This window comes from Frigoribacterium sp. PhB24, assembly GCF_003755185.1.
In the GTDB taxonomy this organism is placed as follows: domain Bacteria; phylum Actinomycetota; class Actinomycetes; order Actinomycetales; family Microbacteriaceae; genus Frigoribacterium.
In genome coordinates this window covers 746,263-861,605 of record NZ_RKIC01000009.1, presented here as the reverse complement: position 1 = coordinate 861,605, position 115,343 = coordinate 746,263, and the positions used below count along the sequence as shown (strand labels likewise).

Below are 115,343 nucleotides of genomic sequence, written 5' to 3'. Positions count from 1 at the left end.
GCAGTGGCTCGCCCGCGCCGTAGGACGAGACCAGCCGCGGCACCTCGACGACCCGGTCGTACATCTGCCGCCGGTCGGCCCGCCACGGCACGACGGTCACGAGGCGCTCGAAGAGGGCGTCGGAGTTCGACGCCCACCCCGGGACGACGTCGAGCCAGGCCCCCTCGCCCAGGTCGAGGTGGTCGACGCGCCCGACGAGCGGCGCGAGGTCGGGGCCGTCGGACAGGCCGTCGAGCAGTGAGGCGGTGAAGGGGATGCTCATGCCGACACCCTACGCGATATTCGAACACGTGTTCGAACGCCTGTCCTGTGCGGATCAGCCTCCGGGCGAACCCTGCGGGACCGTCGCGAGGTCGGGTGAGACCAGCTCGCGGGCGACCCCGTCGACGTCGACGTCGACCAGCCGCCCCGCCCACACCGAGACCTGAAGCTCCGCGGCGTGTTGCCAGAGAGCGCGCCCGCTCGAGAGATCGAACGCCACGAGGGTCGACCGACCGCCCGAGCTGCCGTACGCCAGGGCGTAGCCGACCGTGCGGCCTGCCGCCGTCAGGACCGCACCGTCGGGCAGCGACACCCGGGAGCCGGCCGAGCCGGTCGAACCGTCGAGCGCTCGCACCACGACCGGCCCGGGCCCGGCGGCGGTCGCGGTCGCGAAGACGCGGTCGTCGGTCTGGCCCGGCAGGCCGTCCACGGCGGACGAACTCGACGCCGGGTCGGTCCAGCGCATCTCTCCCGTCGCGAGGTCGAGGCAGGTGACCGTCTGCGAGCGGACGTCCGTCACCGCCAGGCAGGACCGGGTCACCGAGTAGCCGCCCCGGACCTCCCGGTCCGAGCTCCAGAGGCGTTCGCCGTCGGCCGTCAACGCGACGAAGCCGGCGTCTCCTCGTCCCGTGGCCGCGCCTCCTCGGGGGGCGTAGACGACGTCCTCGTGGACGAGGTAGCCGATCAGCCGGTCGAGCCGTGCCGCCCAGGGGCGTTCGACGCCCGTGGCCAGGTCGACCTGGACGGTCCCGTCCGCCCGGGCGACCACGAGCCGGTCGCTCAGGGCGAGGGCGATGCCCGCGGTCGAGGCGGGTCCGCTCCAGACCACGCGACCGAGGTCGCGGGCGTCCCGGAGGTCGTAGCGGTAGACGCCGCCCACGCCCTGCTGCCGTCCGGTGACGACCACGGCTCCGACGGTCTGGAACTGGTCGCCGTCGCCCGCCGAGCCGGTCTCGACGACGTCGACGGGGCGACCCGTCCCGGCCGACAACGTCAGCAGGACCTGCTCGCCGTCGGCGGAAGCCCGGACCAGCACGAGTCCCGCCTCCGCCACCAGCGTGACCGACGACACGAGCGTCGGGCCGGTCAGGTCGAGCCGGCCGAGGTCGTCTGCGACGTCGTGCACCCACCGGAAGGTGCCGCGGTCGACGTCGAGCGCGCCGATGCGCGTGCCCACACCTCGGGTCGGGGTGGCGCAGTCGCCGTCGTTCGCGAAGCCGTAGGTCCACGCCCCGGCGGCGCTCACGAGCACGAGCCCCTGGTCGACGGGCGTCGCCCGGTAGCGCAGACATTCGGCAGGGGCCTCGGGTGCGAGGGCGGCCCGCAGGTCGACACGCCATCCGGACGTGGTGGGTTCGTGTCGCAGGTCGTCGACGGTGATGCCCCGCCACGGTGCGTCAGCCCCGTACTCCGGCTGCGTCGGCGCGACGAGCACGGTGGTGACGAGCGCCGCCAGGGCGACGGCGGCGTAGGTCAGTCCGAGCCGGCGTCCCGCCCTCATGACGTGGCCCCGACACGCGCGGTGTCGACGAGTCGCCGGGCGACCCCTTGTTCGTCGATGCTCACGAGGTGGCCGCCCCAGAACACCACGGTGCCCGACGTCGAGGTCGACCAGAGCCGCCGGCCGTGGTCCAGGTCGAGGGCCGCCACGTCACGCCCCGACGACCGACCGTCGTCGGTCCGCAGGTAGAGCACCGACCGGCCCGCCACCGAGAGGTCGTCGAGCAGCCCGACCGACGCGCTGAACCGGGTGCGCCCGTCGGCGCCGTCGAGGGCGAGCAGGCGCGACCCGCCCGTCCGCTGGGCGATGACGTACACGTCGTCGTCACGTTGGCCCGGCACGGCCTCGACGGCGAACGGCGTACCCAGGTCGGTGGTCCAACGGACCGCACCGTCGCGCGGGTCGAGGCACTCCGCGGCCGTGTCGCCGCCGGTCACCACGAGGACGCAGGACGGCGTGACGGACAGGCGACGACCACTGGTCGGCCGGCTCCAGACGGCCTCGCCGTCCTCGTCGAGCGCTTCGACGGTGCCGTTCGCGCGGGTGCGTTCGATGCCGAAGGCGACGACGTGGCGCCCGTCGTCGGTCGTCACGGACGAGCCTGCGGGTGGCACGGCGATCTCGTCGGGCGACGCCGCGAACGGCCGTTCGCGGCCCGTGGCACCGTCGACGAACACGGTCTCGCCGCCGCGCGACACGAGGGCGCCGTCGGTCAACAGCGCCGGTGAACTGCCCGAGTCCACCCCGCCCTCCCACACCGGGTCGGCGAGACGCGCGGCGTCCACGAGCTGGTACCGATCGCCCGATCCCGCGATGCCCGAGAACGTGCGCAGCTGCAGGCGCCCGCGCGAATCGACGCCGACGCTCGGCAGGTCGCGTCGGCCGCGGGTCGACTCGACCAGCGCCCCGTCGTCGAGGTCGAGCGCCGCGAGAACCGTCGCCCCCGTCGTCTGCGTCTGCACCAGCACGCGCCCGGCCGAGGGCACGACCTGGGTCGCGGGGATGCTCAGGGCGTCGGTGTCGGGGACGTCTCGGGCGAGGTCGTGCACCCACCGGACGGTTCCCGTGGCCGTCTCCACCAGGCCGATGAGGCTGGTGCTCGCCTCGGACGCGTACGACCGGCAGGCCGGCGCGCCCAGCGCGTCGCCGAAGTCGAGGTCGACCGAGGTACCGACCGCCACGAGCCCGTCGACGGCCGGCGACGTCCAGAAGTTCAGGCACCGGCGAGGCGCGTCGGGCGCGAGCGCCGTGGCGAGGTCGAGCGTCCAGGCGGTCGCGTCCGGTGACCGTCTGAGGTCTTCGACCGCGAGACCGGTCCACGGTCGGCCGTCGCCGTAGTGCGGAGCCACCGAGACCGCCCCGGCGGCCACGAGCGTGGACGCCCCGACCAGGGCGGCCAGCACGCCGACGAGGCGACGACCCGGGGAGGCGCGGTGCCAGCGGCCGCCGGGCCGCGCCTCCCCGGGGTGGTCGCGTCCGCCCTCGGGGTGGCTCATGGTCGGCCTCCTCGTCGAGCGCTGCCGTCGTCCGCCCGACGGGTGTCGTCATGCTATTCGGAGCCGTCGTCCCAGGTGCTCGCCCCGACCTCGGGACGCGCCGGGAATGGTCGTCGCCGGGGCGGGGTTCACCCCTCGACCGTCGGGAAACGCGCCGGAGGCACTGGCGTAGACTCCTCGGATCATCTTGCCGTCGATACAGGAGAAGGGGCGTGCCCGTGGGTAGGACGCTGGCCGAGAAAGTGTGGGACGACCACGTCGTCGTCAAGGGCGAAGACGGCGCCCCCGACCTTCTCTACATCGACCTCCACCTCGTGCACGAGGTGACCAGCCCCCAGGCGTTCGACGGGCTGCGTCAGGCCGACCGGCCGCTCCGGCGCACCGACCTGACGATCGCGACCGAGGACCACAACACGCCGACCCTCGCGATCGACAAGCCGATCGCCGACCTCACGAGTCGCACGCAGATCGAGACGCTCCGCCGCAACACGGCCGAGTTCGGCGTCCGCCTGCACCCGCTGGGCGACGCCGAGCAGGGCATCGTGCACGTCGTCGGCCCGCAACTCGGCCTGACCATGCCGGGCATCACCGTCGTCTGCGGCGACTCCCACACCTCGACCCACGGGGCTTTCGGGGCCATGGCGTTCGGCATCGGCACCAGCGAGGTCGAGCACGTCATGGCCACGCAGACGCTGCCGCTCAAGCCGTTCAAGACCATGGCCGTCACCGTCGAGGGCACCCTGCGCCCCGGCGTCACGGCCAAGGACGTCATCCTGGCCGTCATCGCCCAGATCGGCACCGGCGGTGGGCAGGGTTACGTGCTCGAGTACCGCGGCAGCGCCATCCGAGCCCTCTCGATGGAGGGCCGCATGACGATCTGCAACATGTCGATCGAGGCGGGCGCCCGTGCGGGCATGGTCGCCCCCGACCAGACCACGTACGACTACCTGCAGGGCCGTCCGCACGCTCCGACCGGTGCCGACTGGGACGAGGCGATCGCCTACTGGAACACCCTGCCGACCGACGACGACGCCGTGTTCGATGCCGAGGTCTTCCTCGACGCGGACGTCCTCGAGCCCTTCGTCACGTGGGGCACCAACCCGGGCCAGGGTGTGTCGCTGAGCGACTCCGTACCCGACCCCGAGGCCGTCGTCGACCCCAACGAGAAGGCCGCGGCCACCCGCGCGCTCGAGTACATGGCTCTCGAGGCCGGTACGCCGATGAAGGCCATCCCCGTCGACGCCGTGTTCATGGGCTCGTGCACCAACAGTCGCATCGAGGACCTCCGCGCGTTCGCGTCGATCATCCGCGGTCGTACCAAGGCCGAGGGCGTGCGCGTCATGGTCGTGCCGGGGTCGGCTCGCGTGCGACTCGAGGCCGAGGCCGAGGGGCTCGACGAGGTGTTCACCGACTTCGGCGCCGAATGGCGTTTCGCCGGGTGCTCGATGTGCCTGGGCATGAACCCCGACCAGCTCGCGCCCGGTGAACGCTGCGCCTCGACCTCGAACCGCAACTTCGAGGGTCGCCAGGGCAAGGGCGGACGCACGCACCTCGTGTCGCCGCTCGTCGCCGCGGCGACGGCCGTGCGCGGCACGCTGTCCTCTCCGTGGGACCTCCAGTCCGACGACGCCGCGCTGGCCGCCGCCGACGTCCGGGTGACCGACGAGCCCGTCCTCGCCGACGGCACCGACCGGGCAGGGGCCCTCTGATGCAGAAGTTCACGACCGTCACCGGGGTCGCCGCACCGCTCGAGCGGTCGAACGTCGACACCGACCAGATCATCCCGGCGCAGTTCCTCAAGCGGGTCACGAAGACCGGCTTCGAGGACGCCTTGTTCTTCGGCTGGCGCAACGATCCCGACTTCGTGCTCAACCGGCCCGAGTTCCAGGGCGCCCGCGTCCTCGTCGCCGGTCCGGACTTCGGCACCGGTTCGAGTCGTGAGCACGCCGTCTGGGCACTGCGCGACTTCGGCTTCGACGTCATCATCAGCTCGCGCTTCGGGGACATCTTCCGGGGCAACTCGGGCAAGCAGGGGCTTCTGGCCGCGGCCGTCGCCGAGGACGACGTCGAGCGCATCTGGGCCGAGATCGACCGGCAGCCGGGCATCGAGATCACCGTCGACCTCGTCGCGCAGACCGCCACGGTCGGCAGCCTCACGGTCGAATTCGAAGTCGATGCCTACACTAAGTGGCGTCTCCTCGAAGGCCTCGACGACATCGGCCTGACCCTCCGCGACGAAGCGGCCATCACAGAATTCGAATCCCGTCGCGCCGCCTGGCGCCCGAAGACATTGCCGGTGAAGTAAGTGAACTCTCTCGTCCAAGACGCAGCAGCAGCAGGTGCCCGTGTGGGGCTGACCTCCGATGAGATCGTCATCCGGGGCGGCAAGCCGCTGATCGGTCGCATCGAGGTGCGCGGTGCCAAGAACCTGGCCACCAAGGCCATGGTCGCGGCCCTGCTGGGCGACACCCCCAGCATCTTGAAGGACGTCCCCGACATCAGCGACGTCAACGTCGTCCGAGGCCTGCTCTCGGTGCACGGTGTGCGCATCACCGACCCGGCCCGCGGCGAGATGATCCTCGACCCCTCGAACGTCGAGTCCGCGCACTTCGCCGAGATCGACGCCCACGCCGGCTCGAGCCGCATCCCGATCCTCTTCTGCGGACCGCTGCTGCACCGCCTGGGCGAGGCGTTCATCCCCGACCTCGGCGGCTGCCGCATCGGTGACCGGCCGATCGACTTCCACCTCGACGCGCTTCGCGCCTTCGGCGCCGTGGTCGACAAGTCGTACAACGGCATCCACCTCACCGCACCCAACGGTCTCACCGGCGCCAACATCGAACTGCCCTACCCCAGCGTCGGTGCCACCGAGCAGGTGCTGCTGACCGCGGTGCTCGCCAAGGGCGTCACCGAACTGCGCAACGCCGCGATCGAGCCCGAGATCATGGACCTCATCGCGATCCTGCAGAAGATGGGCGCCGTCGTCTCGGTCGAGCCGAACCGCGTCATCTTCATCGAGGGCGTCGAGAAGCTCCGCGGCTACACGCACCGGGCGATCAACGACCGCAACGAGGCCGCCAGTTGGGCCTCGGCCGCGCTCGCGACCAAGGGCGACATCTTCGTCGAGGGTGCCGACCAGAAAGACCTCATGACGTTCCTCAACGTCTTCCGCAAGGTCGGCGGCGACTTCGACGTCCACGAGGACGGCATCCGCTTCTTCCACCCCGGTGGCGAGCTCAAGCCCGTCGTCGTCGAGACCGACGTCCACCCCGGGTTCATGACCGACTGGCAGCAGCCGCTCATCGTCGCCCTCACCCAGGCGCAGGGCACCTCCGTCGTCCACGAGACCGTCTACGAGAACCGTTTCCAGTTCACCGAGGCCCTCAACGACATGGGCGCCGACATCACGGTCCACAAGGACGGGCTGCCCGACCACGACCGCCGCGTCGCGCGTCGCGAGTTCGAGCAGGCCGCGGTCATCAACGGACCGACGGCCCTGCACGGTGCCGACATCCGCGTGCCCGATCTGCGCGGTGGCTTCAGCCACCTCATCGCGGCCCTGACCGCCGAGGGCGAGTCGAAGATCAGCAACGTCGGCATCATCAGCCGCGGCTACGAGCACTTCATCGCGAAGCTGCGCAAGCTGGGCGCCGACTTCGACTTCAAGGGCTGATCGGCCGGTGTCGACAGCCGACCCCGACGCCCCCGTCGTCCCGGTCCCGGCGCGCAGTCGCCGCAAGGAGAAAGGCGCGTTCTTCCGCGTCCTCGCGACACCCGCTGCACCGCTGTTCGACCTGATGGCCCGCATCGACATCGTCGACGGCGACAAGCTGCCGGCGGAGGGTGCCTTCGTGCTGACCCCCAACCACTACACGAACATCGACCCGGTCGTCGTCGGTCGTGTGATGTGGTCGCTCGGGCGGGTGCCGCGCTTCCTCGCGAAGGCGTCCCTGTTCCGGGTGCCGGTGTTCGGCCGCATGATGCACGCCATGGGGCACATCCCCGTCGAGCGGGCCGGCCGCACCCACGACCACGACCCGCTGGCGGCCGGTCGCCTGCTCGTCGCCCGTGGCGGCGGCGTGATCGTCTACCCCGAGGGCACCCTCACCCGCGACCCCGACCTCTGGCCGATGAAGGGCAAGAGCGGCGCCGTCCGCCTCGCCCTCGCCGCAGGGGTCCCGCTCATCCCGATGGCGCACTGGGGCAGTCAGCACCTCATGGGCCGCTACTCGAGTCGGCTGCGCGCCTTCCCGCGCAAGCGCATCACCGTCGTCATCGGCGATCCGGTCGACCTCTCGGTCTACCGCGATCGTCCCCTCGACCAGGCCTCGGTCACGGCCGCCACCGCTCTGGTGATGGACGCCGTCACCGAGCTGGTCGAGCGGCTGCGGGCCGAGAAGGCACCCGCCGAACGGTGGAACCCCACCAAGAACCACCAGAAGGAGACAGGCCGCTTTGAGTAGCTCCGAGTCACGCGAAGGCGCCATCGAGGCACTCGGAGAAGGGGCGGTCACGACCGAGGCGATCTCGATCGTCATGCGCGACTCGATCCCACGCCGCGTCGCCGTCCTGGGGTCGGGCAGCTGGGGCACCACCTTCGCCAAGGTCCTCGCCGAGGGCGGCGCCGACGTCACCCTCTGGGCCCGTCGGCCCGAGGTCGCCCGCGAGATCACCGAGAGCAAGCGCAACAGCGACTACCTGCCGGGCATCAACCTTCCCCGCACCCTCGTCGCGACCCCGTCGGTCGAGCAGGCCCTCGCGGGGGCCGAGCAGGTCTACCTGTCGGTCCCCAGCCAGACGTTGAGAGACAACCTGACGGCGATCCGCGGCATGGTCCCGTCCGGGGTGCCGGTCGTCAGCTTGATGAAGGGCGTCGAGAAGGCCACCGGATTGCGTATGAGCGAGGTGATCGAGGCCGAGCTCGGCGTCGACCGCGACCTGATCGCCGTCGCCTCGGGGCCCAACCTCGCCCTCGAGATCGCGAAGCGGCAGCCCACGGCCGCCGTCGTGTCGTCGTACAGCCTCGAGACGGCGACCCAGGTGGCGGCCACCGCCACCAACCCGTACTTCCGCTCGTTCGTGAACACCGACGTGATCGGCACCGAGTTCGGCGGCGTCCTGAAGAACCTGATCGCCGTCGCGATCGGCATCGTCGACGGTGTCGGCTACGGCGAGAACACGAAGGCCTCGATCATCACGCGCGGGTTGGCCGAGATGACGGCGTTCGCGGTGTCGTTCGGTGCCAAGGCCGAGACCCTCGCCGGTCTCGCCGGGCTGGGCGACCTCATCGCCACCTGTGAGTCGCCGCTCTCGCGCAACAACACGGCGGGCCGACTGCTCGGTCAGGGTTACGCCTTCGGCGACGTCGTGCGCCAGATGAACCAGACCGCCGAGGGGCTGGCCTCCGTCGCGCCGATCCTCGAACTCGCGCGATCGCGCGGCGTCGACATGCCCATCGTCCAGCAGGTGGCCGAGGTGCTCGCCGGTACACTCGACCCGCGCAACATCGCCCCGCACCTCACCGAGACGGACGAGCCGCAGGGCGAGTGACCGTAGGTCGTCCGTGCCGGGAGGCGTACGACGACCAGAGCCCGCGCACCGCGGGTCGGCCTGCGGGCCGTGACATCGACGAAAGGCCCCTCATGGCGAGCACCGAGCCCACCGCGACCACGCGCCTCGCCGCGGCCGACGTCCCGTCGCCGGAGGCCTCGGCCACCGAGGCGGCGAAGACCGTCGTGGTCGTCCTCTTCGGCGGCCGCTCGAGCGAGCACTCGATCAGCTGCGCGACGGCCGGGGGAGTCCTCTCGGCGATCGACCGCTCACGCTACGACGTGGTGCCCGTGGGCATCACCCGCGACGGGGCGTTCACGCTCCAGCCCGACGACGCGGCGGGGTTCGCGCTCGACGCCGAGACGCTGCCGGCCGTCGTCGACAACGGCACCCGTGTGCACTGGCCCGAGTCGTCCACCACCCGCGAGCTGACCGTCACCGAGGCCGATGGCTCGACGCGTCTGCTGGGCGAGGTCGACGTGGTGTTCCCGATCCTGCACGGTCCGTTCGGTGAGGACGGCACGGTGCAGGGCCTGCTCGAGCTGACCGGGCTGCCCTACGTCGGGGCGGGCGTGCTCGCCTCGTCGGTCGGCATGGACAAGCACTTCACCAAGACGGTGCTGCAGGCCGCCGGCGTCGCCGTCGCCCCGTGGCGCACCGTCCGTCGTCGTGACTGGGACGCCGCGCCCGATCGTGTCACCACCGACGTCGAGGAGCTCGGCTACCCCCTGTTCGTCAAGCCGGCGCGAGCCGGGTCGAGCGTGGGGGTGTCGCGCGTCGACGCGCCCACCGAGCTCGCCACGGCCATGGCCAAGGCCTTCGCCGAGGACCACAAGGTGCTCGTCGAGTCCGCCGTCGTCGGCCGCGAGATCGAGTGCGCCGTGCTCGGCGGACGCGACGGGGCGGCGCCCCGCACCTCGGTCGCGGGCGAGATCGTCCTCGCGAGCGACACGTTCTACGACTTCGAGTCGAAGTACCTCGGCGCCCCCGGGGCCGACCTGGTCTGCCCCGCCGACCTCGCCCCGGGCGACCTGGCCGAGATGCAGCGGCTCGCCGCCCTGGCCTTCGAGGCCATCGACGGCACGGGCCTGGCCCGCGTCGACTTCTTCTTGACCGACGGCGGGTGGGTCATCAACGAGGTCAACACGATGCCCGGCTTCACGCCCATCTCGATGTTCCCCGCCTGCTGGCTCGCGTCGGGCCTCAGCTACCCCGAGCTGATCGACGAGCTCATCGCGCTCGGCCTCGAGACCGAGCGCTGACGGGGCCCGTCGGTCCTCGCGTCCGGACCTACGGCGTGGGCGTCGCGGTCGGAGCGTCGGCCGACCCGGCCGACCCGGGCAGGTCGCCGGCGCCGACGCACTTCTTGCCGTCGTTCGGCAGGTAGCCGACCGCGTCGGCCAGGTCGCGCAGCACGTTGCCGCCGTTCGCCTTGGTGGTGTCGACGATCACCTGGGCGCCGGGCTCGCGCCCGTACGTGGTGAGGATCGAGGTCTCGGCGTCGTCGGGGTCCTGGTCGACGAGCCAGTCGACGCCCTGGATGTCGTAACAGGGCAGGTCGGAGACGGGGGGCGTCTCGACACCGCAGTGCAGCAGCACGCTCGTCGGCGAGCCCCAGGCGCCGGTCGCCTGGGCGTCGGTCTCGCGGCGGTCCTGCCCCTCGTCGACGACCTCGGGCAGGTGGACGGTGACCTGGGCGCAGGCCGGGTCGTTCGCCCCCGCGGCGGGTTGCATCGGCACGGCCTGCGAGCAACCGACGAGCGTCGTCGCGAGGCCTGCCCCGACGAGCACGAGAGCCGAGACACGAAGGCGGGGACGGAGGCGCGCGGCGAGGCGCGGGGACGGGTTCGACATCGCATCCAGGCTACCGTTCAGCACATGGAACGACGCTCCACGGACCCCCGCCCGGACGACGCCGACACCGTCGAGGGCGTCGGCGAGCTCGCCACCCTCGCCCGCATCCTGCCCCGCCTGCCCCGAGGCGACGACACGGTGCTCGGCCCCGGTGACGACGCCGCCGTGGTCGCCGCGCCCGACGGCCGGTTCGTCGTGACGACCGACCTGATGGTCCACGGCCCCGACTTCCGTCGTGCCTGGTCGACGTCGTACGACCTCGGCTGGAAGGCCGCGGCGTCGAACCTGTCGGACGTGGCGGCGATGGGCGCACGGCCGACGGCACTCGTCGTGGCCCTCGCGGTCCCCGGCGACACGCCCGTGGCCGACCTCGAGGTGTTCGCGGACGGCCTCCGCGACGGGTGCGCCGCCATGGCCCCGGGCACGGGCGTCGTCGGCGGTGACCTCTCGGTCTCGCCGACCTTCACGGTCGCGGTCACGGCTTTCGGTGATCTCGAAGGCCGGGCCCCGGTGCGACGGGACGGTGCCCGACCCGGTGACGTCGTCGCGGTCTCGGGGGCGCTCGGTCGATCGGCGCGCGGTCTCGACCTGCTCTTCCGCCTCGGCGTCGACCACGAGGGGGTACCCGACGTCTCGGCGGCCGGGGCTCTCCGCGAGCGCGACCCGGACGTGGGCTGGCACCTCGCCCCCACCCCGCCCGTGGCCGACGGCCGATCGGCGGCGCTCGCCGGTGCGACCGCGATGCTCGACCTGTCGGACGGCCTCGCCCTCGACGCCGGTCGCGTGGCACGCGCCAGCGGGGTCGTCGTCGACCTGTCGGGCGCGGCCCTGGGAGACGACCCCCGGCTCGCCCTCTCGGGCGGCGAGGACCACTCCCTGTTCGCCACGTTCCCGCCCGGCGTGACGGTGCCTGCCGGCTTCCGCCTCGTCGGCACGGTGCGTGACCCGGCAGGAGGCGCGCCGCGCGTCACCGTGGACGGTTCGGACCTCGGCGAGGCCGGTGGGTGGGACCCGTACCGCCTGTGGTCGGGGGCGCAGGGCTGACGACCCGACCCGCGCCTCCTGGTGAGGGTCAGTCGCGCAGGGCGAACCACACCGTCGTGTCGCCGTACTGCTTCTTCACGTCGAGGGTGAGGCCGTCGGGCCAGCCCGGTTCACCGTCCCGCGAGGCGCGCTCGACGACGACGAGTGCCTGCTCGTCGAGCGAGGGCAGCAGGGCCGCGAGGTCGGCGGTGAGGTCGGCGGCCGACAGCTCGTAGGGCGGGTCGAAGAAGACGAGGTCGACGAGCGCCGAGCCGCCCTCGAGGTACGTCCGCACGGGCTGGGCGACGACGTCGACCCGCGGGGGAGTGCCGCGCGGCGGTCGGGGTGCCCGCGCCAGCACGGAATCGACGTTGCGGCGCAGCACCTTCGCGGCGGCCGGGGCCTTCTCGACCAGCACGACGGAGGCGGCGCCTCGCGACGCGGCCTCGAGCCCGAGGCCGCCCGTGCCGGCGTAGAGGTCGAGCACGCGCCTGCCCCGGATCTCGTCGCGTGCGTCGAGCGACGAGAACAGCGCCTCGCGCACTCGGTCGCTCGTGGGCCGCGTCCCGACCTTGGGGACGACGAGTGAGAGGTTGTCGGCGAAGCCGGAGATGATGCGGGACATGGGGTCAACCATGCCAGGTCGACACGCGACCCCCGGCGCGCACCCGGTTCGAGCATCTCGACAACGCTTCGGCGTCGACCACAGCGCCCGGTCGTCGGACCTGCACAACCGAGTTGTCGGTGCCCGCCGAGGTCGGCAGCATCGGGTCCCATGACCAGCGTCGATCGTACCGTCAGGCCCTCGTTCACCAAGTCGTTGTTCGCGGGGCGCATCGCCTCCGAGCTCGTCTTCCCGTACCCGGGGATGACCGCGGACGAGAAGGCCCGGGTCGAGACGGTCTCCGCGTCCGCCCGCGAGGTGCTCGCCGGTTACGACCCCCTGAAGGCCGAACGCGACGGGTGGATCGGCGACGACACGATCCGCGAGCTCGGTGACCGGGGGCTCATGGGGCTCTTCGTCTCCGAGGAGTACGGCGGCCTGGGTCTCGGCCAGAGCGCCTACTGCCGCGTGTACGAGGAGTTCGGTCGGGTCGACGGCACCCTGGCCACCGTCATGGGGGTGCACCAGTCGATCGGCACCAAGCCCTTGCACCTCTACGGCACCGACGACCAGAAGGCGCGGTGGCTGCCCGACCTGGCGAGCGGCCGGAAGCTCGCGGCGTTCGTCCTCACCGAGCCGAACGTGGGCAGCGACGCCTACGCGCTCGAGACCCGGGCCGAGCGGCAGAGCGACGGCAGCTGGCTGCTCAACGGCGAGAAGCGGTGGATCGGCAACGGCGACAAGGACGTCCTGACGGTCTTCGCGCAGAGCGACCTCGGGCACGTCGCGTTGATCGTCGAGAAGGGCATGGACGGGCTGAGCACCGGCCCGCGCTTCGAGACGCACGGCCTGAAGGCCAACCACCTCCAGCGCGTCCACTTCAACGACGTCCGGGTGCCCGCCGAGAACCTGCTCGGCGAGCCGGGTGACGGCTTCCGCATCGCGGTCAACACGCTCAACAACGGTCGCATGTCGATGGGGACGGCCATCGCCGGCGGCATGAAGCGGTTCCTCGAGCTGAGCCTCGAGCACACGGAGGCGCGGCACCAGTTCGGCCGGCCGCTGGCCGACTTCGAGATGGTCGGCGACAAGCTCGCGTGGATGACGCAGCAGATCTACGGGGTCGAGTCGATGTCGTACCTGACCACGGGGCTCGTCGATCGCGGCGACACCGACTTCGCGCTCGAGTCCGCCCTGACCAAGGTCGCGGCGAGCGACACCGGGTGGTACGCCCTCAACCGGGCCGTGCAACTGCACGGCGGCGAGGCCTACATGGAGGGCCACCCGCTGTCGAAGGCCCTGCGCGACTTCCGCATCTTCCCGATCTTCGAGGGAGCCAACGACGTCCTGCGCGCGTTCGTCGCCCTGAACGGCCTCAAGACGCTGAGCGAGGAGCTACCCGACGTGGCCTCGCTGCGCATCGGTGACCCCGGTCGAGCCCTCGGGGTGCTCGCGCCGTACGTCGCGGGACGTGTGCAGCGTCGCATCCGGCCCGATCGACCGGTCGGGGTCCACCCGGCGTTGGCGCGGCAGGCCGCCGAACTCGGCGACCAGGTCTCCCGGCTGCGCGAGCGCACCGAGGGCGCCCTCCGGTCCCACGGCAAGAAGGTGCAAGAGAAGCAGCTCGTCCAGAAGCGCCTCGCCGACGCGGCGAGCGGCATCTACGCGCAGACGGCCGTCCTGTCCCGCGCCTCGGCGGCCCTGCAGGAGGCGCGGGCCGACTCCGACGCGGAGCGTCACCTGGCCGTCGGCTTCTGCAAGCAGTCCGCCCGCGCGGTGGGGCGGCAGCTGAGGGCGCTCGAGGTGAACGACGACGGGCACGTGGCCGACCTCGCGAAGGCGACCCGCGCCTCCGGCGGGTACTCCTTCACGCTCTGACCTGGGGCCGGCCCCGGCGGTGTCCGGGGCCGGAGCCGGGGCGCTGTCGGGGGCGGGCGCTAGCGTGGTCTCCGTGCCCGACTCACCTCTCGACGCGTCGCTGGCCGGGGCCCTCGGCGGACGGACGGCGACCGCCCTGCAGAAGGCCTTCGGGCTGCGCACGGTCGGCGACCTGCTGACGCACTTCCCGCGACGCTACGCCCGACGGGGCGAGCTCACGGCCCTCGACCAGCTACCGCTCGGCGAGTCCGTCACGATCGTGGCCCAGGTGCTCGACGTGCGCGAACGCACGATGCGCGCCCGGCGCGGGTCGATCCTCGAGGTGCGCATCGGCGACGGCCAGGGCATCCTGACGCTCACCTTCTTCAACCAGGCCTGGCGGGCGAAAGACCTGGTGCCCGGCGCACGCGGCATCTTCGCCGGCAAGGTCGGCGACTACCGAGGGCTGCGTCAGCTCGCGCACCCCGACTACGAACTCTTCGACGCTGCGCACGAGGCCGTCGCCGGGGTCGGTGACCAGCAGGCCCAGAAGTGGGCGAAGCAGCCCATACCGATCTACCCGGCCAGCGCCTCCGTGGCGTCCTGGCAGGTGCAGAAGTCGGTCGAGGTGCTGCTCGACGGCCTGCCGCCCATCGACGACGCGGTGCCGGCGTCGGTCCGGTCCGAACTCGACCTGATGCCCGTGTCCGAGGCGTACGAGCGCATCCACCGTCCCGAGACCGATCGCGACCACCTCACGGCGCGTGACACCCTGCGGTTCGACGAGGCCTTCGTCCTGCAGAGCGCGCTGCTGCAGCAGCGCGCGCTCGTGCGTCGTTCGGCCGCGACCCCCCGACGTGCCACGGCCGACGGTCTGCTCGCCGCGTTCGACGCCGTCCTGCCCTTCGAGCGCACGGGCGACCAACGACTCGTCGGCGACGAGATCACCCGCGACCTCGAGGCCGAGGTGCCGATGAACCGCCTCGTGCAGGGCGAGGTCGGCTCGGGCAAGACCCTCGTCGCCCTCCGGGCCATGCTCGCCGTGGCCGAGAGCGGCGGCCAGTCGGCCCTGCTCGCCCCGACCGAGGTGCTGGCGGCCCAGCACCTGCGGTCGATCACGGCCACGCTCGGGCCCGACCTGGCGGCCCGCCTCCGGCCGACCCTGCTGACCGGCCAGATGACGGTCGCCCAGCGCAAGAAGGCGCTGCTCTCGATCGTCAGTGGGCAGGCGCACGTCGTCGTGGGCACCCATGCCCTGATCAGCGAGGCCGTCGAGTTCTTCGACCTCGGCCTCGTCGTCGTCGACGAGCAGCACCGCTTCGGCGTCGACCAACGTGAGGCGCTGCGGAAGAAGGGCGCCACGCCGCCGCACGTGCTCGTCCTGACCGCGACGCCGATCCCGCGCACGGTGGCCATGACGGTGTTCGGCGATCTCGACGTCTCGACCATCGCCGAGCTGCCCCGGGGCCGTCAGCCGATCGAGTCGTTCGTCGTGCCGCTCGCCGACCACCCGACCTGGGGTGGTCGCATCTGGCAGCGGTCGGCAGAAGAAGTGGCCAAGGGCCGGCAGGTGTTCGTCGTCTGCCCGGCGATCGACGCGGTCACGGCCGAACCGGGCGACCCGCCCGACGCCGACCAGGCCGCCGGCGAGGTCCGAGGCGAGCCCGACGCCGACGCCCCCGTACCCGAACGGGCGAGCGTCGAGGGGGTCATGGCGCGCGTGCCCACGATCCCCGTGCTCGACGGCCTGCGCATCGAGCCCCTGCACGGCCGCATGTCCTCCGACCAGAAGGACGACGTCATGCGTCGCTTCGCGGCCGGTGACATCGACGTGCTCGTCGCGACGACGGTCATCGAGGTGGGGGTCGACGTGCCGAACGCCTCGACCATGGTCGTGCTCGACGCCGACCGCTTCGGCGTCTCGCAGCTCCACCAGCTGCGCGGACGGGTCGGCCGGGGCGGCCACCCGGGGCTCTGCCTGCTGGTCACGCACGCGGCCGCCGACACCGTGGCCCGCGAGCGGGTCGACGCGGTCGCGGCGACGCTCGACGGCTTCGAGTTGGCGCAGGTCGACCTCGACCTCCGCCGTGAGGGCGACGTGCTCGGCAACCTGCAGTCGGGCGGCCGCTCGTCCCTGCGTCTGTTGCGGGTGGCCCGCGACGGCGACCTCATCGGTCTGGCCCGCGAGCACGCCGCCGAGGTGCTCGACGCCGACCCGCGCCTCGTCGACCACCCCGCCCTCGCCGCCGCCATCGCGCGTCGGCTCGACGACCGGGGCCGTGAGGCCATGGGTAAGAACTGAGCGGGTCACGGTGCGTGACGCGTCCTCGACCCCTCCGCCGCCCTGGGTGTCCGTCCGGGGTCGGCGGACTACAGTGACCGGATGAGCAGGATCGCCGTCGTCCCGGGTTCGTTCGACCCGGTGACCCTCGGTCACGTGGACGTGATCGCCCGGGCCGCCAACATCTTCGACGAGGTCCACGTGCTCGTGGTTCACAACCCCGAGAAGAGCGCCCTGCTTCCCCTGGCGCAGCGGGTCTCGTTGCTCACCGAGTCGCTCCGGGCCGCCGGGCTGCCCGAGACCGTCACGGTCCACAGCTGGAGCGTGGGGCTGCTCGTCGACTACTGCACCGAGGTCGGGGCGAGCGTGCTGGTCAAGGGCATCCGCTCGCAGGTCGACGTCGCGTACGAGACCCCGATGGCGATCATGAACCGCAGCCTCGCCGGCGTCGAGACCGTCTTCCTGCTCCCCGACCCGGCCCATGCGCACGTGTCGAGCTCGCTCGTCCGGCAGGTGGCCTCGCTCGGTGGTGACGTGTCGCCCTACGTGTCCGCGGCCGTCGCCGACTACCTCAGCACCACCTGACCCCGAACACCCGACCGAGGACGCCGCGATGACCACGACCAACGACCCGACCGTCGATCCCGCCGCCCTGCGGACGCCCGGCTCGGACGGCACGATGTCGCTCGACGAGGTCCGACAGCGTGCCCGGGGCATCCTCGAGGCTGTCGCCACCGTCATCGACGGCAAGGACGGTGCCATCTCGACGGCGCTCACCGTCCTCCTGGCCGAGGGGCACCTCCTCATCGAGGACGTCCCGGGTGTGGGCAAGACCCAGCTCGCCCGGGCCCTCGCCAAGGCGGTCGATGCGACCGTCACCCGCATCCAGTTCACTCCCGACCTGCTGCCGAGCGACATCACGGGTGTCTCGGTCTACGACCGGCAGAGCGGTGGGTTCGAGTTCAAGCCGGGCCCCGTCTTCGCCAACGTCGTCATCGGTGACGAGATCAACCGTGCCTCGCCGAAGACGCAGTCGGCCCTTCTCGAGAGCCTCGAAGAGCGCCAGGTGACGGTCGACGGCATCACCCACCCCCTGCCGTCGCCCTTCCTCGTGGTCGCCACGCAGAACCCGGTCGAGATGGAGGGCACCTACAACCTGCCCGAGGCCCAGCGCGACCGGTTCATGGCCCGCATCTCGCTCGGCTACCCGGACGCCCGGAGCGAGCTGCGCATGCTGCAGCAGCGCGAGCGCGTCAGCCCGCTCGACACCCTGCGTCCGCTCGTCTCCCTCGACGAGCTCACCCGGATGATCGCGGCGGTCCGCACCGTCTACACGGCCCAGGCCGTCGAGGAGTACGCGGTCCGCATCGTGCAGGCGACCCGGGTCCACCCCGACGTGCGTCTCGGTGCCAGTCCTCGCGCGACCCTGCAGCTCATGCGCGCGGCCAAGTCCTGGGCCGCCCTCAACGGGCGCGGCTACGTGGTCCCGGACGACGTCGACGCGCTCAGCGGTCCCGTCCTCGGTCACCGAGTGATCCTCGCCGGCCGCGCCGGGGCAGGCGCCGTCTCGGCCGCCTACGACCTCGTCGCCGAGGTCGTCGAGCAGACCCCCGTGCCGCTCGGCGACCCGGCCGACGCCCGCTGACCGTGAAGCGGGGTGGGGTCCCCAGGCCGACCGGCCGCGGCGTCGGCGTGCTCGCCGCGGGGGTGCTCGTCGTCCTCGTGGGCTGGTTGTTGCAGGCCCCGGCCCTGGTCTTCGCCGGGACCACGCTCGTCGTGCTGATCGTGGCCGTCACGGTCTCGCTGTTCTTCCGCACCGCCGACGTGCGCGTCACACGTCGTTTCTCTCCCGATCGGGGCGTCGCCGGGTGGTCCGCCGTCGAGAGGGTCTCGGTCCTGCCCCGTGGGGGCCGGACCTCCGGCGCCGTGCGGGTCCGCGAACAGTTGCCGTTCGGGCGCCTGTCCGATTCCGAGGCCGCCGCCGTCCTGCTCGTGCCGGGTCGCGCCTCCTCGGCCGTCTTCCGCCACCACGACCTGCCGCGCGGCCGCCACCGTATCGGACCACTGCACCTCGATCTCGTCGAGTCGTACGGCGTCGCGCGGCGACGCGTCGTGGCCGACGGCGTGGCCGAGTTCGTGGTCGTGCCCGAGGTCGTCGAGGTGGGACTCGGACGCGAGTCGCGGGCCCTCGGCGACGGGTCGAGACGGCAGCGCGAGCACAGCCTGGCCGGCGGCGAGGACGATCCGGTCACCCGCGAGTACCGCCGAGGCGACCCGATGCGTCGGGTGCACTGGAAGGCCAGTGCGCGTCACGGCGAGCTCATGGTCCGACAAGAAGAACAGCACGGTCTGCCGAGCGCCCGGGTCGTGATCGCCGTCGCGGCCGACGGCTGGTCGGACGCCCGCCCCACACGGCAGCCGACGACCGGCGTCCGGGCCAAGCCCGGGACCGCGGCGATCCCGCTCGTCAGCGACGCCTTCGAGTGGGCGGTGTCGTGCGCCGCGACGATCGCGGTCGAGGTCGGCCACGCGGGGTCGGCGACCGTGCTGGCCACCCCTGGCGGGGCTCTCGTCGCCCGGCACGACCCCGACTCGACCACGGCGTTCCTCGACGACCTCGCCGACCTCCGGCTCGACGACGTCCTCGGCGGGCCGGCCCCCTCGCCGTCGCCTCGTGAGCCGGTCGTGGCGGTCGTCTCCGGTCTGGGGCGGACCGATCTCGAGGCGCTCGTCGCCTCGAGGGCTCCGGGGTCGTCGGCGGTCGCGGTCGTCGTCACGCCGGCTCTGCCCCTCGGCACCGGCCTGACGTCCCGTCCTGCGCGCCCGGCCGACGGTGCCGTCCGGGCGGGCGACCGCCTGCTGACCCCCGACGAGGTCGCCGACTCCCTCCGCGATTCCGGCTGGCGGGTCGTCGAGACCGACTCGAGCGTCGACGTCGGCCGTCTGATCGTGACCACGGGGGTCCTCGATGACTGACTCACCGACTCGCGTGGGGTTCTTCGGAGCCGAGCCCGGGGGCAGGGCCCGCGCGCAGACCTCGGCCCTGCTCTGGCTCGTGCTCGTCCTCTCGCTGGCCAGCCTGCACCCCGTCTTCGTCGGGTTCGGCTGGTGGATCGCGGGTGCCGTCGTGGCCGCGGTCGTGCTGGGTGGGTCCCTCGCGCTCCGTGCCCTGGGCGCCGCCTCCTGGCTGGGCGTCGTCGGTGGGGCCGTCCTGGGTCTCCTCGTCACGACGGCGTTCGCATCGGGGGGGACGGCCCTGCTCGGGGTCGTGCCGACCGGGGCGACCTTCGCGCGCCTCCCCGAGCTCTCGGCTCAGGCGAACGCGGCGATCGTCGACGGATCGGCCCCCGTCGAGGTCAACGACGGCCTGCTGGTCACGGTGGTCCTCTCGGTGCTCGTCGTCGCGGTCGTCACCGACCTGTTGTCGTCGGTGGGGCAGCTGACGGTCGTGACCGGGGTCTTCCCGGCCCTCGTGCTGGCCGTGCCGACCTTCGTCCCGGGGGTCACGACGAGCTGGCCCTGGGTGGTGGCGACCGTGCTGGCCTACCTCGTGCTGCTGATGGTCTCCACCGGGCGTCGCCCCTCGCGCGCCGGCCTCGTCGGGGCTGCGGCGTCGGTCGCCGTGGCCGGGCTGCTGACGGCCGTCGTTCCCCTCACGGGCGTGGCGCCGCTGACCGGCTCGGGCACCGGCACGGGTCTCGCGACCGGCGTCAACCCGATCATCGACCTGGGCGACGACCTGCGGCGGGGTGCCCCGGTGACGGTCCTCTCGTACCGGACCGACGACGCCGAAGGGCAGTACCTGAAGCTCGTCGACCTCGTCGACTTCTCGGGCCGCACCTGGAGTCCCGCCGACGTGCCGCTCGATCCCCTCAACACGCTCGACGTGCTGCCCGACGCGCCGGGCATCGACCCGGGCACCGCACGACGCGACGTCAAAACCGACGTCACGATCGGGGCGCTCCGCAGTCCGTACCTGCCCGTCCCGGTGCCGCCGACGACCATCGAGGGCCTCGACGACCAGTGGCGGTTCGTGGACGAGAGCGGCGTCACCGTCCGCAGCGAGTCCGAGGGCACGCAGGGTCTCGAGTACGAGGTGACGAGCCGACCCGTGGACCCGAGCCCCGAACAGGTCGTCGCGTCGCTCGACGACACCGGGCCCGACATGGCGCCCTACCTCTCGGTCGACGAGGTGCCGCAGACCGTCACCGACCTCGCCGCCGAGGTGACCGCCGGTTCGGCCAACCCGTTCGACGCGGCCGTCGACCTGCAGGACTTCTTCCGCGACGGCGACTTCACCTACTCCGAGGACACCCCGGTCGAGCGCGGCTACGACGGCAGCGGCCTCGACGCGATCGAGACGTTCCTCCAGGTCCGCAGCGGCTACTGCGTGCACTTCGCGTCGGCGATGGCGGTCATGGCCCGGACGCTCGGCATCCCGTCTCGTGTCGCCGTGGGATTCCTGCCGGGCGACCTGCAGGGCGTCGGTGACGACGCGTCATTCCGGGTCAGCAGCGACGACCTGCACACCTGGCCCGAGCTGTACTTCGCCGGCCTCGGGTGGGTCCCGTTCGAGCCGACCGTCGGGCTCGGCGCCCCGCAGCAGTACCTGCAGCAGACCGGTGTCGAGCCGAGCGACGTCCCCTCCGACGACGCCAGCACCGCCCCCGACGCCAGCGCGGCCCCCTCGGCGTCCACGGCCCCGACCAGCGCGGCCCCGGGCGCGAGCGCGAGCGCGACGTCCACCGCCGCGGGATCGGGCGAGGGCGGGGGAGCCGTCCCGTCGATCGTCCTGTCGGTGCTGGCGGCCCTGGTGCTCGCCGCCCTGGTCGTCCCCTCCGGCATGCGCGCCGGTCGTCGCCGCCGTCGGCTCTCGGCGTCCCCGCCCGACCTGGCCCTGCACGCGTGGCACGAGGTCGTCGACACCGCTCGTGACCTCGGCGTCCCCGTCACGGCCGGGATGACCCCACCGGCCGTGGCCGCGCTCGTGGCACGGCGCCTGGGCGAGGGCGACCGAGGCGGCACCCCGCCGGCGACGACGTCCGGTCGGACGGCGCGCATGCAGGAGGCGCGGGTCGCGACGACCGCGCTGCTGGACGCCCTGCAGGCCGAGCGCTTCGGTGCCGCGCCGGCGGCCCCGCAGGTGCAGGTCGACGCCCGCCGCGTGATCGACGGGCTCCGCGCCTCCTCGTCGGTCGGACAGCGGGTGACGGCGACGCTCGCCCCGCGATCGCTGGTCGGGGGCACGGAGGCGCTGTCCGGTTCGACGGCGTAAACTCCTTTCTCGTGCCTCATTTCACCAAGACCCCCTACACCGTGCCGGTGTTCGACCTCGTGCACCGTCCGGGCGAGATGCGCGAGCACGAGCTCGAGGTCGTCGTCCCCGAGAAGCTCGGCGAGGGTCAGATCTCGGTGCCTCAGGGTGCCGAGCTCGAACTCGACGTCAAGCTCGAGGGTCTGCACGACGGCATCCTGGTGTCCGCCCACGTGTCGGGCACGGCGGTGGGCGAGTGCAGCCGGTGCCTCCGCGACATCTCCGAGGCCGTCGAAGTCGATTTCGCCGAGCTTTTCGCGTACGATGTCGACGAAGCTTTTGACTATCAGGTTCAAGACGATCACGTGGATCTTGAACCCGTGGTCAGAGACGCAGTGGTTCTGTCACTGCCCTTCCAGCCGGTCTGTCGGCCGGATTGTCCGGGCCTCGACCCCGAAACGGGCGAGCGTGTGGACGACATCCCCGACTACCAGCCCCGCGAGAACGTCGACCCCCGCTGGTCGGCCCTGGCAGGGTTCCAGGCTGAATCGGCACCCGCCGACGGCACGTCACAGGGACCGGGTCGCACCGACCAGGGCCCGGCCGACGAGCAGCACTGAACACCACCGCGTCACCCACCATCGTCAGACCCAGGCACCCGTGAGGGGGCCGACAGAGAGAAGAGAAACCCATGGCCGTCCCGAAGCGCAAACAGTCACGCTCCAACACGCACGCTCGTCGTTCGCAGTGGAAGGCCACGCCGGTCCAGCTCGTCAAGACGATCGAGAACGGCAAGGTCACCTACAGCCTCCCGCACCGTGCCAAGGTCGTCGAAGACAGCGCCGGCACCGCCCTGTACATGGAGTACAAGGGCCGCAAGGTCGCCGACGTCTGATCACCGACGTGAACCCGTCCACCCTCGCGGTGAGCGCATGAGTCAGCCCGAGTCGAGCCCTGGTGCCGACCGGGCTGTTCTCTTGTCCCGGCTGCAGATCGAGCTCAGCGACGACCTGATCGACCAGGCGCTCACGCACCGGTCGTACTCCTACGAGCACGGCGGCGTCGGCAACAACGAGCGCCTCGAGTTCCTCGGCGACTCGATCCTCGGTCAGGCCGTCACGGTCATGCTCTTCACCGAGAACCCCGACCTCGACGAGGGCGACCTCGCCAAGCGCCGCGCCAGTCTCGTCAGCACCGTCGCACTGGCCGAGGTCGCGCGCATCATCGGGCTCGGGCCGCACCTGCGTCTCGGCCGCGGCGAAGAGTTGACGGGTGGGCGCGACAAGCACTCCATCCTCGCCGACACCGTCGAGGCCATCATCGGAGCGACCTACCTCGAGGCTGGCGGCGAGGTCGCCACGGCGCTCGTGCTGCGTCTCGTGGCGCCGCTGCTCGTCGACCCCGATCGTTTCGGGGCCGCGATGGACCCCAAGACCAGCCTGCAAGAACTGGCCGCGACCCTGGGTCGTGGCATGCCCTCGTACTCGGTGACCGACAGCGGCCCCGATCACGACAAGCGGTTCCACGCCGTCGTCGCCCTGGGTGACGAGCAGGGCGTGGCCGAGGGGTCGGGAAGCAGCAAGAAGCAAGCCGAGATGGCCGCCGCCCTCGAGGCCTGGACGACTCTCAACGCATCGGCCGCCGGGGTGGCCGCCGCCCGTCGCGCCACGGCAGCCTCCGCCGGCTGACCGTGCCCGAACTGCCCGAGGTCGAGGTCGTCCGCGCCGGCTTGCATCCCGTCGTGGCCGGTGCCGTGGTGACCGCGGTCGAGGTGCTCGACCACCGGTCGCTCAAGCGGCACCGGGGGCCGAGCGATGACTTCGTCGACCGGCTCGTCGGCGGCACGATCGACTCGGCCGTCCGCCGGGGCAAGTTCCTCTGGTTCCCCTTCGAGCCGGCCGAGGCACACGAGCAGCCCCTGGCCCTGGTGGCGCATCTGGGCATGAGCGGGCAGGTGCTGCTCCGCGGTCGCGATGCCGAGCCCGACCGCCTGATGCGCATCCGACTCGACGTCGACAGTCCGTCGCTCGGTCCCGTGCGGCTCGCGTTCGTCGACCAGCGCATCTTCGGTTCGATGGCCCTCGACGAGACGGTGCCCACGCTCGACGGCCGGGCGGCGGGGTTCGCCGGCCCGCGCCTCCTCGGTTCCGAAGTCGAAGCCGAAGCCGATGCCGTCGCCGGATCAGCAGGCGAGACCGGGACGAATCCCGACCCGGCCGCCTGGGTCCGCCGGGTCCCGCAGCAGGTCTCGCACATCGCCCGAGATCCACTCGACCCGGCCTTCGACGAACCCAGGGTGATCACCCGGCTGCTGGCCCGCCGCACAGGCGTCAAACGTGCCCTGCTCGACCAGGGACTGCTCAGCGGAGTCGGCAACATCTACGCGGACGAGAGCCTCTGGGCCGCCCGGGTGCACCCCGAGCAACCCACCGAGTCGCTGTCGAGGGCCCGTGCGCGCGTGCTGCTGGCCGAGGTGCGGGTGGTGCTGCTCAAGGCGCTCGGCGAAGGAGGCACGAGCTTCGACGCCCAGTACGTCAACGTGAACGGGCAGTCGGGGTACTTCAGCCACAGCCTGGCCGCCTACGGGCAGCAGGGTCGTCCGTGCCCGCGATGCGGCACCCCGATCGTGCGCGAGGCCTTCATGAACCGGTCGAGCCACTTCTGCCCCCGCTGCCAACGGGTCCGCACGCGCTGATCCCCGGCGACCCCTGGGGCATCCGCCTCCCGGGCCGAGGGGGCCACCACCCCTATCCTTGAGCGCGAGTCACCACCCGTCACGAGCCCCGAGGAGGCGCGGCGCATGTACCTGAAGAGCCTCACGCTCAAGGGCTTCAAGTCGTTCGCCTCCGCGACCACGTTCGCGTTCGAGCCGGGGGTCACCTGCGTCGTCGGACCCAACGGCTCGGGCAAGAGCAACGTGGTCGATGCCCTCGCCTGGGTGATGGGCGAGCAGGGGGCGAAGAACCTGCGCGGCGGCAAGATGGAGGACGTCATCTTCGCCGGCACCTCGACCCGTGGGCCGCTCGGGCGGGCGCAGGTCGTCCTCACCATCGACAACTCCGACGGGGCGTTGCCGATCGACTACACCGAGGTGACGATCAGCCGCACCCTGTTCCGCAACGGCGGCAGCGAGTACGCCATCAACGGCGAGGGCTGTCGTCTGCTCGACGTGCAAGAGCTGCTCAGTGACTCCGGCCTGGGCCGCGAGATGCACGTCATCGTGGGGCAGGGGCAGCTCGACGCCGTGCTGCACGCGACCCCCGAAGACCGCCGCGGCTTCGTCGAGGAGGCCGCCGGCATCCTCAAGCACCGCCGTCGCAAAGAGAAGACGCTGCGCAAGCTCGACGCCATGCAGACGAACCTCACGCGGCTCAGCGATCTGGCCGGCGAGATCCGCCGCCAACTCAAGCCGCTCGGACGCCAGGCCGAGATCGCCCGCGAGGCGCAGACCATCGCCGCCGTCGTCCGTGACGCTCGTGCCCGTCTGCTGGCCGACGAGGTCGTCGCCCTGCGCGAGTCGCTGACGGTCCAGGCGAGCACCGAGTCCGAGCGCAAGAGCGAGCGCATCCTCCTGCACGAACGACTCGACCAGAACAAGCAACGCGAGCACCGACTGGAGCAGGCCATGGTCGGCGACGCCGTCGACGAGGCCCGCCGCGTCGCCTTCGGGCTCGAGTCGGTCCACGAGCGCCTCCGCAGCCTGTCGAGCCTCGCACGGCAACGTCTGCAGCTGCTCGCCGAGCAGGCGGATCAGCCGGCCGTGGCGACGACCGTCAGCTCGGGCATGGTCGGCGACGCCCGCGACGAGGCCGAGCGCCTGCGCGGCGACGTCTCGCAGGCCGAGGCGGCGGTGGGGGCGGCCGGGGCCGAGCTGGCCACGGTCCGCGCCTCCCTCGATGCCCTCGACGTCGAGATCCAGGCCCAGAGCGTCCTCGTCTCTCAGCACGACCTCGACGCGACCCGGTTGCGTGGTGCCCTCGAGACGGCGCGGTCGGGGCTCGCCGCCGTGCGCGGCGAACAGCTGCGTCAGCGCGCCGCCCTCGAAGCCGCCGAGGCCCGTCGTGACGCCGGCCGCGCGGAGTACGCCGAGCTCGAGCAGCGGTCCCCGCGGGCCGACACGGACGGCACCGACCACGCGGCCGTCCAGGCCGAGGCGGAAGAACGGTTGACGGCCCTGACGGCGAGCGTCGACGAGCGTCGCGACCGCCTGCACGCCGCCGAGCGCGAGCGCGACGCCCTCGCGGCCCGGCGCAGCGCGCTGTCGCTCGCCCTCGACCGGAACGACGCGACGACTGCCCTGCTGGCCGCGGGCCGGCCGGGCGTCCGCGGTCTGGTCGCCGAGCACGTCCAGGTGCGTCCCGGCTACGAGGCCGCCGTCGCCGCGGCTCTCGGAAGCGTGGTCGACTCGGTGCTGGCCGACGACGTCGAGGCCGCGGTCGATGCCGTCGCGCACGCGACGGAGGCCGAGCTCGGCCGGGTCGAGGTCGTCGTCGCCGAGCCCGTGCGGCCCCTGGCGACGCTCGACGTCGACCTCCCGACCGGAGCGGTCGCCGCCACGACCGTCGTCACCGCGCCTCCCGGGGTGCTCGGCCTGTTGGCCGCCACCGTCGTCGCCGACGACCTCGCGATCGCGCGGGCGGCCTGGCGCGCCCTCGCCGGCCACCCGGTGCCGGTCACGGTCATCACGCGGTCGGGCGAGGTGCTCACCGACTACGTTCTGCGCGGCGGGTCGGGCGCCGAGCGGTCGCGTCTCGAACTCGTCGCCGAGCGGGAGGCGGCGGCCGACCGGCTGACGACGGTCGCCACCGAGATCGAACGGCTCGCCCCCGAGCTCGCCGAGGTCCGTGAGCGCCTCGCCGCCACCCGCGTCCGCGCACGAGAGGCGGCGGCGGCCGCCCGGGACGAGGAGGCGCGGGTCACCGCCCACGGGCAGGAGCTCGGTCGTCTGCGTGCCCGGGTCGAGGCCGCCGAGGCCGAGGTCGATCGTCTCTCGGCCGCGCTCGAATCGTCCGTCGAGGCCGTCGACACCGCGAGCCGCGCCGTCGACGCCGCCTCGGCCGCGCACGACGCGCACGCCGCCCGTCCTCGTCCGCTGCTCGACGCGTCCGCGCGGGGCGACCTGCTGGCCGAGGTCGAGGCGGCGCGTGCCGTCGAGACCGAGCGCCGGATCGCCCTCGAGACCGTGCGCGAGCGGGTCCGGGCCGAGGTCGCGCGGGCCGAGGCGCTGCAGCGTCAGCTCGACGAGCAGCGGGCGGCCGCCGACCTCCAGGCGCGTCAGACGGTCGTGCGGCAGCGGCAGATGGCCGCCACGTCCGCGGTGCTCGAGGCCTTGCCCGCGACCCTCGAGGCGGTCGCGCGGTCGGTGGCCGAGGCTCGAACGGTGCTGGCCGAGGCCGAAGCGGCCCGCTCCGAGCAGAACGCCGAGCTGCTGGCGCTGCGCCGGGCCGAGCGCGAGCTGCGGGACCGGCTGGGGGTCGTGACCGAAAGCGTGCACGGCCTCGAGATGGAGATCTACGAGAAGAAGCTGCACCTGTCGGGCCTGCTCGAGCGGGCCGGGTCCGAGCTCGGCCTCGTCGAGGACGTCCTCGTGGCCGAGTACGGGCCGCACCTGCCGGTACCGGGCGACGACGACGTCGTGGCGCTCCCGCTCGCCGACGACGAGGTCGACCTGGTCGACGTCGAGGCCGCGGGCGAGGTCGAGGCCGCGGGCGAGGTCGACGCCGCGGGGGAGTCCGGTGGCGAGACCGACCACGGCGACGACGCGACGGGCGCCGAGGCCGACGCCGCGCCTCCTCGGGGTGTTCCCTTCGACCGGACGGCCCAGCAGCGCCGGCTCGCCAGGGCCGAGAAGAAGCTCGAGCAGCTCGGCCGGGTCAACCCGTTGGCCCTCGAGGAGTTCGCGGCGCTCGAACAGCGCCATCTCTTCTTGACCGAGCAGCTCACCGACCTGACCGGCACCCGGAAAGACCTGCTGACGATCATCGACGAGATCGACGTCAAGATGCAGACGATCTTCGCGAGCGCGTTCGCCGACACGCAGGCCGCTTTCGACCGGGTCTTCCCGGTCCTCTTCCCGGGCGGCAGCGGGTCGCTGCACCTGACCGACCCGGACGACCTGTTGGCGACCGGCATCGAGGTGACGGTGAGGCCTGCCGGCAAGAAGATCGAGCGGCTCTCGCTGCTCTCGGGCGGTGAACGGTCGCTGGCCGCCGTGGCGTTGCTCATCGCGATCTTCAAGGCCCGGCCGAGCCCGTTCTACATCATGGACGAGGTCGAGGCCGCCCTCGACGACGCCAACCTCGGCCGGTTGCTGACGATCTTCGAGGACCTGCGCGAGTCGAGCCAGCTCATCGTGATCACGCACCAGAAGCGCACGATGGAGATCGCCGACGCCCTCTACGGCGTCTCGATGCGGCAGGACGGCGTCAGTGCCGTCGTCGGCCAGCGCGTCGTCGCCGAGCGCGGCACCTCGGCCACCCCGGCGTCCTCCTGACCCCCGGCCGCCCGACCTCGCCCGTTCCCCCCTCTGTGCACTTCGCGACCAGGGGGCCTGCGACCGCCTGCACGGGGAGGAACCGAGCGGCGCGTCGCGCAGCACCTGTCGGGTTCGGCCCGCCGTGAGCCTTCGGAGCGGTCGGGTCCGGCCCGCCGTGAGCCCACGCGAGACTCGGCCCATGCCAGGGCGGGGCCCCGACCCGGCCCGACCCGACCCGTCCCGACCCGATCAGAAACGCAGGAGGCGCGACCTGCCCGGCCGCGCCTCCTGCGTTCTCGACGTGCCCCGTGGGGCACCGTGCCGTCAGTCGACCGGCGTGTCGACGACCCCGCCATTGATGCTGAGCACGCGCCAGGCGGTGCCGTCCCACTCGACGGTGTTCGCCGCGGCGTTCTCGATGTGCGGCACCTCGCGGCCGAGGATCTCGGCGAGCGTGAAGCGGATGATCGTGCCGTGGCAGACGACGACGATGTGGGCGTCGTCGCCGTCGAGTGGCAGCCGCGTGTCGCGGATCATCTCGAGCGCGCCGACGCCCCGGGCGGCGACCGACTCGCGCGGCTCGATGTCGGGGTAGTCGGCGTTCGGCTCGTCGGGGATCGGCGACTCGGGGGTGCGGCCCTCGTGCGAGGCGTAGTCGCGCTCGATCAGTTCGTCGTAGGCGTCGCCCAGCTCGATGGCGAGTTCGGCGGCGATGATCTGCGCGGTCTCACGGGCACGCCCGAGCGGGGACGAGACGATGGCGCTCCACTCGACGCCCGCCAGCAGACGAGCCGCCTCGAGTGCCTGGCCGCGGCCCGTGTCGTTGAGCGGGATGTCCGACGACCCCTGCAGCTTGTCGGCGAGGTTCCAGTCGGTCTGGCCGTGGCGGATGAGTTCGAGGCGCATCGGGGTGTTCCGTTCCGTGGTGCGGTCGCGGGGATGCCGCGGGGGAGTGACGACGGGCGGCCCCGGGTGGAGGCCGCCCGTCGGGTGGTCAGTGGTCGCCGTCGGTGCTCGTCGTGACGCTCGCCTTCGAGCGGGCGTCCCGGCGGGTCTTGGCGAGGCTGGCGACCGTCGCGACGGCGATGGTCAGCACGATGAAGCCCAGTGAGAACCAGATCGGGATCTCGGGGATCCAGGTGATCGGCTCGCCGCCGTTGATGAACGGCACCTCGTTGACGTGCAGGGCGTGGAAGAGCAGCTTGACGCCGATGAAGGCGAGGATCACCGCGAGGCCCTGGGCCAGGTAGACCAGCCGCTCGAGCAGGCCCGAGATCAGGAAGTACAGCTGGCGCAGGCCGAGCAACGAGAAGGCGTTCGCCGTGAAGACGATGTAGGCCTCCTGCGTGAGGCCGAAGATCGCGGGGATCGAGTCGAGGGCGAACAGGACGTCGGTCAGGCCGATGGCGACCATCACGAGGAAGAGCGGGGTGAAGAGGCGCTTGCCGTCGACCTTGGTGGTCAGCTTCTGGCCGTCGTAGTCCTTCGAGGTCGGGATGACGCGGCGCAGGGCGCGGATCAGCTTGCTGTCCGCCTCGTCCTTCTCGTCGTCGCCGTGACCGCCCTTGACCTGGCTGTAGGCGAGCCAGAAGAGCAGGATGCCGAAGAGGTAGAAGACCCAGGAGAAGTTCTCGATGATGACGACGCCGGCCGCGATGAACAGACCGCGCGACAGCAGGGCGATCGCGATGCCGACGAGCAGCACCTTCTGCTGGTAGATGCGGGGGACCGCGAAGCTCGTCATGATGATCAGGAAGACGAACAGGTTGTCGACCGAGAGGGCCTTCTCGGTGATGTACCCGGCGAAGTACTCGCCACCGAAGGTCCAGTTCGAGAAGACGCCGACGCCGACGCCGAACAAGATGGCGATGCCGATGTAGACGCCCGACCAGATGGCCGACTCGCGGATGGTCGGCTCGTGCGGCGTCCGCACGTGACTGAAGAAGTCGAAGAACAACAGGCCGATGATGCCGGCGATGGTGATCGCCCAGGTCAAGAAGTGGACGTCCATGTGTGTACCTCCAGTACGCAGCGGGTACCGAAGGTCTCCTCCACTCGCGTCGCGCCCTGATCAGGACGGTCGCGAACCGGTGCACCGGGTCGAGATCGGTCTCTTCCGTATTGACGACGCCACCGCGCGGGAGTACTCCCCTTCAACCCGGTGAGCTTACAGCCTCTGCACGTCCGCGGTCTCGCCCGGGGCCGAATATGCTGGCCCGCATGGCTTCTCCCTGGTCCCTCTCCGGTGCCCTCCGTGGCATGTTCGCCAAGAAGACGATCGACGAGACCACGTGGGACGACCTCGAGGCCGCCCTGATCGGCGCCGACTTCGGCCCCGACGTCACCGAGCAGATCATCGACGACCTGCAGGCGAAGGTGCAGCGCTACTCGACCACCGACCCCGCCGACCTCAAGCGCATGCTCCGTGAGACCCTCGAAGAGCGGCTCTCGACGCTCGACTCGACCCTCAAGCTCAGCGCCCGCCCGGCCGTGGTGCTGATGGTCGGCGTCAACGGCGTCGGCAAGACGACGACGATCGGCAAGTTCGCCAAGTTCCTCCGCAACTACGACCGATCGGTCGTCGTCGGAGCGGCCGACACGTTCCGCGCGGCGGCCGTCGAGCAGGTGGCGACCTGGGCGGACCGCGCCGGGGCGCGCATCGTCCGCCCGCAGCAGCAGGGGCAGGACCCGGCGTCGGTGGCGTTCCAGACGGTCGAGCTCGCCATGCGCGAGGGCATCGAGATCGTCCTGATCGACACGGCCGGACGCCTGCAGACGAAGTCGGGTCTGATGGACGAGCTCGGCAAGATCAAGCGCGTCGTCGAGAAGCAGACCGAGATCGCCGAGGTGCTGCTGGTGCTCGACGCGACCACCGGCCAGAACGGCCTGGCGCAGGCCCAGGCCTTCATCGAGCACGCCGGGGTCACCGGGCTCGTGCTGACGAAGCTCGACGGTTCGGCCCGTGGTGGCTTCGTGCTCGCGGTGCAGGAGCAGACCGGCATCCCGATCAAGCTCGTGGGTCAGGGCGAGGGCATCGGCGACCTGACGGGCTTCACCCCCCACGTGTTCGTCCAGAACCTCATCGCGTAGTCGCCCCGGCGCGGACGCAGGAGGCGCGGGTCGGCCGACCCGCGCCTCCTGCGTCCGCCTCGACGACCGTCACACCGCCTGGCGCCCGGCCCCGGCCTCGAGCAGGTGTCGCAGCGCCTCGGGCACGACCCCGCCGCGCGCCTCGGTCGCCCGGGCCCAGAGTCGGCCCGCCCGGTACGACGACCGGACGAGCGGCCCGGCGAGCACACCGCTGAAGCCCATGTCCTCGGCGATCTCGCGGAAGTCGACGAACTCGTCGGGATGCACCCACCGGGCCACCGGCAGGTGCCGGGGGCTGGGGCGCAGGTACTGGGTCAGCGTGATGATGTCGGTGTGCGCCTCCCGCAGGCGTTCGAGGGCGTCGATCACCTCGTCGCGCTCCTCGCCCATGCCGAGGATGAGATTCGACTTCGTCACGAGGCCGGCGTCGTGGCCCTGCGTGATGACGTCGAGCGACCGCTCGAAGGTGAACGCGGGTCGGATGCGCTTGAAGATGCGCGGAACCGTCTCGACGTTGTGGGCGAAGACCTCGGGCCGGGCGTCGAAGACCTGCCCGAGCAGTTCGGGGCGACCGGTGAAGTCGGGCACCAGGATCTCGACGCCCGTGCCCGGGTTCAGCTCGTGGATGCGACGGATGGTCTCGGCGTACAGCCATGCGCCTCCGTCGTCGAGGTCGTCGCGCGCGACGCCCGTGACGGTCGCGTAGCGCAGCCCCATCTCGCGCACCGACTCGGCGACCGAGAGCGGCTCGCGGCGGTCGACCGGGCTCGGCTTGCCCGTGTCGATCTGGCAGAAGTCGCATCGACGCGTGCACTGCGAGCCGCCGATCAGGAACGTCGCCTCGCGGTCCTCCCAGCACTCGAAGATGTTGGGGCAGCCGGCCTCCTGGCAGACGGTGTGCAGTTTCTTGTCGACCACGAGCTCGGTCAGGGCCCGATACTCGGGGCCCTGCCTGGCGGTGGTCCTGATCCAGGTCGGCTTCTTCTCGATCGGGGTCTCGGCGTTGCGGGCCTCGACGCGCAGCAGGCGTCGGCCCTCGGGGGCGGTCGTCGTCATCGGTGGGCTCCCACGGGGTCGGGTCGGGTCGGCGCGCGGCCGGCGGTCTCGAGGTCGGTCAGATAGGTGGTCAGGGCGGTCTCGAGGGCGTCGGCGACGTCGGTGACGGCCACGCGCCTCCCGGAGGCGCGGGTCAGGCTGGTCACGCCGGCGTCGGTGATGCCGCAGGGCACGATCTGCGCGAAGGGAGTCAGGTCCGCGTCGCAGTTCAGGGCGACGCCGTGCATCGTGACCCCCTCGGCCACCCGCACGCCGACCGCCGCGACCTTCTCGTCGACGACCGGCCCGCGCACCCAGGCGCCGCTGCGCCCCGCGACGCGGACGGCCGGAACGCCCACGCCCCCGCAGACCTCGATCAGGCACGCCTCGAGCGCCCGCACGTGCGCGACGACGTCGAGCGGTTCGGGCAGGCGCACGATCGGGTACGCCACGAGCTGACCGGGGCCGTGCCAGGTGATGCGCCCGCCGCGGTCGACCGGGACGACGGGGGAGCCGTCACGCGGCAGGTCGGCCTGCCGGGTGCGCGTGCCGGCCGTGTAGACGGACGGGTGCTGGCAGAGGACGAGGGCCGAGTCGAGCCGGCCGGCCACGACGTCGGCATGGAGTTCTCGCTGCAGGCGCCGGCCCTCGTCGTAGTCGAGCGGGGCGCCCGTGACGCCCAGGCGTCGCGTCGTGGTCATGCCCCGAGGGTAGTCACATTGATGCACTCGGTACAACAAAGGTGAGACGAGGAGGCGCGGCCACGCAGCGCAGGAGCCCGACCGTCGGTTAAGATGGGCGCACCATGGCCACTTTTGGAACCCTCTCCGACCGCCTCGCGGAAACGTTCAAGAACCTCCGCAACAAGGGCAAGCTGAGCCCCGCCGACGTCGACGGCACCGTGCGCGAGATCCGCCGCGCCCTGCTCGACGCCGACGTCGCGTTCGACGTCGTCAAGGCGTTCACGAACACGGTGCGCGACCGCGCCCTCGGCGACGAGGTCAGCAAGGCCCTCAACCCGGCACAGCAGGTCGTCCAGATCGTCAACGAAGAACTCGTGCAGATCCTCGGTGGCCAACAGCGTCGGCTCGAGTTCGCCAAGAACCCGCCGACCGTGATCATGCTCGCGGGCCTGCAGGGTGCCGGCAAGACGACCCTCGCCGGCAAGCTGGCCAAGTGGCTCGCGAAGGACGGCCACACGCCCATGCTCGTCGCGGCCGACCTCCAGCGCCCGAACGCCGTCACGCAGCTGCAGGTCGTGGGCGAGCAGGCCGGCGCGCACGTCTTCGCCCCCGAGCCCGGCAACGGCGTCGGCGACCCGGTCAAGGTGGCCAAGCAGGCCATCAAGTACGCCCGCGACAAGCAGTACGACACGGTCATCGTCGACACGGCCGGTCGTCTCGGCGTCGACGCCGAGCTCATGAAGCAGGCCGCGAACATCCGCAAGGCCGTCGACCCCGACGAGGTGCTCTTCGTCATCGACGCGATGATCGGCCAGGACGCGGTCGCCACCGCCAAGGCCTTCCAGGACGGAGTGGACTTCACCGGCGTCGTCCTGTCCAAGCTCGACGGCGACGCCCGCGGTGGTGCCGCGCTCAGCGTCGCGTCGGTCACGGGGCGGCCCATCATGTTCGCGTCGACGGGCGAGTCGCTCGACGACTTCGAGCCGTTCCACCCCGACCGCATGGCGAGCCGCATCCTCGACCTCGGCGACATCCTCTCGCTCATCGAACAGGCTCAGCAGGCCTTCGACGAAGACGAGGCGATGGCGGTCGCGCAGAAGATCGCGACCGACTCGTTCACGCTCGACGACTTCCTCACGCAGATGCAACAACTGCGCAAGATGGGCTCGATCAAGGGCATGCTCGGCATGCTGCCGGGCGCCAAGGGCATGCGTGAGCAGCTCGACAACTTCGACGAACGCGAGATCGTCCGCACCGAGGCGATCATCCAGTCGATGACCCGGCAAGAGCGCGCGATGCCGAAGCTGCTCAACGGCTCGCGTCGCCTCCGCATCGCGCGGGGCTCGGGCATGACCGTCACCGACGTCAACCAGCTCGTCCAGCGCTTCGAGCAGGCCTCGAAGATGATGAAGACCGTCGCCAAGGGCGGGGTCCCTCAGGTTCCCGGCATGGGGCCGATCCCGGGTGCCTCGTACGCCGGCAAGAAGGCCCAGCCCAAGAAGAAGGGCTCGAAGGCCGGCAACCCGGCCAAGCGTGCCGCGCAGAACGCGGCCCTCGCCACCGGCACCAAGCCGGCGTCGTCGGCCCCCGGCGGTTCGGGCTTCGGGCTCGGCGGTGGCGGGGCCACGGCCGGTGGTGGGGCACCCTCGCCCGAAGAGCTCGCGTCGCTGCAGAAGATGCTCGGACGTGGTTGACGCGACCCGCGCCTCCTGACGTCCGACGCCCGTCCCGCTCTCCGCGGGGCGGGCGTCGTCGCGTCCCGGCCCCGAACGGGGACGAGGGCCTCACTCGGCCGCCGAGAGCCCCTCGTCGAACTCGCGCACGAGCGACGCGACGACGGGCCGCAGGTCGCCCCCGTGGGCGGCGGCCACGGCGAGCTGACGCTGGTAGCTCGCTCCCCGGTCGGTGATCGTGGCGAGCGAGTGCAGTTCGTCGAGGCAACCGAGCCGCTCGGCGGCCGGCTCGAGGATGGTGACGAGCTCGCGCAGGTCGTCCGTCACGAGCCGTTCGTCGCCGGCCGCGTTCTGGATCACGATGGCGTCCATGCCGTAGCGGGCCGCTCGCCACTTGTTCTCGCGCACGAACCACGGCTGCATGCGCGGCAGGGTCTCGCCGCGGTCGAGGCGCTCCGACATGTCGTCGACCAGGCACTGCACCAGGGCCGTCACGGCGGCGAGTTCGTCGGTCGTCGCGATGCCGTCGAAGACGCGGGTCTCGAGGGTGCCCCACTTCGGTGAGGGGCGGAGGTCCCAGCGCAGTTCGCTGTGGTCGTCGATGACCCCGGTGTGGGTCATGTCGGCGACCATGGCCTCGTACTCGGACCACGAATCGAACTGGGGTGGCAGGCCCGCCGTCGGCAACTGCTGGAACATCAGGGCGCGGTTCGAGGCGTACCCGGTCTCTTCGCCGACCCAGAACGGGCTCGACGCGGTCAGGGCCTGGAAGTGCGGCAGGTAGGTCAGCATGCCGTTCGAGATCGGCAGGACCTTGTCCTTGTCGTCGATGCCGACGTGCACATGGACGCCCCAGATCATCATCTGGCGACCCCACCAGCGCGTGCGGTCGATCAACGTGGCGTAGCGCTCCTTGTCGGGCGTCACCTCTTGGTCGGCGTAGCGGCTGTAGGGGTGCGTCCCGGCGCACATCAGGTCGGCGCCGAGCACCGAAGCCGGTCCGCGGACCTGGTCGATCGTGCCCTTCAGGTCGTCGACGGCGTCCGCCACCCGACGGTGGACCCCGGTGACGACCTCGACCGTGTTGGTCAGCAGCTCGTTGGTCAGCCGCTCGGGACCGCCGCCGTTGACGTGGGCGAGGTCGGTGAGGATCGCCGGCGCGTGCGGTGCCAGTTCCCCCGACTCGTGGTCCACGAGGGCGAGCTCCCACTCGACGCCGAGGGTCGACCGCTCTGAGGTCGTGAAATCGATGCGCATCCGCGTGGCCTTCCCGTGGGCGTCAGGGCTGGTCCATCCTGCCAGCCGGGCGACCGAGGGGGCCGTCGACCGGGCGGTCGGTCGCCGCCCGGGGCGTCACGTGACACCGAGGAGGCGCGGTGCCGGACACGAGGACACGCAATTCGTGCAGATGGCCTTTCGTCTGCAACAATGGGAGGTCGAGTCTTCTGTCGTCCGACCCTCTAATCAGACGACCTTCGACTCCCATCAGAGCTTTCGAGCCGAGTGTGCCCCCACGCTCACGGCTAGCAACTCGCCCACATCACATCACACAGGAGAATTGTGGCTGTCAAGATCCGTCTCAAGCGCATGGGCAAGATCCGCGCCCCCTACTACCGCATCGTCGTCGCCGACTCGCGCACCAAGCGCGACGGTCGCGTCATCGAAGAGATCGGCAAGTACCACCCGACCGAGGAGCCCTCGTTCATCGAGGTCGAGTCCGAGCGTGCGCAGTACTGGCTCAGCGTCGGCGCCCAGCCGACCGAGCAGGTCGCCGCGCTGCTGAAGCTCACGGGCGACTGGGGCAAGTTCAAGGGCGACGCCGACGCCGTCAGCACCGTCAAGACCAAGGCCCCGAAAGAGGCCTTCGTCGCGGACGAGAAGAAGAAGCCGGTCCTCGTGCCCAAGACCGAGAAGCCCGCGGCCAAGGCCGAGGCTCCCGCCGAGTCCAGCGACGACGCCGAGACCACCGAGGCGTAGTCGGTGCTCGCACCTGCACTCGAACACCTCGTCCGGGGGATCGTCGATCACCCGGACGAGGTGCAGGTCGTGGAGAAGAACTCCCCGCGGGGCGACGTCCTCGAGGTGCACGTCCACGCGGACGACCTCGGTCGCGTGATCGGGCGTGCCGGTCGCACCGCCAAGGCTCTTCGCGTCCTGGTCACGGCCCTGGCCGACGGCAAGCGCGTCCGGGTCGACGTCGTCGACGGCGATCTCTAGAACCGTGCCGTCCGACCGCAAGACCGAACTCCGGGTGGGCCGTCTGACCAAGGCCCACGGCCTCAAGGGTGCCCTCAAGCTCGAACTCTTCACCGACACTCCTGAGCAGCGCTTCGTGCCGGGTGCCGTGTTCCGCCTCCAGGTCCCCGCCGACAGTGCATGGCACGACCAGACCCTGACCCTCACCGAGTTGCGCTGGTACAACAGCCACCCGGTGGGTTTCTTCGAGGGGGTCGACGACCGTACGGCCGCCGAGTCGCTCGTCAAGGCGATCCTCTGGGTCGATCAAGACGCCGACGAACTGCCGCACGAAGACGACGCCTGGTACGACCACCAGCTGGTCGGCCTGCGTGTCGAGCGTGACGGCGTCGTGGTCGGCACGGTGGCCCGGGTCGACCACATGCCGGCCCAAGATCTGCTCGCGGTCGACACCGCCACGGGTGAGGTGCTCGTCCCGTTCGTCTCTGCTCTCGTGCCGAAGGTCGACGTCCAGGCCGGCGTCGTCGTCGTGACCCCACCGCAGGGGCTCTTCGAAGAGCTGGCCGACGACTCCGACGACGAACCCGTCGCCGACCAGGAGTCCGTCTCAGGCGACGAACCCGTCTCAGGCGACGACGAGACGGCTGCCGACGCCGCGCCCGCACCCGACGACGAGCGCTGACTCGTGCGTATCGACATCGTGTCGATCTTCCCCGAGTTCTTCGGGGTGCTCGACATCTCGCTTCTCGGCAAGGCCCGTCAGCAGAAGCTGCTCGACGTCGAGGTGCACGATCTTCGTGACTTCACGCACGACCGGCACCGCACCGTCGACGACACGCCCTATGGCGGCGGTGCCGGCATGGTCATGCGTCCTGAGCCCTGGGGCGAGGCGCTCGACCACGTCTTCGGCGAGATGTCGACGCCCGACGACACGATCATGATCGTGCCGTCGCCGGCGGGGACGCCCTTCACGCAGGCCACGGCGCGTGAGCTCGCCTTCGCGCCGCACCTGGTCTTCACCTGCGGCCGCTACGAGGGCATCGACCAGCGCGTCGTCGAGCACGCCGCCACCCGGGCTACCGTGCGCGAGATCAGTCTCGGCGACTACGTCCTGAACGGCGGCGAGGTGGCGGTCACGGCGATGATCGAGGCCATCGGCCGACTCGTCCCCGGTGTCGTCGGAAATCCCGAGAGCCTCACCGAAGAGAGCCACGAAGACGGCCTGCTCGAGTACCCCAGCTACACCAAGCCGGCGTCCTGGCGGGGCCTCGACGTGCCTCCTGTGCTGCTGAGCGGCAACCACGCGGCCATCGCGGCGTGGCGTCGCGAGCAGCAGCTCGAACGCACCCGCCGGGTGCGGCCCGACCTGCTCGACTGACGGGTCCTCCACGGCCGTGGGCCACGGCCCCTCCGGGTCAGCCGCGTGCGGTGAGCACGAGCGGTCCGTCGTCGGTGACGGCGACGGTGTGTTCGACGTGAGCGGCCCGTGAGCCGTCGACGCTTCGCAACGTCCAGCCGTCGGCGTCGGTGACGATCTGATCGGTGCCGCGCATGAGCCACGGTTCGATCGCGACGACGAGTCCGGGGCGGACCGGCCAGCCCCGGCCCGCTCGACCGTCGTTGGGCACGTGCGGGTCGCCGTGCATCGTCCGTCCGACTCCGTGACCACCGAACTGCAGGTTGACCCCGTAGCCCGCGGCCCTGGCGACCCGCCCGATCGCGGCGGAGACGTCTCCGAGCTTGGCACCCGGCCGCAACGCCTCGATCCCGGCGTCGAGCGCTCGCTCGCACGTGTCGATGAGGTGGAGGTCGTCGGGCGAGGCGTCCTCGCCGACGACGAACGACACCGCCGAGTCGGCGACCCAACCGTCGACCGACGCCGCGAAGTCGAGGCTGAGCAGGTCTCCGTCACGCAGGCGGTAGCGGTGGGGGAGGCCGTGCAGGGCAGCGTCGTTGACCGACGTGCAGATCACCTTGCCGAACGGACTCGCGCCGAACGACGGGTGGTAGTCGACGTAGCAGCTCTCCGCACCGGCTTCGCGGATCATGCGGTGCGCGAGCGCGTCGAGGTCGAGCAGATCGACCCCCGGTCGCGCGGCCGCCCGCGTCGCCTCGAGCACGCGGGCGACGAAGGCTCCGGCGGGCCGCATGCGCTGGATCTCGTCGGGAGTGCGCAGTTCGATCATGCAGCCATTCTTCACGATCGTTTCGTAGCCTCGACCGCATGACGATGCGCCGAGTCTTCTACCGCCTCCTCTGGGTGGCCGTGTTCGTGCTCCCGCTCTGGGTGCTGCTCGGTCGGGCCTTCTTCGGTGTGCCCCTGGGGCTGCAGTTCGTGGGCCAGCTACTGCTCGTGCCCCTCCTCTTCGTGGGGCAGGCCGTCGCCACCGGCGTGGTCGTGGGCCGCCGTAGCGTCCGGCAGGCGAAGGCGGTGTCGTGGGCCGACGTCGGCCTGCTCACCCTCTCGTGGTCGGGCCAGCTCGGTCTCGGGTTCTTCATCGTCGACAGCTCGGCCGAGTCCGCCTCGGCGTCGGCCTTCACGCGGGTCGCCGGCGGGGTGTCGTCCCTCGACCTCTCGACCGCGCTGTTCGCACTCTGCGCCGTCGTGACGATCGCCGCTGGCGTCGGCCTCTTCGCCTCCGCCCTCTGGCAGTTCGCGAAGGAGGCGCGGGCCCGCATGGCCACGTCGCTGGCCGATCTCGAGAGGGTCGCGTCGGGCTCCGGGGACGCCTCAGGGCGTCGGCCCGGCTACGGTGACGACGGTCCGGTCGTCACCATCACGCCGAGAGGCTGACACAGGTGCCCGCGCTGTGGCACACTTGACGCTTGTGCCTGCGCACGACTCTGCCACAGGGGAGTCTGCCGATCCAGAGCACACCTTCTTCATCATGACGGGCGCATGACGCGCCCCAGACACGCAGTCGACCTGTGGCGGTTGCAGAGAGCGAACGACAATGCACATCCTCGACGCGGTTGACTCCGCCAACCTCCGGACGGACGTCCCCGACTTCCGCGCCGGCGACACCGTCAAGGTGCACGTGAACATCATCGAAGGCACGCGCTCGCGCGTCCAGGTCTTCCAGGGTGTCGTCATCGGCAAGCAGAACGAGGGCATCCGCGAGACCTTCACGGTCCGCAAGGTGAGCTTCCAGGTCGGCGTCGAGCGTACCTTCCCGGTGCACTCCCCGGTCATCGACCACATCGAGGTCGTCAGCCGTGGTGCCGTCCGTCGCGCCAAGCTCTACTACCTGCGCGAACTGCGCGGCAAGAAGGCCAAGATCAAGGAGAAGCGCGACAACTAGTCACGCCCTCCAGCGACATCCACCGAGCTCCCCGCCATCTAAGATGGCGGGGAGCTCGGGTGGTTAAATGACGAATGACACAGTGAGGCGCGCCCTGCGTCCTCGACGCGACGACGGCAAGAAGCGCGGCATCGGCACGTTCGTGCGCGACGTCCTCGTCATCTTCTTGGCGGCGCTCCTCATCTCGTTCCTGATCAAGACGTTCTTGATCCGGTCGTTCTACATCCCGTCGGGATCGATGGAACAAACGCTCCAGATCAACGACCGCATCATCGTCAACGAGCTCGTGCCCGACCTCGTCGACGTCAAGCGGGGCGACGTGGTCGTCTTCACCGACCCCGGCGGGTGGCTCGACGGCACGGCCCCGATCAGCACCACCACCGGCAACCCGGTGTCCGACGGCATCTCGTGGTTCCTCACGCAGGTCGGGCTCGGCGCCCAGGACAGCAACGACCACCTGATCAAGCGGGTCATCGGCCTGCCCGGCGACACGGTCGAGTGCTGCAACGACTTCGGCCAGATGTCGGTCAACGGCGTCCCGCTCGACGAGCCGTACGTGAACCTGCCCCCGGGCGAGACGCGCGTCTCGGCCGACGACTTCTCGGTCACGGTGCCCGCCGGCTCCCTGTGGGTCATGGGCGACAACCGGTACAACTCAAAAGACAGCCGCTACAACGGCGACACCCCGAGCAAGGGGTTCGTCCCGATGGGCGACGTCGTCGGGCGCGCCTTCGTCATCAGCTGGCCCACCGACCGCTGGACGTGGCTCGGCGACTACCCCGACGTCTTCCGCGGCACCGAGCGAGAAGGCGAATGAGTCCCGCCGTCGACCCGACCCTCGAGTTCGAACGCGAGTTGCACGCCGCCGGGGCGACCTGGGTGATCGGCTGCGACGAGGTCGGCCGGGGTGCCATCGCCGGCCCGGTCGCCGTCGGACTCGGTGCGGTCCACATCGAGTGTCTCGAGATCCCCACCGGCCTCCGCGACTCCAAGCTCCTGTCCGAGAAGCGCCGTGAGGCGCTGTACCCCCTGGCGACGTCCTGGGTGTCGCACCACGCGGTGGGCTTCGCCGAGGCGCACGAGGTCGACCGGCTCGGCATCGTCGCCGCTCTCGGGCTGGCCGGCAAGCGAGCCCTCACCGCGCTGCACCACGCCGGCGTGGGCATCCTGCAGTCGGTCGTCGTGCTCGACGGCAACCACGACTACCTCTCGCCTCAGCTCGCCACCCCGCCCCGCATCACGACGCGGGTCAAGGCCGACCGCGACTGCGCCTCGGTGGCGGCCGCGTCGGTCATCGCCAAGGTCGAGCGCGACCGGCTGATGATCAAGGCCGACGGCGTGCATCCCGGTTACGGCTGGGCGGGCAACAAGGGCTACGGCTCATCGGCGCACTACGGGGCCCTGTCCGAATTGGGGCCGTCGCCGCTGCACCGTCTCACCTGGTTGCACTGACCTCCGGGCCCACGTCGGCGTCAATTTCTCCTCGGCGTCCGCCACCCCGGGGGCCGCGTAAGCTCGACTCCGATGGACGAGGACGATTTCGAAGACTACGACCGCGAGGTCGAGCTCGCGCTCTACCGCGAGTACCGCGACGTGGTGTCGCAGTTCCGCTACGTGGTCGAGACCGAGCGGCGTTTCTACCTGGCCAACGAGGTCGACCTCGTCCGGCGTGACACCGAGCACGACTTCTACTTCGAACTGTCGATGACCGACGTCTGGGTCTGGGACGTCTACCGCTCCGACCGCTTCGTGAAGTCGGTCCGGGTGCTCACCTTCAAAGACGTGAACGTCGAAGAGCTCACCAGTCGCGACCTCGAGCTGCCGAAAGAACTCGCGCTCGACGAGTAGTCGCGATGGCGAGGTGCCGTGGCGTGACGCGGTCCGTCGCGTCACGGTTCCTCCCCAGCCGTCGCCGGAGCGGTGGCGTCCCCAGCCGATCACTCGCCCGCCCTCCGCGGGGATGGCCTCCGCCAGCCTGCTGGCAGGAGGTCAGACATGGCGAAGAAGGACGAATTGGGTCGGCGCGGCGAAGACGTCGCGGCCGAGTTCATCGAGGCGCAGGGCATGCGGGTCGTCGAGCGCAACTGGCGGTGCCGTGAAGGCGAGATCGACGTCGTCGCCCTGGACGGCGACGAACTCGTGGTCGTCGAGGTCAAGACCCGGTCGGGCATCGGCTACGGCCATGCCCTCGAGGCCGTGACACCGGCGAAGTTGGCGCGTCTGCGACGGCTGGCGGGGGCCTGGTGCCAGGCGCATCCCTCCCCGACGCCCCGGGGGTTGCGCATCGACGTCGTGGGCATCACGGTCGAGCGCTGCGCGGGCCACGAGCGCATCGACCACGTCCGCGGGGCCGGTGCATGAGCGTGGCGAGGACGAGGGCGGTCGCCCTGCTGGGTGTCGACGGCGCCCTCGTCGAGATCGAGGCGGACATGGGTGCCGGGTTGCCGGCGTTCGTGATCATCGGCCTGCCCGACACATCGCTGGGCGAGGCCCGCGACCGGGTACGTTCCGCGGCGACCAACTCCGGGTGCGCCTTGCCGCCGCGCAAGCTGACCGTCAACCTGTCACCGGCCTCGCTGCCCAAGCAGGGGTCGTCGTTCGACCTCGGCATCGCCATCGCGGCCCTGGCCGCCGCCGAGGTCGTCTCCGCCGAGTCCGTCGAGCGCGTGGTCCACCTGGGCGAGCTCGGCCTCGACGGTCGACTCCGGCCCGTGGACGGCGTCCTGCCCGCCGTGCTGGGTGCGCGCCGGGCCGGGGCCACCACGGTCATGGTGCCGACCGACAACGCCGACGAGGCGACCCTCGTCCCCGGCGTCCGCGTGGTGGCCGTGTCGAGCCTTCGCGAGGCCGCCATCTGGCACGGCGCGGGCCTCGAGCCCGAACCGGTCGAGGCCATCACGAGGTCGCGCTCCGAACCGGCGGTGCCGGCCGAACTCGATCTCGCGGACGTCATCGGCAACGTGGACGCCGTCGAGGCGCTCGTCGTCGCCGCGGCCGGCGGTCACCACCTGCTCATGGTGGGCCCTCCCGGCGCGGGCAAGAGCATGTTGGCCGCTCGACTCCCGGGGCTGTTTCCCGACCTCGACGCCGACGCGGCCCTCGAGGTGGCGTCGATCCGCTCGCTGGCCGGCGTGGCCGTGACCGGTGACCTCGACCGCAGGCCGCCGTTCGAGGCTCCTCATCACACGTGCAGCGCGGCGGCTCTGGTCGGTGGCGGCAGCGGAGTGATCCGGCCCGGTGCCGCGTCGAGGGCGACCCGAGGTGTGCTGTTCCTCGACGAGGCGCCCGAGTTCCAGCAGTCGGTGCTCGACTGCCTCCGCCAGCCCCTCGAATCGGGTGAGACCGTGGTCCACCGGTCGCGTTCCGTGGCCCGCTTCCCGGCGAGGTTCCAACTCGTGGCGGCGGCCAATCCGTGTCCCTGCGGACAGTACGGCTCCCGTGACTCCGACTGCAGTTGTTCCCCGCACCAGCGCCGTCGATACCTCGGCAAGCTCTCCGGGCCGCTCGTCGACCGCATCGACCTGCAGTTGCGGGTGGCCCGCATCAGCTCGTCGCAGTTCCGTGCCTCGGCCGACGTCGTCCCGACGACGACACGGCAGGCCCGCGACCGCGTCGACCGGGCGCGCGACCATGCGGCCCGTCGGCTCGACGGCACCCCCTGGCGATTGTCCGGCGAGGTCCCGGGCACCTGGCTGCGCGATCCGGCGAACCGCCTGGCCGTGGCGGACTCGCAGCCCGTCGACCGGGCTCTCGAGACCGGTGCCTTGACGATGCGCGGCTACGACCGCGTGCTGCGCGTCGCCTGGACCCTCGCCGACCTCGACGACGAACCCGCCCCCGTGCGCCGTCACGTCGTGCGGGCGCTGAGCATGCGGCAGTCGCTGTGAGCGACCTGCTCCGGGCGACCCCCGCCGAGCTGGTCGATCTCGTGCGTCCCGTCCTGCCGGGGGTCGACGATCTCAGCGAGGCGCAGACCCTGCGGGCGTTCGCCCTGGGCGCCTGGACGGGTGTGGTCGAGCCGGGTGACGCGGTGGGCGGGGTCGTCCGGGCGCTGCTGGGACCGACCGTCGGGCTCCGCGTCGTGCTCGAGGCGGCGGTCGGCCGGGACGAGCCCCGCCCGGGTCTCCTCGCCGGTGCGCTCGTCGACGCGGGCGCCACGAGGCACGACGTCGGCCGGCTCGACCTGCCGAAGGCTCTGCAGAGATGGCAGCCGCGTCTCGAGACCGCCGTGGTCCTCCGGTCGTTCCGCACGGCGTCGGCGGTGGGGTCGAGGCTTCTCGTGCCGGGCACACCGCAGTGGCCCGACGCGCTCGACGAGCTCGGCGACCACGCGCCCGTGGCCCTCTGGGCGCGAGGTCCGGCGTCCGTCCCGGTGCCGGCGTCGAGCGTCGCGATCGTGGGCTCTCGGGCCGCAACGGCCTACGGCGAACAGGTGTCGGCCGAGTTCGCCGGCGGCGTGGCCGATCGCGGCCTGGCCGTCGTCTCGGGTGCCGCGTACGGCATCGACGGGGCTGCCCATCGGGCCGCGCTGGCCGCGTCGGCGACGACGATGGCGGTGATGGCCGGGGGAGTCGACCACCTCTACCCGGCCGGACACGACGGCCTCCTGCGACGCATCATCGAGACGGGTCTGATGATCTCCGAGGCCCCCTGCGGTGGCAAGCCGTCACGGTGGAGGTTCCTGCAACGCAACAGGCTCATCGCGGCCCTGACCGCGGCGACCGTCGTCATCGAGGCCGGCGGGCGCTCGGGGTCCTTGAACACGGCCGCCCACGCGCAATCGCTCGGGCGACCCGTCGGTGCCGTGCCGGGCCCGGTCACCTCGCCGTCGTCGGCCGGCTGCCACGCCCTGATCCGATCCGGTCTGGCCGAGTGCGTGACGAGCGCCGACGAGGTGCTCGCACTCGCCGGTGTCCCGACCGACCTCGTGGCGGCGTCCTACCAGGGGCTTCGGCTCGACCCCGAGACGACGAGGGTGCTCGACGCGCTCAGCACGACGGCCACCCGCGAGACCGACGAACTGGCCGTCGCGAGCGGACTGTCGCTCGAGACGGTCCGCGACGTGCTCGCCGAGCTCGACCTCTCGGGTGCGGCCCGACGCCACGGGTCGGGGTGGCGACGGGTGAGGGGGCGTCGCGATGGCTAGCCTGGCGGCATGCACGAGCCGGGGTCGAGACGCGAGGGGCTGGTGCTGCCGTGACGCGCCTCCTGGGCGAGGTCGAACGCTTCGCGGACCACCTGCACGACGGCCGCGGCCTCAGCGACCACACGGTGCGGTCGTACGGGGCCGACCTCGACTCACTGGTGGCCTTCGCCGAGAACCGGCTCGGTCGACCGGGCGAGGTGGGCGACCTCGATCTCGACCTGCTGCGTGACTGGCTCTGGCAGGGGACGCAGGCCGGTCTGGCCCGGGCCACCCTGGCGAGACGGTCGGCGAGCGTCCGGGCGTTCACCCGGTGGCTCGACGAGACCGATCGCACCCCGGTCGACGTCGGTGCGCGGCTGCGCGCGCCGAAGCCCGAGAGCCGCCTGCCCCGCGTCCTCACGCGTGAGCAGGTCGACGGCCTGCTGGCCTCCCTCGCCGTGCGAGCCGACACGGGTGACCCCGGGGCGCGTCGGGACCTCGCCGTCGTCGAGCTGCTCTACGGGGCGGGCCTGCGAGTGTCCGAGCTCGTCGGAACCGACCTCGGCGACGTCGACCTCGGACGCCTGACCGTGCGGGTGACCGGCAAGGGGGCGAAGCAGCGCGTCGTGCCGTTCGGGGTTCCGGCGGCCGAGGCCCTGGGGCGGTACCTCGAACTCGCCCGCCCGACACTCGTCACCCCGATCACGGACGCTGCCTTCTTCGTGGGTTCGTCGGGTGGGCGGCTCGGCACGAGGGCGGTCTACCGGCTCGTCGCCGGACTGCTGGCCGACCTCCCGGGTGGGGGACCGGCGGGGCCGCACGCGCTGAGGCACACCGCGGCCACGCACCTGCTCGACGGGGGCGCCGACCTCCGGGCGGTCCAGGAGCTGCTCGGGCACGCGAGCCTCGGCACCACGCAGATCTACACGCACGTGTCGACGGAGCGTCTGCGCGACAGCTACCGCTCGGCCCATCCGCGCGCCTGACGACGCCGCTCGACCTCGGAGGCGCACGGGGGTCGGCCCGGCCCGCCCACGCCCGGCCCGGTGCTCACCGGGGCCGCGTCGGCAGCAGGACAGACGGCTCGATCCCGCCCAGGAACACCAGCGGAGAGACGTACTCGCCGTCGACACGAGCTCCCAGGTGCAGGCACGGTCGGTCGGCACAGTGCCCCGCGTCGAGCACGCCGACGGTCTGCCCGCGCGTGACGGCGTCGCCCGTCGAGACGTCGGCCACCACGGGCTCGAAGCTGCTCAGCACCCCTCCCGAGTGAGCGATCGACAGCACCGGCCGATCGACGACGACCCCGGCGAAGTGCACCACCCCGTCGTCCGGGGCGGTCACGACCGAGCCCTCGGTCGTCCCGATGTCGATGCCGCGGTGTCCCGGCGACCAGGGGTTCGGCGGCCCGACGAAGGGCCGGACCACCGGATGGGGCGAGGCGACGGGCCAGGCCCACACCGCGCCTTCGGCATCCGAGGCCCCAGGGGTCGCGCTCGCGGGGCCGGTCGGGAGCGACCCGGCGAGGACGGCGACCAGGACCGACGCGACGACCGCGGCGCTGCGGCGCGGCGACAGCGGAGGGAGGTGACTCATACCGGCACCTTGCCGGTTGCGCAAGCTTTCACGGCGAGGCGTAAGGTTCACCCGTGCATGAACACCCCGTGCACACCGTTTGTGGGGGAGTCGTGGCCACGAGCCCTGCTCCTCGAGCCGTGAAGGAGTACAGGTGTCGAACACCACTGCAACGACGAAGAGTTTGAACAGGCGGGTGACCGCGCTCGCCGTGGCGGCGGCCATCGGCGGATTCCTGTTCGGTTTCGACTCGTCCGTCATCAACGGCGCCGTCCAGTCGATCACCGACGAGTTCGGCCTCACCGAGTTCGCCTCGGGCTTCGCGGTCGCGTCGGCCTTGATCGGCTGTGCCATCGGTGCCTACGTCGCCGGTCGCCTCGCCGACAAGATGGGCCGCATCAAGGTCATGCTGATCGGTGCCGGACTGTTCCTGATCAGCTCGATCGGGGCCGCGGCGGCATTCGCCGTCTGGGACCTCGTCCTCTGGCGCGTCATCGGCGGCCTGGGAATCGGCATCGCGTCGGTCATCGCCCCCGCCTACATCAGCGAGGTCTCGCCCAAGGCCATCCGTGGTCGTCTGGCGTCGTTCCAGCAGCTCGCCATCACGCTCGGCATCTTCGCCGCCCTGCTGTCGGACCAGCTCTTCGCGGTCACGGCGGGCGGCGCCTCCGAGCCGTCGCTCTTCGGTCTCGCCGCCTGGCGCTGGATGTTCCTCGTCGGCATCGTCCCGTCGGTCGTCTACGGCATCCTGGCCTGGCGCCTGCCCGAGTCGCCGCGGTACCTCGCCGGTGACGGGCGCGAGGACGAGGCCAAGAAGGTGCTCCAGTCCATCGTGCCGGCCGAGACGGTCGAGACGAGCCTGAAAGAGATCACCGACTCGATCCGCACCGAGGCCGAGCTCGAGAAGAAGTCGTCCATCCGCGGCACCCGCTTCGGTCTGCAGCCCATCGTCTGGGTCGGGATCATCCTCGCCGTGCTGCAGCAGTTCGTCGGCATCAACGTGATCTTCTACTACTCCACCACCCTCTGGCAGGCCGTCGGCTTCCAAGAAGAGGACTCGTTCCTCATCTCGACGATCACCGCCGTGGTCAACGTGGCGGTGACCTTCATCGCCATCGGCCTGGTCGACAAGGTCGGTCGTCGGCCGATGCTGTTGACCGGCTCGATCGGCATGTTCGTGAGCCTCGCGGTGACCGCCCTGGCCTTCAGCCAGGCCACCACCTCGGCCAGCGGCGACCCGTCGCTGCCCGGTGCCTGGGGCCCGGTGGCCCTGGTCGCGGCCAATCTCTTCGTCGTGTCGTTCGGTGCGACGTGGGGCCCGCTCATGTGGGTGCTGCTCGGCGAGATGTTCCCGAACAGCATCCGTGCAACGGCCCTCGGCGTGGGCAGCATGGCCAACTGGATCGCCAACTTCATCGTGACGGTGTCGTTCCCGACCCTGGCGGCACTCAGCCTCACGCTGTCGTACGGCATCTTCGCGTTCTTCGCGCTCGTCTCGTTCTTCTTCGTCCTCGCGAAGATCCCCGAGACCAAGGGGCGCTCGCTCGAAGAGATGGGCACCTCGGCCGTCCAGGCCGACGCGGGGCGGGCTGCGAAGGCCTGACCCTGGCATGATCGATGAACGTCCCGTCCAGATCCTGGGCGGGACGTTCGCATTCTGAGAGGATTTCCGATGAGCCACGCCGACGACTCGACGCAGGTCGTGCCCGCCGACGAGACACCCGGCGACGCGACGAGCGCCGCCCGCGACCACAGCCAGGAGGCGCCGGTCACGACCCGCAAGAGGGCCTTCGCCCCGTGGGTCTTCTGGCCCGCAGCGGCCGTCATCCTGGGCTTCGTGGTTTTCGCCATGGCCTTCCCGACCGTGGCCGAGGGCCTGTTCGGCTCGGTCCAGAGCGGCATCGTGGGCGCGTTCGGCTGGTACTACGTGCTGCTCGCGGCCGTCTTCGTGGTCTTCGCCCTGTGGATGGGCGTCAGCCGCTACGGCGACATCAAGCTCGGCAAGGACGACGACGAGCCCGAGTTCTCGCGCCTGTCGTGGCTGTCCATGCTCTTCGCCGCGGGCATGGGCATCGGCCTGGTGTTCTACGGTGTCGCCGAACCGCTCAGCCACTACGCGAGCCCACGCCCCGGGGTGACCGGCGACGACAACCAGCTCGCCGGCCAGGCCCTGAGCCAGACGTACCTGCACTGGGGCGTCCACGCGTGGGCGATCTACATCGTGGTCGGGCTCGGGATGGCCTACGCGATCCACCGCCGTGGCCGCCCGGTGTCGATCCGGTACGCCCTCGAACCCCTGCTGGGTACGCGAATCCACGGCCTGTGGGGCAACGTCATCGACGTGGTCTCGGTCGTCGGCACGCTGTTCGGCGTCGCGACGTCGCTCGGTCTCGGCGTGCTGCAGATCTCGGCCGGGCTGTCGGCCGCCGGCATCGCCGAACCGACCCTGGTGATCCAGGTCATCCTCATCGCGGCCATCACGGGCGTCACGATCTTCTCCCTGGTCAGCGGCGTCACCAAGGGCATGAAGTGGCTCTCGAACATCAACATCGTGCTGGCCGCCCTCCTGCTCGTCTTCGTGCTGGTCAGCGGCCCGTCGCTGTTCCTGCTCCGTGACTTCGTCCAGTCGCTCGGCAACTACCTGCAGAACGTCGTGGGCCTGACCTTCACGGTCAGCGCCTTCTCGGGGGCCGAGGGCGAGGCCTGGCAGGGTGCCTGGACGACCTTCTACTGGGGGTGGTGGATGTCGTGGGCGCCTTTCGTCGGCATCTTCATCGCGCGCATCTCGAAGGGCCGGACCGTCCGCGAGTTCGTCGTCGGCGTGCTGGTGGTGCCCACCCTGCTGACCTTCCTCTGGTTCAGCGTCATGGGCGGCGCCGCGCTCTACCGCGAGGTCTTCGGGGGCGGTGGCCTGGTGGGCGCCGACGGCTCGGTCGACACCGAGGGCGCGTTGTTCGAGATGCTCCAGGGGCTGCCCGGCGGATCGATCGCCGTCTTCGGCGCCATCCTGCTGATCGGACTGTTCTTCATCACGTCCTCCGACTCGGGCTCGCTGGTCCTGGGCATGATCTCGACCGGCGGCGACACCGAGCCGAAGACCTGGGTTCGCATCTTCTGGGCCGTGGTCACGGCCCTCGTCGCCATCGCCCTGCTGGTCACCGGCGGGCTCGACGCCCTCAAGACGGCCGCGATCATCACGGCCCTGCCGTTCAGCGTCGTCATGATCGGCATCTGCGTCGCGACCTTCCGCGCCTTCGACGCCGAGCACCGACGGTTCCTGCGCGCCCAGCGCATGCAGCTGCGTGACGACTTCGGCGACCACTACGGACTCGAGGAGGCGCGGGCCCCCAAGCGCGGTCTCCTCGGCCTCGGTCGGCGCCGCTCGTAGTCGACGTGCGGGTGCGCGGTGGTCGCCGTCCTCGTGCGGTGACCACCGCCTCCTGGTGCCCGTCGGTGGTGCTAACATGAGCGATGCAGTCTGCTCGGCAGGCTGACTTCGCGTGCCCTGTGCGTCCTCGGACGCACCGACGCCGAGGCGACCCGCTCGCCTCGCGCCGTATCCGGCCTCCATGTCCACTCGGTCCGAACGCGCCTCACGGTGTGCTCGGCGGACGTGTGCCCGGGCGCCAGGCAGTGGCGACCGACCGGTCGCCCGACAACCGACAAGCAGGCGCACCCGCGGGTGCGCCCAGAACCAAGGAGAACGACCATGGCCGTCGTCACCATCCGCCAGCTGCTCGACAGCGGCGTCCACTTCGGACACCAGACCCGTCGCTGGAACCCGAAGGTGAAGCGCTTCATCCTCGCCGAGCGCTCGGGCATCCACATCATCGACCTGCAGCAGTCGCTGGGCTACATCGACAAGGCCTACGACTTCGTCAAAGAGACGGTCGCCCACGGCGGCACCATCCTCTTCGTCGGCACCAAGAAGCAGGCGCAGGGTTCCATCGCCGAGCAGGCCAACCGCGTCGGTCAGCCCTTCGTCAACCAGCGCTGGCTCGGTGGCCTCCTGACCAACTTCCAGACGGTCTCGAAGCGCCTCGCCCGCATGAAAGAGCTCGAGGACATCGACTTCGACGACACGACGCAGGGCTTCACCAAGAAAGAACTGCTGATCAAGAAGCGCGAGCTCGACAAGCTGCACAAGACGCTCGGCGGAATCCGCAACCTCACCAAGACGCCGTCCGCTCTCTGGGTCGTCGACACCAAGAAAGAGCACCTCGCGATCGACGAGGCCAAGAAGCTGGGCATCCCGGTCATCGGCATCCTCGACACCAACTGCGACCCCGACGAGATCAACTTCCCGATCCCGGGCAACGACGACGCCATCCGTTCCGTCGGCCTGCTGACGCGCATCGTCGCCGACGCCGCCGCCGAGGGCCTGGTGCAGCGTCACCAGAAGCCCGAGGACGCCGACCAGCCCGTCGAGCCCATGGCCGAATGGGAGGCCGAGCTGCTGGCACAGGGCGAGGCCAAGGCGGCCGACGCCGCGACCGAGGCGCCTGCTGCCGAGGCTCCCGTCGCCGAGGCACCTGTCGAGGAGAACGACGCCGACGCGCAGGTGGCCGCGAAGCCCCTGGGCGAGCCGGTCGTCGAGCCCGTCGCCGAGGCCACTGCGGCCGAGCCGGCCGACGCCGACTCGAAGTAGTCCTCTTCCTCACCCTTCCGACTCCACGAAAGGAAGTCAGACACATGGCCAACTACACCATCGCTGACGTCAAGATCCTCCGTGACCGCCTCGGCGCGGGCATGGTCGACAGCAAGAACGCCCTCGAAGAAGCCGACGGCGACATCGAGAAGGCCGTCGAGATCCTGCGCGTCAAGGGACTGAAGGGCGTCGCCAAGCGCGAGGGCCGTCAGACCACCGCCGGTCTCGTCGCCGCGAAGCCCGGCTCGGGCTACGCCACGCTGATCGAGCTCGCCAGCGAGACCGATTTCGTCGCGAAGAACGAGAAGTTCGTCGCCCTGGCCGACCAGGTCCTCGAGGCCGTGCACGCGGCCGCCGCCTCCAGCGCCGCCGAGGGCAACTCCTCCGCGATCGGTGGTCAGACCGTCGAGGCCTTCGTCAACGACGAGGCCGCGCTCATGGGCGAGAAGGTCGAACTGCGCACCGTCAGCCGCATCGAGGGCGAGCAGTTCGCCATCTACCTGCACAAGACCTCGAAGGACCTGCCCCCGCAGGTCGGTGTGGTCGTGGGCTACACCGGTGACGACGCCGAGACCGCTCGGTCGATCGCTCAGCACATCGCGTTCGCCGCGCCGACGTACCTGTCGCGCGACGACGTGCCGAGCGAGCAGGTCGACAAGGAGCGCGCGATCGTCGAAGAGACCGCGAAGAACGAGGGCAAGCCCGAAGCGGCCCTGCCCAAGATCATCGAAGGTCGCCTCACCGGGTTCTTCAAAGAGATCGCCCTGCTCGACCAGGCCTACGCGAAGGACAACAAGTTGTCGGTCGCGAAGGTCGTCGACGAGGCCGGACTCTCGATCACGGGCTTCGCCCGCATCAAGGTCGGCGCCTAGGCAGCACCGTGACGGGGTCCGAGACGAACGCGTCTCGGGCCCCGTTCCCATGCCCGGCCGTGGGGACGACGCCGGGCGCACCATCGGCGACGGGCGGCGACCAGCCCGAACTCGCTAACCTGGCTACGGCCACGACGAGACGGAGACTCGCATGACATCGCAAACCACCGGACGCCGGCGCGTCCTGTTGAAGCTCTCGGGCGAGGCTTTCGGCGGCGGTCAGCTCGGCGTCAACCCCGACGTGGTCGGCGCCATCGCCCGAGAGATCGCCGACGCGGCGACCGACGTCGAGATCGCGATCGTGGTCGGCGGCGGCAACTTCTTCCGCGGGGCCGAGTTGAGCCAGCGCGGCATGGACCGCGGTCGCGCCGACTACATGGGCATGCTGGGCACCGTCATGAACGCCCTCGCCCTCCAGGACTTCCTCGAGCAGGCCGGTGCCGCGACCCGTGTCCAGTCGGCCATCGCCATGACCCAGGTCGCCGAGCCCTACATCCCGCGTCGTGCCGAGCGACACCTCGAGAAGGGCCGCGTCGTCATCTTCGGAGCCGGCGCCGGGCTGCCGTACTTCTCGACCGACACCGTCTCTGCCCAGCGGGCGCTCGAGATCGGTGCCACCGAGGTCCTCGTCGCCAAGAACGGCGTCGACGGCGTCTACTCGGCCGACCCGCGCCACGACCCGACGGCGGTCAAGCTCGACCGACTCACCTACCAAGAGGCGCTGATGCAGGGGCTCAAGGTCGTCGACTCGACCGCGTTCAGCCTCTGCATGGACAACGGCATGCCCATGCACGTGTTCGGCATGGAAGGCGAGGGCAACATCGCCCGGGCCATCCGCGGCGAACGCATCGGAACCATCGTCAGCAACTAGACGACTAAACTCGACCGCGAACCGAACAAGGAGCACCAGTGGCGATCAACGACGTACTCACCGAGACGCGCGAGAAGATGGACAAGGCGCTCGACGCCGCCAAGAACGACTTCGGCACGGTGCGGACCGGCCGCATCAACCCGGCTCTGTTCCAGAAGATCCCGGTCGACTACTACGGCACGCCGACGCCGCTGGCACAGCTCGCGTCGTTGCAGGTGCCCGAAGCGCGCACCATGATCGTCACCCCCTACGACAAGACGGCTCTCAAAGAGATCGAGAAGGCCATCGCGACCTTCCCGAACCTCGGGGCAAACCCGACGAACGACGGCACCATCGTCCGCGTCACGATCCCCGAACTGACGCAGGAGCGTCGTAAAGAGTTCGTCAAGATCGTGCGCAGCAAGGGCGAGGACGCCAAGGTGCAGGTGCGCAACGTCCGACGCAAGTCGAAAGAGGCGCTGGACGCGCAGAAGACCGAGGTCGGCGACGACGAGGTCGCTCGTGCCGAGAAAGAGCTCGAGTCGATCACCAAGGGCTACATCGACTCGATCGACGACGCGCTGAAGAAGAAAGAAGCGGAGCTGCTCGAGGTCTGATGAGACAGCGACCCGACGACGCCGGCCCCGACGACCCGTCACCGGCTCAGAAGAGCACTCTCGGCAGTCGCCGGGCCGACTTCGACGCTCGCGCGCAGGCGGCGAGGCACGACATCGAGAACCAGCTGCGGGCGGGCAAGGCACGCCTCGACTCCCGCAACGAGAAGCTGACGGCACGCACCGGTCGCAACCTGCCCGCGGCCATCGCCGTGGGCGTGCTGCTGGGTGCCGCGGTCCTGCTCAGCCTGATCTTCGTCAAGGCGTTCTTCATGATCGTCGCGGCGGCTCTGATCGGCTCGCTGTGCTTCGAGCTCGCCAGTGCCCTTCGTTTCGCGGGCCGCGACGTGCCTCGGCTGCCGAGCGTCCTCGCGGGCGTGGCGGTCGTCCCCGCCGCCTTCTACGGCGGCGCGGGCGGACAATGGGCCGCCCTCGTCGGTGGCATCGTCTTCGTGTCGCTGTGGCGCCTCGTCGAGTTGGCGCGTCCTTCGCATCGGGGTGGCGCCTCCTCGCTTGGTCGTGACCTGGGGGCCGGGGCCTTCGTCCAGATCTACTGTTCGTTCCTCGGCAGCTTCATGGTTCTCATGGCAGCCCGGCCCGACGGTCAGTGGTGGACGCTGTCGGCGCTCATCGTCGTGATCGCCGTCGACACCGGCGCCTACGCGACGGGGCTCAACTTCGGCAAGCATCCGATGGCGCCGCGCATCAGCCCGAAGAAGACCTGGGAGGGCTTCGCCGGCTCGGTGGCCGCCAGCCTGATCGCGGCCGTCCTGCTCTCGGTGTTCCTGCTCGACGAACCGTGGTGGTTCGGCTTCGTGTTCGGAGGCGTGATCATCGTCACGGCCACCATCGGCGACCTGTCCGAATCACTCATCAAACGCGATCTCGGTATCAAGGACATCAGCACCTGGCTGCCGGGTCACGGTGGATTCCTCGACCGGCTCGACAGCACGCTGCCGTCCGCCGCGGCGGCGTACGGCCTCTACCTCCTCTTCGCCTGACCGCGGTCGGCCGACGCCGACGGGCCGCGCGTCCAGCGGGTGGTCATGTGGCGATGCGGCATGATGGTCGCCGTGAGCAGCACATTTCCGACCGTCCCCCAAGGCAAGCGGGGCTACGTCGTCGACGAGGTCGACGCGTTCCTGACCGAGGCCCGCAAGGCCTACGCCGGCGACGCGAGCCTCGGCATCGACTCGGCACGCATCCGACGCACGGCCTTCGGGCTGACGAAGAACGGCTACTCAACGGCGCACGTCGACGCCGCGCTCGAACGTCTCGAGGACGCCTTCGCCAGTCGCGAGCGTGAACGCGCCGTCTCGTCCGGTGCGGAGTCCACCTGGTTCTCGTCCGCGCGCTCCGGGGCCGAAGACATCGTTGCCCGGCTCGAGCGACCGCAGGGCCATCGGTTCGACCGTGTCGGCATCCTGACGTCGGGCTACCACCCGCGAGACGTCGACCGCCTGACCCGCCGCCTCCACGGCTACTTCACCGATGGGCGGCCCCTCAGCATCGACGACGTACGTGCCTCGGTCTTCCGGGCGAAGCGCGGGGGCTATCGCGAGAGTCAGGTCGACCTCCTGCTCGACACGGTGGTCGACGTCATGCTCGCGGTGCGCTGACGATCACCCCGGGTTCCGGCCCGGGCGGCGAGATCACACCCCGACACGCTGACCGCCGTCTCTGGCCCTCCAGTGCGCCATCGGTTACCCTGGACGGACTCATGGGCAGGCACGCAGCGAATCCGACCCCCGGACCCTCTCGACGAGAGCATCCGGCCGCAGTCGAACGATCTTCGACCCGTCGACGCGTCCGCGTCCCGGCGTCACAGAGCGTCGTCCGCCGTCCGTCAGCCGGTTCCCTCGCCTTCACCGGGCCCGGCCGTGCCACCGCCCCGGCCGCTCGTCGGCCCGGTGTCCCGCGACGCGTCGTCCTGCCCCTCATCGGGTTCTGCGCGTCCTTCGCCTTCGTGTCGGCCTCCCTCGTCAACCCGCTGGCCGGGGCCGAGGCCGCGACGACCGTCCCGGGTGCCGCCTCGGTGCTGACGGCGCCCGGCCAGACCCTCACCGTCGCCGATGCCGCGGTGACGGTCGCCGATCGAGACGCCTACGGCGTCACCGAATACGTCCCGCCGCCGCCCCCGCCCGTCGTGGTGGCCGAGACCGAGAAGCCCGACGCCCCCTCGGGTGCGACCTCCGGTTCCGCCAAGAAGTCCTCCGTCGCTCCGGTGGCGGGTACGCCCGACCCGGGCAGCGCCAAGGCCGTCGCCGCCGAACTGGTCACCGCACGCGGTTGGGGTTCCGATCAGTACGACTGCCTCGTGTCGCTGTGGCAGAAAGAGTCCGGGTGGAACGTCTACGCGTCGAACCGCTCGAGCGGGGCCTACGGCATCCCTCAGGCTCTGCCCGGCAGCAAGATGGGTTCGGTCGGTGCGGATTGGCAGACCAACCCCGCGACGCAGATCACATGGGGCCTCAACTACATCGGTGGACGCTACGGCACGCCGTGCGGAGCCTGGGCCCACTCCGTCGCCAAGAACTGGTATTGAGTAGTCGCACGGCCCTCGTCCACGGGGGCCGTTGCTACGCTGGTCGTCATGCCCCGCAGCAACCGATCCCGTCGCTCGCGCGACCGGCGTGAGGCCGACGAGGCGTACGACGTCACCCGGGCGTCCTTCGGTGGCCTGACCGTCGAGACCAAACACGGGCGTTCGTTCAACGTGCAGTCGGTGTCGGCGTCGTCCGCCGTCAAAGAATACGTCTGCCCCGGCTGCTCGTTGGGCATCGTCCCGGCGACGCCCCACGTCGTGGCGTGGCGGGCGGACGGGCTCTTCGGCGCCGAGGACGACCTGGCGGCCCGCCGACACTGGCACACCCACTGCTGGAGGATCTCGTGACCACTCCCGACATCGACGCCGACACCGATGCCGCCGACATCCGCGGGGGAGTCCTGCTGCCCGCTCGCCGCGAGGACGTCGAACTCCACACTGGTGACGGACTGACGCTGGTGGGCGAGCTGAGCCTGCCGGCCGATCGTGAGCCCATCGGCACGATCGTCGCCTTGCACCCCCTGCCCACGGCCGGCGGGTTCATGGACTCCCACGTCATCCGCAAGGCGGCGGCCCGCCTGCCGGCCCTGGCCGACCTGGCCGTGCTCCGGTTCAATTTCCGTGGGGTGTCGTCCCCGCGGGGTCGTTCCGACGGTGAGTTCGGCGAGGGGGTGGCCGAGGCGGCCGACCTCGCCGCTGCCGTGGCTTTCGTGCGCCAGCGGGGTCTGCCCCTGCCGTGGCTGGTGGGCTGGTCGTTCGGCACCGAGGTCGCCCTCAAGCACGGCCTCGACGTCGAGGTCGCGGGCGTCGTCCTGCTGTCCCCGCCGCTGCATCGCACGTCGGACGCCGAGCTCGGAGCCTGGCACGGGGTCGGCCTGCCCGTCGTGGCCGTGGTTCCCGAGTTCGACGACTACCTGCGGCCCGACGAGGCCCGTCGACGGTTCGCCCTCGTGCCCGAGGCCGAGGTCGTCGCCGTCGAGGGGGGCAAGCACCTCTGGGTCGGAGAGAAGCAGACCAGCCGCGTGTTGACCGAGATCGTCCGTCGGGTGGCGCCCGGTGCGCTGCCGTTGCCGTCCACGTGGCCGCCCCGCGCCTCCTGACGGCGTCCGACCTCGGCCCGCGTCTGTCGCGGTGTCTCGCCGTCGGCGGTGGTGACCGCCCGCTTCAGAGTTGGTTCTGCCGGGGCACGTAGACCTCGCGGATGATCAGCAGGACCGATGCGGCGACCGGAATGGCGATGAGGGCACCGAGCACGCCCAGCAGCGTGCCGCCGACGAGGGCCGCGATGACGACGATCACGCCCGGCACGCGCACCGCGCGACGCATGATGCGAGGGCTCAGGAGGTAGGCCTCGACCTGCATGTAGACGAGGTAGTAGATGGCGGCGGTGATCCAGGTGGAGGGTGACTGGGGCAGCAGCGCGATCTGCGCCAGCACGATGACCGCCGAGCCGCTGATGGTGCCGACGAGCGGGATGATCGAGCCGAGGAACGCGATGAAGGCGAAGACGGCCGGCTGCTGGGCACCGATGATGCTGAGGAACACGAAGCTGAGGATGCCGTTGATCGCCGCCAGCGTGAACTGTCCGATGACGTAGCGCCCCACCGACTGGCTGATCTGTTCGGAGATGTCGACGAACTGGGCCCGTTTCGAGGCCGGGACGAGCTGGTAGAGCGCCCGCTTGACGCTGTTGATCGACGAGGTGAAGTAGATCGTCAGGATGACCACGACGATCGTGCCGAAGAGGCCGTTGCCGATCGCCACGCCGACGGCGAGGACTCCGCCACCGATCGTGACGACGTTGTCGGGGTTGGTCAGGAAGTCGACGATCGAGTCGAGCGCGTTCTGCACGTCGAAGACGTTCTGCGGGACGAGCTCTTGCAGGTTGTCGACGAACTGCTGGGTGGTGACGCTCTGCAGGTACGAGGTCAGCGCCTGGATCAGGCTCGTGGTCTGCTGGACGATGACGGGCACGATCGCGAAGACGACTCCCACGAAGGCGCCGACCACCGCCACGAGGACGATCACGATGGCGATGCCGCGGGGTACCCGGCGCTTCTCGAGCCACGAGACGATGGGGTCGAGGCCCAGCGAGATGAACAGGGCCGCGCCCACGTAGGTCAGGATCGTCGAGAGCTGGCCGACGGCACCACCGATCACGAGGGCGACGAGCACACCCAGGCCCGCGAGCAGGCCGATGCGGAACGGGTTGTGGATCTTCACGGGCGGGCTCCTGTCGACGGCGCGGGCCGGTCGAGGCCACGGCGGCACCGACTGCCCGACACGGCCTGTCGCCCTACTCTGACGTACCGCCGCCGACTTGTCCGATCATGCCACGCAGGTTCTCGAAGTAGTCGGCGACGGCGTCGCGTTCACGTGTGATCTCGGCGAGGCGCTCCTCCGCGTCGCCGACGAGGTCGTCGGCCCGTCGCTGGGCGTCCGCCAGGATCGACCGCGAGCGTTCGTCGGCGTTGGTCAGAACGTCGTGGGCCGTCTCGTCGGCGTCCGCCCGGGTCGTGCGGGCGTACTCGGTCGCGCTCCGCTCGAGCTCGTCGGCCTCGCGCCGCACCTCGGCGGCGCGGCGGGTGGCCTCGGCGAGCTGCTCGGCCGCGGCGTCGAGCAGCTCTTGGGTCTCGGCGACGGCCTGCTGGTGTCGCTGCGTGAGCTCGACCTCGGCCTCGTCGCGTCGGGCGAGCAGCTCGACCTCGAGGTCGGCCCGCCCCTGGTCGACGTCGCGGCGCAGGTCGGCGGTGGCTCGCTCGCGGTCGGCCTCGAGCCCGGCACGGACCCGGGCGTCGTCCGCGGCGAGCCGCGAACGCTGGGCCTCGGTCTCGTCCGCCAGGGCGGCGCGGGCCTCGGCGGTCTCGGCGGCGAGTTCGGCTCGTACCTGCTCGAGTTCGGTCGCGAGTTCGGCCCGTCGGTCGGTGTCCTCGCGGGCGAGACGGTCGGCCTGCGCCTCGCTCTCGCGGGTGAGGCGCTCGTCGGTCTCGACGGTGACACGCTCGATGCGTTCGCGCGACGTGGTCTCGGCGAGGTCGAGCTCGTCGCGGCGGCGTCGTGTCTCGCGGTCGAGTTCGGTGCGGGCGTCGTCGACCTCTTTCTCGAGCTCGGAACGAGCCTGGGCGATCTCGGCCGCAAGGCGATCGCGCCCGGTGGCGATCTCGCGCTCGAGCTCGACCCGGGTGGACTCGACCTCGTCGGTGAGGTCGGCCCGGGTGGCGTCGACGTCTCGGGCGAGGAGTGCCCTGGTCTCGGCGACCTCGTGGGCGAGTTCGGCACGGGCCGCGGCGACGTCGCGCTCCAGCTCGGCGCGCTGGGCCGCGACGTCGTCGGCCAGCTCGGCGCGGGCGGTCGTGATCTCGCGGTCGAGTTCGGCGCGGCGTGCGCCGATCTCGGCGTCGAGGTCGGCACGGGTGGTCTGGTCGAGCCGGGCGAGTTCGGCGCGGACCGTGACGCCTTCGCGGTCGAGGTCGGCGCGCTGGCGTTCGAAGTCGCTCTCGAAGACGGCACGGGCCTCGCGCGTGTCGGCGGTCAGGGTCTCGGCCTCGTCGCGGGCCTCGGCGAGGTCGCGGGCGACGGAGGCCCGCTGCTCGGCGACCTCGTGCTCGACCTCGGCCCGGAGCGCAGCGGCCTCGCGTCGCGCCGTCGAGACGTTCTGGGCGGCCTCGGTGGCCGCCGAACCGCGGATGGAGATGGCGTCGCGCTGGGCCTCTTGCACGAGGTCGCGCGCCTCGGCCTTGGCGCGCGCGACCAGACGGTCGGCGTCGGCGGTGGACTCGGCCACCTGGGCCGCGGCACGGCCCCGGGCGTCGTCGAGGAGGGCCGTGGCCCGTTCGGTGGCGTCGTCGACCAGGCGCTTCGCCTCGGCCGTGGACGACGAGCGCAGGGCCTCGGCGTCGATGTCGGCCTGGCTGATCAACAGGGTGGACTGCTGCTCGGCCAGGCGGAGGGTCTGCTCGAGCTTGCTGCCGAGGCCCGAGTAGGTGGGGGTGCCGGCCTCCTCGAGCTCGGCGCGGATCTCGTCGACGCGCTGCTGCAGGAACGCGACCTCGCTCGCCCGGTCGGCCCGGTCGGCGTTGGCCTTGATGAGCTCGCGCCGTAGGTCGCCCAGGACACGATCGACCTCGTCCTTGCGGTAGCCCCGGAGTTCAATGCCGAAATCGGCTTCGTCAGCGGCCACGGTGTCTCCTTCGGTGCAGGGGTCGGACCAGGGGAGCGCGGTCCGCGTCACGATGCTAGTGGGAGCTCCTCGGCGGACGCCGATCCACGGGTTAGGTGCCTCTCAGCCTCGTCGGATACGCTGAGCCGTCTTAAATTCTGCTGCCGCGCCCGGCCCCCTGGCCAGGCTCGTGCGAGGCCCGTCGTCGACCACGACGGTTCCTGGCGCCCCGACCGGGATGGTGGCTCGGAGGGAGAGAAACGTGCGTTTCATCGTCGCAGTCGTCGTCGTCGTCCTGGCGGCGGTGATGGTGGCGTTGGGCTTCGCCCAACGCACCGTCTTCGCACCACCGCCGAGCGTGTCGTCCCAGGTCGACACCAGCGACTCCGACGCGACCGTCACGGTGGTCCCCGCTTCGGCGTTGCACGGCCACGACGGGCGTCAGACGGTGTCGGTGTCGGGCGGCGACACCGCTTTCGCCGCCTACGGTCGTACGTCCGACGTGCTCGGTTGGGTGGGCGACGCCAGCTACAACGAGGTCGAGTACGACCAGGCCGCCGGCGAGCTCGTCAGCCGCACGGTCGCCGGTGACACCGCCGAGGTGCCCGACCCGACCGACTCCGACCTCTGGTTCGACCAGTTCACCGGCGCCGACCTCACGTTCTCGCTCGACGCGCCCGACGACGTCTCGCTCGTGATCGTCTCGGACGGCACGCAGCCCGCCCCGGCAGACCTCCGCATCACCTGGCCGCTCTCGACCGCGACGCCCCTGGCCGGTCCGCTGATCGTCGGCGGGCTCGTGGTCCTGTTGGTGGGCATCGGCTTGTACGTCTGGGCGATCCTGCACCACCGTCGCACGCGCGGCCCGCGTCGGCGCTCGGGCGACGGGAAGCGACCCCGACTGTCGCGTCGGGCCGGCCGCAAGGCCATCAGGGCGCTCGACGCCGGGGGCACCGAGACGCCGGCACCCGGCCGGGGTCGTGCCCGCGGCATCCGTCGGTTCGTCGCCGTGGCGCCGATCGTGCTGGTCTCGTCGCTCGCCCTGTCGGCGTGCACCGCCGACTACTGGCCGCAGCAGGCGCCGGCTGCGGGTTCCGACTCGTCGACCCCGACCCCGACGCCCACCTCGACCGACGGCACGGGGACGGGCGACCAGGGCAACGCCTTGCAGCCCCCCGTGATCAGCGTGGCCCAGGCGAAACGCATCGTCGAGCGCATCTCGGCGACGGCGACGGAGGCCGACGCCTCGCTGAACGCCGACCTCGCCGCCACCCGCTTCACGGGCCCGGCCCTCGAACAGCGTCAGGCCAACTACACGATCCGTTCCAAGGACGCCGCAGCCGCGGCACCCCTGGCCATCCCGACCGGCACCGTCACGCTCACGCTGCCGCAACAGGCCGACTCGTGGCCGCGATCGGCGTTCGTCGTCGTCCAGGACGCCGACACGAGCGTCGCACCCGTCGCCCTCACCCTCGAACAAGAGACGGCACGCGACCCGTACAAGGTCGAGTACGCGGTCAGCCTGCAGACGCAGACCCCGTTGACGGTCGCACCCGCGTCGATCGGCGCCGCCCGGCTCTCGCCCGACGTCAAGCTGCTCAAGCTGCAGCCCGACCAGCTGGCCGAGGCCTACGGCGACATCTTGCGCAACGGCGACGAGAGCCAGTACGCGGCGCAGTTCCAGACCGACGGCGACACCCTGCGCGAGAAGATCGGCAAGACCTACAAGGACGCCAAGCGCGCGGCCCTGCCGACCACCGCCTCGATCGACTACACGTCGCAGGCCGACGACGAGACCCCGGTCGCGTTCGCGACCAACGACGCCGGCGCCATCGTCTCGGTCGCGCTGAACGAGATCGAGACCGTGAAGCCCACGGCCACGGGCGCCAAGGTCAACCCCGAGGGGAACGTCAAGACCCTGCTGGGCCTCGACGAGTCGTCGAAGGGCATCGAGGCGACCTACGGCGTCGAGCTCCTGTTCTCCGTCCCGCCCGTCGGCAGCGACGACCCCATCGTCCTGCTCGGCTTCAGCCAGGCCCTCACCTCTGCCAAGGAGCTGCCATGACCAACCTTCCTCCCGTCCCCGCCGGCCTTCGCGGCGCCGTGGACCTCTCGTCGCTGGTCAACCGCGCACCGGCACCCGCGCCGGCCGGCCCGTCCGGTGGGCCGTCTGCCGACGGCGCGACCGCAGGAGGCGCGGGGGCCGCCCCGGCCGCGGCCGCCGGCCAGATCGCGGTGCCGGGCCTCGTGCTCGACGCGACCGACGAGACCTTCACGCAGGTGCTCGAGATCAGCAACACCGTCCCGGTGATCGTCGACCTCTGGGCGGAGTGGTGTGGCCCGTGCAAGCAGCTCTCGCCCGTCCTCGACAAGCTGGTCGGCGAGTACGCCGGCCGTCTCCTGCTCGTCAAGGTCGACGTCGACGCCAACCCGCAGCTGACCCAGGCCTTCCAGGCCCAGTCGATCCCCGCGGTGGCCGCCGTCATCGGCGGTCGTCCCGTCCAGCTCTTCGTCGGGGCCCTGCCCGAAGCCCAGGTGCGCGACGTGTTCGAGCAGGTGCTCGAGCTCGCCGCTCAGAACGGCGTCACCGGCACGGCGGTGGTCGACGGCGCCCCCGCCGTCGAGACCGACGACGTCGAGCCCGAGCCGGAGCCGCTGCCCCCGCACCACCAGGACGCCTACGACGCGATCGACCGGGGCGACTACGCCGCGGCGATCACGGCCTACAAGACCGCCATCGCCCAAGACCCACGCGACCAGCTCGCCGTGGCGGGGCTCGCCCAGGTGTCGTTGCTCGAGCGGCTGCAGGGCGCGTCGCTGGCCGACGTCCGTGCGACGGCCGCGGCCGCGCCCACCGATCTCGACGCCCAGCTCGACGTGGCCGACCTCGACCTCAGCGGCGGGCACATCGACGACGCGTTCGACCGTGTGCTGACCGTCTTCCCGTCACTCGATCCGCAGGGCCGCGACGCCGCCCGGGCGCGCCTCCTCGAGTACTTCGAGATCGTCGGGGTCGACGACCCTCGCGTGGCGACCGCCCGCCGTCGTCTGGCGATGCTGTTGTACTGAGCCGCGCCTCCTGCACCGACGGCAGAACCCCCGCGACCCAGAAGGGTCGCGGGGGTTCCGTCGTCGGAGCGGCGCCGGGTCAGCGGCGCAACTTGAGCCAGACGACGCCGAGCGGCGGCAGCTGAACGTCGGCCGCGGCGGGGCGGCCCGCCCACGGCTCGTCGGTCGCGGTCACGCCGCCGAAGTTGCCCACGCCCGAGCCGCCGTAGACCTCGGCGTCGGTGTTGAGGATCTCGTCCCACCGGCCCGCCTCGGGCAGACCGAAGCGCATCCGCACGGGCTGGCCCGAGAAGTTCGCCAGGACGGCGACCGACTCGCCCGAGCCCGACTTGCGGAGGAACGCCACGACGCTGTGCTCGGCGGCACCGCCCTCGATCCACTCGAAGCCGTCGGTGTCGAAGTCGTGCGCCCAGAGTGCCGGCTCGTCGCGGTACACCTCGTTGAGGCGCGACACGAGCCCGTGCAGCCCCTGGTGGACGGGCTGGTCGAGGATCCACCAGTCGAGTCCGCGCTCTTCGCTCCACTCGCTGGGCTGGCCGAACTCGCTGCCCATGAACAGCAGCTGCTTGCCGGGGTGACCCCACATGTAGGCGAGGTAGGCGCGCAGGTTGGCGAGCTTCTGCCACTGGTCGCCGGGCATCTTGGCCAGCAGCGACCCCTTGCCGTGCACGACCTCGTCGTGGCTGATCGGCAGCATGAAGTTCTCGCTGAAGGCGTACACGAACGAGAAGGTGATCTCGCCATGGTGGTAGGCGCGGTAGAGCGGGTCCTTCTCGACGTAGTCGAGGGTGTCGTGCATCCAGCCCATGTTCCACTTGAGGCCGAAGCCGAGGCCGCCCTCGCTCGTCGGACGCGTGACGCCGGGCCAGCTGGTGCTCTCTTCGGCGATCATGACGATGCCGGGGTGGCGCTTGTAGGCCGTCGCGTTGGCCTCTTGCAAGAAGCTGATCGCCTCGAGGTTCTCGCGCCCGCCGAACTCGTTGGGCAGCCACTCGCCCTCGTTGCGGCTGTAGTCGAGGTAGAGCATCGAGGCGACCGCGTCGACGCGCAGCCCGTCGATGTGGAACTCCTCGAGCCAGTAGAGCGCGTTCGAGACGAGGAAGTTGCGCACCTGCGAGTCGCCGAAGTTGAACACCAGCGTGCCCCAGTCGGGCTGCTCGCCGCGGCGTGGGTCCGAGTGCTCGTAGACGGCACGACCGTCGAACTTCGCCAGGGCCCACTCGTCCTTCGGGAAGTGCCCGGGCACCCAGTCCATGATCACGCCGATGCCGGCCTGGTGCAGCCGGTCGATCAGGTAACGCAGGTCGTCGGGGCTGCCGAACCGGCTGGTCACCGCGTAGTAGCCCGTGACCTGGTAGCCCCACGAGCCACCGAAGGGGTGCTCGGCGAGCGGCATGAACTCGACGTGGGTGAAACCCAGGTCGCCGACGTACTCGATCAGCTGGTCGGCCAGCTCGCGGTAGCCGAGGCCGGGTCGCCACGAGCCCACGTGCAACTCGTAGACGCTCATCGGGCCCGCGTGGACGTCGTTCTCGCCGCGGGAGGTCATCCAGGCGTCGTCGGCCCAGGCGTGACCGGCCTTCGTGATGACCGAACCGGTCAGCGGCGGCACCTCGGAGGTCCGCGCCATCGGGTCCGCGCGGTCGACCCAGACGTCGTCGGGCGTGAGGATCTCGTACTTGTAGATGCCGTCCGTGGTGCCGGGCACGAAGAGCTCCCAGACGCCGTTGCCGTCGAGGCGGCGCATCGCGTGCCGTTCGCCGTTCCAGCCGTTGAGGTCGCCCTTCACACGGACGGCGCGGGCGTGCGGGGCCCAGACCGCGAAGGAGGTGCCGGTGACGCCCTCGTGCTCGCGCACGTGGCTGCCGAGCATCTTCCAGAGCTGCTCGTGGCGCCCCTCGCCGAACAGGTACAGGTCGAACTCGGTGACGGTGGGGGCGAAGCGGTAGGGGTCGTCGGAGACCCAGGCCGCGCCTCCTTGGTAGGTCGCCTCGACCGTGTACGCGTCGAGGGGCTCGCTGGTGACGCCCTGCCAGAGGCCGTGGGCCACGTGCTCGAGCGCGAACGAGGACCCGGAGGCGCCGGTCACCGTGACCGTGTCGGCCAGCGGTCGGACGACGCGGACGGCGGTGCGGCCGCCGCGGGGGTGCGCGCCGAGGACGGCGTGCGGGTGCCCGTGGGTGCCGGTGGCAGCCGCGTAGACCTCGTCGTCGCCGAGAGCGAAGGTCGTGTCGGGTCCGGTCGGGGGAGTGGTGGTCATCGGGTCGCTCCTACGGGGCTCGGTTGAGGTCGACGGAGAGCACGTGCACCGGTTCGACGAAGGCGTCCAGTCGGACGTAGTTGTCGTCGCCCCAGGTCCACGACTGACCGGTGATGAGGTCGCGCACGGTATAGGTGCCACCGGGCTGCAACCCGAACTTCGTCACGTCGAGGTGGACGGTCGTCTCGCGCGCCGAGTGCGGGTCGACGTTGGCGACGACGATGATGCCGTCGGCGCGACCGCTCCGGGTGTGCGCCCGCGAGAGGTACTTCGAGAAGACGAGGATCGACTCGTCGTCGCTCGAGTGGATCTCGAGGTTGCGCAGCTGTCGCAGGGCCGGGTGGGAGGCGCGGATGCGGTTGAGCTGCGTCAGGTACGGAGCCAGCGAGGCTCCGGCCTCTTCGGCCGCGGCCCAGTCGCGGGGCTTGTACTCGTATTTCTCGTTGTCGATGTTCTCTTCGCTGCCCGGGCGGGCGACGTCCTCGAAGAGCTCGTAGCCCGAGTAGACACCCCATGTCGGTGAGGCCGTCGCGGCGATCGCGGCGCGGATCTTGTAGGCCGCGGGCCCGCCGAACTGCAGGTAGGGCGTGAGGATGTCGTGGGTGTTGACGAAGAGGTTCGGGCGCAGCCAGGCGCTCGTCTCCTTGGACAGCTCGTCGAGGTACTCCTCGAGCTCCCACTTCTCGTTGCGCCAGGTGAAGTACGTGTACGACTGGTGGAAGCCCACCTGCGCGAGCGCCTGCATCATGGCCGGCTTGGTGAACGCCTCGGAGAGGAAGACCACCTCGGGGTTCGTCCCGCGGATCTCGTGCAGCAGCCACTCCCAGAAGCGCACCGGCTTGGTGTGCGGGTTGTCGACCCGGAAGATCGTCACGCCGAGCTCGATCCAGTGCCGCACGATGCGCAGCACCTCGCGGCTGACGCCCTCGTAGTCGTTGTCGAAGTTCAGGGGGTAGATGTCCTGGTACTTCTTGGGCGGGTTCTCGGCGTAGGCGATCGTGCCGTCGGGCAGGGTCGTGAACCACTCGGGATGCTCGGTGACCCAGGGGTGGTCGGGAGAGCACTGCAGGGCCAGGTCGAGGGCGAGCTCGAGGCCTGCGTTCTTCGCGGCGTCGACGAACCAACGGAAGTCGGCGACGGTGCCGAGGTCGGGGTGGACGGCGTCGTGACCGCCGTCGGGGGAGCCGATGGCGTAGGGGGACCCCGGGTCGGCCGGCCCCGCGGTCAGCGAGTTGTTCGGCCCTTTGCGGAACGTCGTGCCGATCGGGTGCACGGGCGGGATGTACACGACGTCGAAGCCCATCCGGGCGATCGAGGGTAGTCGGCGGGCCGCGGTGCGGAAGGTGCCGCTCTTCCAGGTGCCGTCGGCTTGCTTGCGCGCGCCCTCGCTCCGGGGGAAGAACTCGTACCAGCTGCCCAGGCCGGCGCGGCTGCGCTCGACGCGGAGGGCCTCGGGTGCGCTGCGCGTGACGAGACTCGCCAGCGGCTTGACCAGGAGGACCGCGGCGAGCCGCGGGTCGGTCGCCACCCGGAGGCGCGAGGCGGGGGAGAGCGCAGGATTCGCGAGCGCTCTGGCCGCGTCGCGGATGAGCGTCGTGTCGGGGTAGGCGTCGACGGCGTCGGTCAACAGCCGACTGCCGAGGGCGAAGGTGACCTCGACGTCGAGACCGGCCGGCACCTTGATCTCGGCGGCGTGCAACCAGGTGGCCCAGTCGTCGGTGTAGGCCTCGACCTGCCAGGCCCAGTCGCCCTCGGTCTCGAGCTGCACCTGGGCCGTCCACCGGTCGGTGCCGGGGATGCCGGCGACCATGCGGTGCCGACTCTCGACGCCCTCGGGGTCGATCGTGACGAGGTCGGCCCCGATCAGGTCGTGACCCTCTCGGAAGACGGTCGCCCCGAAGGTGACCACCTCGCCGGAGAAGGCCTTCGTCGGGAACACGCGGTCGGGGGTCGTCGGGGTGAGGCCCGTGATGGGGATCCGCCCGACTCTGGGTTCGTATGCTGTCGCCACGCTGTCGACCGTACCCGGTCTGGCCCGCCCGGTCCCGACCCGGACCCACCTCGGGGCGGCGACGGTGGATCGGGGTGCGGAACGGACGCTTCGGGGTACAAAAAGGTGTCCGCCCTGTCGCCGACAGACGTCGCGGTACGGTTTGTCCCCCCAACTGGGTGCATGCATCGGCATGGATTTCCTGTCGGCGCTTTGGGGGACCGCGTAATGTCGGATCTGTCGTCGCGGCCTGCCCGCCCGAAGAACCCGAACTCCTCGAGAGCCCGGCGCCCGACGACACCGATCGGCCGCCCGACCCGGAGCCGACAGCCCTGCAACGCCGTGTGCCACCCGACGTCGACCCGACCGACGGCGCACGGCGGTGCTCGAGCGCGCCTCGGCGCGCGGAACAGGACCCCCATGAACAAGCTCGTCACGGGTGCCGTCGCCGGTGCGGCCGGCATCGCCCTTCTCCTCGGCGGCGCCGGGACCTTCGCCCTCTGGAACGCCAGCACCGAGGTCAACGCCGCCAGCGTCGCCTCGGGCACCCTCTCGCTCACCCAGGCGTCGGCGGGGAGCTGGACCGACGTCACGAACGGCCGGAGCGCGCCCCTGACGGCCGCCCAGCTCGCCGCCTACAAGATCGTCCCCGGCAGCAAGCTGCAGTTCACGCAGCCGATCACGATCGCCGCCTCGGGCAACGACCTGCGTGCCGACCTCACCTACGACGCGGCCTCGGTCACCGGCAGCCTCACGTCGTACGTGAAGAACGCGCTGACCGTCTCGACGGCCGCCGGCAACACCACCCTGCCGTCCGGCGTCACCGCGGGGGGGACGGCCGGCAGCTACGTCGTCGCGCCCGTCACCGCCGGGAGCACCTCGGCCGTCCTGACCTTCGTCGTCGAGCTGCCCTCGGCGGTGAGCGACGCCGCCAGCCAGGGCGGCACGCTCGACCTGAGCAAGCTGACCTTCACGCTCAAGCAGCGCCCCATCGCGTAGCGGGTGCCGCCGGCCGGACGGCCGCCGCACCCGCGCCACCGACCGGCGACCGGACCGCACCCGACGCGGTCCGGTCGCCACCTCCCGACCGACCCGCCCGACCAGCGGCATCGATCCGGGCCACCGCATCGCACGACCGACCACCAGGGGGTGAGACGTTGCCCGGACCGTCCCGCGGACGCGCGCGTCACCGCTCGACCGAGCGCGCCTCCTCGTCCCGGCGTCCGCTGCGTTCGCTCTGGGCGGGGACGGCCGTCGTGGCCGGTGCCGTCACCGTCGCCCTCGTGGCGACGGGCGGCACGTACGCGCTGTGGAACACGTCCTCGACCTCGAACGCCCAGGTCGTGAGGTCGGGGACGGCCGCGCTCTCGATCTCCGGGCAGCCGAACCTCGGCACGCCGCTCGCCCCCGGGCAGGCGACCGCGACCACCTTCTCGGTGACGAACGGCGGCGACGTCCCGCTGTCGATGAGGGTGGCCGTCACCACGACCAGGACGTCGTCCGGCGAGTCGGGTACCGGCGCGGGCTCGCTCGACGAACTGACGCTGCGCATCACGCCGGTCTCGTCGGCCTCGGACTGCACGGCGACGACCACCGGCGGGTACTCGGCCCGGCCGGCCGCCTTCGACACCGGCTCGGGGTACTTCACGCTCCCCTCGGGCATCTCGGCCCTCGCGTGTCTCGTCCTCGCCCTCGATCCGGACGCCCCCGCGGCCACGTCGGGCTCGGTCGCCGACCTGACGATCACCGTGTCGGGGACGCAGGTGACGTCGTGAAGGCCGCACGCCTCCGGGTCGCGCTCGTCGTGGGACTCGTCGTGCTGCTCGTCGGCACCGGCACCGGCACGAGCTGGGCCCTGTGGAACGCCTCGCAGTCGTTCGGCCAGACGGCCACCCTCGGCACGCTGTCGACGTCCGTCGACGGTGCCTCGGGTCTCGGGACGACGTACGCGAGTCGGTCGGCGTCGGTCACGGCGCCCGTGACCCTGCGCAACACGAGCAACGTGGCGGCCACGGGGACGATCCAGGCCTCGACGGCCCCGACGAACACCCAGGCCTCGACCACCCTGCTCTCGGAGGTCTCGGTCGTCACGTGGCCGGTCGGCTCGACCGCGGCCTGCACGGCGGCCGCGACCGCCCCCTCGAACGCCCTGACCGGCACCTGGGCCTCACCGCCCACACCCCCGTCGGTCACGCTGCCGGCGGGCGGGTCGGCCTCGTGGTGCTACCGGACGACGCCGACGGTCAACGCTCCGGCGTCCGCCACCGTCAATCCCAGCCTCACGACGACGGTCGCCGCCGGCTCGTGGATCGCTCGCAGCTCGGCCGGCTTCTCGCAGAACACCGCCGACTCGCTCCCGCCCGTCTACTGCACCGACAACGGCACCTGGTACGTGACCATCCGCTACGACAAGGCCAGCCGTCCCCTCGACACCTACTACGGCCTGAGCATCAACGGCACCCTCGTGACCGATCCCGACCAGGGGTACAACGGCTACTTCCAGCTCGACGCCGCGGACATCAGCAAGGACGTCGCCCCCGACGGGCGCGTGCTGACCCGGGTCGTGGTCCTCGACCAGGCCGGGCAGGCCACGTCGACCGTCGTGTCGAGCGGCTACGTCACGTTCGGTCAGCACTCGACCAGCACGGCCCGCACCGTGGTGTGCTCGTGACCGTGACCCGCCGCTCCGTCGCGGCGGCCGTCCTCGGGGTGGCTGCCCTGGTCACGGCGCTGGTGGGCGGCGGTGCGCTCACGGCCCCGACGCCCGCGGCGGCGGCCACCGCGCCGCGTCTGATGGTGAGCGACGACGGGGAGCACTGGCAGGGTCGCCTCGACTCCGCGCTGTTCGGCGACGACCTGAGGCTCGTTCCCGGGTCGAGCACGACCGGCACCTTCTGGGTGAAGAACCTGTCGAGCGAGCCGGCCACGCTCACCGCCCGTCTCGTCGACGTCACGACCTCGTCGCCCGCGTTCGCCGAGGCCGTCACCGTCAGCTCGCGTTCCGACCTCGACGTCGGCGACCTGCCGCCCGTCACCCTGGCCGGCGACGGCTGCACCCGCGTCCTCGCCCCGCTCCGTCTGGCCGCCGGGAGCGAGGCCCCCGTCACCGTCTCGGTCGCGCTCGCCGAGTCCGCCGCCGACGGGACCGCGGGTCAGACCCTCGACTTCGGCGTGCTCGTCACGCTCACCGGCCTGACCGGGGCGACCGCGCCCACGGGCTGCTCTCCGGCCGGAACCGCCGCTCCTGCGGACCCGGGGGGCTCAGCCGAGACGAGCGCAGGAGGCGCGGGGGGCGACGGAGCCTCGAGCGCGACGATCGAGGCGGTGACGACCCGCGCCTCCTCGGCTGCGGAGGCCGGCGGAGTCGCGTCCTCCGGCGGCGACGGGGAGGGCGGTGCCGCGTCCTCCGGCGACGATACGGACGGCGACGACGTGGACGGCGACGGCCCGGCCCGAGCCGGCGGCGGCACCGAGCTGCCCGTCCACGCCCTCGACGTGCTCGACGACTTCGTGCCCGTGCCGCTGCGGGGCACGTGGCTGCCGCTGCTGATCGCGGCGATCGCCGTCTCGGCGGGCGCGTTCGTGGCGGTCGGACGTCGCCACCCGGCGGACGTCGACGACACGGCGGGGGAGCGGCCGTGAGAGGCCGCCGGGCCGCGGTGCGCGAGAAAGGCCTGCTGCACGCTCTCGTCCTCGGCCTCAGCGCGGGTCTGTTCGCTCTCGTGCTGGGGCTCGCGCTGGTGCTGGTCGTCGTGCCGAAGGCGGCCGGGGCCACGCCCCTCACGGTGCTGACCGGTTCGATGGAGCCGCGCCTGCCCCCGGGCACCCTGATCGTGGTGAAGCCGACGCCGGTCGGCGGGATCCACCTGGGCGACGTCGTCACCTACCAGATCGAGAGCGGCCGGCCCGAGGTGATCAGCCACCGGGTGATCGAGATCGTGTCGTCGTCCGACGGCCGCACGGCCTTCGTCACGAAGGGCGACGACAATTCCGAGCCCGACGAGGCCCTCGTCCTGCCCGAGCAGGTGCGCGGGACGTTGTGGTACTCGGTGCCGTGGCTCGGATTCGTCAACCAGGTCGTGAACGGTGATGCCCGGTCGTGGATCGTGCCGTTGCTGGCGATCGCGTTGCTCGGCTACGCGGGCTACGCCGTGGCGACGGGACTGCTGGAGGTGCGACGTCGGCGTGGACGCCGAGGGCCCGCCCGCGCCTCCCGCGTGAGCGGGGGCACGGACGGGCCCGAGGTGTGACGACTACTTCGTGAAGCCGACGACCGTCCAGTCCACGTCGCTCGCGCCGGCGCGAGCGCCGTAGTTCGCGAGCTTCGGGCTCTGGAACGAGATGAACGGCGCCTGGATGATCGGCATCGAGTGCCCGATCTGCCAGATCTTCTCGTCGGCCTGGTTGTACAGGTCGGCGGCCTTCTCGGGGTCGCCCTCGCCGACGGCCTGGTTCAGCAGGTCGTCGATCTCGGGGCTCGAGACGCGGCCGTAGTTCTGGCCCTGCTCGTCCGAGTTGTAGATGCTGACGCTCGACGCCTGGTAGCCGGTGCCCTGCCAGACGAAGATCGTCATGTCGTAGTTGCCCGGCGTGACGTTGTCCTCGAAGAAGGCGTCGACGGCCACCGCGTTGATCTTCAGGGTGATGCCGACCGTGGCGAGCTGGCTCTGCATGACCTCGGACAGCTGCTGTGAGATCGGCGTGCCCGACGGGATCGTCACGGCGATCTCGAGTTTCTTCCCGTCCTTCTCGAGCACGTCGCCGTTGAGCTCGTACCCGTCGTCGGCGAGGATCTTCTTGGCCTCGTCGACGTCGTAGTCGCCGGTCTCCTTCGCGTTGTCCTGGTAGGCGCCGTCGGTGCTGAGGAAGAGGTGGTTGTTCAGCGTGGTCAACTCGTAGGGCAGGGTGCCCGTGATGACCTTGCCGAGCGCCTCGCGGTCGACGGCGTGCTGGATCGCCTGGCGGATCTTCTCGTCGGCCAGGACGCCCTTGGTGCTGAAGTCGACGTGCGTGTACCGGTTGGACGGTGCCGCGCGGATGTCGGTGTTCTTGGCGCCCTTCAGTCGGTCGTACCGCTCGGACGAGTTGCCGGTGACGTAGTCGATCTCGCCGTTCAGGTACGCGTCGATGTCCGCGTCGCTGTCGAGGGCGCGGAACACGATCGAGTCGAGCTTCGGCGCGTCCCCCCACCACTTCTCGTTCGGGACGATGGTCACGGTCTGCGCCGTCGTGTCGATCTTCTGGACCTCGTACGGCCCCGCCGAGACGGGCAGGGTGTCGACGTAGGCCGTGTTGAAGGCCGTCGGGTCGTTGTAGAGGCTCGCCGGGTAGAGCGGCGCGAACATGCTCTTCCAGTCCGAGAACGGCTCCGAGTAGGTCACGACGACCTGCTTGTCGCTCGAACCGGCCTCGACCGAGGCCATTCGGTCCGGGCCGAGCGTGCTGCCGACCTGGTACTCGGCGTTCGACCCGTCGAGGGCGGTCTTCCAGGCCTGGAAGTCGGCCACCGTGATCGGGGTGCCGTCGTTCCACACCGCGTCGGGGTTGATGTCGTAGGTCACGACGAGCGGGTCCTCGCTCGTCGCCTCGGCGCTCGTGACGAGGTTATCGTCGATCTGCGGCACGCCCTTCTCGTCGATGCGGAAGGGTTGCGGCAGCACGGCGCTCTCGATCAACGAGGCATCGCCGAGGGCTCCGTCGAGCTGCGCGTAGTTCCACTGCGAGGGCAGCTGCTGCAGCGGAAGCGTCAGCGTGCCCCCCTGCTCGACGTCGGCCGCGGCGGTGGCGTTGATGTCGCCGTCGGGGGACAACTGGCCGTTCTTGGCGGCCCCGTCGCCGTCGTCGCCGCCGCCACCGCTGCACGCCGTGACGACGAGGGCGATGCTGACGAGGCCGGCCGCCAGGCCGAGCTTCTTCGTGATCTTCATGGCACTCCGAACTGAAGGGTGGTGAAAAGTGCTGATCAGCGGGCATTTCGCGTCATGGTCGACCCGTGCGGACACGTGCCGCGACGCCTCCCGAGAACTGATCGCGTGTGCCCAAATGTACGGACGCCTTGAATCCACGCAAACTTTCATGTGAATTTGTTACACGCTCGAAACCTGGCCAGCTGGTCGGGCCGCGGGGTACGTCTAGTGTGATCTGCCATGGCTCGATTCCTCGCCCGCCGGCTGGTGTACTACGTCGCCCTGGTCTTCATCGCGACGTCGCTCACCTACTTCCTCGCCTCGGCGACCCTCAACCCGCGCGCGGTCTACGCCGATCGCAACCCGCGTCCGTCCTCCGAGGTCGTCGACGCCAAGCTCAGCTCGATCGGGGTCAACGACAAGGACCCCCTGGGCGAGCGGTACGTCCACTGGCTGGGCGGTGCGGTCACGGGCGACCTCGGGCAGACCATCCAGGACAAGCCTGTGGCGCAGGAGTTCGGACCGAGGCTGGGGGTCAGCCTGCGCCTCCTGCTGGTGGGCTCGATCCTCGGCATCGTGCTCGCGGTCGTGGTCGGCACCTGGAACGCCATCAGGCAGTACAAGTTCTCGGACCGCGTGTCGTCGGTGCTGTCGTTCGTCCTGATCTCGACGCCGGTATTTCTCACCGCGGTGCTGCTCAAGATCGGGGCGACCAAGCTCAATGACGTCCTGGGCTACCAGCTGATCACCTTCACCGGCGAGGCGACGCCCAACCTGACCGGAGGCTTCGGCACGATCGCCTGGGACCGCATCGCGCACCTCCTGCTGCCGACCATCTCGATCGGCGTCGGCCTGATCGCGGTGTACAGCCGGTACCAGCGGGCGACGATGCTCGACGTGCTGCAGGCCGACTACATCCGCACGGCCCGGGCCAAGGGGTTGCGTCGTCGACCGGCCATCTTCAAGCACGGGTTGCGCACCGCCCTCATCCCGATGACGACCCTGTTCGCCTTCGCCTTCCTGGGGGTGCTGACCGGGGCCACGTTCACCGAGAAGATCTTCGCCTGGAACGGCCTCGGCGCCTGGTTCATCGACGCCGTCCAGTCGAACGACATCAACATCGTCGTCGCTTACACCCTCTACAGCGCCGTCGTCGTGCTGCTCGCCGGCTTCGTGTCGGACGTGCTGAACGCGGTGCTCGACCCGCGCGTCCGAGCGCAGAAGTAGGGCCACCCCATGACTCGATTCACACCCGACCTGCTCGAGGGGCCGTCCGACGCCGTCGTGCCCGAGTCGCGCGAGGAGGTCGCGGCGACGACGCCGAACCGCCTCGTGCTGACCTTCCGCCGCCTGTTCGCCAACCGCGGCGCCACCGTCGGCCTCGTGGTCGTGCTGCTGCTGTTCGTGTTCGCGTTCGCCGGCCCGCTCGTCTCGCCGTACGCCTACGACTACATCGACTACACGGCCCTGTCGTCGCCGCCGACCGGCGCGCACTGGTTCGGCACGAACAACATCGGCCAGGACGTCTTCGCCCAGACCGCTCGCGGCCTGCAGAAGTCGCTGCTGATCGGTCTGCTGGTGGCCCTGTTCTCGACCGTCATCGCCGGCATGCTCGGCGCGATGGCCGGCTACTTCGGCGGCTGGGTCGACCGGGTCGTCATGGTCTTCGTCGACCTGCTGCTCGTGCTGCCGTCGTTCCTGATCATCGCGATCCTGTCGCCTCGCCTCAAGCAGTTCGGCTGGCTGATCCTCGTGGCGCTGCTCGCCCTGTTCGGGTGGATGATCACGGCCCGCGTCGTGCGCTCGCTCACCCTGAGCATCAAGGAGCGGGAGTTCATCCGGGCGGCCCGCTACATGGGCATCGGCCACTTCACGATCATCGTTCGGCACATCCTGCCGAACGTCGCGTCGTTCCTGGTGATCGACGCCACGATCGCGATCGGGGCCGCCGTGCTCACCGAGTCCGGGTTGTCCTACTTCGGCTTCGGCGTCCAGCCGCCCGACGTGTCGCTCGGCACGCTGATCGCCCAGAACCAGAGCGCCGCGACGACCAAGCCGTGGCTGTTCTTCTTCGCGGCCGGCGCCCTGATCGTGTTCGCCCTCGCGAGCAACCTGCTCGGCGACGGGCTGCGTGACGCGCTCGACCCGACCTCGACGGCCGGTCGAACGGGCCGCCGCCGTCGCACCCGCGGCCGGACGGCCGAGAGCGCAGGAGGCGCGGCGCCGCTCGGGCGCACCGGCGGCGTCTCCGAGGCCGCGAGCCCCGCGCCATCCCGCACGAACGACGAGAAGGGGGAGCGCGCATGACGCTCACCGAACCGGTCGACCGCACCCGCGCCTCCTCGGCTCCGGTGCTCGAGGTGCACGACCTCACCGTGACCTTCCCGACCCCGGACGGCGCCGTGCGCGCCGTGCGCGGCGTCGACCTGACGCTGCGCCGCGGCGAGGTGCTCGGCATCGTCGGCGAGTCGGGCTCCGGCAAGTCGGTCACGAGCCTCGCCGTGCTCGGCCTGCTGCCCGCCACCGCGAAGGTGACCGGCTCGATCACGCTCGACGGCGAAGAACTGCTCGGCCGCGGAGACAAGGCGATGTCGGCGATCCGCGGCAAGCGCATCGCCATGGTCTTCCAGGACCCGCTCTCGGCCTTCACGCCGGTGTACACGGTGGGCCAGCAGATCGCCGAGACCGTGCTGATCCACCGTGGCGGCACGAAGAGGCAGGCCCGCGAGCGGGCGATCGAACTGCTCGGTCTCGTGGGCATCCCCGAGCCCGAGCGTCGCGTCGACTCGTTCCCGCACGAGTTCTCGGGCGGCATGCGGCAACGCGCGATGATCGCCATGGCGATCGCCAACGACCCCGACGTCATCCTCGCCGACGAGCCGACCACTGCCCTCGACGTGACGATCCAGGCCCAGGTCATCTCGGTGCTGCGCACGGCCCAGCGCGAGACCGGGGCGGCGCTGCTCTTCGTCAGCCACGACCTGGGCGTCATCGCCGGGTTCGCCGACCGCATCGCCGTCATGTACGCCGGACGCGTCGTCGAGACGGCGACGGCGGACGACCTGTTCGCCCACCCCCGCATGCCCTACACGGTCGGCCTGATCGGCGCACTGCCGCGGCTCGACCAGCGGTCGGACCAGCCGCTGGTGCCGATCCCGGGCACGCCTCCGTCGTTGCTGTCACTGGCTCCCGGCTGCCCGTTCGCCGCGCGCTGCCCGCTCGTGACGGCCGAGTGCCGGGTCGACGAGCCCGCGCTCGAGCAGGCTCCGGCGGTCGAGTCCGGCCACCGCGCGGCCTGCCTGCACGCCGACCGGCTCGTGGGCGAGGGCACCGACCCCGAGGACGTCTACGACCTGCCGCCCGCCCTCACCTCCGACCTGGCGGCCGTGCCCCGGGCGTCGCGGGACCGGGTGCTGCACGTCGACGGACTCGTCAAGACGTTCCCGCTCACCAAGGGGTCGGTCTTCAAGCGGCGCGTGGGCAGCGTGTGGGCGGTCGACGGGGTCGACCTCGACGTGCGCGAGGGCGAGACGCTCGGGCTCGTGGGTGAGTCCGGCTCGGGCAAGAGCACGACCCTGCACGAGATCATGGACCTCCGCGTGCCCGAGGCCGGCACCATCGAACTGCTCGGCACGGCCCTCGACCGCAAGCTCGACGGTTCGACGGTGAAGCGGTTGCGGGGTGCCGTCTCGATGGTCTTCCAGGACCCGATGGCCAGCCTCGACCCCCGGCAGCCGGTCAGCGACATCATCGCCGAGCCGCTCCTCGCCATCGGTCGACCCCGCGACGAGGTGTCGCGGCGGGTGCCCGAGCTCATGCGGCTCGTCGGGCTCGAGCCCGCTGCGGCCACCCGCTACCCCCACGAGTTCTCGGGCGGGCAGCGGCAGCGCATCTCGATCGCGCGGGCGCTCGCCGCCGATCCCAAGCTGATCGTCCTGGACGAACCGGTGTCGGCGCTCGACGTGTCGATCCAGGCGGGGGTGCTCAACCTGCTGGCCGAGCTCAAGGCCAAGCTCGACCTGTCGTACCTGTTCGTGTCGCACGACCTCTCGGTCATCCGGCACGTGGCCGACCGGGTCACGGTGATGTACCTCGGCCGCACGGTCGAGACGGGCCCGGTCGACGAGGTGTTCGAGCACCCGCTGCACCCGTACACCCAGGCGCTGCTGTCGGCCGTGCCCGTGCCCGACCCCGTGAAGGAGCGGGCACGCGAGCACATCGTGCTTCCCGGCGATCCGCCGACGCCGACCGTCAAGCAGACCGGCTGCCGGTTCCGCAGCCGCTGCCCGCTCTACGCGATGCTGCCGGAAGCCCAGCGCTCTCGGTGCGAGGACGAGGTGCCTGCCATGCTGCCGCACGGCCGCGACGGCGCCGACCACACGGCCGCCTGCCACTTCGCCCGCGAGAAGCAGCTGGTCTGAGCTCGCGGTGGGTCAACGCAGCAGCGCGAGCGAGAGGATGACCACGAGCACGTTCACGGCGACCGACGCCCAGAAGGCGAGCTGGAACGAGCGCTTGCTCGTCTTGTGGCGCAGCAGCTGTTGGGCCACGAGGGCACCGGGCCAGCCGCCGAGCAGGCCGAGCAGCAGCAGAGTGCGTTCGGGTACGCGGCGGCGACCGCGGCGGGCCGCGGATTTGTCCAGGGCGTAGACGAGGGCCGTGAGCACGCTGACGCCGACGAGCCCGCCGATCAGCCAGGGTGCGAGGCCGTCGAACCGCGGCGACGTCGAGTCGCGGCCGAGGGCCCAGACGACCGCGGCGACGCCGAGCACGACGACCAGGCCGACGACGAGGGAGACCCCGCCGGCCCGCGTCGGTCGTGGCGCCCGAGCCCGCGGAGCGGACCACCCCGTGCCGAGGGACGACACCCGCACGGCCGCGGGTCCCCGGTCACCGTGACGATCGACCTCGTACGAGAACGCGTCGCCCACCCGGGGTCGGGCCGTGCCGCGGCCGAACGCCGTGATGTGGACGAACGCACGGCCCCGGCCCGAGACCGGGGTCAGGAACCCGAACCCGCGGTCGTCGTCCCACGAGGTGAGCGTGCCCTCGACCCGGGCCGGACTGCCGGTCATGCGCCCGACCCTAGCCGCGCCGCCCGTGCGTCAGTCGCGACGGATCGCCGCGTAGCGACCGCCGGTGGCGCGCACGAGGTCGTCCGGGGCGATCTCGATGTCGAACCCGCGCCTCCCGCCGCTGACGAAGACCGAGTCGAAGGAGGCGGCGCTCGCGTCGATCACGGTCGTCGCGGTGGTCTTCTGGCCGAGCGGGCTGATGCCGCCGACGACGTAGCCGGTGCGGCGTTCGACCAGGGCGGGATCGGCCAGCGAGGCCTTCTTCGCCCCGACGGCGGCCGCGAGCGCCTTGAGGTCGAGACGACCCGAGACCGGGACGACGCCCACGACGAGGGTGCCGTCGGTGTCGACCACGAGGGTCTTGAAGACGCGCTCCTCGGAGAGGCCGAGTTCGGCGGCGGCCTCCGCGCCGAAGTTCGTCGCGGTGTCGTGGTGCTCGTAGGTGTGGGCCGTGAACGGGATGCCGGCGGCGGTGAGGGCGACGGTGGCCGGCGTGGCGGGGCCGCGCGCGCCTCCTGCGTTCTTGGTGCTCACGAGGCGTCCTCGCCCGTCGTGGCGTGGAACACCACCACGGTCGGCCCCGCGACGAGCAGCTCGTCACCGGGGGCGGCCGCCTGCGGCGGGGTGCGATCGTCGCTCGTCCAGAGGGCCGCGTACGCCGTCACTCCGGCGTGCCGGGGGAGCGTCACCGTGACGCTGGTCTCGGCCCCGTGCACGACGACGAGCACCGTGTCGGGCGCCTCGTGCTCGGGCGTCGAGGTGGCGAGGTACTGCAGGGTGCGGACGCCCGGGTCGTTCCACTCGTCGGGTCGCATCTCGTCACCCGAGGCCGAGTGCCACGACATCTCGTTGGCGCTGAGCGTGCACGCGCCGTCGACGCCGAACCGCGACGGGCGGAGGGCGGGGTGCTCGGCCCGCAGCCGGGCCAGGGCGGCGACGTCGTCGTGCAGGGCCCGGTGCCAGGGCTCGTCGGACCAGTCGACCCAGGTGAGCTCGCTGTCGGTGCAGTAGGCGTTGTTGTTGCCGTGCTGGGTGCGACCACGTTCGTCGCCGGCGGTCAGCATCGGGATGCCGGCCGACACGAAGAGCGTGGCGAGCAGGTTGCGCATCGAGCGGCGACGGGCGTCCGAGATCCAGGGATTGACGCTGTCGCCCTCGACCCCGTGGTTGAACGACCGGTTGTCGTCGGTGCCGTCGCGGTTGCCCTCGCCGTTGCTCAGGTTGTGCTTGCCGTCGTACGAGACGAGGTCGAGCAGCGTGAAGCCGTCGTGCGCCGTGACGAAGTTGACGCCCGACAAGGGGCCGCGGTCGTGGGCGTAGATGTTGCTCGACCCGCTGAGCTTGGACGCGAAGCTGCCGAGTCCCGACGGGGGCGCACCCTGCGAGCGGGCGGCGGCGACGTCGGTCAGCCAGAAGTCGCGGGCGCGGTTGCGGAACCGGTCGTTCCACTCGATCCAGCCGTCGGGGAACGCGCCGGTCTGCCAGCCGCCCATGCCGACGTCCCACGGCTCGGCGATCATCTTGACGCCCTCGAGGGTCGGATCGGTCACGATCGCCTCGAGGAGGGGGTGCTCGGGGTCGAAGACGTGGTCGGCCCCTCGGCCGAGCGTCGCGGCCAGGTCGAACCGGAACCCGTCGATCTGCACCTCGTCCGCCCAGTAGCGCAGCGAGTCGAGCACGAGCCGCGACGCGGCCGGCGTGCTCGTGTCGAGGGAGTTGCCGCACCCGGTCACGTCGACCGGTCGACCCTCGGCGTCGTGGCGGTAGTACGACGAACCGTCGAGGCCGCGCAGGCTCGTGACCGGCCCGCCGACCTCGCCCTCTTCGGCCGTGTGGTTGTAGACGACGTCGAGGTAGACCTCGATGCCGGCCTCGTGCAACAGGCGCACCATGCCCTTGAACTCGCGAAGGACCGCCGAGGCGCCGGCCAGCTGTGCGTCACGGCTGGCGTAGGCGGCGTGCGGGGCGAAGTAGCCCAGGGTGTTGTAGCCCCAGTAGTTCTCGATGCCCTGTGCGACGAGGCGCTGCTCGTCGACGTGTTGGTGCACCGGCAGCAGCTGCACGGCCGTCACGCCGAGGCCCGTGAGGTACGCGATGGTCGATTCGGCGGCGAGGCCGGCGTAGCTGCCGCGCAGCTCTTCGGGTACGAAGGGGGCCAGCCGGGTCAGGCCGCGGACGTGCGCCTCGTAGACGACCACCCGGTCGAGGGGCGTGCGGGGCTTGGCCACCCCGCCCCAGTCGAACGACTCGTCGACGACGGCCGACTGCCACGTGCCGCGACCGGTGCGCCCCAGGCCGCGCGCGTACGGGTCGAGCAGCTCGAGCGACGGGTCGAAGGCGTTGCCGGCACCGGCCGGCCCGTCGGCGCGCAGCCAGTACCGTCGCCCGGCGGAGAGGGCTCCGTCCGTGGCGCTCCACACGTCGTGCTCGTCGCGGACCATCGGCACGACGCGGTCGTGCGGGGCGTCGTCGATGACGAGGTCGACCCGGGACGCCGACGCCGACCAGACGCGCAGGGTCGGCCCGTCGGGGCCGGAGCGGATGCCGAGATCGCGGAGGGGGTCGAGGTCGGTCACGCGTTTACAGTAGAGGAGGCGCGCGTCGGCCCCGAAATCATCGAGCGTCGCCGCCCACCCCAGCCTGAGGACCCGAACATGAGCGTCTACCTCGACCACGCGGCCACCACGCCGATGCACCCGGCGGCCATCGCCGCCTACGCCGAGGCGCTCGGCACCGTCGGCAACCCCTCGTCCATCCACTCGGCCGGCCAGAACGCCAAACGCGTCCTCGAAGAGGCGCGAGAACGCGTCGCCGCGACCCTCGGCTGCGACCCCATCGAGATCGTCTTCACCTCGGGCGGCACCGAGGCGGTCAACCTCGCGATCAAGGGACTCTGGTGGGCGAGGCAGTCCGACCGACCGCGCCCGCGCCTCCTCGTCCCCGCCGGCGAGCACCACGCCACCGTCGACACCGTCGAGTGGCTCGAACGGTACGAGGGGGCCGTCGTCACCTGGCTGCCCCTCGACGAGCGGGGCCGGGTGCGCGTCGACGCGCTCGCCGCCGCCCTCGACGAACACGACGACGTCGCCCTCGTCAGCCTGCTCTGGGCCAACAACGAGGTCGGCACGATGCAACCCGTCGACGAGGTCGTCGCGCTCGCCGCGGCTCACGGGGTGCCGGTGCACTCGGACGCCGTCGCGGCGTACGGGCAGGTGCCGATCGACTTCGCGGCATCGGGGCTCGCGGCGCTCAGCGTCAGCGCCCACAAGATCGGCGGGCCCATCGGCATCGGCGCGCTCGTGCTGTCTCGCTCGGCGACCGTCGTGCCGCTGATCCACGGCGGCGGGCAGCAGCGGCAGGTGCGCTCGGGGACTCAGGATGCCCCGGCCGCCGTGGCCTTCGCCGTCGCCGCCGAGCAGCCGCACGGGGCCTACGAGCCGTTGCGCGACCGGCTGGTCGCCGGGGTGCTCGCCTCGGTGCCCGGGGTGGTGCTGCGGGGCGACCCCGTCGACCGGCTGCCGGGCAACGCCCACTTCACCTTCGACGGCTGCGAGGGCGACTCGTTGTTGTTCCTGCTCGACGCCGCCGGTGTCAGCGTGTCGACCGGGTCGGCCTGCCAGGCGGGCATCCCCGAACCGTCGCACGTGCTGCTCGCCATGGGACTGCCGGCGGACGCCGCCCGCGGCGCGCTGCGCATGACGATCGGGCACACGAGCACCGACGCCGACGTCGACGCGCTGCTCGCGGCCCTGCCGACCGCCGTGGCGCGCGCCGGTCGGGCCGGTTACGCGGACCGCGCTCCCGCCCTCGGAGCCCGCTGACCCGGGGGACGCGGTCACCGAGGTCCCGTGGCCCCCGAACGGGTGGGTTGTCGGACCCCACACGGGGGTGGTGTACTCGACGACATCACACGTGAGCACGTCTCACGGGCAGGGCCTCACCATCCCGCGCCACCGCCGCTCACTCGCGGCCCGCCGCCTGCTCACCACGGGCGTCCATCGCATCACCCGAGCGACGACCTCACCAGCCGTCGCGGATCAGGAGCACCACCATGACGCAGCACAGCCCTGCCTCCGACACCTCCGGCGCGGTCGACGCGTCCCCCGAGCAGCAGGCCCCGCGGTCGCGCCGGTTCCGCAAGGTCGCCGCGCTGGCGGCCGGTGGTGCCCTGGTCGTCGGTGGGCTCGGCTACACGGTCGCCGCCTGGACCGACAGCGAGTGGGTCTACGCCGGTGACGGCGCCGGTGGCCCCGGCATCGGCACGGGCACGTTCGAGGTGCAGCAGAGCGTCACGTCGCCCTACACCGCCGGCTTCGCCGACTTCGAGGCGAACCCGGGCCAGGCCATGCTCTTCACCCCGGGCGCCCAGACGCTGAGCCCCGGCGAGAGCGTCTACGCCGGCGTCGCCCTGCGCACGACCGCCACGACCACCGTGCCGGCCGACGTCCAGGTCCGCGCCGCCGTCCCCGCGACGGGCGTGACCGTCGCCGACGCCGGGGGCACGCTGTTCGCCGCCCTCACCGTCCGCGTGGCGACCGTGGTCGTCCCGGCGACCGGAGCCGCACCGACCTGCACCGCCGCCGCCTTCACGGCTCCGACGACCATCGGCACCGGGCCGCTCGCCTCGACCGGCGCCACGGGCACGCAGCGTCTCGCCGCCTCGTCCGGCACCACGCAGTTCTACTGCTTCGAGGTGACCCTGCCGCAGAGCGCCGCGACGGCCGCGTCCACGACCCTCCAGGGCCGCACGGTCGCCCCGGCGTGGGAGTTCGCCTCGACCAGCGTCGAGTGACGGAGCCCCTCGTGGTCGACACCGACACGCGACCCCCGGCCCGCGGCGACGCGTCGTCGAGCGGCCGAGTGGCGGGCGCCGAGGAGACGCTCGGCCGGGCGGCGACCCGGGCCGCGACCCGGGCCTCCACGCGCCCGCGCCGTCCGCGTCGGCGTCCGGTCGAGGTCGCCTCGACGGTCCTGCTCTCGGTCGTCGGCGTCGTGGGCGCGATCTGCCTGCTCTGGCTCGCCGTCTCGACGGTGCTCGGCCTCTCGCTCGTGGTCGTGCTCACCGGCTCGATGAGTCCGACCGTGCCCGCGGGCGGAGCCGTCGTCACGCGCGCGATCGCCGCGGCCGACGTGCGTCCCGGCGATGTGGTCACGGTGCCGCGTCCCGGCTTCGAGGTGCCCGTGACGCACCGCGTGGTCTCGACCACCGCCGTGCCCGGTGACGCCGCCGCGCGGTCCCTCGTGCTGCGGGGAGACGCCAACGACTCGGACGACCGCGACCCCTACGTCGTGCGCGACGCCCGGATCGTCGTCGCCTCGGCCCCCGGACTCGGTTTCGTCCTCACGACGATGTCGACCCCGCCGGCCCGGGGCCTCGCGGTCGCCGTCGTCGGCGGCGCGATCGTGCTGGCCTTCTGGCCGACGCGACGCGACGCCCGCCGTCGAGGGTGAGGGCGGTCGTGGACCCCGCGAGCCGTGGGCAGCGTGACCCCGAGCACCGTGGGCGCCGCACCCCGTCGACGCTGCTCGCCGTCGTCGGCGCGGCGGCGTTCGTGCTGGGCGGTGCCCTGACCGTCCAGGCCGGCACCGCCCGCGCCCTCGAACCCGTGCCCGAGACCGGTCTCGACGGCCATCTCGTCCTCGCCGACGACCTGACCGGCACCGCCGACATCGCGCCGTCCTCGCCGGGACGCTGGCAGATCGCGACGGACGTCACCACGGGCGACCGGGTGGCCCTCAGCATCGAGCTGGTCAGCTCGGGCTCGCTCGTCGAGCGACGCGACGGCCTCACGCTCGGGGTGGAGGCCTGTGACGTCGAGTGGCAGCGGCTCGAGACGACGCCGCGCTGCGCGACCGGGCAGAGGACCGTGACCGAGCCGACCCGCGCCTCCTCGTTCGTCGACGGCGGTCCGGCCTGGCCGGTGCGGTCGGCAGGAGGCGCGGGTCGGGTCTTCCTGTTGGTCAGCCTCGGTCTCGTCGACGGTCCGGCGAGCGACGACGGCTCGCTGATGGGTCTGACCGCGCGCGTGGGTGTGGGCATCACCGCGACCGCCCTCGACCCGATCCCCACGCTGCCCGCCGAACCCGGCCCCAACCCCGACCCCGACCCCACGGACGAGCCCCAGCCGGGCGGGTCGAGCACCGCCGTCCCCGGGGCCGACCCCGAGGACGGAGGCGCGGCGGCCCTCGGCGACGGAGCGGACGGCACCGAGGTCGTGACCGCCGGTGCCGACGTGGCCGTCGTCCGAGCCGACCCCAGGCGCGCCCTCGCCTACACGGGCGGTCTCGCGGTCGGCCCGGCCGTCGCCGGCGCGGGCGCCCTGCTCGTCGGTCTCGCCCTGCACCTGCGCGGCCGACGCCGGACGGTGACCCCGTGACGCGCGGACGGCACACGGCCGGTCGCCCGTCGCTGCTGACGCGGCTCACCCCGCGTCGGACGCGGCTCACCCCGCGCCGGGCCCTGGTCGCGGCCGTCGCGGTGGCCGCCGTCCTGGGTGCCGTCATCGTGCCACCGCCGCCCATGACGACCGCCGCCTGGACCGACTCCGAACGGACGTACGGCCTGGTCGGCACATCGAAGTTCACCTGCGGCACCGACACCGGTTACGCCGCGGCGGCGTCCAGCCGGTTCGCGCGCGGCAGCCTGGCAGGCACGGATCTCGACACCGTCGCCGCCCTGCGCGGCGCCGACCTGGCCCGCACCCGGGCCGGAGTCGTCACCGCGGCACCCACGTCGCCCGCTCCGACCACGGACGCCGGAGGCACGACGACGTTCCGCAATCCGCTGTCGGCGAGCGCCGGCTCGGGTCTCGTGGGCCTCGACCTCGCCGGTCTCGGTACGAACCTGCCGGCCGGATCGGCCGGAGCCCTGAACCAGTTCACGCGGGTCGCTCCGACCGGCACGGCTGCGGCCGCCTCGGGCCTGGTGAGCGACTCGGGCGGACTCGGTGTGACGCCCACGACGCCGAGCACCTCGCTGCCCGGCCCCGCGCGCATCGGACTGACCTCGGTGCTGCCCGCGACGACCGCCCTCGACCGGGCCGACCTGACCGTCGGTGCCGTCGCCTCGTCGGCGACCCTCGACGGCTGCCGCGCGCTCGAGAGCCGCATCTGGGGCGACGGCAGCGTGACCGGGGTCGTCCGCGACTACGGCGTCGCCGGTCTCGGCCTCGAGCTGCGCAGCCCGGCGGTGGCGGGACTGTCGGGCCAGGTGTCGAGCACGGTCACGAGCCTGAACACCGCGTTCGCGGGCTTGGGAGGCAAGGACGGGGCGATCTCCGGCGTCGTCAAGTCGGGGGTGTTCAAGACGGTCAACGACCTCACGAACCTGCTCAGCCTCGGGTCCGTGAGCGGCGACGTCGTCGTCTCGGGGCTGAACCTGCAGGCCGCGGTGGATCCTCTGCTGGCGGGCTCCCTGACGAGCACCGACGGAACGGTGACGATCACCCCGGCCACCGGGCGGGTGACGGTCGACCTGGTCAAGCTGGTGGGGCCCACGGGTGGGATCAACGGCTTGGCGCCGAACACCGAGCTCGTCCTCGGCGCCGCGGCGATGAACTCGATCACGGCGACGGTGGGCGGGCTGCTCGACGGGCTGACCTCGTCGATCGTCACCGCGCTGAAGGCCGCAGTCGACAGGGTGAACCTCGACGTGGCGTTGAAGGTCGACCTCACGGCGACGCTGCTCGGCGCCGTCGTGCCGCTCCTCCGGGTGGACGTGATCGTCAAGGGGTCGCTGTCGCAGGTGCTCGCGTCGCCGTCGACCGCCCAGGCGTCCGTGACGGGCAACCTGTTGCCCGTGCTCGGTCTCGGCGCGGCCTTGAGCGCGGTGCTGAACGGACTCCTCACGCCCCTGGCGAACTCCGCCCCCACCCTGGTGGGGTCGATCGCCACCTTGGTGACGGCCACCCTCGTCACCCCGATCACGACCCTCGGCAGCACCCTCTCGACCACGCTCGCCCCGGTCGTCACCGCCGTCGGCGTGCTCACCGCACGCCTGCCCTCGGTGCTGTCGCTCCGCGTCAACCTGCGCCCCGACCAGCCGGGCTACCCCGGCGGCGTCGTCACGACCCCGCCCTCCACGAAGTGGTCGACCAGCCCGTACCAGGTGAGCGCCCTCAGGGTCGCCCTGCTCGCCGGGGCGGCCACCGTCACCTCGCTCGACCTCGCGACGTCACGCGTGGGGCCCGTCAGCACCCTGCCCCGGTAGTCACCGCGACGGCCCGAGGAGGCGCGGGTCGGCCTCCGCGGTCCACCTCGCGTCAGACTGGGGCCATGCAGCTCTACTCGTCGTCCCCCCTCGTCCGCACCCGCCAGGTGACCGGAGACGTGGTGGCGATCGGCCTCGTCGTCCTCTTCGTCGTGCTCGGGGTGAGCATCGCGAGCTTCATCGGCACGTTCGCCGACCTCGGCAGGCAGCTCGAGGAGGCGGGGGCCGGCTTCCAGGGGACGATGCAGGACGCGTCGCGCGCGCTGGCCGGGCTGCCCCTGGTCGGTGGTGCCGCCAGTGCGCCGTTCGACGGGGCCAGCGGTGCGGGGCAGTCCCTGGCCGACGCCGGCCGGCAGCAGCAGGACGGCGTCGCCCGGGCCGCGCTCGTCGCCGGCCTGGTCGTGGCCGGGGTGCCGAGCCTCGTGGTGCTGTGGGTCTGGCTGCGCGGGCGGATCGCGTTCGTGCGCCGCGCCTCCTCGGTCCGTTCGCTGCTCGCCCTGCCGGGCGGCGAGGACCTGCTCGCGCTGCGCGCCCTGACCGGCCGTGACGCGAAGGCCGCTCTCGCGGTGTCACCCGACCCCGTCGCCGCCTGGCGCGCGGGGGAGCCGGCCGTCGTCCGCCGCCTCGCGGACGTGGCCCTGCGCGAGGCGGGTGTCGCCCGGCGCTGAGCCTCGGCGGCGACGTGCGGGGCCGGCCCCGCACGTCGCGCTCACCCGCGCCGGGTAAGCTCGGGAACCATGATCGCACTGGATTTCTCTGAGCAGATTGCCGCCCTCCGGGCCACGTTCGAAGACATCCGTGCGGTGATCGGGCAAGACCGTCTCGTCGCCGAGATCGCCGAACTCAGCGAGCAGGCCTCGGCGCCCGACCTGTGGGACGACACCGAGAACGCGCAGAAGGTCACCAGCGCCCTCAGCCACCGGCAGTCCGAGCTCGAGAAGCTCGAGACCACCGAGGCGCGGCTCGACGACCTCGAGGTGCTCGTCGAGATGGCGAACGACGGCGACGACCAAGAGAGCGCCGACGAGGCCCAGGCCGAGCTCAAGGCCTTGCAGAAGATGATGGACGTCCTCGAGGTGCAGACGCTGCTCGACGGCGAGTACGACCCCCGGCCGGCCGTCATCACGATCCGTGCCGGTGCCGGTGGCGTCGACGCCGCCGACTTCGCCGAGATGCTGCTGCGCATGTACCTGCGCTACGCCGAGAAGCACGGCATGTCGGCCACGGTCATGGACACCAGCTACGCCGAAGAGGCCGGCATCAAGAGCGCCACCTTCGAGATCGACGCCCCGTACGCGTTCGGCACGCTGAGCGTCGAGGCCGGCACGCACCGACTCGTCCGCATGAGCCCGTTCGGCGCCGCGGGCAAGCGCCAGACCAGCTTCGCCGCGGTCGAGGTGATCCCGCTGATGGAAGAGACCGAGTCCATCGACATCCCCGAGAACGACATCCGCGTCGACGTCTTCCGCTCGTCGGGCCCCGGCGGTCAGAGCGTCAACACGACCGACTCGGCCGTGCGCCTGACCCACATCCCCACCGGCACGGTCGTCTCGATGCAGAACGAGAAGAGCCAGATCCAGAACCGCGCCGCGGCCATGCGCGTGCTGCAGTCGCGCCTCCTGCTCTTGCAGAAAGAGGCCGAGAACGCCAAGAAGAAAGAGCTGGCCGGCAACATCACGGCCAGCTGGGGCGACCAGATCCGCAGCTACGTGCTCGCGCCCTACCAGATGGTCAAAGACCTCCGCAGCGAGCACGAGGTGAACAACCCGTCGAACGTCTTCGACGGCGATCTCGACGGTTTCATCTCGGCGGGCATCCGCTGGCGCAAGCGCGACGACCAGGACTGACCCGGCCCCGGCCGGCCGGCGGCTCCCAGCACATCCATAGCCGCCCCGCCGCAGCGAGTCGCTGCGACGATCGTCACGGCCCGCGCTTAGGGTGATCCCCGTCATGATTCGGTTTGATGAAGTCACCAAGGTCTACGTCGGTAACCCCCGGCCCGCGCTGAACGCCGTCACCCTCGAGATCCTCAAGGGCGAGTTCGTGTTCCTCGTCGGGGCGAGCGGCTCCGGCAAGTCGAGCTTCTTGAGGCTCGTGCTGAAAGAAGAGAAGCCGTCCCAGGGGCAGATCCACGTCCTCGGCCAGCGCCTCGGCACCCTCTCGAGCCGCAAGGTGCCGTACTTCCGGCGCAACCTCGGCGTCGTGTTCCAGGACTTCCGGCTGCTGCCGCAGAAGAACGTGTTCGACAACGTCGCGTTCAGCCTGCAGGTCATCGGCAAGAGCAAGGGCTTCATCCAAGAGGCCGTGCCCGACGTCCTGAAGATGGTCGGCCTGGTCGGCAAGCAGCACCGTCTGCCGCACGAGCTCTCGGGCGGCGAGCAGCAGCGCGTCGCCATCGCCAGGGCGATCGTCAACAAGCCGGCGATCCTGCTGGCCGACGAGCCCACGGGCAACCTCGACCCCTCGACGAGCGCGGGCATCATGACCCTGCTCGAGCGCATCAACGCCGGCGGTACGACGGTCATCATGGCGACGCACGACGCCGGCATCGTCGACCAGATGCAGCGCCGCGTGATCGAGCTCAGCGCGGGCAACATCCTGCGCGACGAGCGACACGGCGGCTACCAGACCCAGGCGGTGCCCATCCAGGCCATCGGGGTCGAGGACCTCAGCACGAGAGGGGCCGACGCATGAGACTCGGACTCGTCATGAGCGAGGTCGGCAGCGGCCTCCGCCGCAACGCCTCGATGGTCGTCTCGGTCGTGCTCGTCACGTTCATCTCGCTGACCTTCGTCGGCACGGCCGCCCTGCTGCAGATGCAGATCACGCAGATGAAGGGCTACTGGTACGACAAGGCCCAGGTCGCCGTGTACCTCTGCACCGACACCGACACGACCGGCAACTGCACCGGCGCGATGGCCACGCAGGACCAGATCGCCGGCGTCAAGGCGCAACTGGACAGCGACGTGCTCACGCCTTATGTCGACAAGTTCTACTTCGAGGACCAGACCCAGGCCTACGACCGCTTCAAGCAGCAGTTCGCCGACAGCCCGGCCACCGAGTTCGTCCAGCCGGCCTACCTGAACGAGACCTTCTGGGTGAACCTGAAAGACCCGACGCAGTCCGACGTCCTCACCGAGAGCCTGTCGAGCCTGGCCGGGGTGCAGAGCGTCGTCGACCAGCGCGGGTACCTCGACCCGATCTTCGCGGTGCTGAACGCGGCGAGTTACACGGCCATCGGCATCGCCTCGCTCATGCTGATCGCGGCCGTGCTGCTGATCGCCACGACCATCCGGTTGAGTGCGTTCAGCAGGCGTCGAGAGCTCGGCATCATGCGCCTGGTCGGCGCCTCGAACCGGTTCATCCAGACGCCGTTCATCCTCGAGGGCGTGATCGCGGCCCTCGTGGGGTCGTTGCTCGCGGGCGGGGCGATCATCGCGATCGTGAACTTCTTCGTGAAGGGCTACCTGGCGGTGACCTTCCAGGGCACACCGTTCATCGGCCTCCGCGATGCCGCGCTCGTCGTGCCGATCGTCATCGTCGTCGGCATCCTGCTCGCCGCGCTCAGCGCGAACGTCGCCATCCGGCGCTACCTCAAGGTCTAGGCCGGCGGCAGAGCCGAGGAGGCGCGGTGTCCGTCACACGGGCACCGCGCCTCCTTCGCTGTATACTGAACGGCTGCCTGTCGGCAGCATCCCCACCCGAACGACCCAGGAGGCCAGCGTGGCGAAAGAACGCGGTGAGAAGGTCGTGGCCACGAACCGCCGCGCGCGCCACGACTACACGATCGACACCACCTACGAGGCGGGAATCGTCCTGAGCGGCACCGAGGTCAAGTCGTTGCGGCAGGGGCGCGCGTCGCTGGTCGACGGGTACGCGTTCGTCGACGGCGGCGAGGCGTGGCTCGACGCGGTGCACATCCCCGAGTACACCGAGGGCACCTGGAACAACCACGCGCCCCGGCGCAAGCGCAAGCTGCTGCTGCACCGCCACGAGATCGACAAGATCGGGCAGAAGACCAAAGAGGGCGGCTTCACGGTCGTCCCGCTCAAGATCTACTTCAGCGACGGCCGGGCCAAGGTCGAGATCGCCCTCGCGAAGGGCAAGCGCGAGTACGACAAGCGTCAGACCCTGCGCGAGCGCACCGCCACGCGCGAGGCGCAGTCGGCGATGTCGGCGCGCAAGCACCTGGGGGAGTGACCGGTCGGCCCGTGGGCCCGTGTGGGGTGAGGGCCGCCGGTGGCGCGAACGCGACGGACGACGTAGACTGATGGGCCGCACGGAAACGTGCGTTGGTAACTCAAGAGCGTGTGACGACGGCCCCCTCATGGGGATGATCGGTTTCGACATCGCCTGTGTGCGAACGAGAAGCGGGCCGAGGATCCAGGGTTATCTCGTAAACGATCTCTGGAAAACAATAAGTGCCAATAACAAGCGCACTGACTTCGCTCTCGCTGCGTAAGCAGTAGAGCCACATGGAGTCCGTCAGTCTGGTGACCGCCTTCTAACCAGATCCTGACGTCATTTAGATGGCTTGCTGTGTGACTACGCCTGGGGGTCACACGGGACTTGCACTCGGGCTGGGCTCGTCGACCTAGAAGCCAGTAACAAAGGTCGGAGCCGAGCAGAACGCCTCATCTGGCTACGCCCGTAGAATGCGTGCAATCTCAGCGATGGACGGGGGTTCAATTCCCCCCATCTCCACCACCGGTCGTCGTCACACGCTCTCGAACACCGGACGCCCCCACCTTCTCGAGGTGGGGGCGTTCGTGCGTCTGTGGCCTGAGCGGTTCGCGCCGACAGCCTTGCGGCCGCGCCGGGTGGCCGGCGCCGGACGCGGAACGGCCCCCGTCGCTGCCGAGGCAGCGACGGGGGCCGTCGTCGTGGTGCGGGTGTTACTCGCCGGCCACGTCGGTGGTCGCGAGCTTCGCGCGGCGGCGAGCGAGGACCATCAGGGTCGAGCCGAGCAGCAGGACGGCGGCGCCGATGCCGATGGCGGCCTCGGTGCCTTCGCTACCCGTGTAGGCCAGGCCGGTCGTACCGGCGGTGCCGGTGGCGATCGGGGTGGCGGGGGTGCCGGCCGGGACGACCGCGGCGACGAGGCTGAAGGCCACGTCGGCCGAGGGGTCCGAGACGATCGGCTGACCGGCGTCGTCGAGCACCGGGGCGCCGTCCGCGTCGAGCAGGAACGCCACGGCCGCGGCGGTGTAGTCGTCCGGCGTCAGGGCGAGGGTGACGGTCCAGTTGCCGTCCGCGTCGACCACGATCGGGTCGGCGGGGTCGGCGGGCTCGGCAGCGGCGCGCATCTCGTCAGCGGGTGCCTCGAGCTCGGGCAGCTGGTCCGTCGGGACGACGGCGAGCAGGATGTTCGAGCCGGGGGTGCCGGTGCCCTCGAAGGTGACCTGGTCACCGACGACGACCTGGCCCTGGGTGGGCGAGGTGATGACGGGTGCGTCGAGCACGACGGGCGTGGTCGGGGGAACGACCTCGGCGGGCAGGGCGAACGAGCGCACGACGGTGTTGTCGAAGCCGCTGCCGCCGACGAAGCCGCCGACGGTCACGGTCTGGTCGACGGGGGCGTCGGCCGCGTACTCGACGGTGATCGAGTAGGTGCTGGCGTTGCCGAGGTTGGCGCGGCCGAGCTCGCCGTCGGCACCGGTGATGGTGACCGTCGAGCCCACGGGAGCGGTACCCGTGAAGGTGACCGAGCGGGACTCGGTCGTGGTGCCCGCGGCAGGCGAGTCGAGCGTGACGGTCTTGGCCGGGGCCGCGACGGCCGGGATCGTGAAGTTGCGCGTGATCGGAGTCAGACCGCTGCCGCCGAGGATGCCGCCGACGGTGACGGTCTGGGCCTGGGTGGCTGCAGCGTCGTAAGGAACCGTGATGGAGTACGTCGAGGCGTTGCCGAGGTTCTGGCGACCGAGCTCACCCGAGGCGTTGGAGACCGTGACGGTCGAGCCCTGGGTGGCCGTGCCGGTGAAGGTCACGGTGCGCGAGTCGGTCGTCGAGCCCTCTGTGGGCGTGGCGAGCGTGAGGTACTTGGTGAGCGGCAGGACGAACGAGAGCGTCTTGGGCTCGTCGAAACCGCTGAAGCCGACCAGGCCGTTGACGAAGACGCTCTGGTTGCGGACGGCGTCGTCGGCGTAGGTGGGCAGGGTCGCGGTGAAGGCGCCCGTGTTGCGGTCGGAGGTGGTGCGCGTCAGTTCCGTGCCGCCCTCAGCGGTCGAGAACGTGACGATGGCACCCGGCGTCACGGAGCCGGTGACGACGACGGTGCGCGAGGTGGTCGCGCCGCCGTCCGTCGGGCTCGTGATGACGAGGTTGCCCGGGGCGGCCTGTGCCGCGGTGGAGGAGAGGAGGGCCCCTCCGAGGGCGAGCGTGAGGACGGCCGGAACGGCCACCGCACGACGCCAAGAGAACTTGGTGATCACGTGGTGAGTGCTTTCTTGATCGGTGGTGCAAGCGTCATCGCTTGTCCGCTCCTGGCCCAGCGCCGGGTGAGACACGCAGTGCCGGCCCGGAGGGCGGCACCAGACGAACCTATCCCGAAGCTGAGAGAACGACACCGTTCGGTCCACTTACCGTCGGGTGATTCTCGGTACACCCGTGCGTCACCCGTTCGCGGATGACAGCTCGCGCGCGACCTGCTATCGACCCGTTCGGGGGGTGGTCACTCGCCGTCCTCGACGAAGGAACAGGGGAGGACGATCAGCCAGGGGCCACCGGGAGCGATGCTCGCGTCACCCACGGCTGCGCCGGCGTCGCATTCGTCCACGACGGTCGTCGCTTGCGGCGGCCAGACCGGTCCTGCCGCCCGGGCGCCCTGCACGGAGCCGAGCTGGGCGGCCTGCACCACGAGCACGAGAAGGAGGCCGGCGGTGATCAGCAGGGTGGGTACGCGCGCCGACCGGGATCGGGCGAGTGAGAGAGCGAGGGGGAGCAGGGCGACGAGCAGCATGCCGGGCACCACGCCGTAGCGCGTGTACTGGAAGCCGTCGAGCCAGGCATCGGGGGTGTACGTGGAGTACAGGGCCCGGTGGTAGCCGTTCGCGAGGTAGGCACCGGCGTATGCGCCGAGCGATCCGAGGGCGAGTGCCGCCGTGGCGACGCGATGGCGGGAGTCGCCGCGCACGAGCAGGTAGGCCGTGGCGGCGACGAACGGCAGGGCAGCGGCCACGAGCAGGGGCCAGTGTGATGCGGCGATCTGGCCCACCTGGTGCGCATCGGCCCACCAGACGCCACCGATGACGTTGACGACGTAGCCCGTGACGAGATCGGACAGGCTGCCGGCCGTCCCTTCGACCTCGGCCCGGGGGGAAGCGACCGTGGCCGCGACCTGCGCGCCCAGGCCGATCAGCAGGGCGACTCGGGGAGGCCATCGCCGGGCGTCGCGGACGTGCCACAGCATCAGGGGCACGAAGAGGACTGCTTGGATCTCGGTCAGGGCGATGACGGCGGCACCGATGGTGGCCAGCACGAGGCCGGTGCGCGTGCGGTAGCGCCGCAGGAGCAGCCAGGGCGTCACCCACAGCAGGAACCAGTGCAGGTTGGCGAGGTTCCCGAGGACCTCCCACGACGTGACCGGAAGCAGCGTCGGAACGAGTGCGACGACGACCCGGCTGGTCCGGTCGCCGATGACGTCACCGGCGCAGACGTAGACCACGACCGCGACGACGGCGACGACGAGGCAGCTGACGGCCGTGACGGCGACTGCGTACCGGGACAGCGGTGCCAGCGCGGTGACGAGGTCGGCCGACATCCGCGGCAGCAGGTGGAGGTAGCCGGCGTAGGGGTCGAACCATGCGCCTCCGACTCGTGAGCCGGCGCTGTCGGCGAGGAAGTTGCGACCGTCCTCGGCCCAGAGGCTGTTGCGTGCGGCAGGGGCCAACCGCCACCAGGCGAGCGCCGACGTGACGACGAAGAGCCCGGCGGCGACGACGACATCGACTGCCGAGGCGGTGGGGCGGGCGACACGTGACGCGGGTGTGCGAGCGATGGTGGTGATGGGTGTGCCGTTCTCGGGTCTGGTCGGTCGGGACGTCACGACCCTAACAACGGCTCGAGCGCATCACGGGGAGGAGCTCGCGTCCGGGGCGTCCTGCGCACGACGAACGAGCTGGTCGGGTGAGGGCGACCCCCGTTCGGGGGCGCGAGCCGAAGGCGTTGCGGCCCCTTGTTATAGTCGGGTGAGCTTTGGCCGAGATCCGTGACCAAGTGCTAGGGGAGCAAGCCGCATGAGCGACATCTTCACTCTGACGCCGGACGAGGGCGGCGGCGACGAGCCGACCCCGCAGAAGAAGCGCAAGCGGCGTCGGTCGAAGCCGGTCATCGCGCTGATCACGCTGGCGTCGGTGCTGGTCGGGGTGCTGGTGGTCGTCGGGGTCGTGGGCGGTGTCTACGCGTCGCGGTTGGCGAACTCGTTCAACGACAACGCGACGAAGATCGAGCAGGCCTTCCCCGAAGAGTCGACGCGGCCGGCGCCGGCACCCGACGGGGCGATGAACATCCTGCTGATGGGTTCGGACTCGCGGGCCGACGCGACGACGATCGACGACGCCTCGGCGTCGGACCAGCGGACCGACTCGATGATGCTGGTGCACGTCGACGCCGACCGCGAGAACGTCTATGTGATGTCGATCATGCGCGACCTCTACGTGCCGATCCCCGGTCACGGCTCGAACAAGATCAACGCCGCCTTCGCCTACGGCGGCTCGCCCTTGACCGTCCAGACCGTCGAGCAGCTGCTCGGCGTCCGCATCGACCACGTCGCCATCATCGACTTCGAAGGTTTCAAGGGCATGACGACGGCGCTGGGCGGGGTCGACGTGTTCTCGCCGCAGGCGTTCTCGACCAAGGCTGGTTTCTCGTACGTTGCTGGCCTCAACAAGCTGGAGGGCGACGCTGCACTGGCCTTCGTCCGAGAGCGCTACGCGTTCGCCGATGCCGACTTCACGCGGGTGAAGAACCAGCAGGCGTTCGTCAAGGGCCTGGCCAACACGATCCTGAGTAGGTCGACCTTGACCGACCCGGGCAAGGTGTCGGCTTTCGTTACGGCCATGTCGCCCTACCTCACCGTCGACAAAGAATTCGACATAGGAACGATTGCCTCGCTCGGCGTCAGCCTGCGATCGATCGACGCGTCGAAGATGCACTTCTTCACCGTGCCGACGGCCGGCACCGGTTCAATCGGCGGGCAGTCCATCGTGAACGTCGACCAGCCCGGCCTCGACGCTGTCAAGGCCGCCTTGGCCAACGACTCCCTCAATAGTGTGCCTATCGCACAATGACCTTCGTTCCTCGATTTCACACATCCCCAATCTCATGTGACGGCCGCGCGCAGTCGAACCTAAAGAGAGCTTTAATATGAAGACCGTCGTCGTTGGCCAGGGTTACGTTGGCTTGCCCGTTGCCATGAGAGCCGTCGAGGTCGGTCATGACGTTGTCGGCATCGATCTCGACCGCAACCGCGTTGGGCTGCTGAAGGCCGGTTCGTCCTATGTTGACGACATCTCGGACGAGACCCTCGCCGAGGCAACCGGCGGCGGCCGGTATCTCGCGACCTTGGACTACGCCTACGCGGAGGGATTCGACGTAGCAGTCATCACCGTGCCGACACCTTTGCGGGATTCGTTGCCCGACTTGAGCTTTATTGAGCAGGCTGCAGCGTCTCTCGCCCCTTTCATAAGAGGCGGGTCGACCGTCGTCCTCGAATCCACGACGTATCCAGGGACTACCGACGAGCTACTCGTACCGATCCTTGAGTCCGGGTCGGGTCTCGTTGCAGGCGTCGACTTCTTTGTGGGCTACAGCCCTGAGCGCATTGACCCCGGGAACAAAACCTGGGGTTTCCGTGAAACACCAAAAGTCGTTTCGGGAATGAACCCCGAATCGCTTCTAGAGGTTCAGGCTTTTTACTCTCAACTGGTTGATTCGGTTGTGCCTGTGTCGGGCACCCGAGAGGCCGAACTAACGAAGCTTCTCGAAAACACCTTCCGCCACGTCAACATCGCTTTGGTCAACGAGTTGGCGATTTTCGCCCACCAGTTGGGTGTCGATGTGTGGGAGTCGATTGACGCCGCGTCCTCTAAGCCTTTCGGCTTCATGAAGTTCACTCCTGGCCCTGGTGTGGGCGGCCATTGCCTACCCGTCGACCCTAGTTATCTGTCGTGGCAGGTGCGAAAGCAGCTTGGTAAGAGCTTCCGTTTCGTCGAACTCGCGAACGACGTAAATGACCACATGCCCGACTACGTGGTCCAGCGAGCGATGACCATGCTTAACGACCGCTCGAGGGCTGTTCGGGGGGCGCGTATCGCGCTCGTGGGACTCGCCTACAAGCCGAACACGGGTGACATTCGAGAGGCGCCGTCGGCCCGCGTAATCGAACTTTTGACCGCATTGGGCGCGGACCTTGGAGGGCTTGACTCGCACGTTGAAGAACACCGTTGGCCCCAGGGCGTCGAGCGCCTCTCAACACTGCAGGACGCTATGGCCGGCGCAGATCTGGTCATCGTGCTGACTCATCACGCAGACGTAGACCTCGAGGCCCTCGTCGCAGAAGGCGTCCCAGTCTTTGACGCAAGAAATGTGCTCACTGGGCCCAGCGTCCAGCGCCTCTAGACGACGACCATGCGCATTATCTACCTGCATCAATACTTTAGGACGCCGACCGAAAATGGTGGTGTTCGCTCTTACCATTTTGCCCAGGCTCTCCGACATGCCGGCCACGACGTCGAGATGGTCACCAGCGATCGCAGTTTGGGCGCCCCGGGCTATGCGCATCGAATGGTCGACGGTATCTCCGTGCACTACTTCGGCGTTCCATATCAGAGCGACATGGGCGTGGCTCGGCGACTAGTTTCGTTCGCATCTTTCGCTGTTCGCTCGGCCCGGCGAGTCCGGAAGCTCCGGGGCGACGCGATCGTGGCGACGAGCACCCCACTGACTATCGTGATACCTGCGCTATGGGGCCTGGCGTTTCGGCGCACGAGATTTGTGTTTGAAGTGAGAGATCTCTGGCCGTCGGTACCCGTTGCGATGGGGGTCCTCCGCAACCGACTGTTAATCCTGGCCGCGGAGTCGCTCGAACGACTGGCATACCGGAAGGCCGATGTCGTCGTGGCTTTGTCGCCCGGCATGGCGGACGGCGTGCGCGCAAAGGCCCCACTCCACAAGAAGATCGTTGTTGTGCCGAACATTGCTGATGTTGAGATGTTCGGTGCCGGCGACGAACCCAGTCCTGACCCCTTCGAGGGCGACAGTCGGTTGACGGGCCGTCGCTTAGTCATGTACTGCGGGGCGTTCGGTCGAGTAAATGGCCTCGACTACATGGTAGAACTAGCCGCGGCTTCGGCGAGAATCGGATCGGAGTTGGTCTTCGTCGCTGTGGGCGAAGGAGCCGAGAAAGCCAGGGTGATCGAGAGGGCTCAAGAGCTCGGCGTGCTCGACACAGCGTTCGTCGCGCTGCCCGCCGTGGGAAAGAAGGATCTACCTGTGCTTCTGGCCCGAGCGTCCTACGGATCTTCCTGGGTTATAGACGTACCCGCCTTGGAGAACAACAGCGCTAACAAATTCTTCGATACGTTGGCAGCGGCTCGGCCTGTCCTTCTCAACCACGGCGGTTGGCAAGCGGAGATGCTCGAATCGCGGGGGGCTGGGTTGTCACTTAGTCGCGACCCCGGTCGTGCTGCCGTTCAGCTCGAGAGGTTTGATCGCGACGTGCATGCTCGGGACCAAGCTGGCGTAGCTGCAAGACGTGTGGCTGAAGGCGACTTTTCCTTGCCAATTCTCTCGGCAACTTTCGTGCGAGAGGTCGAAGGATCGAGCGAGAATTAGCAGTTGTGCAGGCCCTAACGGGATGCCGCCACCACTGCCAGTCACAAAGGCGTGATGCGAGGAAGGGACTTCGCGGAGTTGTTTAGCTTGGCCCGCCCCCTTTCGGGACTCCCGGCCGCAGCGGAAGCGGAAGACAATGCAGCTATAGCGAAGAACCAGATGAAGCGAGAGTCGTAGTAGTCGCCCGAGAACATCGAACTCACGAGCATAAACAAGCTTGCGAGCCAGGCGCAAAGAGTGACGGCAGTTAGGGGGCGCCCTCTTAGGAGGCACGTTGCTACGAACGTCAATGGTAAGAGCAAGAGTACGAGGCCGATCAGTCCGCCCTCAGCCGCAGCGGCGAGGAAGAGGTTGTGGGGGTACTCGAGACCAGCATACTGGCCTACGAGGCCGTAGTAACCATCGAGGCCGACGCCGATGAACGGGTGCTGCCTGAAGAGGTCGAGAGCTGCTGCGACTATCTCGCTCCTGCCCGAACTGTATCCGTCAACGAGGGTCAGAAGCACGACTCTTTGCTCGAAGACCCTGGTCAGTGCGCTACCGAAAGCGATGAAGCTGATCACACCACCACCGAGGACGAGAACGGAGAACCCGAAGGATCGCCGCCAGCCGAGCCTTTTGAACAGGGCCGGGACAGCGATGACGGCAATGGACGCCGCCGCTACAAGTCCACCCCGACTGCCCGACAAAACTGCGCCTGCGGCGAAGATCGGGAGCAGCCCAAGCACCAACACGTTAAGAGTTCTCAGGTGGATAAGGAGCGCGGCAATAGCGCCCAATCCCATAATGCGCACGAATACATTGGGTCCGCCGCCAAAGGCCGAATAGCGCCCCTGATCACCCGGCCCTGCAGCAACTGCCCCGAGGAAGTACACCACCGCAATGACGAGTATTACCTTCCACAAAAATAGCCAATCGCGCGAGTCGAAGTGGACGAGCGTAACCAACGTGCATAAGAGGAAGACCGCGAGGTAGCCGATGTCCGCGACATATTCATCCAGACGTGCCCCAGTAGGTGCCCACGCTGCCCCGAGCAATAGCCACGCGAACCAGAGGGATAGCAGTAGGAGAAAGCGCGATGGGACGCTGCGACGGACGGTCGGCCTGGTCGTGGACAGCAGCAGAGTCGCCAGGCACGCTGCAATGGCGAAGACCATTCGAATGTCGAGGACGGCCAAGGTGGGAGAAAAGCGGGCGAGGTCGAAGCGACCTGCGATGAGTCCAGTGAGGAGGACCATGCTGCTCACGCGCTGGGGCGCAGTCGACCTGATCGGTGCGATGCTCATCATCGTACTGCCTGGATAAGTCGACCGAGAGCGACGAAAAAGCACACGGAATAGCCCGCCAGTGAGCCCCATGCGGCCCCTTCCGCCCCGTGGGTCGGGATTAGAAGGAGGTACAGCCCGACTGACACGACCATGCCAATGAGCTCACTGAGCGATACAGCAGTATTCCGTCCTCTGCTCACAAGGTGTCCCTGCAGAACTCGGCTCAAAGAATATACAACACCAGCCATCCCGAGGGGGATGATCAAGGCGAGAGACGGCGCGTAGGATTCCGAAAGGAAATATATGATGATAGCGGCTGACGCGAGTCCCATGGCGACACTCATCGCGACGGCGAAGGCAGCTGTTCGAGCGACTGACGTAAAAATCTGGCTCCCATTTGGATTGTCCGTTCGCCATCTCTTCAGGGAGGCGTCTACCCAGTTCTGCACTGGCCAGCTAGCGAGTTCCATGACGCTGGCGACAACTATGTAGAGACCTAAAGCCTCGGAGCTGGCCAGGACCGGAAGGAGAAGCCGATCGGAGCGAAGCATCGCCGTATTGCCAAAGGACGCCGGAAGCAGGCGAAGGCCAGAACGCCTCACCTCGCGAATCACAGGAGCTTTTGATGGTTCTCGCCGCCAAGCCGATCTCACAATAGGCACCACGTGCGGCAGCGAGCTCACTATATACAGTGCAAACCAAGCGAGAGGGTCATTGATGGTATTCGCAGAGAGTGTCAAGGCCCCTATGAGAAGAAAAGCTTGTCCGGCGAGACTGAAGCCAATAAATCTGATCGGCGAGCCGCTTGAAATGTAGGCCGTTCTAAGGAACCGCACGAACTGGTTGCTGATTACAAAGAAACCAAGGCCGGCGATGAGAACCGCGATCTCGGTCTCTCCCAGGCCGTAGGTCGCGCCGGAACTGAGGAACATGACACCCGTCAGGATGGCCGCAGGCCTCATGAGACGAACAAGATCCGCGCTTGCTACGTCAAAGGAATCCGCACCGCGCGCGGCGTAGGGTCTCTCGATCCCAAGCAACGCGAGCGTGGTGAGTACGTACCCGATCTGTAGCCAGAACGCCAAATCGCCTCGGCCCGTTGGGGCCATACTCGCAGCGGCTAGGAGACCAACAAGAACGGCGACGCCAGCCGTGACAATCTGGGCACCCTGGAGAACGAGCGTAACCTTCGAACCTGCCACGAAAATCTCGACGCGGCTCCGGAACCTGCCGGGTCGATGGGGCTCAATCCTCGTCATGATACTGAGTTTCCAGTTTGGTTTCAGAGCTCGGACCAGATGGGTTGGCCTGTGGTGAAACGGTGAGCACCCTGCGTTCAGATCGCACGATCACCTCGTGCGGTACAGCAGGCATGGTGTTCGAATCGAAAGTCCCGAAAGCGATCTTCATTTGGGGGAACGACGCTCTAACACGCGCAAGTTGCCTGTCGTTCTCGAACGTCGACGTATTAAAGCATCGAAGAACCCGATGACCAATCCGGCCAAAGCGCTCGGGAGAGCTACCTGATTCGGTCAAGAATTCTGAGAAGCCGTAAGTGTCGAATGCTGCCTGCTGGACGGAAAAGGCACCGATTGCCTCTGGGACGGTAGCCTCTGGCAATTCTCTCGTTGCCCATGTGGTGACCGGCCCGTGTGAGAATCCGATTTTCTCGTACAGAGCATTTGCTGCCACATTCGACGTAAAAACATCCAGGGTGAGAGTTGTCATGGGCTCAGCGCTAAGGAATTTATGGATCAATGAGCTGGCCAGACCCCTACCGCGTGCCCAGGATGCGACAGCGAGGTAGGACAAGAATCCTTGACCTGAAGACATTAGGCGAAAATCTGCATAGCCCGCGATCCGGCCCGAGATTGTCACCACATAGACCCTGTGATGGCCATGCATGTGCGGATAGAGGAACGGAAGCGACATGAAGCGTGACGCGCCGCGTTGGGCCTGGGTGAGGAAAGGATGCAGATCAGGGTCGAAAGATTCAAGGAAAAGTCGGGCGATGCTCGGTACATCTTCCAGGACAGCGGGGCGTACCGACGGGATCATCGGTGTCCTCCACTGATAATCCGGGACTTTCGTTCTTCGTCGAGGTCCTTCATGATCGAGACTGGGTCGACGACGACACCTGAACGCTCGAAGACTCGAACCAGCGTCGCAACGATTAGGCGGGCGTCCTTGCGAAGTGAGAGCTTCTGCACGTAGGACACATCGAATGCAAGTCGGTCGTCCCAGGTGGTCGTGTTTCTGCCAGACACCTGGGCCAGCCCGGTGATGCCGGGTCTCACATCCAGGCGTTGCAGTTCTGTCTCGGTGAACCAAGGGATGTACCGGAAGAGAAGTGGCCGGGGGCCGACGAACGACATCTGCCCGGACAAGACGTTCACCAGGCTCGGCAGTTCGTCAAGACTCGTCGCCCGGAGAAAACGTCCGTAGGGAGTAAGCCGGAGGGCGTCGGGAAGGAGATCACCCTGGTTGTCCGTCGCCTCGGTCATGGTCCTGAACTTGATCATCTGAAAAGGCTGGCCGTATAGCCCTGGTCGGGTTTGACGGAACAGCACAGGGCGACCAATGAACGTTGCTGTTGTCGACGCTAGAACCACGAGTGGAATCGAGGCCAGGACGATCACGGCGGCACTGCCGACGACATCGAGGGCGCGCTTCGCGCTCATTCGCCAGGGCTTCTGAGGCCGCGCGCGTTCAAGGGTTCGGAGAAGATGAGCCGCGTCGTGCCAACGGGTCTCGCGCGGCGTGCTTCCGTTCGTGACGTACCCCGATCCGGCGCCGTCGATTCCGACCCGTGCCACGATATCGGCCTTGCCCATTGGCACCCGGAGGTCCTTGAGACACGTGCTCGGTGTAGGAGTGTCCACAACGACCCGGCCGGCAGACCGTACCGCAAGGCGCAGAATTAGTCCCGTTATTCCACCTGGCATAGCTACAGCGGTGTCAGTCCAGACCACGTACGGAACGTTCCTTGCCTTGTGGAGCGTCAGTGCCTCGACGCTGGTCGCGAGGTCAGCGCCTCGGACCAGGACCACGTCTGGGGCAGGGCGAATTATCGCCTTGATAACCCGCTTGACGATTAGGAACTTGACACGGAGAGGAGGATTGGATCTGTTGTCGTCACATCTACCCCGCACCCTTACCTCGACGTGATGGCCAAGTTGCCGCAGCCCTTGAGTCATGCGCTCAATTTCATCTGGGGAGACGCTAGGGCGCCCCCCGACAAGCATTCGTATCTTCATTGTTGCTCCGCACGGTATGCCGGAAAGAAGGATGTGTCTGTGATGGCTCGCTGCGCCGCCAAGCGATCGTAGGCTCGGGAGTCAACGATCCTTTGACCCGTAAAAAATTTGTGGGCCCCGTCAGACGCGAACGAGAGCTTGTAGCGCTCGATGCCGTCTCCTGGTGCTGCACCGCCTCCCAGGACAAATTCTGTGGCGCCCCTGGCCATGCCCCAGGTCATTACGCTGTGTTTAAGCAGGTCGTTAGGACGGAGGGCGAAAGCCGATTCATCGGAGCCTCCGAGGTAGGAATAGAGCCTGTTTCGCCCGGTCAAGACGAGCTCTGTTGACACTAAGGTGCCGTCGACGTCGGCGTGGAAGAAGACAAAGGAGCCGCTCATCTCGTCGCGGATGCGCTCAAAGAAGCGTCGCCCGAAGAGATAGCGCTCGTGCGCACCGCGACGTTCCATCGTGCCCTCGTAGATGGCGAGAAACTCCTCGAGGCGTTCTCCCTCGGTGTCGACGCTGATCTCGACCCCCGATCGACGGGCCTTGTTGACGCTCTTCCGTACCTTGTGCTCGAAGTCCATCCATAGAGCGTCGGGCTCCAGGTCGAGAGTGCGGACGACCGTCGTCGATCGGTGGTGCAGCTGCCCGGGGTAGGCGATGTCAAGTGGGTCCGGGGACGTGCTGAACCGGAGGAACTCCGACACGACGCCCTGGCCGGTGCACCATGCGGCGAAGCCGGCCCAGAAGTCGCGCCAGCGGTCCATCGTGACCTCGCCGCTCGTGAACGGGCCGCCGTAGCCATAGGCCGACGTCACGTCGCGATGCCTGGTGCCGTCGATGGCACGGAGGACGAAGGGCAGCAAGATCGAGCCGCCGTTCCAGGTGAACACGGCGCAGTGAGCGGCGTCGCTCGGGCCGGCGAAGAGGTCGACGTGTGTGGGGTGGCCGAACGGGTCCGCGTCGTCACTCGCGGCCCAGGCGCTCAGCCAGGCCGCGAGTTGTTCGGGCTCACGACGATCGAGGACTTCGAAGGACGCGAGCTCAGGCACGCCCGCCGGCCTCTCCCATGACGATTGAGAGCGCGGCGAGAACGCGATCCACCTCGGCCTCGGAGAGTGCTGAGCCACTCGGGAGAGTGAGCCCCCGCCGAAACAAGGACTCGGACGCACCGTTGGTCCGCTGCCGGGCACCCTCGAAGACGGGCTGGAGGTGCATCGGCTTCCAGAGCGGTCGTGACTCGATCTGGTCTTCGGCAAGGACCCGGGAGATCTCGGCGGTGCTGTAACCGGTCGTGGACTCGTCGACGAGGATCGATGTCAACCAGCAGTTGTCACCTGCGTCGTCGGTTGCCCCGAACAACTCGACGCCGTCGATGCCGGCGAAGAAGGCCCGGTAGCGATCGCGAACGGCGCGTCGGCGAGCGATCATGTCGTCCAGCCGGGAGAGCTGGGCTCGGCCCAGTGCCGCGAGCAGGTTGCTGAGACGGTAGTTGTAGCCGATCTCGGTGTGCTCGTAGTGGGTGACGGGCTGCCGCGCTTGGGTCGACAGGTATCGCACCCGTGTCGCGAGATCCCCGTCGTCGGTGAGCAACATGCCCCCGCCGGAGGTCGTCATGATCTTGTTGCCGTTGAACGACACCACCGATGCGTCACCGAACGACCCCGCGGCACGGCCGACGTGGGTCGCGCCGAGCGATTCTGCCGCGTCGGACAGCACGCGTGATCCGTGCTCGTCCGCGAGCTCGAGGATGCTCGTGTAGTCCACGGCCTTGCCCAGCAGATCGACGGGCACGACGACGGGGACGCGAGCTCCTTCGGCTCGGAGTTCGTCGAGGACCTCACCGAGGAGGCCGGGGTCGATGTTGCCCGTCTCCGGGTCGCAGTCGACAAAGTAGGGCGTCGCGCCCGTGTACGCGATGGCATTCGCCGTAGCCGCGAAGGTCATCGTGGACGTCGGGACCACGTCGCCCGGCCCGACACCCCAGGCGACCAGGGCGACGTGCAGTGCTGCGGTGCCCGAGCTGAGCGCGACACCGTGGTCGACTCCCACGCGCGCGGCCACGTCGCGCTCGAAGCCGTCGACGTCGGGGCCGAGCGGGGCGATCCACCCTCCGCGCATGGCGGCGACGACGGCCTGCTCCTCGAGCTCGCCGACGTCGGGCGAGCTCATGTAGATGCGTTCTGTCACTCCGGGACTTCCTGTGTCGAGTTCAGTGCGAGAGCGGCGGTCCACGGGCCCACGTCGGCGTGCACACCGTCGAGCTGCGACGGGTGCAGAGCCGGCACGGTCGTGTGCGAGATCTTCGGGTGAACGGGGCGGTTGTCGCTCTCGCCGAGGCCGACGAGCTCCTCATGCATCTTCTCGCCCTCGCGCAGGCCGGTGTAGACGATGCCGATGTCGCGGCCCGACATGGCGATCATGCGTTCGGCGATGTCGAGGATCTTCACCGGCTCGCCCATGTCGAGGATCAGCACCTCGCTGGGGGCGCCGATGCCACCGGCCTGGACGACCAGATGGCACGCCTCGGGGATCGTCATGAAGAACCGCGTCACGTCGGGATGCGTGATGGTCAGTGGACCACCGGCTTCGATCAGCGAGGTGAACACCGGCAGCATCGACCCCCGGCTGCCGAGGACGTTGCCGAACCGCACCGACAGGTAGCGGGCGCCGGTCTCGTCCGCCGCCCAGGCGGTCAACCGCTCGGCGAGACGCTTCGAGTGGCCGAGCACGCTCGTCGGGTTCGCGGCCTTGTCGGTCGAGATGTTGACGAACGTCGTGACGCCGACTGCCTTGCTCGCGTCGAGCACGTTCTGCGTGCCCAGCACGTTGGTCTTCCAGGCCTCGTCGGGATACTGCTCGAGCATCGGCAGGTGCTTCAGCGCGGCCGCGTGGAAGACCACCTCGGGCCGACGGTCCGCGAAGATCGCTCGCAGCGCCTCCGGGTCCCTGATGTCGGCCAGCACGACCTCTTTCGTGTCGAGCAGGCCGTTGCCCGAGATCGACAGCTGCGACTGCTGCAGCCCGGTCTCGTCACGGTCGAGCATGATCAGCTCGGCCGGCCCGAACTTGGCGATCTGACGGCACAGCTCGCTGCCGATCGATCCACCGGCCCCGGTGACGAGCACGCGTTTGCCGGCGAGATAGCCCGCGATCGACTCGACCTGCGTGTCGACCGGGTGACGTCCGATGATGTCCTCGATCGCGATGTCGCGCACGTCGCCGAGTCGCGACTTGCCCTCGAGGATCTCGTCGAGCAGGGGCAGCACCATCACGCGCAGACCGGCCTCGGCCGCTCGATCGGTGATGTCCTGCAGCAGAGGGGCGTCGGCCTTGGCGATGCCGACGATGATGGCCTTCGCGCCGCTGCGCTCGGCCGCGGCGACCAGGTCGTGCCGGGTGCCGAGGACGCGGACGCCCTCGATGCGCAGAGCCGCCCGCGTGGGGTCGTCGTCGATCAGGCCGACCGGGAGGTACGGCGAGTCGGGGTCGGTCAGCATCCGCCGGATGAGGTGGTTCGCCAGACGGCCCGCGCCGAAGAGAAGGGTCGGCTGGGCGTCCTCACCAGGACGGTGCTGACCGTCGACGTAGAGACGAGCCACGTAACGCAGCGCTCCCATGAAGACGAACGCGACCGGCACGGCGATGAACATCGTGCTGCGCGCCAGCATGATCTGCGTGCCGATCACCAGCACCGGAACTCCCACGACGAGTCCGGTCACGACCACGACTCTCATGATCGCTCGCACCTCCGCGAAGCTGCCCGGGACGAACCGACGGCGATAGAGGCCGGTGACGTAGCCCAGGGCTGCGCCGAGCAGGACGGTGACGGCGGCGACGCCGAAGACCGCACCCCACGTCACGGTCTCATAGGAGAAGTCGTACCGCAGAGACACCGCGAAGACGATTGCGACGAACCACGAGACCGCGTCGAGCACGACCTGCAGGCCGGTGCGGCGTGCAGGTGACGCCATGAAGCGATCGATCACCAGGTCACCCCGCCGTCGGCCGACACGAGCACGTCGTCGCCCGCCCACAGCCACACCGAGCCTCCGCCACCGGACAGGGCCACCGATCCCGGGGTGTCGGACGACGCCGGAGCACACCCGACACGGGTCGAGGTCGCCCCCGCGGTCGTCGCCGGCGAGTCGACGGCGGTCCCGTCGCAGTCGACCGCGCCGACCGAGGCCACGAGGAAGCGGCCCGACACCGCGGTGACCGCGACGGCGCCGTCGACGACGGTGCCCGCGTCCCAGGTGCTCGCGCCGTCACCCGTGCGGAAGAACCGTCGATCGCTGCAGAGCACCCCGGCCTGGGCGTCGCTGACGACCGCGAGGTCGACGACGGCCGGACACGGCGCCTCGTGGTCGCCCGACGGGGAGTGCACGACGTCCGGAGCGGTCCGCGCGACGTACCATGACGCCGCCAGACGCTCGGGGTAGTTCCGGTACTCGGCACCGCCGGAGAAGGTCTGCGAGAACGCCGGCGTGCATGTCGAGCCGGACGGTCCGACGACGAAGGCGCTCGCGGCGTCCGTCGCCTGGAGCCTGTCGACGCCTGCGGGCGAGCCGGTCGTCGACACCGACGAGGGTGCCCAGGCATCGCCCGCCGACGTGGTCAGTTCGAGCGTCGGGGTCGTCCCCGGCGTGCCGGGCGTGCACGTGCCCGCCTCGGCCCGCCAGGCGGTGTCGGCGTCGACCGCCGACAGCAGGCGGGTGGGGGGCACGGCCTCGGCCACGGCGGTCGGCGTCTCGGTGGGTTCCGGCTCGGCGGTGGTCTCGACCGGGACGGGAGCCGGGCTGGCCGCAGGCTGCGCGTCGGCAGCCAGACCGGACGGTTCGCGGGTCAACGCGAGCGCGACGAGACCGAGGTCGACGAGGACGAAGGCGCTGATCCCCACGATGGCCAGGCGGCGGCGGGCCCGGGCTCGCGAGCCCCTCTTGCGACGTGCGTCCGGCATCAGCGCCCACCCCCGTCGAGCGCGGCGGCACGGGTCAGCAGGTCGACGAGCACGTCGGCGGCGGGCACCAGCTGACGCCCCGATTCGGCGAACGTCTCGTCCGACCGACGGTACGGGTCGACCACGTCGTCGTCGAGCGGATCGTCCGGGGCCTCGACCGAACCCCGGCGCGAGGCCAGCAGGGCGACGGTGGCCCGCAGTCGGTCGGCGGTGGCCGACGCGTCCGAGGGCAGGGCGTCGGCCAGCTGGGCGTCGGTCACGTCTCGGGCGAGGCGTGCGGCCTCGCGCAGCGTGAACGTGTAGCGGCTGGCCCGCGGGTGCATCGAGACCACGGCCCGGCGGTGCTCGCGAGCGAGGGCGATCACGAGGTCGGCGTCGCGGACGTCTCGTTCGAACAGGAAGCGCGCCCGGTGCTCGTCGGGCTCGAGGTCGAACGACCGGGCCAGGGCCCGGGCCTGGTCGGGCATCACGTCGTCGTCCACGGCCATCGTGCCGGCGCTCGACACGGTGACGTCGTCGAGCGACGAGAGACCGCGACGCAGGTACAGCTCGGCCAACGGCGATCGACAGATGTTGCCGGTGCAGACGGTCAGCAGCGAGAAGGTCGTCGACGTCGGGCGGGGGATCACGAAGGACATCCCGGGCCTACTTCGCCGAGCGTGAGCTCGTCTTGGGAGCGACAGGCAGGTCGCCCACGCCCGCCTCGGGAGCGTCCTGCTCCATGCCGTAGTACGCGCCGTAGTTGCCGTACCCGTACGCGTCCGGTCCCTTGGTGGGCAGCATGGTCAGCACGATGCCGTGCACCCGGCTGCCGATGTGCTCGAGGTTGCGTAGCGCCGACTGCAGCTCGTTGCGGGTCGTGCGTCCCGCGGCCGAGACGACGATCGCCCCACCGGTCAACTTGCTGAGGATCGCCGCGTCGGTGACCGGCAACAGCGGAGGCGCGTCGATCAACACGTAGTCGAACGACGTCGTGAGCGACTCGATGAGCGACGACATGGCCTTCGAGCCGAGCAGCTCGCTCGGGTTCGGGGGAACGCGGCCGGCCGGCAGCACGTACATCGTGCCGCGCCCCCAGGGCTGCAGCACGTCCTGCAGGTCGGCACGGCCGATCAGCACGTCGGTCAAGCCGACGACGCCCTCGAGGCCCAGCGTGTCGGCCAGGCGGGGCAGACGCAGGTCACCGTCCACGACGGCGACGGTGGCGCCGGTCTCGGCGAGGGCCACCGCGAGGTTGGCCGTCGTGGTCGTCTTGCCCTCTCCGGGCAGCGACGACGTGACGACGAAGCAGCGACTGGCCGACTCCACGTTGACGAACTGCAGGTTCGTGCGCAGGGTGCGGAACGACTCGGCGCGCGGGTTGCGGGGGTCGACGTGCACGATCAGCGGGTGCTTCTTGGCCCCGGGGTCGTAGCTGATGCCGCCGACGATGGGCGCGTCGGTGACGAGCTCGACGTCGTGCGAACCGTGGATGCGGGTGTCGAGCGTGCTGCGCAGCACGGCGGCTCCGACGCCGAGGGCCAGGCCGATCAACAGGCCGAGGCCCAGGTTGAGCGCGGTGCGGGGGGTCGCGGGTGCCGAGGCGACCGACCCGGGGACGATCGTGGCGATCTTGACCAGGCTCGCGCCTCCGTCCGCGGGCGTCTCGAGCTCGTTCACGACCACGTCGGTCAGGGAGGTGCCCACCGCGTTGGCGACGTCGGCCGCCCGCTGGGCGTCGGTGTCGGTCACGGTGATGTTGATCAAGACGGTGTTCAGGGGGGAGTCGGCGGTGATCTGACCGGCCAGCGCCGCGGCCGTCGTGTCGAGGCCGAGCTGGTCGATCACCGGGTCGAGCACGGCGTCGCTCGTCACGACGTCGACGTACGACCGCACCTTCTGCTGAGCCGCGCTGCTGCCCTGGACCGCGTCGCCCGTGGTCGACGAGTCCTGCGCCTGCACCGAGACGAACAGCCGGGTCGACGACACGTAGGTCGGCGTGGCCAGGATCGAGGCGAGGGCTCCCGCGGCGACGCCGGCGAGCGTGAGGGCGGCGATGAAGATCCAGCCCTTGCGGAGAATGCGGATGTAGTCACGGAGTTCCACGTGGCTGGATTCCTGTCCTGATCGGGAGCGAGCACCGTGGCAGGTACCCGGGCAGACACCGCGCGGACCATGCCTCCCGGCACCCTGATGGCTCCCCACGGCTCTACGCCGGAACCCATACTCACACACGGGACGCCCAGACGGGGTACATATGTTGTTCGATCCCGAAAAGTGGCCCCCGAAGAGGGGTGCATCCCGACACCCGTCGTCGAGAGAGCACCCTGGACGCTCGCTGGGATTCGAACGTGCCGCCCGCCGCGCGCAATAGCCTGCCGACGACGGGCACGCCCCGTGCTCGCACGTGATCAAGGAGGATCACCATGGCAACGAATCACGCGGTCGCCTACAAGGGCCCCGGCCAGGTCGAGGTCATCGACACCGAGTACCCGACCTTCGAGCTGAAGGACGGGCCAGGCGTCAACCCCGCGAACGTCGGCCGCAAGGTCAACCACGGCGCGATCCTGCGCACGATCGCCACCAACATCTGCGGCTCCGACCAGCACATGGTCCGCGGTCGCACCACGGCCCCGACGAATCTCGTCCTCGGCCACGAGATCACCGGCGAGGTCGTCGAGGTCGGCCCCGACGTCGAGTTCATCAAGGTCGGCGACATCGTCTCGGTGCCCTTCAACATCGCCTGCGGCCGCTGTCGCAACTGCAAGGAACGCAAGACCGGCATCTGCCTCAACGTCAACCCCGACCGCCCGGGCAGCGCCTACGGTTACGTCGACATGGGCGGCTGGGTCGGCGGCCAGGCCGAGTTCGTGCTCGTGCCCTACGCCGACTGGAACCTGCTGAAGTTTCCCGACCGCGACCAGGCCATGGAGAAGATCCTCGACCTGGCGATGCTCTCCGACATCTTCCCGACCGGGTTCCACGGCGCCGTCACCGCGGGCGTCGAGGTCGGCTCGACCGTCTACGTCGCCGGAGCCGGCCCGGTCGGCCTCGCCGCCGCCACGGGAGCCCTGCTGCTCGGTGCCAGCGTCGTCATCGTCGGCGACATGAACGCCGACCGCCTCGCCCAGGCCCGCAGCTTCGGCTGCGAGACCGTCGACCTGACCAAGGGCGAACCGGGCGAGCAGATCGACCAGATCCTCGGCGAACCCCTCGTCGACTGCGCGGTCGACGCCGTCGGCTTCGAGGCGAAGGGCCACGGAGGCGGATCGGGTGACGAGGCACCGGCCACCGTGCTCAACTCGCTCATGGACATCACCGCGGCGGGCGGCGCCATGGGCATCCCGGGGCTCTACGTCACCGGCGACCCGGGCGGCGTCGACGCCGCGGCCCAGAAGGGCTCGCTGTCGCTCAGCCTCGGCACCGGTTGGGCCAAGTCGTTGTCGTTCACCACGGGCCAGTGCCCGGTGATGAAGTACAACCGGCAGCTGATGATGGCGATCCTCCACGACCGCACGAGCATCGCGAAGAACGTCCACGCCCAGGCGATCAGCCTCTCGGACGCCCCGCGCGGCTACGCCGAGTTCGACCAGGGCGCCGCCACGAAGTACGTCCTCAACCCGAACGACCTGATCAAGGCGGCCTAGCGGTCGTCGCCCCCCGCGCCTCCTCGGCTCTCGGTCCCCTGAACCGGCAGAGCCCAGGAGGCGCGGGTCGGCCCAGCCGGGGCCGCTCCGCCCCACAGGCGCTCGCGTCGCCGCACGCCGTGCACGGTGTATGACGGAACGATCCCATGACGAAGACATCCGACACACCTGCCTCGGGAGGCGCCGACGCCGCCCGCCCCGCCTCCACCGACCGCACGGAGGAGGACCGCCAGAAGTGGCGCGCGTTCGCCGTCTGCGTCGGCGTCGCCGCCCTGACGATCCTCGACCTGTCGAAGGTCAACGTCGGACTGCCCAGCATCGAGGCCTCGCTCGGCGCCGGGCCCACCGCGCTGCAGCTGATCGTCGCCGGTTACGCGCTCGCCTTCGGCCTGTCGCTCGTGCCGTCCGGCCGCCTCGGCGACCTCAAGTCACGCCGCATGATGTTCGTCATCGGCCTGAGCTCGTTCACCATCGCCAGCCTGCTCTGCGCCCTCGCCCCCACCATCGAACTGCTCGTCGCCGCACGCATCCTGCAGGGCGTCGCCGCAGGCATCCAGATGCCCCAGGTGCTGGGCCTCATCCAGCAGCTCTTCCAGGGCAAGGAGCGCGGCCGGGCGTTCGGCTTCTTCGGCGCCATCATCGGTGTCAGCACGGCGTTCGGCCCAACCCTCGGTGGCCTGCTCATCGCGATCGGCGGTCCCGAGGACGGCTGGCGGCTGCTGTTCTGGATGAACATCCCGCTCGGCCTGATCGCCATCTTCTTCGCCCTCAAGCTGCTGCCGAAGACCCGCACGGCCTCGAACGGCCACAACGAGCTCGACCTGTTCGGCATCGTGCTGCTCGGCCTGACGATCTTCACCTTGATGCTGCCGTTCGTGCTGACCACCGGCCAGGGCGACGACCCGCTGCGCTGGCTGTTCTTGATCGGCTTCGTCGGATTCGGCGCCGCCTTCGTCTGGTGGGAGCAGCGCTACAAGGCCCGGGGCAAGTCACCGGTCGTGCACTTCAGCCTGTTCTCGCTCGCGTCGTACCGCAACGGCACGCTGATCGCCACGGTGTACTTCTGCGCCCTGCCCGCGACCTTCCTGCTGACGACGCTCTACCTGCAGCAGGGACTCGGCCTCGAACCCGTCTACGCCGGCATGGTGACGATCCCCTTCGCCCTGACCAGCGCCGTCGCCGCCTTCTCCGGCGGACGCCTGGTCGACCGCTTCGGCCGCAGCCTGGTCGTGCTCGGCCTGGTCCTCGTGGCGGTGGGCTTCGTCGCCCTGCTGCTCGCGGCCGTGCTCACCCCGCGCGAGATCACGCCGTACGCCATGGGCGTCGGAATGCTGATCGCCGGCACGGGTGGTGGCTTCGTCATCTCGCCGAACCAGACGCTGACCCTGGCCGAGGTACCCGTCGAGATGGGCGGCGTCGCCGGCTCGATGGGCCAGGTCGGGCAGCGCGCCGGCACCGCCATCGGCACGGCGGCGGCGGTCTCGACGTTCTACTCGGTGATCGCCGGGGCCGGGGGAGCCGAGGGCTCGGACCTCGACGTCTACCACGAGGCCTACCGCAACGGCTTCTTCGTCACGATCGCCCTGGTGGCCGTGGCTCTCGTGCTCGGGCTGATGGACCTGCGGGCCCGCAAGAAGGGGCGCGTGGGCGAGGCGGCCGGGGCGTAGTCGGCGGTCAGAGGCGGGCGAAGGCCTCGACGACGTAGCTCGTGACGTCGACCTGACGCGTGCCCGGCAGGGCGATCGACGCGGGGTCGACCCAACCGGTGGCGGTGCTGGTGGTGGCGGAGACGGAGACGGCGGGCGTGACGAACATGGTCGGTCCTTCGGTTAGCTGGTGAGGCGGTCGGTGGCGCGGTCGGCGAGACGGTTGGCGAGGCCCGGCCGCCCGTCTCGGGGAGACGGGCGGCGGAGCCCCTGGCGCCCCTGCCCGAGATGCTCGGTGCTCCTGCTGGAGCCGGTGACGTCGTGCGACCAGTCAAGCCGCCTCGACGTCGCGTGAACATAAGCGCAGGGCTGAGTGTCCCTCCGTCGGAGGGATGAACCTCGATGCCGACGCCGACACCGGTCAGGCAGGAGGCGCGGCCACGACCCCGAGGACGGTCTCGTGCAGCAGCCCGTTCGTCGCCATCGCGGTGCCGTGCCACGGCCCGGGCCGACCGTCGGCGCTGGTGAACCGTCCGCCGGCCTCCTCGACGACGACCGCCACGGCCGCCATGTCGTAGGGCTGCAGGTCGAACTCGCCCGCGACGTCGAGCGCGCCCTCGGCGACGAGCATGTACGACCAGAAGTCGCCGTACGCCCGCGTCCGCCAGACCCGGCTCGTCAGCTCGAGCAGCTGCGGCAGGCGCCCGGCGTCGATCCAGTACTCGAGCCCGTTGAAGCTCAACGACGCATCGGCCAGGTCGCGCACGCCCGACACCCGCAGCGGCCCCTCGTGCTCGGTCGAGAACGCTCCGCCGCCCTGCGTCGCCCACCAGCGCCGCCCGAGGGCCGGTGCGCTCACGACACCCACCACGGGCACCCCGTCGACGACCAGCGAGATCAACGCCGCCCAGACCGGCACTCCGCGCAAGAAGTTCGCCGTGCCGTCGATCGGGTCGACCACCCACTGGCGGTGCGAGGGGGCGTCGTGGCCGTACTCCTCGCCGTAGAAGGTGTCGTCCGGACGCGCGGCCGCGACCCGCTCGCGGATCGCCCGCTCGACCGCCTGGTCGGCGTCCGTCACGTGCGACCGGTCGGGCTTGAGCGACACGTGCAGGTCGGCCGACCGGTACCGTTCGGTGCTGATCGCGTCGGCCAGGTCGGCCAGTTCGAGCGCGAGCGCCAGGTCGTCCGCCCACACTAAGGAGTCGTTCTCCGCCATCAGAGGTAGCCATTCTGTCGGAGGGTGTCAGCGGCAGCAGAAGCAGTTCGGGACACGAGTTCGCCGACGAGCCGTGCCGCAGTCAATTCGAGGCGGTAGGCAAGGGAGGAAGACAAGCGCGGAGCCAGATCTCGTACAAAAGCTTCCGCGACGAGCATGCCAGAACCGTCGTGAATGGCTAGGTCGGCACCTGTCGTCGTCGGACGCGCCACGCTCGCCGCGAAGTAATGTTCCAACCTTGCGCCGGCAGGTTCGGCACTCGTGACGGTCAGGATCAGGCTGGACCTGTTGCCCAGAGGCCGATAACCCTCGGGCAGGGCCGTCGGATCGTAATGAACGTTGGATTGAACGGTCACTTCCAGGGGTGCTTGGAGGTTGGCAGCGGTACACGCATCTTCCAGGGCAGCAGCAAACTCGGCCAGCAAGCGACGGGCCAGCGAATCGACCTCGTCGTGAGGCAATCCGCCAGGGCCGACGAGCGCGTCTCGGAGACGAGCCTGGACATCTTGTTCGGAGTT

General features: G+C 70.3%; 104 protein-coding genes and 1 other RNA gene (2 of these 105 only partly in view). 70 read left to right on the top strand and 35 right to left on the bottom strand.

Annotated features, from left to right (window positions below):
- The 3 genes in view from EDF50_RS04540 to EDF50_RS04530 are tightly spaced (at most 54 nt apart) and all read right to left on the bottom strand, a layout consistent with a single transcriptional unit that may run on beyond the window.
- Positions 1-262, bottom strand: partial view of an alpha-ketoglutarate-dependent dioxygenase AlkB gene (locus tag EDF50_RS04540; RefSeq protein ID WP_123518306.1) — the 5' end (the start) only. Its footprint begins 383 nt before the window's first position; only the first 262 of its 645 coding nucleotides appear in the window; the start codon lies at positions 260-262; its stop codon lies beyond the left edge, outside the window.
- Positions 263-316: 54 nt separating this feature from the next.
- Positions 317-1,762: a PQQ-binding-like beta-propeller repeat protein gene (locus EDF50_RS04535; protein WP_123518305.1), complete on the bottom strand. Its 1,446-nt coding sequence runs from the start codon at positions 1,760-1,762 to the stop codon at positions 317-319.
- Positions 1,759-3,258 carry a PQQ-binding-like beta-propeller repeat protein gene (locus EDF50_RS04530; protein WP_123518304.1) on the bottom strand — a complete coding sequence of 500 codons (1,500 nt, stop codon included), beginning with the start codon at positions 3,256-3,258 and terminating at the stop codon, positions 1,759-1,761. The genes EDF50_RS04535 and EDF50_RS04530 overlap by 4 nt, the downstream gene beginning before the upstream one ends.
- A 218-nt stretch (positions 3,259-3,476) precedes the next feature.
- Between EDF50_RS04530 and leuC the strand changes: the two genes are divergently transcribed.
- The 6 genes from leuC to EDF50_RS04500 all read left to right on the top strand — a co-directional run bounded on the left by leuC (position 3,477) and on the right by EDF50_RS04500 (position 10,070).
- Positions 3,477-4,967, top strand: a complete 1,491-nt coding sequence (gene leuC / locus EDF50_RS04525; protein ID WP_233570336.1) for a 3-isopropylmalate dehydratase large subunit — start codon at positions 3,477-3,479, stop codon at positions 4,965-4,967.
- Positions 4,967-5,563 (top strand): 3-isopropylmalate dehydratase small subunit, encoded by a 597-nt coding sequence (gene leuD / locus EDF50_RS04520; RefSeq protein ID WP_123518303.1) that lies wholly within the window; start codon positions 4,967-4,969, stop codon positions 5,561-5,563. The genes leuC and leuD overlap by 1 nt, the downstream gene beginning before the upstream one ends.
- Positions 5,564-6,931 (top strand): UDP-N-acetylglucosamine 1-carboxyvinyltransferase, encoded by a 1,368-nt coding sequence (murA, locus tag EDF50_RS04515; RefSeq protein WP_055971815.1) that lies wholly within the window; start codon positions 5,564-5,566, stop codon positions 6,929-6,931. It begins immediately after the preceding gene.
- A 7-nt stretch (positions 6,932-6,938) separates the two neighbouring features.
- Positions 6,939-7,721, top strand: coding sequence for a 1-acyl-sn-glycerol-3-phosphate acyltransferase (locus tag EDF50_RS04510; protein ID WP_233570305.1), 783 nt, complete (start codon positions 6,939-6,941; stop codon positions 7,719-7,721).
- Positions 7,722-7,794: 73 nt separating this feature from the next.
- Positions 7,795-8,808 carry an NAD(P)H-dependent glycerol-3-phosphate dehydrogenase gene (locus EDF50_RS04505; RefSeq protein ID WP_123518455.1) on the top strand — a complete coding sequence of 338 codons (1,014 nt, stop codon included), beginning with the start codon at positions 7,795-7,797 and terminating at the stop codon, positions 8,806-8,808.
- Between the two features lie 92 nt (positions 8,809-8,900).
- Positions 8,901-10,070 (top strand): D-alanine--D-alanine ligase family protein, encoded by a 1,170-nt coding sequence (locus EDF50_RS04500; protein WP_123518302.1) that lies wholly within the window; start codon positions 8,901-8,903, stop codon positions 10,068-10,070.
- A gap of 28 nt (positions 10,071-10,098) precedes the next feature.
- Here EDF50_RS04500 and EDF50_RS04495 read toward each other — a convergent pair whose 3' ends face one another.
- The gene (locus EDF50_RS04495) at positions 10,099-10,662 is read right to left on the bottom strand and encodes a DUF3515 family protein (protein ID WP_123518454.1); all 564 of its coding nucleotides are present in this window, start codon (positions 10,660-10,662) and stop codon (positions 10,099-10,101) included.
- A gap of 24 nt (positions 10,663-10,686) precedes the next feature.
- Here EDF50_RS04495 and thiL point away from each other — a divergent pair, with 24 nt between their 5' ends.
- On the top strand, positions 10,687-11,706 hold the full coding sequence (gene thiL / locus EDF50_RS04490; RefSeq protein ID WP_123518301.1) for a thiamine-phosphate kinase: 1,020 nt from the start codon (positions 10,687-10,689) through the stop codon (positions 11,704-11,706).
- Positions 11,707-11,734: 28 nt separating this feature from the next.
- On the opposite strand, the gene rsmD is transcribed toward thiL, so the two are convergent.
- The gene (gene rsmD / locus EDF50_RS04485; protein WP_123518300.1) at positions 11,735-12,310 is read right to left on the bottom strand and encodes a 16S rRNA (guanine(966)-N(2))-methyltransferase RsmD; all 576 of its coding nucleotides are present in this window, start codon (positions 12,308-12,310) and stop codon (positions 11,735-11,737) included.
- Between the two features lie 150 nt (positions 12,311-12,460).
- Between rsmD and EDF50_RS04480 the strand changes: the two genes are divergently transcribed.
- The 11 genes from EDF50_RS04480 to EDF50_RS04430 all read left to right on the top strand — a co-directional run bounded on the left by EDF50_RS04480 (position 12,461) and on the right by EDF50_RS04430 (position 28,174).
- Positions 12,461-14,167, top strand: coding sequence for an acyl-CoA dehydrogenase family protein (locus tag EDF50_RS04480; RefSeq protein ID WP_123518299.1), 1,707 nt, complete (start codon positions 12,461-12,463; stop codon positions 14,165-14,167).
- Positions 14,168-14,240: 73 nt separating this feature from the next.
- Positions 14,241-16,448, top strand: coding sequence for an ATP-dependent DNA helicase RecG (locus EDF50_RS04475; RefSeq protein ID WP_123518453.1), 2,208 nt, complete (start codon positions 14,241-14,243; stop codon positions 16,446-16,448).
- A gap of 81 nt (positions 16,449-16,529) precedes the next feature.
- Complete coding sequence (gene coaD, locus EDF50_RS04470; protein ID WP_123518298.1) at positions 16,530-17,012, top strand: pantetheine-phosphate adenylyltransferase; 483 nt, start codon at positions 16,530-16,532, stop codon at positions 17,010-17,012.
- A gap of 28 nt (positions 17,013-17,040) precedes the next feature.
- Positions 17,041-18,072 (top strand): MoxR family ATPase, encoded by a 1,032-nt coding sequence (locus EDF50_RS04465; protein WP_123518297.1) that lies wholly within the window; start codon positions 17,041-17,043, stop codon positions 18,070-18,072.
- Positions 18,073-18,119: 47 nt separating this feature from the next.
- Positions 18,120-19,403: a DUF58 domain-containing protein gene (locus EDF50_RS04460; protein WP_148076753.1), complete on the top strand. Its 1,284-nt coding sequence runs from the start codon at positions 18,120-18,122 to the stop codon at positions 19,401-19,403.
- A complete protein-coding gene (locus tag EDF50_RS04455; protein ID WP_148076752.1) occupies positions 19,396-21,702 on the top strand; it encodes a DUF3488 and transglutaminase-like domain-containing protein in 2,307 nt (768 codons plus the stop codon). The genes EDF50_RS04460 and EDF50_RS04455 overlap by 8 nt, the downstream gene beginning before the upstream one ends.
- 11 nt (positions 21,703-21,713) lie before the next feature.
- Positions 21,714-22,301: a DUF177 domain-containing protein gene (locus EDF50_RS04450; protein ID WP_370453961.1), complete on the top strand. Its 588-nt coding sequence runs from the start codon at positions 21,714-21,716 to the stop codon at positions 22,299-22,301.
- A gap of 71 nt (positions 22,302-22,372) precedes the next feature.
- Positions 22,373-22,576, top strand: coding sequence for a 50S ribosomal protein L32 (gene rpmF / locus EDF50_RS04445; protein WP_043593937.1), 204 nt, complete (start codon positions 22,373-22,375; stop codon positions 22,574-22,576).
- A gap of 37 nt (positions 22,577-22,613) precedes the next feature.
- Entirely contained in the window at positions 22,614-23,369 is a 756-nt protein-coding gene (rnc, locus tag EDF50_RS04440; RefSeq protein ID WP_123518294.1) for a ribonuclease III, read from the top strand.
- Between the two features lie 2 nt (positions 23,370-23,371).
- The gene (locus tag EDF50_RS04435; protein WP_123518293.1) at positions 23,372-24,376 is read left to right on the top strand and encodes an Fpg/Nei family DNA glycosylase; all 1,005 of its coding nucleotides are present in this window, start codon (positions 23,372-23,374) and stop codon (positions 24,374-24,376) included.
- 105 nt (positions 24,377-24,481) lie between these two features.
- Entirely contained in the window at positions 24,482-28,174 is a 3,693-nt protein-coding gene (locus tag EDF50_RS04430; RefSeq protein ID WP_123518292.1) for an AAA family ATPase, read from the top strand.
- Between the two features lie 306 nt (positions 28,175-28,480).
- Here EDF50_RS04430 and EDF50_RS04425 read toward each other — a convergent pair whose 3' ends face one another.
- Both EDF50_RS04425 and EDF50_RS04420 read right to left on the bottom strand, forming a co-directional pair.
- A complete protein-coding gene (locus EDF50_RS04425; RefSeq protein WP_123518291.1) occupies positions 28,481-29,062 on the bottom strand; it encodes a histidine phosphatase family protein in 582 nt (193 codons plus the stop codon).
- 88 nt (positions 29,063-29,150) lie between these two features.
- Positions 29,151-30,167, bottom strand: coding sequence for a TerC family protein (locus EDF50_RS04420; RefSeq protein ID WP_123518290.1), 1,017 nt, complete (start codon positions 30,165-30,167; stop codon positions 29,151-29,153).
- Positions 30,168-30,364: 197 nt separating this feature from the next.
- Between EDF50_RS04420 and ftsY the strand changes: the two genes are divergently transcribed.
- The gene (gene ftsY, locus EDF50_RS04415) at positions 30,365-31,246 is read left to right on the top strand and encodes a signal recognition particle-docking protein FtsY (RefSeq protein ID WP_370453960.1); all 882 of its coding nucleotides are present in this window, start codon (positions 30,365-30,367) and stop codon (positions 31,244-31,246) included.
- Between the two features lie 69 nt (positions 31,247-31,315).
- Here ftsY and lipA read toward each other — a convergent pair whose 3' ends face one another.
- Positions 31,316-32,302, bottom strand: a complete 987-nt coding sequence (lipA, locus tag EDF50_RS04410; protein WP_123518289.1) for a lipoyl synthase — start codon at positions 32,300-32,302, stop codon at positions 31,316-31,318.
- Entirely contained in the window at positions 32,299-32,982 is a 684-nt protein-coding gene (gene lipB / locus EDF50_RS04405) for a lipoyl(octanoyl) transferase LipB (RefSeq protein ID WP_123518288.1), read from the bottom strand. Before lipB ends, lipA begins: the two co-directional genes overlap by 4 nt.
- Positions 32,983-33,086: 104 nt before the next feature.
- On the opposite strand from lipB, the gene ffh reads away from it, so the two are divergent.
- On the top strand, positions 33,087-34,658 hold the full coding sequence (gene ffh / locus EDF50_RS04400; RefSeq protein WP_123518287.1) for a signal recognition particle protein: 1,572 nt from the start codon (positions 33,087-33,089) through the stop codon (positions 34,656-34,658).
- 90 nt (positions 34,659-34,748) lie between these two features.
- Here the strand turns inward: ffh and EDF50_RS04395 are convergent, their stop codons facing one another.
- Entirely contained in the window at positions 34,749-35,894 is a 1,146-nt protein-coding gene (locus EDF50_RS04395) for a glutamate--cysteine ligase (protein ID WP_123518286.1), read from the bottom strand.
- A 303-nt stretch (positions 35,895-36,197) separates the two neighbouring features.
- Here EDF50_RS04395 and rpsP point away from each other — a divergent pair, with 303 nt between their 5' ends.
- From rpsP to trmD, 4 genes are read left to right on the top strand one after another with little or no spacing between them, the layout of a single operon-like run.
- Complete coding sequence (rpsP, locus tag EDF50_RS04390; protein WP_123518285.1) at positions 36,198-36,614, top strand: 30S ribosomal protein S16; 417 nt, start codon at positions 36,198-36,200, stop codon at positions 36,612-36,614.
- A gap of 3 nt (positions 36,615-36,617) precedes the next feature.
- Positions 36,618-36,854, top strand: coding sequence for an RNA-binding protein (locus tag EDF50_RS04385; RefSeq protein ID WP_123518284.1), 237 nt, complete (start codon positions 36,618-36,620; stop codon positions 36,852-36,854).
- Between the two features lie 4 nt (positions 36,855-36,858).
- Complete coding sequence (gene rimM, locus EDF50_RS04380) at positions 36,859-37,515, top strand: ribosome maturation factor RimM (RefSeq protein WP_233570304.1); 657 nt, start codon at positions 36,859-36,861, stop codon at positions 37,513-37,515.
- 3 nt (positions 37,516-37,518) lie between these two features.
- Positions 37,519-38,211, top strand: a complete 693-nt coding sequence (gene trmD / locus EDF50_RS04375) for a tRNA (guanosine(37)-N1)-methyltransferase TrmD (RefSeq protein WP_123518283.1) — start codon at positions 37,519-37,521, stop codon at positions 38,209-38,211.
- A gap of 37 nt (positions 38,212-38,248) precedes the next feature.
- Here the strand turns inward: trmD and map are convergent, their stop codons facing one another.
- Entirely contained in the window at positions 38,249-39,019 is a 771-nt protein-coding gene (map, locus tag EDF50_RS04370; RefSeq protein ID WP_123518282.1) for a type I methionyl aminopeptidase, read from the bottom strand.
- Between the two features lie 38 nt (positions 39,020-39,057).
- Here map and EDF50_RS04365 point away from each other — a divergent pair, with 38 nt between their 5' ends.
- From EDF50_RS04365 to EDF50_RS04325, 9 genes are all read left to right on the top strand, one after another.
- Positions 39,058-39,627: a hypothetical protein gene (locus EDF50_RS04365; protein ID WP_123518281.1), complete on the top strand. Its 570-nt coding sequence runs from the start codon at positions 39,058-39,060 to the stop codon at positions 39,625-39,627.
- Between the two features lie 160 nt (positions 39,628-39,787).
- Positions 39,788-40,135 (top strand): 50S ribosomal protein L19, encoded by a 348-nt coding sequence (rplS, locus tag EDF50_RS04360; RefSeq protein WP_054145615.1) that lies wholly within the window; start codon positions 39,788-39,790, stop codon positions 40,133-40,135.
- A gap of 67 nt (positions 40,136-40,202) precedes the next feature.
- Positions 40,203-40,952: a signal peptidase I gene (gene lepB, locus EDF50_RS04355; RefSeq protein ID WP_123518280.1), complete on the top strand. Its 750-nt coding sequence runs from the start codon at positions 40,203-40,205 to the stop codon at positions 40,950-40,952.
- Positions 40,949-41,587 (top strand): ribonuclease HII, encoded by a 639-nt coding sequence (locus EDF50_RS04350; RefSeq protein ID WP_123518279.1) that lies wholly within the window; start codon positions 40,949-40,951, stop codon positions 41,585-41,587. The genes lepB and EDF50_RS04350 overlap by 4 nt, the downstream gene beginning before the upstream one ends.
- Positions 41,588-41,659: 72 nt before the next feature.
- Positions 41,660-41,983 (top strand): DUF2469 domain-containing protein, encoded by a 324-nt coding sequence (locus EDF50_RS04345; protein ID WP_056046179.1) that lies wholly within the window; start codon positions 41,660-41,662, stop codon positions 41,981-41,983.
- Between the two features lie 147 nt (positions 41,984-42,130).
- The gene (locus tag EDF50_RS04340; protein ID WP_123518278.1) at positions 42,131-42,496 is read left to right on the top strand and encodes a YraN family protein; all 366 of its coding nucleotides are present in this window, start codon (positions 42,131-42,133) and stop codon (positions 42,494-42,496) included.
- Positions 42,493-44,022, top strand: coding sequence for a YifB family Mg chelatase-like AAA ATPase (locus EDF50_RS04335; RefSeq protein ID WP_123518277.1), 1,530 nt, complete (start codon positions 42,493-42,495; stop codon positions 44,020-44,022). Before EDF50_RS04340 ends, EDF50_RS04335 begins: the two co-directional genes overlap by 4 nt.
- A complete protein-coding gene (dprA, locus tag EDF50_RS04330; RefSeq protein WP_233570303.1) occupies positions 44,019-45,281 on the top strand; it encodes a DNA-processing protein DprA in 1,263 nt (420 codons plus the stop codon). Before EDF50_RS04335 ends, dprA begins: the two co-directional genes overlap by 4 nt.
- A 50-nt stretch (positions 45,282-45,331) precedes the next feature.
- Positions 45,332-46,246, top strand: coding sequence for a tyrosine recombinase XerC (locus tag EDF50_RS04325; protein ID WP_123518276.1), 915 nt, complete (start codon positions 45,332-45,334; stop codon positions 46,244-46,246).
- A gap of 64 nt (positions 46,247-46,310) precedes the next feature.
- Here the strand turns inward: EDF50_RS04325 and EDF50_RS04320 are convergent, their stop codons facing one another.
- Complete coding sequence (locus EDF50_RS04320) at positions 46,311-46,856, bottom strand: murein hydrolase activator EnvC (RefSeq protein ID WP_123518275.1); 546 nt, start codon at positions 46,854-46,856, stop codon at positions 46,311-46,313.
- Positions 46,857-46,989: 133 nt separating this feature from the next.
- On the opposite strand from EDF50_RS04320, the gene EDF50_RS04315 reads away from it, so the two are divergent.
- The 11 genes from EDF50_RS04315 (at position 46,990) to EDF50_RS04265 (ending at position 57,464) form a co-directional block, all read left to right on the top strand.
- The gene (locus tag EDF50_RS04315; protein WP_123518274.1) at positions 46,990-48,438 is read left to right on the top strand and encodes a sugar porter family MFS transporter; all 1,449 of its coding nucleotides are present in this window, start codon (positions 46,990-46,992) and stop codon (positions 48,436-48,438) included.
- A gap of 69 nt (positions 48,439-48,507) precedes the next feature.
- Positions 48,508-50,223, top strand: a complete 1,716-nt coding sequence (locus EDF50_RS04310) for a BCCT family transporter (protein ID WP_123518273.1) — start codon at positions 48,508-48,510, stop codon at positions 50,221-50,223.
- 321 nt (positions 50,224-50,544) lie between these two features.
- A complete protein-coding gene (gene rpsB / locus EDF50_RS04305; RefSeq protein WP_123518272.1) occupies positions 50,545-51,483 on the top strand; it encodes a 30S ribosomal protein S2 in 939 nt (312 codons plus the stop codon).
- A gap of 44 nt (positions 51,484-51,527) precedes the next feature.
- Complete coding sequence (gene tsf / locus EDF50_RS04300; protein ID WP_123518271.1) at positions 51,528-52,355, top strand: translation elongation factor Ts; 828 nt, start codon at positions 51,528-51,530, stop codon at positions 52,353-52,355.
- 151 nt (positions 52,356-52,506) lie between these two features.
- Positions 52,507-53,226 (top strand): UMP kinase, encoded by a 720-nt coding sequence (gene pyrH / locus EDF50_RS04295; RefSeq protein ID WP_123518270.1) that lies wholly within the window; start codon positions 52,507-52,509, stop codon positions 53,224-53,226.
- A gap of 77 nt (positions 53,227-53,303) precedes the next feature.
- Positions 53,304-53,822, top strand: a complete 519-nt coding sequence (gene frr / locus EDF50_RS04290; protein ID WP_217270968.1) for a ribosome recycling factor — start codon at positions 53,304-53,306, stop codon at positions 53,820-53,822.
- Positions 53,822-54,820 carry a phosphatidate cytidylyltransferase gene (locus EDF50_RS04285; RefSeq protein WP_123518268.1) on the top strand — a complete coding sequence of 333 codons (999 nt, stop codon included), beginning with the start codon at positions 53,822-53,824 and terminating at the stop codon, positions 54,818-54,820. Before frr ends, EDF50_RS04285 begins: the two co-directional genes overlap by 1 nt.
- A gap of 63 nt (positions 54,821-54,883) precedes the next feature.
- On the top strand, positions 54,884-55,438 hold the full coding sequence (locus EDF50_RS04280; RefSeq protein ID WP_123518448.1) for a DivIVA domain-containing protein: 555 nt from the start codon (positions 54,884-54,886) through the stop codon (positions 55,436-55,438).
- Between the two features lie 347 nt (positions 55,439-55,785).
- On the top strand, positions 55,786-56,364 hold the full coding sequence (locus tag EDF50_RS04275; RefSeq protein ID WP_123518447.1) for a lytic transglycosylase domain-containing protein: 579 nt from the start codon (positions 55,786-55,788) through the stop codon (positions 56,362-56,364).
- A 48-nt stretch (positions 56,365-56,412) separates the two neighbouring features.
- Positions 56,413-56,712, top strand: coding sequence for a hypothetical protein (locus EDF50_RS04270; protein WP_123518267.1), 300 nt, complete (start codon positions 56,413-56,415; stop codon positions 56,710-56,712).
- Positions 56,709-57,464, top strand: a complete 756-nt coding sequence (locus EDF50_RS04265) for an alpha/beta hydrolase (RefSeq protein ID WP_123518266.1) — start codon at positions 56,709-56,711, stop codon at positions 57,462-57,464. Before EDF50_RS04270 ends, EDF50_RS04265 begins: the two co-directional genes overlap by 4 nt.
- Before the next feature lie 64 nt (positions 57,465-57,528).
- Here EDF50_RS04265 and EDF50_RS04260 read toward each other — a convergent pair whose 3' ends face one another.
- On the bottom strand, positions 57,529-58,587 hold the full coding sequence (locus EDF50_RS04260) for an AI-2E family transporter (RefSeq protein WP_123518265.1): 1,059 nt from the start codon (positions 58,585-58,587) through the stop codon (positions 57,529-57,531).
- A 73-nt stretch (positions 58,588-58,660) separates the two neighbouring features.
- Positions 58,661-60,544, bottom strand: coding sequence for a hypothetical protein (locus EDF50_RS04255; RefSeq protein ID WP_148076751.1), 1,884 nt, complete (start codon positions 60,542-60,544; stop codon positions 58,661-58,663).
- Between the two features lie 241 nt (positions 60,545-60,785).
- Between EDF50_RS04255 and EDF50_RS04250 the strand changes: the two genes are divergently transcribed.
- Both EDF50_RS04250 and EDF50_RS04245 read left to right on the top strand, forming a co-directional pair.
- Complete coding sequence (locus tag EDF50_RS04250; RefSeq protein ID WP_123518263.1) at positions 60,786-62,588, top strand: hypothetical protein; 1,803 nt, start codon at positions 60,786-60,788, stop codon at positions 62,586-62,588.
- A complete protein-coding gene (locus EDF50_RS04245) occupies positions 62,585-63,592 on the top strand; it encodes a tetratricopeptide repeat protein (protein ID WP_123518262.1) in 1,008 nt (335 codons plus the stop codon). Before EDF50_RS04250 ends, EDF50_RS04245 begins: the two co-directional genes overlap by 4 nt.
- 79 nt (positions 63,593-63,671) lie before the next feature.
- On the opposite strand, the gene glgB is transcribed toward EDF50_RS04245, so the two are convergent.
- Together glgB and EDF50_RS04235 are read right to left on the bottom strand one after the other, a co-directional pair.
- On the bottom strand, positions 63,672-65,852 hold the full coding sequence (glgB, locus tag EDF50_RS04240; protein ID WP_123518261.1) for a 1,4-alpha-glucan branching protein GlgB: 2,181 nt from the start codon (positions 65,850-65,852) through the stop codon (positions 63,672-63,674).
- A 10-nt stretch (positions 65,853-65,862) separates the two neighbouring features.
- On the bottom strand, positions 65,863-67,863 hold the full coding sequence (locus EDF50_RS04235; protein WP_233570301.1) for an alpha-1,4-glucan--maltose-1-phosphate maltosyltransferase: 2,001 nt from the start codon (positions 67,861-67,863) through the stop codon (positions 65,863-65,865).
- Positions 67,864-68,262: 399 nt separating this feature from the next.
- On the opposite strand from EDF50_RS04235, the gene EDF50_RS04230 reads away from it, so the two are divergent.
- The 5 genes from EDF50_RS04230 to EDF50_RS04205 all read left to right on the top strand — a co-directional run bounded on the left by EDF50_RS04230 (position 68,263) and on the right by EDF50_RS04205 (position 72,092).
- Positions 68,263-68,841, top strand: coding sequence for an alternate-type signal peptide domain-containing protein (locus tag EDF50_RS04230; protein ID WP_123518260.1), 579 nt, complete (start codon positions 68,263-68,265; stop codon positions 68,839-68,841).
- Between the two features lie 158 nt (positions 68,842-68,999).
- A complete protein-coding gene (locus EDF50_RS16390) occupies positions 69,000-69,617 on the top strand; it encodes a TasA family protein (protein WP_148076750.1) in 618 nt (205 codons plus the stop codon).
- On the top strand, positions 69,614-70,513 hold the full coding sequence (locus EDF50_RS16560) for a hypothetical protein (protein WP_158612623.1): 900 nt from the start codon (positions 69,614-69,616) through the stop codon (positions 70,511-70,513). Before EDF50_RS16390 ends, EDF50_RS16560 begins: the two co-directional genes overlap by 4 nt.
- 2 nt (positions 70,514-70,515) lie before the next feature.
- On the top strand, positions 70,516-71,484 hold the full coding sequence (locus tag EDF50_RS04210; protein ID WP_233570300.1) for a hypothetical protein: 969 nt from the start codon (positions 70,516-70,518) through the stop codon (positions 71,482-71,484).
- The gene (locus EDF50_RS04205) at positions 71,481-72,092 is read left to right on the top strand and encodes a signal peptidase I (protein WP_158612622.1); all 612 of its coding nucleotides are present in this window, start codon (positions 71,481-71,483) and stop codon (positions 72,090-72,092) included. The genes EDF50_RS04210 and EDF50_RS04205 overlap by 4 nt, the downstream gene beginning before the upstream one ends.
- 3 nt (positions 72,093-72,095) lie before the next feature.
- On the opposite strand, the gene EDF50_RS04200 is transcribed toward EDF50_RS04205, so the two are convergent.
- Positions 72,096-73,769 carry an ABC transporter family substrate-binding protein gene (locus EDF50_RS04200; RefSeq protein WP_123518255.1) on the bottom strand — a complete coding sequence of 558 codons (1,674 nt, stop codon included), beginning with the start codon at positions 73,767-73,769 and terminating at the stop codon, positions 72,096-72,098.
- Positions 73,770-73,988: 219 nt separating this feature from the next.
- On the opposite strand from EDF50_RS04200, the gene EDF50_RS04195 reads away from it, so the two are divergent.
- Genes EDF50_RS04195 through EDF50_RS04185 form a run of 3 tightly spaced genes read left to right on the top strand, consistent with a single transcriptional unit; the run spans position 73,989 to position 78,169 of the window.
- Positions 73,989-74,975, top strand: a complete 987-nt coding sequence (locus EDF50_RS04195) for an ABC transporter permease (RefSeq protein WP_123518254.1) — start codon at positions 73,989-73,991, stop codon at positions 74,973-74,975.
- Between the two features lie 9 nt (positions 74,976-74,984).
- Entirely contained in the window at positions 74,985-76,055 is a 1,071-nt protein-coding gene (locus EDF50_RS04190) for an ABC transporter permease (protein ID WP_123518253.1), read from the top strand.
- Positions 76,052-78,169 carry an ABC transporter ATP-binding protein gene (locus tag EDF50_RS04185; RefSeq protein WP_123518252.1) on the top strand — a complete coding sequence of 706 codons (2,118 nt, stop codon included), beginning with the start codon at positions 76,052-76,054 and terminating at the stop codon, positions 78,167-78,169. The genes EDF50_RS04190 and EDF50_RS04185 overlap by 4 nt, the downstream gene beginning before the upstream one ends.
- A gap of 12 nt (positions 78,170-78,181) precedes the next feature.
- Here EDF50_RS04185 and EDF50_RS04180 read toward each other — a convergent pair whose 3' ends face one another.
- From EDF50_RS04180 to glgX, 3 genes are read right to left on the bottom strand one after another with little or no spacing between them, the layout of a single operon-like run.
- Positions 78,182-78,823 carry a DUF1294 domain-containing protein gene (locus EDF50_RS04180; RefSeq protein ID WP_123518251.1) on the bottom strand — a complete coding sequence of 214 codons (642 nt, stop codon included), beginning with the start codon at positions 78,821-78,823 and terminating at the stop codon, positions 78,182-78,184.
- A 30-nt stretch (positions 78,824-78,853) separates the two neighbouring features.
- A complete protein-coding gene (ybaK, locus tag EDF50_RS04175) occupies positions 78,854-79,357 on the bottom strand; it encodes a Cys-tRNA(Pro) deacylase (protein WP_123518250.1) in 504 nt (167 codons plus the stop codon).
- Positions 79,354-81,399, bottom strand: coding sequence for a glycogen debranching protein GlgX (gene glgX, locus EDF50_RS04170; protein ID WP_123518249.1), 2,046 nt, complete (start codon positions 81,397-81,399; stop codon positions 79,354-79,356). Before glgX ends, ybaK begins: the two co-directional genes overlap by 4 nt.
- Before the next feature lie 78 nt (positions 81,400-81,477).
- On the opposite strand from glgX, the gene EDF50_RS04165 reads away from it, so the two are divergent.
- From EDF50_RS04165 to ssrA, 11 genes are all read left to right on the top strand, one after another.
- Positions 81,478-82,644 (top strand): cysteine desulfurase family protein, encoded by a 1,167-nt coding sequence (locus tag EDF50_RS04165; RefSeq protein WP_123518248.1) that lies wholly within the window; start codon positions 81,478-81,480, stop codon positions 82,642-82,644.
- 230 nt (positions 82,645-82,874) lie between these two features.
- Entirely contained in the window at positions 82,875-83,615 is a 741-nt protein-coding gene (locus tag EDF50_RS04160; RefSeq protein ID WP_233570299.1) for an acyl-CoA dehydrogenase, read from the top strand.
- Positions 83,616-83,626: 11 nt separating this feature from the next.
- On the top strand, positions 83,627-84,274 hold the full coding sequence (locus tag EDF50_RS04155) for a signal peptidase I (RefSeq protein WP_158612621.1): 648 nt from the start codon (positions 83,627-83,629) through the stop codon (positions 84,272-84,274).
- An 8-nt stretch (positions 84,275-84,282) separates the two neighbouring features.
- Positions 84,283-85,200 (top strand): hypothetical protein, encoded by a 918-nt coding sequence (locus EDF50_RS04150; RefSeq protein WP_123518246.1) that lies wholly within the window; start codon positions 84,283-84,285, stop codon positions 85,198-85,200.
- Positions 85,197-87,032: a choice-of-anchor G family protein gene (locus EDF50_RS04145; RefSeq protein WP_123518245.1), complete on the top strand. Its 1,836-nt coding sequence runs from the start codon at positions 85,197-85,199 to the stop codon at positions 87,030-87,032. Before EDF50_RS04150 ends, EDF50_RS04145 begins: the two co-directional genes overlap by 4 nt.
- Positions 87,033-87,097: 65 nt before the next feature.
- Positions 87,098-87,700, top strand: coding sequence for a hypothetical protein (locus EDF50_RS04140; protein ID WP_123518244.1), 603 nt, complete (start codon positions 87,098-87,100; stop codon positions 87,698-87,700).
- A gap of 69 nt (positions 87,701-87,769) precedes the next feature.
- Positions 87,770-88,879, top strand: coding sequence for a peptide chain release factor 2 (gene prfB, locus EDF50_RS04135; RefSeq protein WP_123518243.1), 1,110 nt, complete (start codon positions 87,770-87,772; stop codon positions 88,877-88,879).
- A gap of 103 nt (positions 88,880-88,982) precedes the next feature.
- A complete protein-coding gene (gene ftsE, locus EDF50_RS04130; protein WP_043593759.1) occupies positions 88,983-89,726 on the top strand; it encodes a cell division ATP-binding protein FtsE in 744 nt (247 codons plus the stop codon).
- Positions 89,723-90,637, top strand: a complete 915-nt coding sequence (gene ftsX, locus EDF50_RS04125) for a permease-like cell division protein FtsX (RefSeq protein ID WP_123518242.1) — start codon at positions 89,723-89,725, stop codon at positions 90,635-90,637. Before ftsE ends, ftsX begins: the two co-directional genes overlap by 4 nt.
- Positions 90,638-90,755: 118 nt before the next feature.
- Complete coding sequence (smpB, locus tag EDF50_RS04120; protein WP_123518241.1) at positions 90,756-91,232, top strand: SsrA-binding protein SmpB; 477 nt, start codon at positions 90,756-90,758, stop codon at positions 91,230-91,232.
- 129 nt (positions 91,233-91,361) lie between these two features.
- Positions 91,362-91,739, top strand: a transfer-messenger RNA (tmRNA) gene (ssrA, locus tag EDF50_RS04115).
- Between the two features lie 188 nt (positions 91,740-91,927).
- Here ssrA and EDF50_RS04110 read toward each other — a convergent pair.
- Complete coding sequence (locus tag EDF50_RS04110) at positions 91,928-93,463, bottom strand: hypothetical protein (RefSeq protein WP_123518240.1); 1,536 nt, start codon at positions 93,461-93,463, stop codon at positions 91,928-91,930.
- Between the two features lie 239 nt (positions 93,464-93,702).
- On the bottom strand, positions 93,703-95,076 hold the full coding sequence (locus EDF50_RS04105) for a hypothetical protein (protein ID WP_123518239.1): 1,374 nt from the start codon (positions 95,074-95,076) through the stop codon (positions 93,703-93,705).
- 190 nt (positions 95,077-95,266) lie between these two features.
- Between EDF50_RS04105 and EDF50_RS04100 the strand changes: the two genes are divergently transcribed.
- From EDF50_RS04100 to EDF50_RS04090, 3 genes are all read left to right on the top strand, one after another.
- Positions 95,267-96,319 carry an LCP family protein gene (locus tag EDF50_RS04100; protein WP_123518238.1) on the top strand — a complete coding sequence of 351 codons (1,053 nt, stop codon included), beginning with the start codon at positions 95,267-95,269 and terminating at the stop codon, positions 96,317-96,319.
- Positions 96,320-96,395: 76 nt separating this feature from the next.
- Positions 96,396-97,649 (top strand): nucleotide sugar dehydrogenase, encoded by a 1,254-nt coding sequence (locus EDF50_RS04095; protein WP_123518237.1) that lies wholly within the window; start codon positions 96,396-96,398, stop codon positions 97,647-97,649.
- 9 nt (positions 97,650-97,658) lie between these two features.
- The gene (locus EDF50_RS04090) at positions 97,659-98,864 is read left to right on the top strand and encodes a glycosyltransferase family 4 protein (protein ID WP_123518236.1); all 1,206 of its coding nucleotides are present in this window, start codon (positions 97,659-97,661) and stop codon (positions 98,862-98,864) included.
- Positions 98,865-98,905: 41 nt separating this feature from the next.
- Here the strand turns inward: EDF50_RS04090 and EDF50_RS04085 are convergent, their stop codons facing one another.
- Genes EDF50_RS04085 through EDF50_RS04040 form a run of 10 tightly spaced genes read right to left on the bottom strand, consistent with a single transcriptional unit; the run spans position 98,906 to position 110,419 of the window.
- The gene (locus EDF50_RS04085) at positions 98,906-100,153 is read right to left on the bottom strand and encodes an O-antigen ligase (protein ID WP_233570298.1); all 1,248 of its coding nucleotides are present in this window, start codon (positions 100,151-100,153) and stop codon (positions 98,906-98,908) included.
- Positions 100,150-101,391 carry a lipopolysaccharide biosynthesis protein gene (locus EDF50_RS04080; protein WP_123518234.1) on the bottom strand — a complete coding sequence of 414 codons (1,242 nt, stop codon included), beginning with the start codon at positions 101,389-101,391 and terminating at the stop codon, positions 100,150-100,152. Before EDF50_RS04080 ends, EDF50_RS04085 begins: the two co-directional genes overlap by 4 nt.
- On the bottom strand, positions 101,378-102,190 hold the full coding sequence (locus EDF50_RS04075) for a GNAT family N-acetyltransferase (RefSeq protein ID WP_123518233.1): 813 nt from the start codon (positions 102,188-102,190) through the stop codon (positions 101,378-101,380). Before EDF50_RS04075 ends, EDF50_RS04080 begins: the two co-directional genes overlap by 14 nt.
- Positions 102,187-103,329, bottom strand: coding sequence for a sugar transferase (locus tag EDF50_RS16780; RefSeq protein ID WP_199738569.1), 1,143 nt, complete (start codon positions 103,327-103,329; stop codon positions 102,187-102,189). The genes EDF50_RS04075 and EDF50_RS16780 overlap by 4 nt, the downstream gene beginning before the upstream one ends.
- A gap of 56 nt (positions 103,330-103,385) precedes the next feature.
- Positions 103,386-104,426, bottom strand: coding sequence for a GNAT family N-acetyltransferase (locus EDF50_RS04065; protein WP_123518231.1), 1,041 nt, complete (start codon positions 104,424-104,426; stop codon positions 103,386-103,388).
- Positions 104,419-105,564 carry a DegT/DnrJ/EryC1/StrS aminotransferase family protein gene (locus EDF50_RS04060; protein WP_233570297.1) on the bottom strand — a complete coding sequence of 382 codons (1,146 nt, stop codon included), beginning with the start codon at positions 105,562-105,564 and terminating at the stop codon, positions 104,419-104,421. The genes EDF50_RS04065 and EDF50_RS04060 overlap by 8 nt, the downstream gene beginning before the upstream one ends.
- Positions 105,561-107,348 carry a nucleoside-diphosphate sugar epimerase/dehydratase gene (locus tag EDF50_RS04055; RefSeq protein WP_123518443.1) on the bottom strand — a complete coding sequence of 596 codons (1,788 nt, stop codon included), beginning with the start codon at positions 107,346-107,348 and terminating at the stop codon, positions 105,561-105,563. Before EDF50_RS04055 ends, EDF50_RS04060 begins: the two co-directional genes overlap by 4 nt.
- An 11-nt stretch (positions 107,349-107,359) precedes the next feature.
- Complete coding sequence (locus EDF50_RS04050; RefSeq protein ID WP_123518230.1) at positions 107,360-108,334, bottom strand: hypothetical protein; 975 nt, start codon at positions 108,332-108,334, stop codon at positions 107,360-107,362.
- Positions 108,334-108,972 carry a low molecular weight phosphatase family protein gene (locus EDF50_RS04045; RefSeq protein ID WP_123518229.1) on the bottom strand — a complete coding sequence of 213 codons (639 nt, stop codon included), beginning with the start codon at positions 108,970-108,972 and terminating at the stop codon, positions 108,334-108,336. Before EDF50_RS04045 ends, EDF50_RS04050 begins: the two co-directional genes overlap by 1 nt.
- 7 nt (positions 108,973-108,979) lie before the next feature.
- Positions 108,980-110,419 carry a polysaccharide biosynthesis tyrosine autokinase gene (locus EDF50_RS04040; RefSeq protein ID WP_123518228.1) on the bottom strand — a complete coding sequence of 480 codons (1,440 nt, stop codon included), beginning with the start codon at positions 110,417-110,419 and terminating at the stop codon, positions 108,980-108,982.
- A gap of 320 nt (positions 110,420-110,739) precedes the next feature.
- Here EDF50_RS04040 and fdhA point away from each other — a divergent pair, with 320 nt between their 5' ends.
- A complete protein-coding gene (gene fdhA, locus EDF50_RS04035; protein ID WP_123518227.1) occupies positions 110,740-111,960 on the top strand; it encodes a formaldehyde dehydrogenase, glutathione-independent in 1,221 nt (406 codons plus the stop codon).
- 146 nt (positions 111,961-112,106) lie between these two features.
- Complete coding sequence (locus tag EDF50_RS04030; protein WP_123518226.1) at positions 112,107-113,627, top strand: MFS transporter; 1,521 nt, start codon at positions 112,107-112,109, stop codon at positions 113,625-113,627.
- 7 nt (positions 113,628-113,634) lie between these two features.
- On the opposite strand, the gene EDF50_RS16555 is transcribed toward EDF50_RS04030, so the two are convergent.
- The 3 genes from EDF50_RS16555 to EDF50_RS04020 all read right to left on the bottom strand — a co-directional run.
- On the bottom strand, positions 113,635-113,775 hold the full coding sequence (locus EDF50_RS16555) for a hypothetical protein (protein ID WP_158612618.1): 141 nt from the start codon (positions 113,773-113,775) through the stop codon (positions 113,635-113,637).
- 252 nt (positions 113,776-114,027) lie between these two features.
- Positions 114,028-114,825: an inositol monophosphatase family protein gene (locus tag EDF50_RS04025; RefSeq protein ID WP_123518225.1), complete on the bottom strand. Its 798-nt coding sequence runs from the start codon at positions 114,823-114,825 to the stop codon at positions 114,028-114,030.
- Positions 114,825-115,343 carry the 3' end of a Fic family protein gene (locus EDF50_RS04020; protein ID WP_123518224.1) on the bottom strand. It continues 906 nt past the right edge of the window, so only the last 519 of its 1,425 coding nucleotides appear in the window; the start codon falls outside the window, past its right edge; its stop codon occupies positions 114,825-114,827. Before EDF50_RS04020 ends, EDF50_RS04025 begins: the two co-directional genes overlap by 1 nt.

Bases quoted from the DNA above. Each gene is read 5' to 3' on its own strand.
- lipA (WP_123518289.1), bottom strand. From the start codon at position 32,302: ATGACGACGACCGCCCCCGAGGGCCGACGCCTGCTGCGCGTCGAGGCC.
- EDF50_RS04180 (WP_123518251.1), bottom strand. From the start codon at position 78,823: ATGACCGGCAGTCCGGCCCGGGTCGAGGGCACGCTCACCTCGTGGGAC.
- EDF50_RS04090 (WP_123518236.1), top strand. From the start codon at position 97,659: ATGCGCATTATCTACCTGCATCAATACTTTAGGACGCCGACCGAAAAT.
- rpsB (WP_123518272.1), top strand. From the start codon at position 50,545: ATGGCCGTCGTCACCATCCGCCAGCTGCTCGACAGCGGCGTCCACTTC.
- EDF50_RS04055 (WP_123518443.1), bottom strand. From the start codon at position 107,348: ATGGCGTCACCTGCACGCCGCACCGGCCTGCAGGTCGTGCTCGACGCG.
- EDF50_RS04505 (WP_123518455.1), top strand. From the start codon at position 7,795: ATGCGCGACTCGATCCCACGCCGCGTCGCCGTCCTGGGGTCGGGCAGC.
- thiL (WP_123518301.1), top strand. From the start codon at position 10,687: ATGGAACGACGCTCCACGGACCCCCGCCCGGACGACGCCGACACCGTC.
- EDF50_RS04075 (WP_123518233.1), bottom strand. From the start codon at position 102,190: ATGATCCCGTCGGTACGCCCCGCTGTCCTGGAAGATGTACCGAGCATC.
- EDF50_RS04310 (WP_123518273.1), top strand. From the start codon at position 48,508: ATGAGCCACGCCGACGACTCGACGCAGGTCGTGCCCGCCGACGAGACA.
- EDF50_RS04500 (WP_123518302.1), top strand. From the start codon at position 8,901: ATGGCGAGCACCGAGCCCACCGCGACCACGCGCCTCGCCGCGGCCGAC.
- EDF50_RS04365 (WP_123518281.1), top strand. From the start codon at position 39,058: ATGACGATGCGCCGAGTCTTCTACCGCCTCCTCTGGGTGGCCGTGTTC.
- pyrH (WP_123518270.1), top strand. From the start codon at position 52,507: ATGACATCGCAAACCACCGGACGCCGGCGCGTCCTGTTGAAGCTCTCG.
- frr (WP_217270968.1), top strand. From the start codon at position 53,304: ATGGACAAGGCGCTCGACGCCGCCAAGAACGACTTCGGCACGGTGCGG.
- EDF50_RS04050 (WP_123518230.1), bottom strand. From the start codon at position 108,334: ATGCCGGACGCACGTCGCAAGAGGGGCTCGCGAGCCCGGGCCCGCCGC.
- glgB (WP_123518261.1), bottom strand. From the start codon at position 65,852: ATGACCACCACTCCCCCGACCGGACCCGACACGACCTTCGCTCTCGGC.
- EDF50_RS04345 (WP_056046179.1), top strand. From the start codon at position 41,660: ATGGACGAGGACGATTTCGAAGACTACGACCGCGAGGTCGAGCTCGCG.
- leuD (WP_123518303.1), top strand. From the start codon at position 4,967: ATGCAGAAGTTCACGACCGTCACCGGGGTCGCCGCACCGCTCGAGCGG.
- EDF50_RS04335 (WP_123518277.1), top strand. From the start codon at position 42,493: ATGAGCGTGGCGAGGACGAGGGCGGTCGCCCTGCTGGGTGTCGACGGC.
- EDF50_RS04495 (WP_123518454.1), bottom strand. From the start codon at position 10,662: ATGTCGAACCCGTCCCCGCGCCTCGCCGCGCGCCTCCGTCCCCGCCTT.
- EDF50_RS04420 (WP_123518290.1), bottom strand. From the start codon at position 30,167: ATGGACGTCCACTTCTTGACCTGGGCGATCACCATCGCCGGCATCATC.
- EDF50_RS04030 (WP_123518226.1), top strand. From the start codon at position 112,107: ATGACGAAGACATCCGACACACCTGCCTCGGGAGGCGCCGACGCCGCC.
- EDF50_RS04160 (WP_233570299.1), top strand. From the start codon at position 82,875: ATGACGCAGCACAGCCCTGCCTCCGACACCTCCGGCGCGGTCGACGCG.
- EDF50_RS16780 (WP_199738569.1), bottom strand. From the start codon at position 103,329: ATGACTCAAGGGCTGCGGCAACTTGGCCATCACGTCGAGGTAAGGGTG.
- EDF50_RS04165 (WP_123518248.1), top strand. From the start codon at position 81,478: ATGAGCGTCTACCTCGACCACGCGGCCACCACGCCGATGCACCCGGCG.
- EDF50_RS16555 (WP_158612618.1), bottom strand. From the start codon at position 113,775: ATGTTCGTCACGCCCGCCGTCTCCGTCTCCGCCACCACCAGCACCGCC.
- EDF50_RS04085 (WP_233570298.1), bottom strand. From the start codon at position 100,153: ATGATGAGCATCGCACCGATCAGGTCGACTGCGCCCCAGCGCGTGAGC.
- rnc (WP_123518294.1), top strand. From the start codon at position 22,614: ATGAGTCAGCCCGAGTCGAGCCCTGGTGCCGACCGGGCTGTTCTCTTG.
- EDF50_RS04425 (WP_123518291.1), bottom strand. From the start codon at position 29,062: ATGCGCCTCGAACTCATCCGCCACGGCCAGACCGACTGGAACCTCGCC.
- rplS (WP_054145615.1), top strand. From the start codon at position 39,788: ATGCACATCCTCGACGCGGTTGACTCCGCCAACCTCCGGACGGACGTC.
- EDF50_RS04245 (WP_123518262.1), top strand. From the start codon at position 62,585: ATGACCAACCTTCCTCCCGTCCCCGCCGGCCTTCGCGGCGCCGTGGAC.
- EDF50_RS04455 (WP_148076752.1), top strand. From the start codon at position 19,396: ATGACTGACTCACCGACTCGCGTGGGGTTCTTCGGAGCCGAGCCCGGG.
- EDF50_RS04195 (WP_123518254.1), top strand. From the start codon at position 73,989: ATGGCTCGATTCCTCGCCCGCCGGCTGGTGTACTACGTCGCCCTGGTC.
- EDF50_RS04080 (WP_123518234.1), bottom strand. From the start codon at position 101,391: ATGACGAGGATTGAGCCCCATCGACCCGGCAGGTTCCGGAGCCGCGTC.
- EDF50_RS04270 (WP_123518267.1), top strand. From the start codon at position 56,413: ATGCCCCGCAGCAACCGATCCCGTCGCTCGCGCGACCGGCGTGAGGCC.
- EDF50_RS04230 (WP_123518260.1), top strand. From the start codon at position 68,263: ATGAACAAGCTCGTCACGGGTGCCGTCGCCGGTGCGGCCGGCATCGCC.
- EDF50_RS04045 (WP_123518229.1), bottom strand. From the start codon at position 108,972: ATGTCCTTCGTGATCCCCCGCCCGACGTCGACGACCTTCTCGCTGCTG.
- lepB (WP_123518280.1), top strand. From the start codon at position 40,203: ATGACGAATGACACAGTGAGGCGCGCCCTGCGTCCTCGACGCGACGAC.
- rpmF (WP_043593937.1), top strand. From the start codon at position 22,373: ATGGCCGTCCCGAAGCGCAAACAGTCACGCTCCAACACGCACGCTCGT.
- EDF50_RS04530 (WP_123518304.1), bottom strand. From the start codon at position 3,258: ATGAGCCACCCCGAGGGCGGACGCGACCACCCCGGGGAGGCGCGGCCC.
- ftsY (WP_370453960.1), top strand. From the start codon at position 30,365: ATGCTGGCCCGCATGGCTTCTCCCTGGTCCCTCTCCGGTGCCCTCCGT.
- EDF50_RS04200 (WP_123518255.1), bottom strand. From the start codon at position 73,769: ATGAAGATCACGAAGAAGCTCGGCCTGGCGGCCGGCCTCGTCAGCATC.
- ffh (WP_123518287.1), top strand. From the start codon at position 33,087: ATGGCCACTTTTGGAACCCTCTCCGACCGCCTCGCGGAAACGTTCAAG.
- EDF50_RS04350 (WP_123518279.1), top strand. From the start codon at position 40,949: ATGAGTCCCGCCGTCGACCCGACCCTCGAGTTCGAACGCGAGTTGCAC.
- ftsE (WP_043593759.1), top strand. From the start codon at position 88,983: ATGATTCGGTTTGATGAAGTCACCAAGGTCTACGTCGGTAACCCCCGG.
- ftsX (WP_123518242.1), top strand. From the start codon at position 89,723: ATGAGACTCGGACTCGTCATGAGCGAGGTCGGCAGCGGCCTCCGCCGC.
- map (WP_123518282.1), bottom strand. From the start codon at position 39,019: ATGATCGAACTGCGCACTCCCGACGAGATCCAGCGCATGCGGCCCGCC.
- tsf (WP_123518271.1), top strand. From the start codon at position 51,528: ATGGCCAACTACACCATCGCTGACGTCAAGATCCTCCGTGACCGCCTC.
- EDF50_RS04430 (WP_123518292.1), top strand. From the start codon at position 24,482: ATGTACCTGAAGAGCCTCACGCTCAAGGGCTTCAAGTCGTTCGCCTCC.
- EDF50_RS04100 (WP_123518238.1), top strand. From the start codon at position 95,267: ATGAGCGACATCTTCACTCTGACGCCGGACGAGGGCGGCGGCGACGAG.
- EDF50_RS04025 (WP_123518225.1), bottom strand. From the start codon at position 114,825: ATGGCGGAGAACGACTCCTTAGTGTGGGCGGACGACCTGGCGCTCGCG.
- EDF50_RS04320 (WP_123518275.1), bottom strand. From the start codon at position 46,856: ATGAGTCACCTCCCTCCGCTGTCGCCGCGCCGCAGCGCCGCGGTCGTC.
- EDF50_RS04465 (WP_123518297.1), top strand. From the start codon at position 17,041: ATGACCACGACCAACGACCCGACCGTCGATCCCGCCGCCCTGCGGACG.
- EDF50_RS04185 (WP_123518252.1), top strand. From the start codon at position 76,052: ATGACGCTCACCGAACCGGTCGACCGCACCCGCGCCTCCTCGGCTCCG.
- EDF50_RS04535 (WP_123518305.1), bottom strand. From the start codon at position 1,762: ATGAGGGCGGGACGCCGGCTCGGACTGACCTACGCCGCCGTCGCCCTG.
- EDF50_RS04140 (WP_123518244.1), top strand. From the start codon at position 87,098: ATGCAGCTCTACTCGTCGTCCCCCCTCGTCCGCACCCGCCAGGTGACC.
- EDF50_RS04480 (WP_123518299.1), top strand. From the start codon at position 12,461: ATGACCAGCGTCGATCGTACCGTCAGGCCCTCGTTCACCAAGTCGTTG.
- EDF50_RS04280 (WP_123518448.1), top strand. From the start codon at position 54,884: ATGGTCGCCGTGAGCAGCACATTTCCGACCGTCCCCCAAGGCAAGCGG.
- lipB (WP_123518288.1), bottom strand. From the start codon at position 32,982: ATGACCACGACGCGACGCCTGGGCGTCACGGGCGCCCCGCTCGACTAC.
- fdhA (WP_123518227.1), top strand. From the start codon at position 110,740: ATGGCAACGAATCACGCGGTCGCCTACAAGGGCCCCGGCCAGGTCGAG.
- prfB (WP_123518243.1), top strand. From the start codon at position 87,770: ATGATCGCACTGGATTTCTCTGAGCAGATTGCCGCCCTCCGGGCCACG.
- EDF50_RS04095 (WP_123518237.1), top strand. From the start codon at position 96,396: ATGAAGACCGTCGTCGTTGGCCAGGGTTACGTTGGCTTGCCCGTTGCC.
- EDF50_RS04190 (WP_123518253.1), top strand. From the start codon at position 74,985: ATGACTCGATTCACACCCGACCTGCTCGAGGGGCCGTCCGACGCCGTC.
- coaD (WP_123518298.1), top strand. From the start codon at position 16,530: ATGAGCAGGATCGCCGTCGTCCCGGGTTCGTTCGACCCGGTGACCCTC.
- EDF50_RS04340 (WP_123518278.1), top strand. From the start codon at position 42,131: ATGGCGAAGAAGGACGAATTGGGTCGGCGCGGCGAAGACGTCGCGGCC.
- rsmD (WP_123518300.1), bottom strand. From the start codon at position 12,310: ATGTCCCGCATCATCTCCGGCTTCGCCGACAACCTCTCACTCGTCGTC.
- EDF50_RS04395 (WP_123518286.1), bottom strand. From the start codon at position 35,894: ATGCGCATCGATTTCACGACCTCAGAGCGGTCGACCCTCGGCGTCGAG.
- EDF50_RS04285 (WP_123518268.1), top strand. From the start codon at position 53,822: ATGAGACAGCGACCCGACGACGCCGGCCCCGACGACCCGTCACCGGCT.